This is a genomic window from Streptomyces sp. Ru62 (genome assembly GCF_002920615.1).
GTDB lineage: Bacteria > Actinomycetota > Actinomycetes > Streptomycetales > Streptomycetaceae > Streptomyces.
On record NZ_PQSU01000013.1, the window covers coordinates 1 to 115,343 of the forward strand.

At 71.9% G+C, this 115,343-nt stretch carries 98 protein-coding genes and 2 pseudogenes (1 of these 100 running past the window's edge); 57 read left to right on the forward strand and 43 right to left on the reverse strand.

Features of this window, described 5'->3' with window-relative positions; all coding sequences use genetic code 11:
- Window positions 1–338: 338 nt before the first annotated feature.
- On the forward strand, window positions 339–749 hold the full coding sequence (locus C3492_RS44665; RefSeq protein ID WP_181140440.1) for a hypothetical protein: 411 nt from the start codon (window positions 339–341) through the stop codon (window positions 747–749).
- On the opposite strand, the gene C3492_RS18705 is transcribed toward C3492_RS44665, so the two are convergent.
- Window positions 658–1,527: a DUF4184 family protein gene (locus C3492_RS18705; RefSeq protein ID WP_103812876.1), complete on the reverse strand. Its 870-nt coding sequence runs from the start codon at window positions 1,525–1,527 to the stop codon at window positions 658–660. The two genes, C3492_RS44665 and C3492_RS18705, sit on opposite strands and share 92 nt — an antisense overlap.
- 316 nt (window positions 1,528–1,843) lie before the next feature.
- Between C3492_RS18705 and C3492_RS18710 the strand changes: the two genes are divergently transcribed.
- Window positions 1,844–3,616, forward strand: coding sequence for a lytic transglycosylase domain-containing protein (locus C3492_RS18710; RefSeq protein ID WP_103812877.1), 1,773 nt, complete (start codon window positions 1,844–1,846; stop codon window positions 3,614–3,616).
- A gap of 173 nt (window positions 3,617–3,789) precedes the next feature.
- On the opposite strand, the gene hrpB is transcribed toward C3492_RS18710, so the two are convergent.
- Window positions 3,790–6,315, reverse strand: a complete 2,526-nt coding sequence (gene hrpB, locus C3492_RS18715; RefSeq protein WP_103812878.1) for an ATP-dependent helicase HrpB — start codon at window positions 6,313–6,315, stop codon at window positions 3,790–3,792.
- A gap of 90 nt (window positions 6,316–6,405) precedes the next feature.
- Window positions 6,406–7,251 carry a class I SAM-dependent methyltransferase gene (locus tag C3492_RS18720; protein WP_103812879.1) on the reverse strand — a complete coding sequence of 282 codons (846 nt, stop codon included), beginning with the start codon at window positions 7,249–7,251 and terminating at the stop codon, window positions 6,406–6,408.
- A gap of 387 nt (window positions 7,252–7,638) precedes the next feature.
- On the opposite strand from C3492_RS18720, the gene rpsA reads away from it, so the two are divergent.
- Window positions 7,639–9,129, forward strand: coding sequence for a 30S ribosomal protein S1 (rpsA, locus tag C3492_RS18725; RefSeq protein ID WP_030642226.1), 1,491 nt, complete (start codon window positions 7,639–7,641; stop codon window positions 9,127–9,129).
- A gap of 71 nt (window positions 9,130–9,200) precedes the next feature.
- On the opposite strand, the gene C3492_RS18730 is transcribed toward rpsA, so the two are convergent.
- Complete coding sequence (locus tag C3492_RS18730; protein ID WP_103812880.1) at window positions 9,201–10,163, reverse strand: nitrous oxide reductase family maturation protein NosD; 963 nt, start codon at window positions 10,161–10,163, stop codon at window positions 9,201–9,203.
- 193 nt (window positions 10,164–10,356) lie between these two features.
- Here C3492_RS18730 and C3492_RS18735 point away from each other — a divergent pair, with 193 nt between their 5' ends.
- From C3492_RS18735 to C3492_RS18745, 3 genes are all read left to right on the forward strand, one after another.
- Window positions 10,357–11,295 (forward strand): PAC2 family protein, encoded by a 939-nt coding sequence (locus C3492_RS18735; RefSeq protein ID WP_103812881.1) that lies wholly within the window; start codon window positions 10,357–10,359, stop codon window positions 11,293–11,295.
- A 45-nt stretch (window positions 11,296–11,340) separates the two neighbouring features.
- On the forward strand, window positions 11,341–11,982 hold the full coding sequence (coaE, locus tag C3492_RS18740) for a dephospho-CoA kinase (protein WP_103812882.1): 642 nt from the start codon (window positions 11,341–11,343) through the stop codon (window positions 11,980–11,982).
- A 140-nt stretch (window positions 11,983–12,122) separates the two neighbouring features.
- Window positions 12,123–12,503 (forward strand): M48 family metallopeptidase, encoded by a 381-nt coding sequence (locus C3492_RS18745; protein WP_014672069.1) that lies wholly within the window; start codon window positions 12,123–12,125, stop codon window positions 12,501–12,503.
- A 298-nt stretch (window positions 12,504–12,801) separates the two neighbouring features.
- Here the strand turns inward: C3492_RS18745 and C3492_RS18750 are convergent, their stop codons facing one another.
- Window positions 12,802–13,125 (reverse strand): DUF6343 family protein, encoded by a 324-nt coding sequence (locus C3492_RS18750; protein ID WP_181140441.1) that lies wholly within the window; start codon window positions 13,123–13,125, stop codon window positions 12,802–12,804.
- A 127-nt stretch (window positions 13,126–13,252) separates the two neighbouring features.
- On the opposite strand from C3492_RS18750, the gene C3492_RS18755 reads away from it, so the two are divergent.
- The 3 genes from C3492_RS18755 to C3492_RS18765 all read left to right on the forward strand — a co-directional run bounded on the left by C3492_RS18755 (window position 13,253) and on the right by C3492_RS18765 (window position 15,526).
- On the forward strand, window positions 13,253–14,164 hold the full coding sequence (locus C3492_RS18755; protein ID WP_103812884.1) for an acyltransferase domain-containing protein: 912 nt from the start codon (window positions 13,253–13,255) through the stop codon (window positions 14,162–14,164).
- Between the two features lie 74 nt (window positions 14,165–14,238).
- On the forward strand, window positions 14,239–14,919 hold the full coding sequence (locus tag C3492_RS18760; RefSeq protein WP_103812885.1) for a bifunctional 2-polyprenyl-6-hydroxyphenol methylase/3-demethylubiquinol 3-O-methyltransferase UbiG: 681 nt from the start codon (window positions 14,239–14,241) through the stop codon (window positions 14,917–14,919).
- A gap of 148 nt (window positions 14,920–15,067) precedes the next feature.
- Complete coding sequence (locus C3492_RS18765) at window positions 15,068–15,526, forward strand: DoxX family protein (RefSeq protein WP_103812886.1); 459 nt, start codon at window positions 15,068–15,070, stop codon at window positions 15,524–15,526.
- Between the two features lie 219 nt (window positions 15,527–15,745).
- Here the strand turns inward: C3492_RS18765 and C3492_RS18770 are convergent, their stop codons facing one another.
- Window positions 15,746–16,483, reverse strand: a complete 738-nt coding sequence (locus tag C3492_RS18770) for an RNA-binding S4 domain-containing protein (protein ID WP_103812887.1) — start codon at window positions 16,481–16,483, stop codon at window positions 15,746–15,748.
- 536 nt (window positions 16,484–17,019) lie between these two features.
- Here C3492_RS18770 and C3492_RS18775 point away from each other — a divergent pair.
- Window positions 17,020–17,715: a uracil-DNA glycosylase gene (locus C3492_RS18775; protein ID WP_103812888.1), complete on the forward strand. Its 696-nt coding sequence runs from the start codon at window positions 17,020–17,022 to the stop codon at window positions 17,713–17,715.
- 22 nt (window positions 17,716–17,737) lie between these two features.
- On the opposite strand, the gene C3492_RS18780 is transcribed toward C3492_RS18775, so the two are convergent.
- Window positions 17,738–18,439 (reverse strand): GntR family transcriptional regulator, encoded by a 702-nt coding sequence (locus C3492_RS18780; RefSeq protein WP_103812889.1) that lies wholly within the window; start codon window positions 18,437–18,439, stop codon window positions 17,738–17,740.
- A 167-nt stretch (window positions 18,440–18,606) separates the two neighbouring features.
- Here C3492_RS18780 and C3492_RS18785 point away from each other — a divergent pair, with 167 nt between their 5' ends.
- Window positions 18,607–20,064: an NCS1 family nucleobase:cation symporter-1 gene (locus tag C3492_RS18785; protein WP_103812890.1), complete on the forward strand. Its 1,458-nt coding sequence runs from the start codon at window positions 18,607–18,609 to the stop codon at window positions 20,062–20,064.
- A 5-nt stretch (window positions 20,065–20,069) separates the two neighbouring features.
- The gene (locus tag C3492_RS18790; RefSeq protein WP_103812891.1) at window positions 20,070–20,792 is read left to right on the forward strand and encodes an aspartate/glutamate racemase family protein; all 723 of its coding nucleotides are present in this window, start codon (window positions 20,070–20,072) and stop codon (window positions 20,790–20,792) included.
- A 274-nt stretch (window positions 20,793–21,066) separates the two neighbouring features.
- On the opposite strand, the gene C3492_RS18795 is transcribed toward C3492_RS18790, so the two are convergent.
- Together C3492_RS18795 and C3492_RS18800 are read right to left on the reverse strand one after the other, a co-directional pair.
- Window positions 21,067–21,522 (reverse strand): GNAT family N-acetyltransferase, encoded by a 456-nt coding sequence (locus tag C3492_RS18795; protein ID WP_103812892.1) that lies wholly within the window; start codon window positions 21,520–21,522, stop codon window positions 21,067–21,069.
- Window positions 21,519–21,938 (reverse strand): RidA family protein, encoded by a 420-nt coding sequence (locus C3492_RS18800; RefSeq protein WP_103813088.1) that lies wholly within the window; start codon window positions 21,936–21,938, stop codon window positions 21,519–21,521. The genes C3492_RS18795 and C3492_RS18800 overlap by 4 nt, the downstream gene beginning before the upstream one ends.
- A gap of 592 nt (window positions 21,939–22,530) precedes the next feature.
- On the opposite strand from C3492_RS18800, the gene C3492_RS18810 reads away from it, so the two are divergent.
- Window positions 22,531–24,300: an FUSC family protein gene (locus tag C3492_RS18810; protein ID WP_103812893.1), complete on the forward strand. Its 1,770-nt coding sequence runs from the start codon at window positions 22,531–22,533 to the stop codon at window positions 24,298–24,300.
- Between the two features lie 226 nt (window positions 24,301–24,526).
- On the opposite strand, the gene C3492_RS18815 is transcribed toward C3492_RS18810, so the two are convergent.
- Window positions 24,527–25,477, reverse strand: coding sequence for an endonuclease/exonuclease/phosphatase family protein (locus tag C3492_RS18815; RefSeq protein ID WP_103812894.1), 951 nt, complete (start codon window positions 25,475–25,477; stop codon window positions 24,527–24,529).
- A 136-nt stretch (window positions 25,478–25,613) separates the two neighbouring features.
- On the opposite strand from C3492_RS18815, the gene C3492_RS18820 reads away from it, so the two are divergent.
- From C3492_RS18820 to C3492_RS44670, 3 genes are all read left to right on the forward strand, one after another.
- On the forward strand, window positions 25,614–26,993 hold the full coding sequence (locus C3492_RS18820) for an amidohydrolase (RefSeq protein ID WP_103812895.1): 1,380 nt from the start codon (window positions 25,614–25,616) through the stop codon (window positions 26,991–26,993).
- 117 nt (window positions 26,994–27,110) lie between these two features.
- Window positions 27,111–27,788, forward strand: a complete 678-nt coding sequence (locus C3492_RS18825) for a DUF899 domain-containing protein (protein WP_103812896.1) — start codon at window positions 27,111–27,113, stop codon at window positions 27,786–27,788.
- A gap of 196 nt (window positions 27,789–27,984) precedes the next feature.
- Window positions 27,985–28,161 carry a hypothetical protein gene (locus tag C3492_RS44670; protein WP_014672054.1) on the forward strand — a complete coding sequence of 59 codons (177 nt, stop codon included), beginning with the start codon at window positions 27,985–27,987 and terminating at the stop codon, window positions 28,159–28,161.
- 15 nt (window positions 28,162–28,176) lie between these two features.
- On the opposite strand, the gene C3492_RS18830 is transcribed toward C3492_RS44670, so the two are convergent.
- From C3492_RS18830 to C3492_RS45860, 3 genes and pseudogenes are all read right to left on the reverse strand, one after another.
- On the reverse strand, window positions 28,177–30,255 hold the full coding sequence (locus tag C3492_RS18830) for an ABC transporter ATP-binding protein (RefSeq protein WP_103812897.1): 2,079 nt from the start codon (window positions 30,253–30,255) through the stop codon (window positions 28,177–28,179).
- Between the two features lie 308 nt (window positions 30,256–30,563).
- On the reverse strand, window positions 30,564–31,010 hold the full coding sequence (locus tag C3492_RS18840; protein ID WP_103812898.1) for a hypothetical protein: 447 nt from the start codon (window positions 31,008–31,010) through the stop codon (window positions 30,564–30,566).
- Between the two features lie 473 nt (window positions 31,011–31,483).
- Window positions 31,484–32,143: pseudogene (locus tag C3492_RS45860) on the reverse strand (ATP-binding protein); the annotation flags it as partial.
- Window positions 32,144–32,346: 203 nt separating this feature from the next.
- Between C3492_RS45860 and C3492_RS18850 the strand changes: the two are divergent.
- The 3 genes from C3492_RS18850 (at window position 32,347) to C3492_RS18860 (ending at window position 34,358) form a co-directional block, all read left to right on the forward strand.
- Window positions 32,347–33,207, forward strand: a complete 861-nt coding sequence (locus C3492_RS18850) for a helix-turn-helix transcriptional regulator (RefSeq protein ID WP_103812900.1) — start codon at window positions 32,347–32,349, stop codon at window positions 33,205–33,207.
- A complete protein-coding gene (locus C3492_RS18855) occupies window positions 33,208–33,462 on the forward strand; it encodes a DUF397 domain-containing protein (protein ID WP_103812901.1) in 255 nt (84 codons plus the stop codon). It abuts the gene before it with no gap.
- 86 nt (window positions 33,463–33,548) lie between these two features.
- The gene (locus C3492_RS18860; protein WP_103812902.1) at window positions 33,549–34,358 is read left to right on the forward strand and encodes an SAM-dependent methyltransferase; all 810 of its coding nucleotides are present in this window, start codon (window positions 33,549–33,551) and stop codon (window positions 34,356–34,358) included.
- A gap of 32 nt (window positions 34,359–34,390) precedes the next feature.
- On the opposite strand, the gene C3492_RS18865 is transcribed toward C3492_RS18860, so the two are convergent.
- Window positions 34,391–35,830 carry a PLP-dependent aminotransferase family protein gene (locus C3492_RS18865; RefSeq protein WP_103812903.1) on the reverse strand — a complete coding sequence of 480 codons (1,440 nt, stop codon included), beginning with the start codon at window positions 35,828–35,830 and terminating at the stop codon, window positions 34,391–34,393.
- Window positions 35,831–35,876: 46 nt separating this feature from the next.
- Here C3492_RS18865 and C3492_RS18870 point away from each other — a divergent pair, with 46 nt between their 5' ends.
- On the forward strand, window positions 35,877–36,407 hold the full coding sequence (locus tag C3492_RS18870) for a carboxymuconolactone decarboxylase family protein (RefSeq protein WP_103812904.1): 531 nt from the start codon (window positions 35,877–35,879) through the stop codon (window positions 36,405–36,407).
- A 60-nt stretch (window positions 36,408–36,467) separates the two neighbouring features.
- On the opposite strand, the gene C3492_RS18875 is transcribed toward C3492_RS18870, so the two are convergent.
- The 3 genes from C3492_RS18875 to C3492_RS18885 form a co-directional block, all read right to left on the reverse strand.
- On the reverse strand, window positions 36,468–37,955 hold the full coding sequence (locus C3492_RS18875) for a glutamate synthase subunit beta (RefSeq protein ID WP_103812905.1): 1,488 nt from the start codon (window positions 37,953–37,955) through the stop codon (window positions 36,468–36,470).
- A 209-nt stretch (window positions 37,956–38,164) separates the two neighbouring features.
- Window positions 38,165–38,644, reverse strand: coding sequence for a DUF1772 domain-containing protein (locus tag C3492_RS18880; RefSeq protein ID WP_103812906.1), 480 nt, complete (start codon window positions 38,642–38,644; stop codon window positions 38,165–38,167).
- Between the two features lie 659 nt (window positions 38,645–39,303).
- A complete protein-coding gene (locus tag C3492_RS18885) occupies window positions 39,304–40,002 on the reverse strand; it encodes a DUF2293 domain-containing protein (protein ID WP_181140443.1) in 699 nt (232 codons plus the stop codon).
- Between the two features lie 384 nt (window positions 40,003–40,386).
- Between C3492_RS18885 and C3492_RS18895 the strand changes: the two genes are divergently transcribed.
- Entirely contained in the window at window positions 40,387–41,019 is a 633-nt protein-coding gene (locus tag C3492_RS18895) for a uridine kinase (RefSeq protein WP_103812907.1), read from the forward strand.
- Window positions 41,020–41,435: 416 nt separating this feature from the next.
- Here the strand turns inward: C3492_RS18895 and C3492_RS18905 are convergent, their stop codons facing one another.
- Window positions 41,436–42,563 (reverse strand): magnesium and cobalt transport protein CorA, encoded by a 1,128-nt coding sequence (locus C3492_RS18905; protein ID WP_103812908.1) that lies wholly within the window; start codon window positions 42,561–42,563, stop codon window positions 41,436–41,438.
- Window positions 42,564–42,739: 176 nt separating this feature from the next.
- On the opposite strand from C3492_RS18905, the gene C3492_RS18910 reads away from it, so the two are divergent.
- Window positions 42,740–43,534: a methyltransferase gene (locus tag C3492_RS18910; protein WP_103812909.1), complete on the forward strand. Its 795-nt coding sequence runs from the start codon at window positions 42,740–42,742 to the stop codon at window positions 43,532–43,534.
- Window positions 43,535–43,701: 167 nt separating this feature from the next.
- Here the strand turns inward: C3492_RS18910 and C3492_RS18915 are convergent, their stop codons facing one another.
- Together C3492_RS18915 and C3492_RS18920 are read right to left on the reverse strand one after the other, a co-directional pair.
- Window positions 43,702–44,625, reverse strand: coding sequence for a carbohydrate kinase family protein (locus tag C3492_RS18915; RefSeq protein WP_181140444.1), 924 nt, complete (start codon window positions 44,623–44,625; stop codon window positions 43,702–43,704).
- Window positions 44,622–45,530, reverse strand: a complete 909-nt coding sequence (locus C3492_RS18920; protein WP_103812911.1) for a pseudouridine-5'-phosphate glycosidase — start codon at window positions 45,528–45,530, stop codon at window positions 44,622–44,624. Before C3492_RS18920 ends, C3492_RS18915 begins: the two co-directional genes overlap by 4 nt.
- Window positions 45,531–45,629: 99 nt before the next feature.
- Between C3492_RS18920 and C3492_RS18925 the strand changes: the two genes are divergently transcribed.
- Window positions 45,630–46,061: a VOC family protein gene (locus tag C3492_RS18925; protein WP_103812912.1), complete on the forward strand. Its 432-nt coding sequence runs from the start codon at window positions 45,630–45,632 to the stop codon at window positions 46,059–46,061.
- Between the two features lie 16 nt (window positions 46,062–46,077).
- Here C3492_RS18925 and C3492_RS18930 read toward each other — a convergent pair whose 3' ends face one another.
- Together C3492_RS18930 and C3492_RS18935 are read right to left on the reverse strand one after the other, a co-directional pair.
- The gene (locus tag C3492_RS18930; RefSeq protein WP_103812913.1) at window positions 46,078–46,632 is read right to left on the reverse strand and encodes a methylated-DNA--[protein]-cysteine S-methyltransferase; all 555 of its coding nucleotides are present in this window, start codon (window positions 46,630–46,632) and stop codon (window positions 46,078–46,080) included.
- 41 nt (window positions 46,633–46,673) lie between these two features.
- Complete coding sequence (locus C3492_RS18935) at window positions 46,674–47,546, reverse strand: glycerophosphodiester phosphodiesterase family protein (RefSeq protein WP_103812914.1); 873 nt, start codon at window positions 47,544–47,546, stop codon at window positions 46,674–46,676.
- Between the two features lie 277 nt (window positions 47,547–47,823).
- Between C3492_RS18935 and C3492_RS18940 the strand changes: the two genes are divergently transcribed.
- From C3492_RS18940 to C3492_RS18965, 6 genes and pseudogenes are all read left to right on the forward strand, one after another.
- On the forward strand, window positions 47,824–48,702 hold the full coding sequence (locus C3492_RS18940) for an MHYT domain-containing protein (protein WP_103812915.1): 879 nt from the start codon (window positions 47,824–47,826) through the stop codon (window positions 48,700–48,702).
- A 40-nt stretch (window positions 48,703–48,742) separates the two neighbouring features.
- Window positions 48,743–50,890, forward strand: coding sequence for an excinuclease ABC subunit UvrB (gene uvrB, locus C3492_RS18945; RefSeq protein WP_103812916.1), 2,148 nt, complete (start codon window positions 48,743–48,745; stop codon window positions 50,888–50,890).
- Window positions 50,891–51,061: 171 nt separating this feature from the next.
- Entirely contained in the window at window positions 51,062–51,640 is a 579-nt protein-coding gene (locus tag C3492_RS18950; protein WP_103812917.1) for a TerD family protein, read from the forward strand.
- 186 nt (window positions 51,641–51,826) lie between these two features.
- Window positions 51,827–53,924, forward strand: a pseudogene (locus C3492_RS18955) (TerD family protein).
- Window positions 53,925–54,146: 222 nt separating this feature from the next.
- Window positions 54,147–55,148: a TerC family protein gene (locus C3492_RS18960; protein WP_103812918.1), complete on the forward strand. Its 1,002-nt coding sequence runs from the start codon at window positions 54,147–54,149 to the stop codon at window positions 55,146–55,148.
- Window positions 55,149–55,394: 246 nt separating this feature from the next.
- Window positions 55,395–56,495 (forward strand): calcium:proton antiporter, encoded by a 1,101-nt coding sequence (locus C3492_RS18965; RefSeq protein WP_103812919.1) that lies wholly within the window; start codon window positions 55,395–55,397, stop codon window positions 56,493–56,495.
- A gap of 26 nt (window positions 56,496–56,521) precedes the next feature.
- Here the strand turns inward: C3492_RS18965 and C3492_RS18970 are convergent, their stop codons facing one another.
- Window positions 56,522–57,793 carry an MFS transporter gene (locus C3492_RS18970; protein ID WP_103813090.1) on the reverse strand — a complete coding sequence of 424 codons (1,272 nt, stop codon included), beginning with the start codon at window positions 57,791–57,793 and terminating at the stop codon, window positions 56,522–56,524.
- A gap of 210 nt (window positions 57,794–58,003) precedes the next feature.
- On the opposite strand from C3492_RS18970, the gene aroQ reads away from it, so the two are divergent.
- Entirely contained in the window at window positions 58,004–58,477 is a 474-nt protein-coding gene (gene aroQ / locus C3492_RS18975; RefSeq protein WP_103812920.1) for a type II 3-dehydroquinate dehydratase, read from the forward strand.
- Window positions 58,478–58,518: 41 nt separating this feature from the next.
- On the opposite strand, the gene C3492_RS18980 is transcribed toward aroQ, so the two are convergent.
- From C3492_RS18980 to C3492_RS19000, 5 genes are all read right to left on the reverse strand, one after another.
- Window positions 58,519–59,247: an amino acid ABC transporter ATP-binding protein gene (locus C3492_RS18980; RefSeq protein ID WP_103813091.1), complete on the reverse strand. Its 729-nt coding sequence runs from the start codon at window positions 59,245–59,247 to the stop codon at window positions 58,519–58,521.
- Window positions 59,248–59,314: 67 nt separating this feature from the next.
- Window positions 59,315–60,250, reverse strand: a complete 936-nt coding sequence (locus C3492_RS18985; RefSeq protein ID WP_103812921.1) for an amino acid ABC transporter permease — start codon at window positions 60,248–60,250, stop codon at window positions 59,315–59,317.
- Entirely contained in the window at window positions 60,247–61,131 is an 885-nt protein-coding gene (locus C3492_RS18990; RefSeq protein WP_103812922.1) for an ABC transporter substrate-binding protein, read from the reverse strand. The genes C3492_RS18985 and C3492_RS18990 overlap by 4 nt, the downstream gene beginning before the upstream one ends.
- A 444-nt stretch (window positions 61,132–61,575) precedes the next feature.
- Window positions 61,576–62,232 carry an MBL fold metallo-hydrolase gene (locus C3492_RS18995; protein ID WP_103812923.1) on the reverse strand — a complete coding sequence of 219 codons (657 nt, stop codon included), beginning with the start codon at window positions 62,230–62,232 and terminating at the stop codon, window positions 61,576–61,578.
- Between the two features lie 69 nt (window positions 62,233–62,301).
- Window positions 62,302–62,988: a maleylpyruvate isomerase family mycothiol-dependent enzyme gene (locus C3492_RS19000; protein WP_103812924.1), complete on the reverse strand. Its 687-nt coding sequence runs from the start codon at window positions 62,986–62,988 to the stop codon at window positions 62,302–62,304.
- A gap of 224 nt (window positions 62,989–63,212) precedes the next feature.
- Here C3492_RS19000 and uvrA point away from each other — a divergent pair, with 224 nt between their 5' ends.
- On the forward strand, window positions 63,213–66,239 hold the full coding sequence (gene uvrA / locus C3492_RS19005; RefSeq protein WP_103812925.1) for an excinuclease ABC subunit UvrA: 3,027 nt from the start codon (window positions 63,213–63,215) through the stop codon (window positions 66,237–66,239).
- Between the two features lie 161 nt (window positions 66,240–66,400).
- On the opposite strand, the gene C3492_RS19010 is transcribed toward uvrA, so the two are convergent.
- Both C3492_RS19010 and C3492_RS19015 read right to left on the reverse strand, forming a co-directional pair.
- Window positions 66,401–67,321: a carbohydrate kinase gene (locus tag C3492_RS19010; protein ID WP_103812926.1), complete on the reverse strand. Its 921-nt coding sequence runs from the start codon at window positions 67,319–67,321 to the stop codon at window positions 66,401–66,403.
- A complete protein-coding gene (locus tag C3492_RS19015; protein WP_103812927.1) occupies window positions 67,318–68,454 on the reverse strand; it encodes a LacI family DNA-binding transcriptional regulator in 1,137 nt (378 codons plus the stop codon). Before C3492_RS19015 ends, C3492_RS19010 begins: the two co-directional genes overlap by 4 nt.
- A 272-nt stretch (window positions 68,455–68,726) precedes the next feature.
- Between C3492_RS19015 and C3492_RS19020 the strand changes: the two genes are divergently transcribed.
- Window positions 68,727–69,155 carry a Rieske (2Fe-2S) protein gene (locus tag C3492_RS19020; protein WP_103812928.1) on the forward strand — a complete coding sequence of 143 codons (429 nt, stop codon included), beginning with the start codon at window positions 68,727–68,729 and terminating at the stop codon, window positions 69,153–69,155.
- Window positions 69,156–69,225: 70 nt separating this feature from the next.
- On the opposite strand, the gene C3492_RS19025 is transcribed toward C3492_RS19020, so the two are convergent.
- Window positions 69,226–70,173, reverse strand: coding sequence for a hypothetical protein (locus C3492_RS19025; protein WP_103812929.1), 948 nt, complete (start codon window positions 70,171–70,173; stop codon window positions 69,226–69,228).
- Between the two features lie 739 nt (window positions 70,174–70,912).
- Here C3492_RS19025 and uvrC point away from each other — a divergent pair.
- The 13 genes from uvrC to C3492_RS19090 all read left to right on the forward strand — a co-directional run bounded on the left by uvrC (window position 70,913) and on the right by C3492_RS19090 (window position 87,716).
- Complete coding sequence (gene uvrC, locus C3492_RS19030; RefSeq protein ID WP_103812930.1) at window positions 70,913–73,129, forward strand: excinuclease ABC subunit UvrC; 2,217 nt, start codon at window positions 70,913–70,915, stop codon at window positions 73,127–73,129.
- Entirely contained in the window at window positions 73,126–74,235 is a 1,110-nt protein-coding gene (gene rapZ / locus C3492_RS19035; RefSeq protein WP_103812931.1) for an RNase adapter RapZ, read from the forward strand. Before uvrC ends, rapZ begins: the two co-directional genes overlap by 4 nt.
- Window positions 74,232–75,299 (forward strand): uridine diphosphate-N-acetylglucosamine-binding protein YvcK, encoded by a 1,068-nt coding sequence (yvcK, locus tag C3492_RS19040; RefSeq protein WP_103812932.1) that lies wholly within the window; start codon window positions 74,232–74,234, stop codon window positions 75,297–75,299. Before rapZ ends, yvcK begins: the two co-directional genes overlap by 4 nt.
- Entirely contained in the window at window positions 75,290–76,279 is a 990-nt protein-coding gene (gene whiA / locus C3492_RS19045; RefSeq protein WP_030583311.1) for a DNA-binding protein WhiA, read from the forward strand. Before yvcK ends, whiA begins: the two co-directional genes overlap by 10 nt.
- Window positions 76,280–76,431: 152 nt before the next feature.
- Window positions 76,432–79,386 (forward strand): M14 family metallopeptidase, encoded by a 2,955-nt coding sequence (locus tag C3492_RS19050; protein ID WP_181140445.1) that lies wholly within the window; start codon window positions 76,432–76,434, stop codon window positions 79,384–79,386.
- 298 nt (window positions 79,387–79,684) lie between these two features.
- Window positions 79,685–80,692, forward strand: coding sequence for a type I glyceraldehyde-3-phosphate dehydrogenase (gene gap / locus C3492_RS19055; RefSeq protein WP_069781521.1), 1,008 nt, complete (start codon window positions 79,685–79,687; stop codon window positions 80,690–80,692).
- A 136-nt stretch (window positions 80,693–80,828) separates the two neighbouring features.
- The gene (locus C3492_RS19060) at window positions 80,829–82,040 is read left to right on the forward strand and encodes a phosphoglycerate kinase (RefSeq protein WP_103812933.1); all 1,212 of its coding nucleotides are present in this window, start codon (window positions 80,829–80,831) and stop codon (window positions 82,038–82,040) included.
- A gap of 3 nt (window positions 82,041–82,043) precedes the next feature.
- A complete protein-coding gene (tpiA, locus tag C3492_RS19065) occupies window positions 82,044–82,820 on the forward strand; it encodes a triose-phosphate isomerase (protein ID WP_103812934.1) in 777 nt (258 codons plus the stop codon).
- A gap of 113 nt (window positions 82,821–82,933) precedes the next feature.
- Window positions 82,934–83,164: a preprotein translocase subunit SecG gene (secG, locus tag C3492_RS19070; RefSeq protein WP_181140459.1), complete on the forward strand. Its 231-nt coding sequence runs from the start codon at window positions 82,934–82,936 to the stop codon at window positions 83,162–83,164.
- 203 nt (window positions 83,165–83,367) lie between these two features.
- A complete protein-coding gene (locus C3492_RS19075) occupies window positions 83,368–83,703 on the forward strand; it encodes an RNA polymerase-binding protein RbpA (protein WP_003976875.1) in 336 nt (111 codons plus the stop codon).
- Between the two features lie 119 nt (window positions 83,704–83,822).
- Window positions 83,823–85,091, forward strand: a complete 1,269-nt coding sequence (locus tag C3492_RS19080; protein ID WP_103812936.1) for an MFS transporter — start codon at window positions 83,823–83,825, stop codon at window positions 85,089–85,091.
- A gap of 52 nt (window positions 85,092–85,143) precedes the next feature.
- A complete protein-coding gene (pgi, locus tag C3492_RS19085; RefSeq protein ID WP_103812937.1) occupies window positions 85,144–86,796 on the forward strand; it encodes a glucose-6-phosphate isomerase in 1,653 nt (550 codons plus the stop codon).
- Window positions 86,797–86,918: 122 nt separating this feature from the next.
- Complete coding sequence (locus C3492_RS19090; protein WP_103812938.1) at window positions 86,919–87,716, forward strand: thioredoxin domain-containing protein; 798 nt, start codon at window positions 86,919–86,921, stop codon at window positions 87,714–87,716.
- A 77-nt stretch (window positions 87,717–87,793) separates the two neighbouring features.
- On the opposite strand, the gene C3492_RS19095 is transcribed toward C3492_RS19090, so the two are convergent.
- From C3492_RS19095 to C3492_RS19105, 3 genes are read right to left on the reverse strand one after another with little or no spacing between them, the layout of a single operon-like run.
- Window positions 87,794–90,076 (reverse strand): FtsX-like permease family protein, encoded by a 2,283-nt coding sequence (locus C3492_RS19095; protein ID WP_103813093.1) that lies wholly within the window; start codon window positions 90,074–90,076, stop codon window positions 87,794–87,796.
- 20 nt (window positions 90,077–90,096) lie between these two features.
- Window positions 90,097–90,849 carry an ABC transporter ATP-binding protein gene (locus tag C3492_RS19100; protein WP_103812939.1) on the reverse strand — a complete coding sequence of 251 codons (753 nt, stop codon included), beginning with the start codon at window positions 90,847–90,849 and terminating at the stop codon, window positions 90,097–90,099.
- Window positions 90,846–91,361, reverse strand: coding sequence for a PadR family transcriptional regulator (locus tag C3492_RS19105; RefSeq protein ID WP_103812940.1), 516 nt, complete (start codon window positions 91,359–91,361; stop codon window positions 90,846–90,848). Before C3492_RS19105 ends, C3492_RS19100 begins: the two co-directional genes overlap by 4 nt.
- A gap of 124 nt (window positions 91,362–91,485) precedes the next feature.
- Between C3492_RS19105 and C3492_RS19110 the strand changes: the two genes are divergently transcribed.
- The 5 genes from C3492_RS19110 to C3492_RS19130 all read left to right on the forward strand — a co-directional run bounded on the left by C3492_RS19110 (window position 91,486) and on the right by C3492_RS19130 (window position 98,100).
- On the forward strand, window positions 91,486–92,757 hold the full coding sequence (locus tag C3492_RS19110; RefSeq protein WP_103812941.1) for an ABC transporter substrate-binding protein: 1,272 nt from the start codon (window positions 91,486–91,488) through the stop codon (window positions 92,755–92,757).
- A gap of 158 nt (window positions 92,758–92,915) precedes the next feature.
- Window positions 92,916–94,526 (forward strand): glycoside hydrolase family 13 protein, encoded by a 1,611-nt coding sequence (locus tag C3492_RS19115; RefSeq protein ID WP_181140446.1) that lies wholly within the window; start codon window positions 92,916–92,918, stop codon window positions 94,524–94,526.
- 32 nt (window positions 94,527–94,558) lie between these two features.
- Window positions 94,559–95,884, forward strand: coding sequence for an ABC transporter substrate-binding protein (locus C3492_RS19120; protein ID WP_103812942.1), 1,326 nt, complete (start codon window positions 94,559–94,561; stop codon window positions 95,882–95,884).
- 10 nt (window positions 95,885–95,894) lie between these two features.
- Window positions 95,895–97,250: an ABC transporter permease subunit gene (locus C3492_RS19125; RefSeq protein WP_103812943.1), complete on the forward strand. Its 1,356-nt coding sequence runs from the start codon at window positions 95,895–95,897 to the stop codon at window positions 97,248–97,250.
- Between the two features lie 10 nt (window positions 97,251–97,260).
- Window positions 97,261–98,100, forward strand: coding sequence for a carbohydrate ABC transporter permease (locus C3492_RS19130; protein ID WP_103812944.1), 840 nt, complete (start codon window positions 97,261–97,263; stop codon window positions 98,098–98,100).
- Between the two features lie 47 nt (window positions 98,101–98,147).
- On the opposite strand, the gene pgl is transcribed toward C3492_RS19130, so the two are convergent.
- Genes pgl through tkt form a run of 5 tightly spaced genes read right to left on the reverse strand, consistent with a single transcriptional unit; the run spans window position 98,148 to window position 104,809 of the window.
- Window positions 98,148–98,930, reverse strand: coding sequence for a 6-phosphogluconolactonase (gene pgl / locus C3492_RS19135; RefSeq protein WP_103812945.1), 783 nt, complete (start codon window positions 98,928–98,930; stop codon window positions 98,148–98,150).
- The gene (gene opcA / locus C3492_RS19140) at window positions 98,927–100,033 is read right to left on the reverse strand and encodes a glucose-6-phosphate dehydrogenase assembly protein OpcA (protein ID WP_103812946.1); all 1,107 of its coding nucleotides are present in this window, start codon (window positions 100,031–100,033) and stop codon (window positions 98,927–98,929) included. Before opcA ends, pgl begins: the two co-directional genes overlap by 4 nt.
- Window positions 100,030–101,568 carry a glucose-6-phosphate dehydrogenase gene (gene zwf, locus C3492_RS19145; protein WP_103812947.1) on the reverse strand — a complete coding sequence of 513 codons (1,539 nt, stop codon included), beginning with the start codon at window positions 101,566–101,568 and terminating at the stop codon, window positions 100,030–100,032. The genes opcA and zwf overlap by 4 nt, the downstream gene beginning before the upstream one ends.
- 1 nt (window position 101,569) lies before the next feature.
- Window positions 101,570–102,688, reverse strand: coding sequence for a transaldolase (tal, locus tag C3492_RS19150; RefSeq protein ID WP_103812948.1), 1,119 nt, complete (start codon window positions 102,686–102,688; stop codon window positions 101,570–101,572).
- Window positions 102,689–102,721: 33 nt separating this feature from the next.
- Window positions 102,722–104,809: a transketolase gene (gene tkt, locus C3492_RS19155; RefSeq protein ID WP_103812949.1), complete on the reverse strand. Its 2,088-nt coding sequence runs from the start codon at window positions 104,807–104,809 to the stop codon at window positions 102,722–102,724.
- Between the two features lie 363 nt (window positions 104,810–105,172).
- Between tkt and C3492_RS19165 the strand changes: the two genes are divergently transcribed.
- From C3492_RS19165 to C3492_RS19180, 4 genes are all read left to right on the forward strand, one after another.
- Window positions 105,173–106,144 carry a heme o synthase gene (locus C3492_RS19165; protein ID WP_258055763.1) on the forward strand — a complete coding sequence of 324 codons (972 nt, stop codon included), beginning with the start codon at window positions 105,173–105,175 and terminating at the stop codon, window positions 106,142–106,144.
- Window positions 106,145–106,213: 69 nt separating this feature from the next.
- Complete coding sequence (locus C3492_RS19170; RefSeq protein WP_103812951.1) at window positions 106,214–106,534, forward strand: hypothetical protein; 321 nt, start codon at window positions 106,214–106,216, stop codon at window positions 106,532–106,534.
- 171 nt (window positions 106,535–106,705) lie between these two features.
- Complete coding sequence (locus C3492_RS19175; protein WP_103812952.1) at window positions 106,706–107,812, forward strand: amidohydrolase family protein; 1,107 nt, start codon at window positions 106,706–106,708, stop codon at window positions 107,810–107,812.
- 18 nt (window positions 107,813–107,830) lie between these two features.
- The gene (locus C3492_RS19180) at window positions 107,831–108,568 is read left to right on the forward strand and encodes a nucleotidyltransferase domain-containing protein (RefSeq protein ID WP_103812953.1); all 738 of its coding nucleotides are present in this window, start codon (window positions 107,831–107,833) and stop codon (window positions 108,566–108,568) included.
- A gap of 1 nt (window position 108,569) precedes the next feature.
- Here C3492_RS19180 and C3492_RS19185 read toward each other — a convergent pair whose 3' ends face one another.
- Genes C3492_RS19185 through C3492_RS19200 form a run of 4 tightly spaced genes read right to left on the reverse strand, consistent with a single transcriptional unit; the run spans window position 108,570 to window position 112,177 of the window.
- Window positions 108,570–109,580: a heme A synthase gene (locus C3492_RS19185; protein WP_103812954.1), complete on the reverse strand. Its 1,011-nt coding sequence runs from the start codon at window positions 109,578–109,580 to the stop codon at window positions 108,570–108,572.
- 59 nt (window positions 109,581–109,639) lie between these two features.
- Complete coding sequence (locus tag C3492_RS19190) at window positions 109,640–110,356, reverse strand: ABC transporter permease (protein ID WP_258055770.1); 717 nt, start codon at window positions 110,354–110,356, stop codon at window positions 109,640–109,642.
- A gap of 50 nt (window positions 110,357–110,406) precedes the next feature.
- Window positions 110,407–111,330 (reverse strand): ABC transporter ATP-binding protein, encoded by a 924-nt coding sequence (locus C3492_RS19195; RefSeq protein WP_103812956.1) that lies wholly within the window; start codon window positions 111,328–111,330, stop codon window positions 110,407–110,409.
- 31 nt (window positions 111,331–111,361) lie between these two features.
- Window positions 111,362–112,177 (reverse strand): aminoglycoside N(3)-acetyltransferase, encoded by an 816-nt coding sequence (locus tag C3492_RS19200; RefSeq protein WP_103812957.1) that lies wholly within the window; start codon window positions 112,175–112,177, stop codon window positions 111,362–111,364.
- Window positions 112,178–112,360: 183 nt separating this feature from the next.
- Here C3492_RS19200 and C3492_RS19205 point away from each other — a divergent pair, with 183 nt between their 5' ends.
- The 3 genes in view from C3492_RS19205 to sufD are tightly spaced (at most 58 nt apart) and all read left to right on the forward strand, a layout consistent with a single transcriptional unit that may run on beyond the window.
- Entirely contained in the window at window positions 112,361–113,095 is a 735-nt protein-coding gene (locus C3492_RS19205; RefSeq protein ID WP_103812958.1) for a metalloregulator ArsR/SmtB family transcription factor, read from the forward strand.
- Window positions 113,092–114,513, forward strand: a complete 1,422-nt coding sequence (gene sufB / locus C3492_RS19210; RefSeq protein ID WP_058080090.1) for a Fe-S cluster assembly protein SufB — start codon at window positions 113,092–113,094, stop codon at window positions 114,511–114,513. The genes C3492_RS19205 and sufB overlap by 4 nt, the downstream gene beginning before the upstream one ends.
- A gap of 58 nt (window positions 114,514–114,571) precedes the next feature.
- A protein-coding gene (gene sufD / locus C3492_RS19215) for a Fe-S cluster assembly protein SufD (protein WP_103812959.1) crosses the window boundary here: on the forward strand, window positions 114,572–115,343 show its 5' portion. It continues 413 nt past the right edge of the window; 772 of the gene's 1,185 nt are visible here — the first part of the coding sequence; its start codon is at window positions 114,572–114,574; its stop codon lies off the right edge, out of view.

Here is a 115,343-nt window from a genome sequence, read left to right on the forward strand (position 1 = left end):
GATCACCCCCCATGCCGCGTCCCGGCGATCCCCCCTACGCCGCGGCTCCGAGGCGCCCTCCCATGCCGCGGGCCCGGCAGCCTCCCCCTCTACGCGGCCCGATGGCCCCCTCTACGGGGCCCGGCGGCCCCCACGACGCGCGGCCCGTCGGCCCACCCCACAACGCGACCCAGCGGTGCCGCCCCCACTGCCCCGACTGCCTCGCCCCCTCCCCTCACCCTCCCCTCAACGACCCACCCGGGCTCGAAGACCCGGCCGATCCCCCAGAGGGATCCGTCACAACCCGAACGGACCCCGCCAAAACGCCCCCCACCCCCCGCAGCCGCAACACTGCGGGCATGGGTATACGCATGCTTCACCGCCGGACGCCCGAGGCATCAGCCGGGGTCTGGGCGGACACCGCCTCGACGCAGGCCGTGCCCGCCGCGCCGGTGCCGGCCCTAGCGGCCGACGCAAGCACCGCCCGCATCCCGGCCGACCTGGCCACGACCGTCCGCAACCTCCCCGAGGACCTCAGGCGCAGGGTCGCCGGCCGCGCGGCCCGCACCCCCGACTGGCGTCAGTGGGCCGACCTGGCCCGCGGCTATGCCGCCCTCGTCCTCACCCTGATCCCGAGATCACGCCCCCGGCCCACGCTCACGGTCTTCGTCGCGTCCGTCACCGAGCGGCCCGCCGCCCCCGGCCCGCACCGACCACCCCACCTCGATCCCCTGGACCCCCGGGACCGGCGGCCGGACGCCAGACCCTGACGCCGACGGCGTACAGCAGCAGCCCCAGGACCAGCCCGGCGCCCACCCCGAAGCACACGGTGGGCACCAGCTCCCACGGCCCCGCGGCCGTACCCCGCCGCTCCCACCACCGCGCCGTCCGCTGCACCGCCGCGGCCAGCGCGCAACCGCCGATCACCGCGAGCGCCATGCCCCGGTCCCGCACCGACAGCACCGGCACCCCCGCCGGCACCCCGTCCGGCGCCCGCCGCAGCGCGCGCACCACGAACACGGCGATCGCCACGGCAGCCGCCGCCGACGAGCCGTACTGCAGCCAGGTGAACAGCGGTACGCCCGCCGGACGGTCCCGCCCGATGGCCGGCACCAGCCGCGTCCCCCACCGGTCGTGGTGCGTGAACGCGTCCCACACCACGTGGGTGAGCGCGCCGAGCACCGCGGAGGCGTACCACCGCCCCACCGACGCAGCCCGTACCCGCGTGCGGGGCGCACCGCAGCGCAGCAGCGCGGCCGGCCGGCCCTGCCGGGCCCGTGGCAGCAGCGCCGGCAACGGCTCCCGCACCAGCAGCCACAGTCCCGTCAGGACCCAGGCGATGAGGACGTCGACCGTGACGACGCCGGCGGACGCGTGCGTGACAGTGCCGAACTCCATTCCGCCCGGCAGGACACCGGCCACGTAGTAGGGCATGTCGGGCGCGAAAGAGCCCGCGACGAGCACCGTCGGCACCAGTGGGCCCCGGCCACTCCCGTCCCGTCGGATCGCGGGCAGCACGGCCGCCGCATGGCTGAGCGTGAACGGCAACAGAGCCCCCCGGAGCGGTCGGCGGCCCGGAACGCGGCGCCGATATCAGGTCGGTCCAGTATGCGGGACCGCCGCCCGGGGCACGGACGGGCAACGACAGTTGGCCAACCGGTGAAATCCGGGCGCGAACCGCTGCAGGTTCCAAGCAAGTTGTCGTAGGGTCACCTGCGTCGCCGTGCGGGCGCACGGCCCTACACCCGTCGCACGGAGGGAAAGGCGGAACAGGCGCAACCACAGCACCGGGTCAACCGTCACACCAGAGCGAGGCAGACAGAAGGAGACGGACGCACGGGCGTCCATGGGAGGGGTTCACTCTATGGCGGCGCATTTCGGCAGGCGGCTGCGCAAGGGAGCGGCGACCACCGCCGTGGCCGCGGCGGCGGTCGCGGCTCTCTCCGCGTCCCAGGCTCCGGGAGTGACCAGCGAGGACGGCGGCAGACAGGCGACGGCCGGCGCCACCGCCCCCGCCACGGACGGGGCCGCCGACGGCAACGCCACCGGCAACTCCCCGTACTACACGGACCTGCCGCCCCTGAAGAGCCCCAACCCCAGCCCCTCGCCGAGCGCAGGCACCCCCGTCTCCCGCGGGGAGGCGGAGGCCGGCATCCCGGCGACGGTCCTCGACGCCTACAAGAAGGCCGAGGCGGAACTGCGCTCCGCCAAGCCCGGCTGCAACCTGCCCTGGCAACTGCTCGCCGCCATCGGCAAGGTGGAGTCGGGGCACGCCCGCGGCGGCCGGGTCGACGCCGACGGCACCACCGTGGGCCGGATCCTGGGCCCGCAGCTCGACGGCAACGGCTTCGCGCTCATCCCGGACACCGACGACGGCGCGTACGACGGCAACAGCACCTACGACCAGGCCGTCGGCCCCATGCAGTTCATCCCGTCCACCTGGGCCTGGGCGGGCCGTGACGGCAACGGGGACGGCAAGAAGGACCCCAACAACGTCTACGACGCCGCCCTGGCCGCGGGCCACTACCTGTGCCGCAACGACTGGGACATGTCCACCGAGAGCGGCCTGCACAGCGCGATCCTCAGCTACAACAACTCGCAGGACTACCTCAACCTGGTCCTGAACTGGCTGGAGTACTACCGCAAGGGCAGCCACTCCGTCCCCGACGGCACCGGCGGCATCCCCGAGCACCGCAGCGACGACGACTCCGGCGGTACGCACTCCCCGAAGCCCTCGGACCCGCCGAGGACCAAGCCGGACCCGGAACCCCACAAGCCCGGCAACGGTGGGAGCGACCACAGCGGGGACGAGAACTCCGGCCCCAAGCCGACACCGCCGACACCGCCCGCGCCACCGACACCGCCCGCTCCGCCGACGCCGCCCGCTCCGCCGACGGACCCGCAGACGCCCACCGACCTGGTGGACCACCTGGTGGGCGTGGGCACCGGAAAGCTCAGCGCCATGGCCGGTGACGCCTTCGCCGAGCCGGTCAGCGTCCGCGCCGAGACCAAGGTCGGCAAGTCCGTCGCCAAGATCAGGATCAGGTTCACCATCACCGGTGACACCGACACCACCTTCGCCGGCGGCGAGACCGTGGCCACGGTCGCCACCGACGCCAAGGGCATCGCGCTCGCCCCGGCGCTCCAGGCCGGCGAGAAGACCGGTGGCTTCAAGGTCACCGCCGCCGTCGTGGGCCGCCCGGTCAAGGGCGTCGACTTCGCGGCGACCGTCACCGCGCGCGCCGCCGACACCCTGGCCCGCACCGGCGACACCCCGCTGAGCTGCACGCCGGGCGGCGAGTTCGCCGACCAGGTCCAGGTGAAGGCGACGTACAAGGGCGCCGTCGCGGACAGGGTCGCGGCCACCGCCACACTGGTCACGTCGGCGGACGACGCCACGGAGAACGACAAGGGTCCCTACTTCAAGGACGCCGACGGCAAGGCCGTGCGCACCCTCACCGGACTCCAGACGGACGACAAGGGCCTGCTCACGCTGCCGAAGCTGTACGCCGACGACACCACCGGCACGTTCCTGCTCCGCATCACCACCACGGGCGGCGCCACGCTCACGGTCGAACTGAAGGTCGCCGCCGCCGACTCCCCGGCGAGCCCGGACCCGAGTGCGTCCGCCTCCTGACGCGCCACCGCCCGCAGGGCGCCCGACCCCCTCCGGCGGGCGGGCGCCCTTCTTCATGCGTACACCGCTGTTCTCCTCTCGCCCGCCCGCTGCCACGTGCCGGACCTGACGATCCATCAGCAGGCGGTGGTCCTGGCGGCCCGGAACGCCACCGACGGAGGCGCCCGGTCCGGTCAGTGTCCGAGCCGCGCGTTGGTGTGCCGGGTGGGCTCGGCGGTGGTGGGGTCCTCCGGCCACGGGTGCTTGGGATAGCGGCCGCGCAGCTCCGCGCGGACGGCGCGGTAACCGTCCGCCCAGAAGGAGGCGAGGTCGGCCGTGACGGCGGCGGGCCGCCCGGCGGGCGAGAGCAGGTGCACGAGCAGCGGCACGCCCGCGAGGGCCGGCGTCTCCCGCAGGCCGAACATCTCCTGGAGCTTGACGGCGAGGACCGGCCGCTCGGGATCCCGGTAGTCGATCCGGACCCTGGACCCACTCGGTACGGCGATCCGCTCGGGCGCGAGCTCGTCCAGCCGGGCGGCCTCCCCGCTCGCCCAGGGCAGCAGCCGCGCGAGCGCCTGTCCGGCATCGATCCGGGCGAGATCGGCTCGCCGCCGGGCCCGGCTCAGCTCGGGTTCCAGCCACTCGTCCACGCGCGCGTGCAGCGCCGCGTCGGACACGTCCGGCCACGGCTCACCCAGGTGCGCCCGCAGGAATGCCAGCCGCTGCCGCAGCACCTCCGACTCCGGTGACCAGCGGAGCAGCCCGAGCCCGTCCTGCCGGAGCCCGTCGAGGAGGGCGCCGCGTACGACGGCCGGATCGGCGTCCTTCAGGGGCCGTACGGCCAGCTCGATCGCCCCCAGCCGTTCGACACGCCGGGCCACGACGTCCCCGTCGGCCCAGTGCACCTCGTCCCCCTCCCCGAGAAGCGTGGCGGCGGCGGTCCGCACCACGTCCTCGTCCACGGCCGCTCCGAGCAGCACGCGCGCGTGGCCCTTGCCGGAGGGCCGGTCGGCGACGGCCACGACGATCCAGGGAGCACCGCGCAGCGCCGACCCCTCGGCCGGTTCCGCCCGCGTCCCGGACGCCATGAGGTACGACCCGCCGTCGAGCCTGGCGACCCGCTCGGGAAAGGCCAGGGCGGCGACGAGCCCGGCGAGCTTGTCGTCGCCGGTGCCCGGTCCGGCCTGGAGGGCGCCTTTCTGCCGGCCGTCACGGGCGGGCGGACGGGAGAACTCCTCCGAGACGCCCCGCAGCCGCCGCACCTCCGCAGCCCACCGCGCGGCGTAGGCGTCACCCCCGCGCCGGACACGGCGCAACGCAGCGGCGAGATCATCCCCGTGATCCCGGGGCACTTCCTCGGAAAGCAGGGCAACGATCTCGGCCCCTCGACCGCCCGTGTCCAGCAAGGCCCGCCCCAGCCGGGGGTGCACCCCCAACCGAGCCATCCGCACCCCGACCTCCGTGGCCCGCCCGGCGGAGTCGACCGCTCCGACGGCCGTCAGCACCTCCCGCGCCGCCGTCATCGCTCCGCCCGGCGGCGGATCCAGCAATGCCAGGCCAGAGGCGTCCGGATCGCCCCAGCAGGCCACCTGAAGGGCGAACGCGGTCAGGTCGGCCACCTTGATCTCCGGCGCCGGAAAGGCCGGCAGGCGGCCGTCCTCGGCCTCCGCCCAGCACCGGTACACCGCACCCGGCGCCTCACGCCCGGCCCGGCCCGCCCGCTGCCGCCCGGCCGCCCGCGACGCCCGTACGGTCGTCAGCCCGCTCAGCCCGCGCGCGTGGTCCACCCGGGGCTCCCGCGCCAGCCCGGAGTCGACCACCACCCGCACCCCCGGCACGGTCAGCGACGACTCGGCCACGGACGTCGCCAGCACCACCCGGCGCCGCGCCCCGGGCACCAGCACCGCGTCCTGCACGGCGGCCGGTGCCCGCCCGTGCACCTGGAGCACGTCCACCTCACCGAGATCCCCCAGCAGACCCGCGACCCGCGCGATCTCGCCCACGCCGGGCAGGAAACACAGCACGTCCCCGGCCCGCTCGGCCAGCGCCCGCCGTACCACCGACGCCACATGGGCCAGCAGCGCCGGATCCACCCGCATCCCGTGCGGCGGCCGGACCGGACGCGCCGGGGGAGCCCACACGACCTCCACCGGATGCGCCGCGCCCGCCACCTCGACCACCGGCGCTCCGCCGAGCAGCCGCGCCCACCCCTCGGCGTCCGTGGTCGCCGACGCGGCCACCAGCCGCAGTTCCGGCCGCAGCGCCTGCCGCACGTCCCACAGGAAGGCGGCCGCCGTGTCCGCGTCCAGATGCCGCTCGTGGCACTCGTCGAGGACGACGACGTCCACCCCGGTCAGCTCCTGATCACGCTGGAGACGCTGGAGCAGGACACCGGTCGTCACGACCTCCACGCGCGTGTGCCGCCCCACGGTCCGCTCGCCGCGCACCGTGAAGCCGACGCTCCCGCCCGGTTTCTCGCCCAGCAGCCACGCCATGCGCCGGGCCGCCGCCCGCGCCGCGATCCGCCGCGGCTCGGCCACCACGACCCGCCGCGCTGGACCACCGCCGACCAGCCCCGCCAGCACCAGCGGCACCAGCGTCGTCTTGCCGGTGCCGGGCGGCGCCACGAGGACGGCGGTGCCGCCACCCTCCAGGGCGTCGGTCAGGGCGGGCAGGGCGCAGCGTACGGGCAGCGCGTCCAAGGCGTCGTAACGGATCACGCCCCCAGTGTCGTACGGAGCCCAGAACGGCCCGCACGCGCGCGTGGAGCTGCGCGAGGGATACCGCGAGGGGTACGAGGCTCAGCCCCCTCAGCCCTCGGCCGGGGAGACCCCCGTCTCGCTCCGCTCGCACACGAAGATCGCCGTGCCCGGGATCAGGTTCCCGCGCAGCGGCGACCAGCCGCCCCACTCGGACGTGTTCCAGACCGGCCACTCCGGCTCCACCAGGTCCACCAGGCGGAACCCGGAGGCCACGATGTCCCGCACCCGGTCGCCCAGCGTGCGGTGGTGCTCCACGTAGACCGCGCGGCCCTGATCGTCCTGCTCCACGTACGGCGTGCGGTCGAAATAGGACGAGGACACCGACAGACCCTCCGGGCCCGGCTCGTCCGGGAACGCCCAGCGGATCGGATGCGTCACCGAGAACACGAACCGCCCGCCCGGCCGCAGCACCCGGTGCACCTCGCGCAGCACCAGCCGCGGGTCGGCCACGAACGGCAGCGCCCCGTACGCGGAGCACGCCAGGTCGAAGGAGCCGTCCGCGAAGGGCAGCGCGCCGGCGTCGGCGCAGACCAGCGGGAACGAACCGCCGATCCGCAGCGCGTGCTGCAACTGGCGGTGCGACAGGTCCAGGGCCACCGGACGCGCGCCCTGGGCGGCCAGCCAGCGCGCGCACTGCGCGGCGCCCGCGCCGATCTCCAGGACCGCCTTGCCCTTCAGCTCCTCCGGCGGGCCGAGCAGCTCGGCCTCCACCTCGTCCAGGCCCTCCGGGCCCCACACGAAGCGGTCGTCGCCGAGGAACGTGCCGTGCTCGATCTGGTACTCGTCGGCGTTGCGGTCCCACCAGCCCCGGTTGGCCCGCGCGCTCTCCGTCACGTCCGCGTCACGCCGCGTGGCCTCCGGCTCGAACCCCTCGGACCCCTCCGGCTCGTGCACTTCCGGCTCTTGGATGATCGGCTCCCTCGTCGTACTCTTCCGTCCAGCCCGACGGGGGTCCGTACGGAAGGGGCCCCCAGGCCCGCGTGGCCTGTTGGGACGTTTCTTCTGCCGGAAATGCGGCGATCTGCCCCGGGTGTGCGCCTTCGCGCATTGACCATGTCCGGCTGCCCCCGTATGCTACAAGTTGCGCTGCGGGCCTGCGCACCTCAGACGTAGCAGGCTGCGCTCGCATCTGTTGTATGTCCCCTCGGTTGTCGAGGCGCCACCGGGCACCCGGTGCTCAAAGTGGCGCTTCCTTGGCTGTCCGGCTTCTGCAGAGCGAAACGGGCTCCCGGCGTAAGCAGTACCTACGACTTCAATGTCCGTACCGGAGCCCTTTCCCACATGACGAGCAGCACCGAGACCACCGCCACCACCCCGCAGGTAGCGGTCAACGACATCGGTAACGAGGAAGCCTTCCTCGCAGCGATCGACGAGACGATCAAGTACTTCAACGACGGCGACATCGTCGACGGCGTCATCGTGAAGGTCGACCGGGACGAGGTCCTGCTCGACATCGGTTACAAGACCGAAGGTGTCATCCCGAGCCGCGAGCTCTCGATCAAGCACGACGTCGACCCGAACGAGGTCGTCGCCGTCGGCGACGAGATCGAGGCCCTGGTCCTCCAGAAGGAGGACAAGGAAGGCCGCCTGATCCTCTCGAAGAAGCGCGCCCAGTACGAGCGTGCCTGGGGCACCATCGAGAAGATCAAGGAAGAGGACGGCATCGTCACCGGTACCGTCATCGAGGTCGTCAAGGGTGGTCTCATCCTCGACATCGGCCTCCGTGGCTTCCTCCCGGCCTCCCTGGTCGAGATGCGCCGCGTCCGCGACCTCCAGCCGTACGTCGGCAAGGAGCTCGAGGCCAAGATCATCGAGCTGGACAAGAACCGCAACAACGTGGTCCTGTCCCGCCGTGCCTGGCTGGAGCAGACCCAGTCCGAGGTCCGCCAGACGTTCCTCACGACCCTCCAGAAGGGTCAGGTCCGCTCCGGTGTGGTCTCCTCGATCGTCAACTTCGGTGCCTTCGTGGACCTGGGTGGCGTCGACGGTCTGGTCCACGTCTCCGAGCTGTCCTGGAAGCACATCGACCACCCCTCCGAGGTCGTCGAGGTCGGCCAGGAGGTCACCGTCGAGGTCCTCGACGTCGACATGGACCGCGAGCGCGTCTCCCTGTCGCTGAAGGCGACCCAGGAAGACCCGTGGCAGCAGTTCGCCCGCACCCACCAGATCGGCCAGGTCGTGCCCGGCAAGGTCACGAAGCTGGTTCCGTTCGGTGCGTTCGTCCGTGTGGACGAGGGCATCGAGGGTCTGGTCCACATCTCCGAGCTGGCCGAGCGCCACGTGGAGATCCCGGAGCAGGTCGTCCAGGTCAACGACGAGATCTTCGTCAAGGTCATCGACATCGACCTGGAGCGTCGTCGGATCAGCCTCTCGCTGAAGCAGGCCAACGAGTCCTTCGGTGCCGACCCGACCGCGGTCGAGTTCGACCCGACCCTGTACGGCATGGCCGCGTCCTACGACGACCAGGGCAACTACATCTACCCCGAGGGCTTCGACCCGGAGACCAACGACTGGCTGCCGGGCTACGAGAAGCAGCGCGAGGAGTGGGAGCGCCAGTACGCCGAGGCGCAGGCCCGCTTCGAGCAGCACCAGCAGCAGGTCATCAAGTCCCGCGAGGCCGACGCCGCTGCCGCGGCCGAGGGTGGCGAGGCTGCGGCTCCGGCCGCGACCGGCGGTTCGTACTCCTCCGAGGGCGCGGACACCTCCGGTGCGCTGGCCTCGGACGAGGCGCTGGCCGCGCTGCGCGAGAAGCTGGCCGGTGGGCAGAGCTGAACGCTAGCCGCTGGGCTTAGCCGATAGTCGGCTGAGGGGCCGTACCTTTCGAGGTGCGGCCCCTCAGGCGTTCACGGGGTCACCGCGATGTTGGTCAGACCCCTGCCGCCCGCCACCGTGTTGTCGCTGTACACCGTCGTCGTGCAGCCGGCGCCGACGTTGGTCACGTCGATCGCCAGGCGGGTGGTCCCGGTGGCGGTCGTCAAGTCCGACCTGTTGCCCTTGAAGATCGTGCCGCAGCCCCAGCCGGGCTGCTGGGTGTGGGTCTGGTAGCCGTCGTTGCTGGTCGTGGTGCCGGTGTTGTCCTGCACGAGGACGTCGTTGCCCTTCACGTCGACCCAGGAGTCGTCGTAGTTGGCGCCGGTCAGGCCCCCGCCGTCGAAGGTGTTGCCGATGATCCGGGCGCCGGTCGTGCCCTCCTTGATGTCGACGTTCTCGCCGCCCACGCCGGGACCGATCGTGTTGTCCAGGATCTGGATGCGGTCGCTCTTGTCGGACAGTGTGTTCGCGGTCCCGACGTAGACGCCCTCGCCCATGCCGCGGCCGTCGTTCCCGGTGTCGTAGATCCTGGAGTTCCTGATCACGCCGTCCGTGCTGGAGGTGCGGAAGTGCACGCCCTCCATGTCCAGGCCGTGCACCGTGACGCCGTCGACCACGACCGCCTTGGCCGCGTCGATCATGATGCCCTTCTGGCCGCCGGTCACGGTCACGCCCTGGACCGTCCAGTAGGAGGCGCCGTTCAGATGGAGGCCGTAGCCGCCGCCGGCGGTGAGCACGGCTTTGGGGGAGCCGGTGAGGGTGATGCGGGCGGATGCCGTGGCCGGCGTCGTCGCCTTGAAGTTCCCGGTGTACGTGCCGTCCGCCAGGTGGATGGTGTCGCCGGGCCCGGCGGCACCGAGCGCGGCCTTCAGCTGGGCCGCGGTCGTCACCTCGATCGTGGTGGCGGCCGAGGCCGGGCCGGTGGCGGTCAGGAGCAGTCCGCCGACGGTGAGGGCGGCGGTGAACAGGGAGGGGAGCGGCGTGCGTATGCGCATGGAATGCCTTCCTGTCGTGCTTCCTCATACGTGAACGACGACCGGCATGCTGAACTCGGCTGTCGTGAAGGTACGGACCAGGTGACGGGTCGTCAAGATGTCCCGCAGGAGATCGCTGATCAGCGGCGTGTCGCGGGAATTCCCCTGTTCCGGGGCGCGTTGTCCATGGGGAACACGAGGAGGAGCGGTCACAGTGCTTGATCCGCAGGGTTTGTACGCATGGGAGCCGAAGGGCCTCGCCGTGGTGGACATGGCGCTCGCCCAGGAGTCGGCCGGCCTTGTCATGCTCTACCACTTCGACGGATACATCGACGCGGGCGAGACCGGCGACCAGATCGTCGACCGGCTGCTCGACTCACTGCCCCACCAGGTCGTGGCCCGGTTCGACCACGACCGGCTCGTGGACTACCGAGCCCGCCGGCCCCTGCTGACCTTCAAACGGGACCGCTGGACCGGCTACGAGACCCCGGCCATCGAGGTCCGCCTCGTCCAGGACACCACCGGTGCCCCGTTCCTGCTGCTGTCCGGCCCCGAGCCCGACGTGGAGTGGGAGCGGTTCGCGGCGGCCGTGCGGCAGATAGTGGAGCGGCTCGGCGTCCGCCTGTCCGTGAACTTCCACGGCATCCCCATGGGCGTCCCGCACACCCGCCCCGTGGGCCTGACCCCGCACGGCAACCGCACCGACCTCGTCCCCGGCCACCGCAGCCCCTTCGAGGAGGCGCAGGTGCCCGGCAGCGCCGAGTCGCTGCTCGAATACCGCCTCATGGAGGCCGGACACGACGTCCTGGGCGTCGCCGCGCACGTCCCGCACTACATCGCCCGTTCGCCGTACCCGGACGCCGCCCTGACCGTCCTGGAGGCCATCACGGCCGCCACCGGCCTGGTCCTGCCCGGCGTCGCGCACGCGCTGCGCACCGACGCGCACCGCACGCAGACCGAGATCGACCGGCAGATCCAGGAGGGCGACGAGGAACTGACCGCGCTGGTCCAGGGCCTTGAGCACCAGTACGACGCCGCGGCGGGCGCCGAGACCAGGGGCAACATGCTCGCCGAGCCCGTGGAGATCCCGTCGGCCGACGAGATCGGGCGCGAGTTCGAGCGCTTCCTGGCGGAGCGCGAGGGCGACAACTGACCTCCGCCGGTTCCGCCGGCAGAGGCAGCGCCTAAGCTTCCGCTCATGCTGACAGTGGGCCTGACCGGCGGGATCGGCGCCGGCAAGAGCGAGGTGTCGCGGCTGCTCGTGCAACACGGGGCCGTACTGATCGACGCCGACCGCATCGCGCGCGAGGTTGTGGCGCCCGGCACGCCCGGTCTCGCGGCCGTGGTCGACGCCTTCGGAGCGGACGTCCTCGCAGCCGACGGCAGCCTCGACCGGCCCCGGCTCGGTTCCATCGTCTTCGCCGACCCCGAGAAGCTCGCCCTCCTCAACTCGATCGTGCACCCCCTGGTGGGCGCCCGTTCCCGCGAGCTGGAGAGAGCCGCGGCCGAGGACGCCGTGGTGGTCCACGACGTGCCCCTGCTCACCGAGAACGGCCTCGCCCCGCTCTACGACGTGGTGATCGTCGTGGACGCGAGCCCCGCGACCCAGCTCGACCGGCTGGTACGGCTGAGGGGGATGACCGAGGAGGACGCACGCGCGCGTATGGCCGCGCAGGCGACCCGTGAGCAGCGCCGGGAGATCGCGGACATCGTGATCGACAACGACGTACCCCTGGACGCGCTGAAGAAGCGCGTCGCCGAGGTCTGGGACGACCTCGCACACCGGGCACGGCAGGCCGGTACGACCCCGAACGGCACGGACGACCCGGACGGTACCTGATAGGCCGGCGGTACGGGATGGGCCGACGGTACCGGGGAGGTACGGAACAGAGGGTGCGGAGCGGCCGTCATGGCGTGCCGGTACGGAATAGCGGTCCGGTCCGGGGCGTTGAAGCCCGGGAGTGAGGGAAGGACTCTGCCGTGCCCGAGACCAGCGGTTCCACCGGACGTACTCCGGAAACGCATGTCATCGACTTCCGTGCTGCGGAGCAACTGCTCAACGCGCGGGACCCGCGGGGCGCGGTGAAGCTGCTCGACGGAGTCATCGCCGCGCACCCCGAGAACACCGCCGCCCGGCTGCTCCGCGCCCGCGCCTTCTTCGCCGCGGCGCAACTGCGTCCCGCCGAGCTTGAGTTCACCATCGTGCTGGAGCGCGAGCCGGACAACGCGTACGCGCACTTCGCTCTGGCCCGCACCTACGAGCGCCAGGGCCGCCCCGACCAGGCCAAGCGCCACTTCCGGCTGGCGGCGGCGCTGGACCCCAACCCGCAGTACCTGAAGGCGGCACGCTTCGAGGAGTGACGGCGCGACGGTGGAGGACCGGGCGGGCGGTCGCGGCAGCGGCCATCCCCCTCACGGCCGGGCGCCGAGCGGTCATGGGAGGCGCGGGCCGGGATCGAGCGGTCATGCAGGGGTGGCTGATGTCGAGCGCGCACGCACTGGCGGCTGGTGTCGAGCCGGTACGCGGGCGATGACCGGATCGAGTGGTCACGGGGCGGTGGCCGGTGTTCGAGCGGGCACGTGGGCGATGACCGGGACCGAGAGGGCACCGCAAGGGGTGGCCGGAGCGCCCCACCGCCGTCGGCGGGGTGTCGGCCGGTCACGGATGGTGGTGTCCCGGTGGCCCCCGATGCGGGTGGCGGTGTCCCGGTGGCTCCGGAAACGGCGGTCCGTCCGGCGGCCGGTACGGGGGTACGTCCCGGCCCGGCTGGTAGTGCGGGCCCTGCCGGATGTGCCGGAGGACCACGGTCATGTCCACGGTGATCAGCAGCCACAGCACCCCACAGGCCGCCGCCCAGCCCGGGTGCCCGGCCAGCGCGAACGCCGCCGTGCCGAAGACCGCCCAGGCCAGCCCCCAAAGGCTCAGCCAGAACCGCGCCCGCAGGGCACTGCGCGCGGTCGCCGGTTCACTGCCCGTACGCATCGGATCACCACTCCTTCCAGCAACGTACTCTTCGACGACGACGTGCATCAACACTCGACGAGGCGACGGGAACTCTCGCCGAGGAGGCGTGACGAGGCCGTCCGCCGAGGCCGAAGGGGGACCACCCGTGCTGCCGGACACCGACGACCTGCCCGCACTGCTCCTCGACCTGGCCGTGCCGCACGAGGACGTCAACGACCTCGTCGCCCAGTGGCGCAGGCTGACCGGTGATCCCGGCACGCTCCGGCTCCTGACGGAGTGCGTCGGGGAGCTCTTCCGCGAGCCGGAAGACACGGGCCGCACGCCCGAGTTGCCCGGTCTGCTCGCCTCGGCCCCGGCCGATCTGACGGACACCTTCGCCGTGCACGTCCTCCTCGCCGCGCTCCCGCGTACCCAGGCACTCCACCGGGCCCGCGGCATACCGGCCGAGATCTCCCGGCGCACCCTGGCCGACCTGGGCCGTCACCTCGCCGTGCACCGCAGACGGCACGGCAGGGCCGGGATGCAGTCGTGGCGCTGGCTGGTCCGGCACTTCCGCGGCGAGTTGTACCAGCTCGGGCGGCTCCAGTTCGAGCGCGCACGGCTCGGGGACCGCGACGCGCGGGTGACGGCGTCGGCCGGGCTGGACGCGGCGCCCGGAACGCCCTGCCTGAACCTGCACATCCCCGACTTCCACGGACCGCTGACCCCGTCCGCCTGCGACCGCTCCGTGGCGCTGGCCCGGGAGTTCTTCGCCCGGTACTTCCCCGAGGAGCGGCCGGTGGCGGTGCTGTGCCACTCCTGGCTGCTGGACCCGCAGTTGCGGCGGTACCTGCCCGCCGACTCCAACATCCTGCGCTTCCAAGGGCGCTTCCGCATCGCCCGCGAGGAGAGCGAGCCGGCCGACACCGAGCCCGTGCAGTTCGTCTTCGGCGACCCGGACTTGCCCGTGGCCGCGCTGCCCCGCCGGACGTCCGTGGAGCGGGCGGTCGGGGACCAGCTACGGGCCGGCGGCCACTGGTACGTCGGGCACGGATGGTTCCCGTTCCGGGCTGAATAGCTCGAACGAGTGAACTGGGGGAGGGTGGGAACGGGCGTGCGGGGGCGGGCCGTTGTCCGGGCATGAGGATCGAGATGCGTGAGGGCCACGAGGGCACGGGACCGGGCGAGATCACCCCGGACGGCTGCGCGGTCGAGTTGTACGCACGACTGCCGGTGGGCGAGGAGCCGGACATCGTCGCCGCGGCGGTCCCGGCCGGGGCGCACATCCTGGAACTCGGCAGCGGGGTGGGCCGGGTGACCCATCCGCTGCTGGAGCGCGGCTTCACGGTGACGGCGGTGGACGAGTCGGCCGACATGCTGGCCCGGGTCCGCGGAGCGCGCACGATACGCAGCTCCATCGAAGACCTCGACCTGGGCGAGAAGTTCGACGTGGTGATGCTCGCGTCGTTCCTGGTGCACGCCGGTGACGAGGAGGTGCGCAGGGGCCTGCTGCGCACCTGCGCCCGGCATGTGGCGGACGGCGGCTGTGTGCTGATCCAGCGGGAGGGCGCGGACTACCACACCAAGGTGCCCAGGGAGCGGGTCGACCCGAGCGGCTTCACCGTGCGGATCGCCTCGGTGGAGCCGGCCGGGGCGGGGGTGAACTCGGTCCACGCGGAGTACGTCTTCCCGGACGCGGTCTGGACGCAGACGTTTCTCTCCAGACCCCTGACGAAGGAGCAGTTCGAGTCGGCGCTGGCGGAAGCGGGACTGGAGGTGGACACGTATCTGACCCCGGACGGCATGTGGGTCCGGGCGGTGCCCTCGGCCTAGTCGCCTCGGCTCCCGCACACGGTTCGTTCGTCCTGGGGGCGGGACGGCGAGGGTTCCCGACCGATGAGGTGTCGGCCGATGAATTCCGGACCGCCGGCTGGTCTACCTCGGTGACAGCAATCGGGACCGCTTCACCGGGAGACCCCACATGTCCGAGACCACCGCCCCCGTCAGCTCCACGACGACGACGCCCGCCGGGGTCACCGCCGACGCGCTCACCGGCCGGGCGCGCGGAGCCCGGGTCGCCCTGCGCGGGGTGCAAGTGCTGCTCGCGCTGTTCTACGGCATCGCGAGCGCCCTGCCCAAGCTGATCGCCCACCCCACGGCCGTAGAGTCCTTCGACAGAATCGGCTGGGGCAGCGGGGCCATGTACACCATCGGCGCGCTCGAACTCGCCGGAGCGATCGCGCTGTTGATCCCGGTGCTCCAGTCCGTGGCGGCGATCGCCCTCAGCGCGCTCATGGTGGGGGCGTTCATCGTCCAGGTCACCGCATTCGACGGCCAGAACGCGGCGACCCCGCTGATCCTGATCGCCCCCCTCGCCCTGATCGCCTGGACCCGTCGGGCGCACAACAGGGAGCTGCTGCGGCTGCTGGGCCGACGGTGACAGCGGTGGCGTCGGCCGGGTGGGCGGCTCCGGCCGAGGCGGCGGCCGACGGCCTGAGGTGGGCCAAGCCTCGTCGGCTCAGCGTCCGCGCGGTCGCCTTCCCGAGCTGCCGAAGCTGCCGGAGCCTGTCGGACCGCCGAGCCGCCGGAGCCTGTCGGACCGCCCGAGCCGCCGGAGCCTGCCGGACCGCCGGAGTCCCCCGGGCGCGGCCGGAGCCCCCTAGCCGCCGGAGGTGCCGCGTCCACCGGAGCCGCCGTGTCCCCCCGCGCCGCCGGGGCCGCCGGAAGTACCGGGGCCACCGCGTCGGCCACGGCCGCCGGACCCGCCGCGTCCACCGGAGCCACCGCGTCCGCCGGAAGCACCGGACCGGCCCGGTCCGCCGGATGCTCCGGGTCCGCCCAGTTCGGTCAAGCCGGGGAAGCCCGCGGGGATGCCCGGGCCGGCGACACCGCGGAGGCGCTCCAGCTCGCGGCGGTCCCGCTTGGTGGGTCGGCCGGCGCCGCGGTCACGCAGTCCGGCGGGGGCGATGGCCTCGCGGGGCGGGGGCGGAGGGGAGTTGTCGATGTAGCACTGGGCGGCCACGGGCGCGCCCACCCGCTTGCGGATCAGCCGCTTGACGATCACGATCCGTTCCCGGCCCTCGTGCCGCATCCGCACCTCGTCGCCGACGCGCACGGAGTGGGCGGGCTTCACCCGCTCGCCGTTCACGTGCACATGCCCGCCCCGGCAGGCTGCGGCCCCGAGGGAGCGGGTCTTGATCAGGCGGACGGCCCAGATCCAGCTGTCGATGCGGACGGTCTCGCCGTTGGCGGGTCCGGCGGCCTCGGCGGCGGCCACCGCGGCGGCGATCTTGGGATCGAGCGGTCGGTCGGCGGGGGCGGGGTCGGTCGCGCTCGGCTCGCCGGTTCCCTCGACGGTCCCACGGTCCACGTTCTCGTCCGCGTCATCGGTAGCCATGCACCGACCTTAACGCCCCCGCCCCGTGGACCCGGAAGCGTTTTCGCGGTGGTCGCAGTGGTGCAGGGTGTCCGGGTGGTCATGGTGGCCGCGGGCGCCCGGTGGCGGGTGGTGCTCTTGGTGCTACTGATGCCGTGGCCCCGGTGGCCCCGGTGGCCCCGGTGGCCCCGGTGGTCCCGACGGCCCCGGTCCCGATCGCCGCGGTGGTCCCGACCGCCCCGGTGGTCCCGATGGCCCCGTGATCCCGATGGTGCCGGAGGTGCTGGTTGTCCCGGTGGTGCCAGAGGTGCTGGTTGTCCCGGTGGTGCCGGAGGTGCCGGTGTCCCGGTGGTCGTCAGGGCCGGGGCCCGAAGTGGGCCCGTGAGCGCCCGCACCCCGGCTCTCCCGCGGAGCCCGACCTCGACGGCTGGTGCCTCGGCGCCGACGGCGGTGGCGTACAGGGCACCGGCCATCTCCCGGGTCCCGCCCCTCCCGGCCTACCCGCAGGGCACCGGCCTCCCCGCAGCGCACCGCCCACCAGGGCATAGCGTGGTCGTATGGACGACAGCAGCGCCCTCGCCCGACTCGACCGGCGCGTCGCCGACTGCCGGGCGTGCCCCCGGTTGGTCGAATGGCGTGAGGAGGTGGCCCGTACCAAGCGGGCCGCGTTCGCCGACTGGACGTACTGGGGGCGGCCGGTGCCCGGGTTCGGGCCGGCCGACGCACGGCTGGCGATCATCGGGCTGGCCCCGGCCGCGCACGGCGGGAACCGCACCGGCCGTATGTTCACCGGGGACCGTTCGGGGGACGTGCTGTACCAGGCGCTGTACGACGTGGGGCTCGCCTCGCAGCCCACCTCGGTCAGCGCCGACGACGGGCTTGAGCTGCACGGTGTGCGGATCACGGCGCCCGTGCACTGCGCGCCGCCCGCCAACAAACCGACGCCGGGTGAGCGCGACACCTGCCGTCCCTGGCTGGTCCAGGAGCTGACGCTGCTCCGGCCGACCCTGCGGGCCGTGGTCGTGCTCGGCGCCTTCGGCTGGCAGGCCGCGCTGCCCGCGTTCGCGGAGGCGGGCTGGACCGTGCCCCGTCCCCGCCCGGCCTTCGCCCACGGCACCCGGGTCGCGCTCGACGGCCTGGACCTCTTCGGCTGCTTCCACGTCAGCCAGCGCAACACCTTCACCGGCCGGCTCACCGCCGAGATGCTCCGCGAGGTACTGCGCACGGCGGCGGAGGCGGCCGGACTGCCGTAGGGCCCGCGGACGCGGGGGTGCCTCAGCCGGCGTCGGCCTCGGCGGCGTCCGCCGGGTCCGGTCCGAACAGGTGCCGCACCGTCGAGCGGTAGTTGGCGCGGACGTGGCCGAGGGCGTGGGCGCGGGCGCGGTCGGGGTCGCCGGAGGCGATGGCTTCGTACAACTCACGGTGCTCGGTGAGGAGTTGGGGCCACTCCTCGTTCCGTCGGGTGAGCCAGCGCAGGCGGCCGTCGACCGGTTCCATAACGGAGATCAGCAGGCTGTTGCCGGCCATGGCGAGCACGCGGTCGTGGAAGCGGGTGTTGATATCCGTGATCGCCTCGGCGTCGTCCTCCTTCGTCGCCCGGGCCGCCTGGTCGAGCAGGTCCCGCAGCTCGGCCAGGGCCTCGGGGGTCGCCCGGGACGCCGCGAGACCGGCCGCGTAGACCTCAAGGGCCTCGCGCAGTTCGAAGAGTTCGCGGACGTCGGCGGGGGTGAGCCGGCGGACGACCGTGCGGCGGGCCGACTCGAAGAGGACGAACCCCTCGGCGACCAGGGCGCGGATCGCTTCCCGCACCGGTACCCGTGAGACGCCGAGCCGCTCGGCGAGTTCCCGTTCGACGAGCCGGTCACCGGGGCCGAGCCGCCCGGCGATGATGTCCTGCCGCAAGCTCGCCAGGACGCGTTCGCGCACCGCGCCCAGGGGTTCGGTCTTCGCCCTTCCGGGGCTCGTCGTGGGGGTCATGGCCCCATCTTCGCCGAAACCGGGGGACTTTTACGGGGCCGTAACGGCGACGACATCGGTCCGAACGCTTGACGGCGGGACCATGACGGCAGTTTGGTATACCAAACGCGCTCGCCCGGCACTCAAGGAGAGCCGCCGTCCTCCGTCCCCTCGCCCATGGAGGCCCCGTGTCCCTGGCCGACCGCGCCGCAGCCACCGGCGCTCCCGCGTTCGTCCCCGATCCCCGCCTCGTCAACGAGGACCTCGCTCCCGCGAAGCAGCGGAACTGGAAGGTCTTCGACCTGTTCGCCATGTGGATGTCCGACGTCCACAACCTCGGCAACTACACCTTCGCCGCCGGCCTGCTGGTCCTCGGCATGAACGTCTGGCAGGTCTTCACCGCCCTCCTCGTCGGCTTCGTGCTGATCTACGCCGGCATGAACCGCATGGGACGGATCGGCCAGCGGCACGGCGTGCCGTTCCCGGTCGTCAGCCGGATCAGCTTCGGTGTCTGGGGCGCCAACATCCCGGCGCTGATCAGGGCCGTGATCGCCATCATGTGGTACGGCATCCAGACCTATCTGGCCTCCGTCGCCGTGAATGTGATGCTGCTGGCGGCCTGGCCGGGCCTGGAGTCGCTGACGCACCACTCGTTCCTCGGCCTGGACGCGCTCGGCTGGATCTCCTTCGTCTCGCTCTGGCTCCTCCAGGCGCTGATCATCAGCCGGGGCATGGAGTCGGTGCGGAAGTTCCAGGACTTCTGCGGTCCGGCCATCTGGCTGGTGATGATCGCGCTGGCGCTGTGGGTCCTGGCCAAGGCCCACTGGAGCATCTCGCTGACCTCCACCCCGCATCCGGTCTCCGTCGGCGAGCAGTGGCGCCAGTGGTTCGGCGCGATCGGGCTCATCCTCGCCACATACGGCACGCTGATGCTCAACTTCTGCGACTTCTCCCGCTTCGCGCCCGACGACCGGACCGTCCGGCGCGGCAACTTCTGGGGGCTCCCCATCAACTCCACCGCGTTCGTGGTGGTCTCGGTGATCGTCACGGCGGGCTCGCTGGAGGCGTTCGGGCAGGCCGTCACCGACCCGGCCGAGCTGGTCGCCAAGGTGGGCAACACCTGGGTGCTCGTCATCGGTGCGCTGACCTTCGCCATCGCCACCATGGGCGTCAACATCGTCGCCAACTTCGTCTCACCGGCGTACGACCTCGCCAACGTCTGGCCGCAGAAGATCACCTTCAGGGTCGGCGGCATGATCAGCACGGTGGCGGCCCTGGTGGTCACCCCGTGGAACCTCTTCTCCAACCCGACCGTCGTCAACTACTTCCTCGGCGGACTCGGCGCCTTCCTGGGCCCCCTGTTCGGCGTGATCATGGTCGACTACTACTGGGTCAAGCGTGGCCGGATCGACGTCGACGCGCTGTTCGACGCCCGGCCCGGCACCACCTACCACTACCGCAAGGGGGTCAACCCCAAGGCGCTGTGGGCGTTCCTGCCGGCCGCCGCGGTCGCCGCCGTCCTCGCGCTCGTGCACAGCTTCAGTGACGTCTCCCCCTACTCCTGGTTCATCGGCACGGCCCTCGCCGCGGGCGTGTACGCGGCACTGTGCCGCCGGGAACGCGCGACGGCGGGGCAGGAGGGCTGACGGACGTGCGGATCATCGTCACCAACTGCAACACCACACGGGAGATGACAGAGGAGATCGTCCGAGGTGCCCGCGCCGCGGCGGCTCCGGGCACCACGGTGGCCGGGCTGACACCGGCCTGGGGCCCCGAGTCCGCCGAGGGCTGGCTGGACAGCTATCTGTCCGCCGCCGCCGTCCTCGACGCGCTGCGGACGTACGACGGTCCCGCCTACGACGCGGTCGTGCTCGCCGGATTCGGGGAGCACGGGCGCGAAGGCGTACGGGAGTTGGTGGACGTACCGGTCGTGGACATCACCGAGGCCGCGGCCCACCTCGCCTGCCTCCTCGGGCGTCGCTACGGCGTCGTCACCACCCTCGACCGGTCCTGCGGCCTGATCGAGGACAGCCTGGAGACGGCGGGCGTGGCGCGCAACTGTGCCGCCGTCGTCGGCACCGGCCTCGGTGTGCTCGACCTCGCCCAGGATCCGGCCCGTACCGAGTCGGCGTTCCTGGCCGCCGCCGAACGCGCCCGGGAGGCCGGCGCCGAGGTCCTGGTCCTGGGCTGCGCCGGGATGACGGGGCTGCAACGGGCGGTGGGGGAGAAGCTCGGGCTGCCGGTCGTCGACGGTGTCGGGGCGGCCGTCAGACTCGCGGAGTCGCTGGTGGGTCTGGGACTGACGACGAGCCGGGCGGGCGGTTACGCACGGCCGCTGCCCAAGGGGAGGGCGTGGGGGCGGTTGGCGAGGTGAAACCGGCATCCACGGGTCCCGGGGCGCCCCCCACCGGACGTGACGGACGCCGGACGCCGGACGTCGAACGCGGCGCCGGGGAACGGCGACCGCGGACGTCACGGACGCCGGGCGCGGCGCCGGGGAACGGGCACCGCGCACCTCATGGACACCGGACGCGGTGTCAGGGAACGGGGATCGCGGACGTCATGGACGCCGGGCGCGGCGCCGGGGAACGGGCACCGCGCACCTCATGGACACCGGACGCGGTGTCAGCGAACGGGGATCGCGCACCTCATGGACGCCAGACGTACCTGACGTCCGGCTCCCGCTCCTCGTTCCCGCTGCCGTCCGTGTACTCGACGGCGACGAAACCGTGCCGCTCGTAGAAGCGGTGGGCGGGCTTGTTGACCTGGAAGGTCCACAGGCTGAGGCCCCGGGGACCGCGTTCCTTGGCCAGCGCGACGAACCGGTCCCCGATGCCCCGCCCCCGCCACCGAGGGTCCAGGTACAGCTGGGACAGCGACTCCCCGTCCAGGACCATCAGGCCGACCACTCCGGCCCCGGCGGCCTCGGCCACCCAGGTCTCCCGCAGTGGCACCACGACGTCCCGGATGTAGTCCCGGACCTCGTCGTCGGTGTGCGCGCGGACGACCGTCGGCAGCGCGGCGTCGAAAGAGCGCAGATAGACGTCGGCGGCGGCGCGGGCGTCCGCCGCGACGGCGCGGCGGAGGACGACCGCTTCCGTCACAGGCCGTCTCCCGCCCGCTCCGGCACCACGGCGGTGGCCGTGATCTCCACCAGCTGCCCGGTGTAGCCGAGGCAGGCCACGCCGAGCAGGGTGGAGGAGTGCGGGCCCGTGCTCAGTCCCGAGGACTCCACCACCTCCCACACCGCGGACAGCACCGAGGGCTCACTGCTCACGACGTACACGTCCGTCGACAGCACGTGCTCCAGGTCGCTGCCGACGACACGGAGTTGTTCCCGGAGGTTGGCGATCACCTGCTCGGCCTGCCGTACCGGGTCCCCGGGGCCGACGATCTCCCCCCGCTCGTCGAGCGGCACGGCCCCGGCGAGGAACGCGAGCTTCGTGCCGGCCTCGACGACGGAGGCGTGGGAGTAGGTGGGCGGAGGGAAGAGGGCGGGGGCGGTGACGCGCCGGATCACGGGAAGCAGCTCCTCGAACGGCAATGAACGACAACGGTCGGCGGGCAACTTCCCGATGATCGGACCTCCTCGGCCCCGCCCGCATCCCAATTACGCGGGCGTCCAGGCACCTCCACCTCCTACGCCAGGGCCCACCACGCCCCCCCACCCGCCTCACCGAAACCGCCGGCGCCCTGGCCACGGCCGCCATCCAGTCCGCCCACGCCGTCCTCGCGGCCCGCGGCGCATGGGTGACCAACGACAAGCGCCTCCTGGGGCGGGCGGGACTGCGGGGGATCGACGCGGTCGTGGGCGCGCTGCGGGCCGAGCCCGGCGCCCTGGCCGATGCGCTGCCCGGCGGCCGAGGAGATCATCAGCGGGGCGTTGCGTTCATAAAGAAACCTCGCACCCGGCACCTTTCACCTGCCGGAAACGTGCGCGCACCGTTCGCGCGGGGAACGCGATCTACCGTGGAGGTACCTCCAACGGCCACCGTCGTCCGAAGGCCCACCCCCGCCCTCGTATCAACAGGAGCCCCGTGTCGCGGCGTGCTGTACCCCTCTGGCTCGCTCATGCCTTCCGTGCCCAGCGCGGTCCCGTTCCCTGGAGTGCCGTGTGCCGGGGAGCGCTCGCCGCCGGGCCGTTGCTGCTGGCCGGGATGCTCGGCGGGCAGACGGCCTCCGGTGTGCTCGCCGCCATCGGTGCGATGCTCGCCGGCATCAACGACCGGCCCGGCAGCCGGCGCGCGTCCGTGAAGCGGCTCGGGGTGCCCGCACTGGCCGGGGCACTGGGGCTGTTCCTCGGCACGTACGCCGGGCAGGGACTGGCCGCCGTACCGCTGACCCTGACGCTCACCGCGCTGGGGCTGGTCGCCGGCGGCATCAGCGCGGTGGGGCCCGTGGCCTCCGCCGCCGGCACGCAGCTGCTCGTCGCCGCGGCCATCGGCGCCGGGATGCCCGCGGCCGAGAGCGGCTGGCAGCGGGCCCTGGCCTTCCTGGCCGGCGCCGGCTGGCTGCTCGCGCTGCGGCTCGCCCTGCCCACCCCCGGTTCGATCGCCGGTGACTTCCGGTTCGACGGTGAGCGGGAAGCGGTCGCCGATGTGTACGACGCCATCGCCGCGCTCGTCGACGCCGTGGGCGGGGAGCACGCCACCGCCCGGCGGGCCGCGCTGACCGCCGCGCTCGACCACGCCCAGGACGCCCTCGCCGGACCCCGGCTGCGCCGGTACGCCGGCTGCGCCGCCGAGCGCCGGCTGCACGCCCGGTTCGCGGCGGCGCTCCCCCTGGCCGAGGCCGCGACCGCCCTGTACTGGGCGGGAGAAGCCGTACCCGCGCGGGCGGCGGAGGGTCCCCGGCGGCTCGCCGCCGCCGTCCGCGGCAACACCGGCACCGGCCCGCTGCCCGCGCCGCACCGGTCGGCCCCCGCCCTGCGCGCCCTGGACGACGCCCTGCTGCGCGCCGCCGACGCCTTCGACCGGGGCGAGGGCGCCCACCGCGGGCTGCTCGGCCGCCGCCGCGGCTTCCGGCACGCCCTGCGGGCCGCGCTGGGCACCGGCGGGCGCGAGTACGGGCTGCGCGTCGCCCTCTGCTTCGGCGCCAGCGCCGCCATCGCCCAGGCCCTGCACCACGCCCGCTGGTACGGACAGCACGAGCACTGGTACTGGCTGCCCGCCACCGCCGTCTTCCTCGTCAAGCCCGACCTCGGTCCGCTCGCCTCACGGGTGCTGTGCCGGGCCGCCGGGACCGTGCTCGGCGCCCTGGTGTTCGCCGGCCTCGCCGCGCTGCTGCCCCGGCCGGCCGGGCTGGTCGCGCTGGTGGCGGTCTGCGGCGCGGTCATTCCGGTCGCCACCCGGCACTTCGCGGCGCTCACCGCCGTCGTCACCGTCCTCGTGCTCGCCCTGATCATGGCGGGCGGGGAGCCGCAGGCCTCGGTCAGCCGGATCGGCGAGACGCTGCTGGCCTGTGCGCTCGTGCTGGTCGTGGGACATCTGCCGATGCCGGGGGAGCGGGGCGGCGGGGTACGGGCCCGGCTCGCGGCGGCCGGCAGCGCCGCCGACGCCTATCTCCTGCACGTCCTCGGTGAGTGCGGCGACCGCGCCGAGCGGTGGGCGCTGCGCCGGGAGGCCTACCGGACCCTCGCCGAGGCCCGGACCGCCATCGCCCTCGCCGCCGCCGAACTGCCCGCCCTCGCCCGGCACACCGAGGGAACGGACGCCGTCGCCGAGGTGCTGGAACGGCTCGTGGACACGACCACGGCCTGCGCCGTGCACCTCGACGAGACCGGCCGGCTCACCCCCCGACACCTCCGCCGCCTCCGGGAGGCGCTGGGGGAGCTGGAACGGCGGGGCATGCGGGTGCCGGTGAGCGAGGCGGCTGCCGCATAGCCGTATCCGCCGGGCTGGTGAGCGGCGGTTGCGGGTGAGTGGGCCGTGTCGGTGAGTGGCGGCTGCGGGTGAGTGGTGTGCGCCGGGCTGGTGATGTGGCGGTTGCCGGTCAGCTGTGTCTGCCGGGCTGGTGATGTGGCGGCTGCCGGTCAGCGCTATCCGCCCGGCCGGCAACGCGGCGGCTGCCGGTCCCCGCGCACCGGCAGCAGCGAGGCCGCCCGGTCGGCTAGGCCACCCGTATCCACACCGGCGCGTGGTCCGAGCCGGGGGTGTTCCGGCGATCCGCCGGGTCCTGGCCGATCGACGGCAGGTGGGGTGGTGGCTCGGTGGGCAGGCCGGTGCCCGCCTTCGTCACCCGGTGGGCCAGATGGTGGCTGACCAGGACGTGGTCGATCAGCTCGCGGCGCCCGGAGTCGATCCGCGAGTAGCGGCGGTCGGCCGGTATCAGCGGGGCCACGTCCCACAGCCGTACCGCGTCGCCCTGGTCCGGGTGGTCGTACCCGGGGGTGCCGATCTCGGAGCCGGGCGGGCCGAGCAGGAGCTGTGTGGTGGCGGCGAGCACCTCGTCGTTGAGGTCACCGAGCACGGCCACGTCCCGGGCCCGGCCCTCACCCGCCAGCAGCTCGTCCGCGAGGGCCCGCAGGGCCGTGGCCTCGGCGGTACGGCGGTAGAGGGCGTACGCCCCGTAGCGGGCCCGTTCGCCCTCGTCGTGGGGGAGGAAACGGTTCCCGGGATAGCTGAGCAGCTTGGACTTCAGGTGCGCGACCGCCACGGTCAGCTCACCCGCCCCGGTGTCCGTCGCCACCGCCAGGAACCCCCGGCCGGCCGCCGCCTCCGTCGCACCGGAGTCGTCCGACTGCACCGGGCGCAGCGGCGCCGGGAAACCGGCCGTGTCGGCGACCACACGCAGCTCGGTACGGCTGAGGAAACCGACCCGTATGCCGCGCCCGTCGGGATGCGCGGACAGGGCCGTGTACCAGTCGCCGCCCAGCAGACCGGTCAGGTCGGCGAGCGCGTCCGGGTCGCCGACCTCCTGGACGCCGAGCAGTAGCGGGTCGAGTGCGGTGATCACGCTCGCGAGCGCGGCGAGTTTCGCCTCGTAGGCGGCCTTGTCGTGCGGGCCGTACGGGCCACCGGGGCGGTAGAGGTTCTCCAGGTTCCAGGTGCCGAGGAGCATGCCGGGCTCCTTTCGAGGGCCGCGGACGGGCCCTGATGAGGCAAGGGTGCTCGCCCTGGCCGCCACACGCGAGGGCGGTGACCCGGATGCGTGGTTCGGCTCACATCGCGGTACGACAGGGCCGTACGGTGGACCCATGAGTGCCGTCGGGCCCCTGAACGCCGCTCCCGCCGACCTGATCGTCACCGGCTGCGCGGTCCTCGTCCATCAGGACGGGGACGAAGGGGAGGGGATCGGATTCCGTCAGGACGCCGCGATCGTCGTCCGCGACGGCGTCATCGACGCGGTGACGACGGCGGCCTCCGTACGGGACCTGCCGGCCGGCACGCGGATCGACGCGCGCGGGCAGGTCGCGCTGCCCGGACTGATCAACTGTCATACGCACGCACCGATGGTGGCCCTGCGCGGCCTCGCCGAGGACCTGCCGACCGAGGAGTGGTTCAACGACGTCGTGTGGCCCGTGGAGACCAACCTCACCGCCCGGGACGTGGAGTTGGGGGCGCGACTCGCCTGCGCCGAGATGATCCGGGGCGGGGTGACCTGCTTCGCCGACCACTACTTCCACATGGACACCGTCGCCGCCGTCGTCGCCGAGTGCGGGCTGCGCGCCCACCTCGGCGCGGCCTTCTTCTCCGGCCAGGGGCCACGGGCGCGGGAGGCGTCGGTGGAGTTCGCGCTCCGGCAGCGCGGCGCCGCCGGAGGCCGCATCACCACGGCCCTCGCCCCGCACGCCCCCTACACCGTCACCGACGCCGACCTGGCCGCCACCGCCGAACTCGCCCGCGCGCACGGCCTGCCCGTGCACATCCACGCCGCCGAGAACCGCGACCAGACCGACACCAGCCTCGCCCGGTACGGCCTCACGCCCATCGAGGTCCTGGACCGCGCCGGACTCCTCGACACCGACCTCCTCATCGCCCACGGCACCGGAATCCTGGAACGGGACCTGCCGCTGCTGGCACGCACGGGCGGCCGTACGGCGGTGGCCACCGCGCCCCGCGGCTACCTCAAGTTCGCCTGGCCGACGACCACTCCGGTACGGGCCCTGCGCGCGGCCGGAGTCCCCGTCGGCCTCGCCACCGACGGCGCCGCCTCCAACAACTCCCTGGACATGTGGGAGGCGATGGCGCTGACGTCCCTGATCCAGAAGTCCACCGAGGGCGACCCGCGCTGGCTGACCTCCCGTCAGGCCCTGCACCATGCCACGCGGCAGAGCGCCCGCGCGGTCGGGCTCGGCGACTGGATCGGCACCCTCGCGCCCGGCCGGCGCGCCGACCTCGTCCTCGTCGACCTCACCGGTCCGCACACCCAGCCGGTGCACGACCTCGCCGCCACCCTCGTGCACAGCGCCCGCGCCGCCGACGTCCGCACGACCGTCGTCGACGGCCGTGTGCTGATGCGGGACCGCGAACTGCTCACCCTCGACGTACCGGCGGTCGTACGGGAACTGACGGACCGGCTGCCCGCGCTGACCGCACGCGGCCACGGCCGACGCCTCCAGGAGTACGACACCTGAGCCCGCCCCTGGCCGGAAGCCGGACAGGACTTGGCCGAAAAATCCTCCGCCCCCCGCGATGAGTTCCGCCGCCGCCGTCGGTCACCACCCTGAACCGACCGTCGGACAGGAGGGCCCATGTCGCACCCGGAGATCGTCTCGCGCGAGCAGTGGCGCGCGGCGCGCGAGGAGTTGCTGCGCAAGGAGGAGGCGGTCAGACGGGCGCGCGAGGCGCTGGGCGCCGAGCGGCGGCGGCTGCCCATGGTCGAGGTCGACCCGGAGTACGTCTTCGAGGGCGGCGACGGCAAGGCCACCCTGCTCGACCTCTTCGAGGGACGGACCCAGCTCGTCGTCCACCACTTCATGTTCGCCCCGGAGTGGCGCACCGGCTGCCTCTGCTGCGCGGCCTTCCTGGACCAGGTCGGCCACCTCGCCCACCTGCGCGCCCGGAACACCTCCTTCGCGGCAGTCTCCCGGGCACCGTTCACCCGGATCCTGCCGTTCAAGGCGCGGATGGGATGGGCGGTGCCCTGGTACTCCTCGGCGCACGGCGGCGACGGCGACTGCGACCGCGGCTCCGGCCGCGACTTCAACCGTGACTTCGAGGCGACCGTCGAGTCGGGCGGCGAGCTGGTCGACCGCCCGGGGCTGAGCTGCTTCCTGCGCGACCACGACCGGGTCTTCCACACCTACTCCGTGTACGACGACGGGCTGGACGGACTGGGCACCACCTCGGCCCTGCTCGACCTGACCGCACTCGGCCGCAGCCCGGCCGGAGGCGAGGGGCTTCGGCTGCATGACGAGTACGACCACTGATACCGACAGGTGTCAGTGTGGACACCAGGTGTGCGGTCACTGATACGGAGCGTGCTGTTCGTGTCGCAAGGTGAACGGATCCTCACGGTCCGCGCCGACCCGGTGCCGACAATGTCTCAGTACGGTCACTGACCGAGGCGTTTCCCATCTCCAGGGCGTTAACTCCTACACGTACAACGCTTTCTGGAGGTGCGAGATGGTGAACGGGCGAACGGTGCTCGAACGCTTTCCCGCCGGTGGTCCCCGGGGCTCTTGGCCCGCGGAGGAGTTCGCGCACGCGCGGCGACTGGAAGGTCTGCCCGCCGAGGTCGTCATGGACCTGGCGACGGACACCTTCCTGGTGATCGTCCGCGGTGGCGAGACGGTCGACTGAGCCGGTCCGGGCGGCTCAGGCCGGCTTCGGAGCCGGCACCCGCGCCGTGAACTGCTGCGCCTGGAGGGAGTACAGCTCCGCGTAGACACCGCCCCTGGACAGCAGCTCCTCCGGGGTGCCGGACTCCACCAGGCGCCCGTGCTCCAGCACGTGCACCAGGTCGGCGTGCCGGACCGAGGCCAGCCGGTGGGTGATCAGGACGACGGTCTGCCCGCCCCCCGACAGCGCCCGGATCTTCTCGAACACCTCCAGCTCGGCCCGCGCGTCCAGCGCCGCCGTCGGCTCGTCCACGATCAGGATGCTCCCGCGCCGGTAGGCCGCCCGGGCGATGCCGAGCCGCTGCCACTGGCCGCCGGACAGCTCGTGCCCGCCGCTGAAGTTCCGGGCCAGCAGGGTGTCCAGGCCGCGCGGCAGGTCCGCGACCACGTCCTCGGCGCCCGCCTCGGCGATCGACGTGGCCAGCCGTTCCTCGGTCATCGGCGCGGTGGAGCGGCCGACGGCCACGTTCACCCGGGCGGTGAACGGCCAGCGCTTGAAGTCCTGGGCCACCATCGCGATGCGCTCGGCGAGCAGCCGCCGGTCGGCACGCGCCGCGTCGACGCCGTCCCACAGGATCCGGCCCCGGTCCGGCGTGTACAACCCCGCGAGCAGCTTGACCAGCGTGGTCTTGCCCGAGCCGTTCTCACCGACGAGCGCGATGATCCGGCCGAGGGGGAGGGTGAGGGTGACGTCGTCGAGGGCGGGGCGGGGCGTGGTGCCGGTCGTGTCCTTGCCGGGCAGGTCCTTGCCGGGCGGGGGTCCCCCGGTCGGGTGGGGGACGGTCGCGGGCTGAGCGGGGGCGTGGCCGCCGGTCGGGTGCCGGTCGGCCGGAGGTCCGTCGTGCGGGTAACTGTGCGGGTAACTGAAGGAGACGTTCTCGAAGCGGATCTCTTTGGGGTCCTCCGGCAACGGCTCGCCACCGGCCGGGATGGCCCGCTCGGCCGCCGCGGTGTACAGCCGCTGGAGATCGCCCACGAACAGCGCCTCCTCGTGCAGCTGGTTGATCTCCAGCACCAGCGTGTCCAGGCTTGCCGCACCCGTGCGGATCGCGATCACCGCCGTACCGGCCACCGCCAGGGCCATCGCGCCGGCGAGCAGCAGCGCGCCCAGCGTCGCGTACGTGGCGAGTGTCGCCAGGCCCGTCCAGGCCGCGGCGATCAGACCGGTCCGCGCGGCCAGCCGGGACAGCCGGGCCTGCTCCGCCTCCGCTGTCTCCGACATGGACCGGAAGTGGCGCAGCAGGAACGGGCCCACGCCGTGCACCCGGATCTCGGGGGCGGCGGCCGGCTCGGTGAGCAGGCCGCTGATCAGCTGACCGGCCCGCGCGTGCTGCACCCAGGTGTGGAAGGACTCGTAGCGGCGCCGGGCGTTCGTCAGCGCGCTCCAGGCGCTGGGCAGGGTCATGGTGACCAGCAGGGGCAGCAGCGCCGGATGCAGCACGGTGAGCACGCCCGCCGCGGCGACCAGCGAGATCATCGCGTTGATCACGCGGGTGCTGTAGCCGATCATGTGCCGGGCGGACCGGGCGCCGTACTGGGCCGTGTCCAGCAGTTTGTGGAAGGCGTGGTCCTCGATCGCGGCCAGTTCCACGTTCGCCGCCCGCTCCAGGTACAGCTCGGTCGCCACCCGCTCCACCTTGGGTTCCAGCCGTCCGGTGGCGTAGACGGAGGCGGCCCGTAGCAACGCGGCGACCAGGGTCACGACGGCCATCACGACGAGGGCGGGGGCGGCCGCGCGCAGCCGCTGCTCGATGTCGGGGCCGGTGAGCAGCTTCCCGAGCGCGTTGTTCACGGCCAGCAGGCTCACCGCCTGGGCCACGCCCCGGCCCGCCTCGGCGGCCAGGACCACCCGCGCGGCCCGCGCGTCCGCCTGCCGGGCGAGCCGGAGACTGGACGACAGCATGCCGGGGAGCCGGGTCAGCATCGCCCGGAAGGTCAGCGCGAGGAAGGCGTCCGCGTGCTGGTTCCAGCCCATGTCGTACCGCAGCGGTCCGCCGAACAGCAGCCGTTCCGACGCCGAGACCACCGGCTCGGCCGCCTCCCGCTTCTTCCTCACCGTGACCTCCCGGACCCCGACGGAACGGCCACTATTGCGGCCGGGACCTCGGCTCGGCAGGGCGCGAGCAGACGCAGGAGGGGCGCGGAGGGAGCACGATCCGCGTGAGCGGCGCGGCGGGCGGGCGCCGGGTGGCGTGTGGGGCCTGACTGGGGGCTGCGGGACTGGGGGCTGGGCGGCTGCGGGACTGGGGGCTGGGCGGTGGCGGTGGCGGTGACGGTGGCGGTTCGGGCTGGGGCGGTGGCGGTGGCGCCGGACGGCGATGGCGCGCCGGGACGGCGGCAACGGCCGCGCCCGGGCGGCAACGGTTACGCCGAGACCGCCCGTGACCAGTCCGGAGCCGTCCCCGTCACCCGGCACAGGGCCAGGTACAGCGGGATCGGCGGGGTGTACGGAACCGTGCCGTCCGGACGATGGATGAGCCGGGCGGCGCCGGTGACCAGGGCCCCGACGGCGTAGTGGGCCGGGGACGGCCAGGGCAGCGCGTAGTCGGAGTCCGACGGAACGATCCACCACCAGTGGGAGCCGTCGGCGTACACACATCCCAGCCGTGGCAGCCGGGACACGACGAGCGGGCCGAGGCGGTCGGGCACGGCGACGGCGTCGCAGCCGAGCGGGGCCGTCATGCCGTCCGGCAGGGACAGACGATGGGCCGGATCAGGGGCCGGGCGGCGGCGCTGCAGCCGTACCAGCGTGTCCAGGCCGATGGCGGGCTCCTGGCCGGCACCGCTGCCACCGGGCCGCCCGCCGGTCACGGCCGCTCCCCGTGCAGGCGGGGCGCCGGCGTGTCGTGCGGAGGCCGGCCCGGCGCCATGGGCCCGTGCTGCTCCGGACGCGTGGCCTGCGGGTGCTGCTCCGGACACCCGGCGTGCGGGTGCTGCTCCGCCGCCCCGTACCCGTGCTGCTCGGGCAGCTGGTGCAGCGGTTGCCCGGCGGGCAGGTGCCGCTGACGCTCCGGCTCCCCTCGCCCGTGCGGTCCGAGCGCGCCGGGCCCGAGCTGCCCAGGCGTCCCAGGCCCGAGTTGCCCGGTCTTCCCCGGCCCGTCCATCTGGGGAGTCCGTCGTTGCTGCCCCGGTACGGCGTCCCGGCGGTGTGCCGAGGCCGCGTCCCTGCGCTGTCCGGGGGCCGTGTCCCGGTGTCCCTCCGGCAGGGCGTCCACGTGCTGCCCGGAGGCCGCGTCCAGGCGCCCCGCCCGTGGGGCGTTCCGGTGCTGTCCCGGTGCCGTACCCCGCTGCTCCTCCGGCGCCACCCGCCCACTCGCCTCGGTCGGCTGGTCGCTGTCGGAGTCGTCCGGGCGGCCCGGCTTGGGGCGGGCGCCCCAGCCCAGGTCGTCGCGCGGTTCGGCGGCGACCTGGGCGACGGCGTCGTTCTGCCGGGGCAGCTCGGCCCAGACCAGCAGTCCGGGGCCGTGTTCCTGGGCACCCCAGGCCCGGCACAGCGCGTCGACGAGAAGCAACCCCCTCCCGTGCTCCTCGTCAGGTCGCTGTGGAGACGGGTGGGGTTCGCCAGGAGCACAGCCCTCGTCACGTACGGCTATGCGCACCATGTCGTCGTGGTCGTGCAGCTCGCACACGACCCGGCCGCTCGCGGTGTGCACGATCGCATTGGTGACCAGCTCGGATATGACCAGGGCGGCGCTGTCGCACGTGTCCGCGCACACCGCCCAGCCGGACAGCCGAGCCTGCGTCAGGCGTCTGGCCTGGGCGACGGAACCGGGATGTGCGGCCAGCTCGAAGCGGAACCTGCGCTCGGCAGTGCCCCCCTGGGAGGCCGCTGCCTTCCCCACGTTCGAACCGGCTCGCGCGGGGAAACCCCCATCGGCACCGAGACCGGGACGGTCTGCGGCGGCGTCTGTTCCTAAAGGCGCGGACGGAATCACGCCTGCCACTATCGCCCTGCCATGGACACTTGGCAAGAGTCACTCTGAAAATTGCAGAGTGCTGTGTGACTCGGTCAGGGCTCGTGGCAGACTGCTCGCAACAGCACGTCGCGCGGCGCCAATTGGAGTCGTCGGAGGTCCGGTCCGATCTTCGAATGAATCTTCGAACGGCGCCGCAGGGCTGTCAGCGAACTTTCGGTGGAGGTGGGAGCGTGAGCGAACCGCGGTCCGCGCCGACGGTGGGCCAGGTGGTCCTCGGCCGGCGCCTGCTGGACCTGCGGGAACGCGCCGGGCTGAAGCGCGAGGAGGCCGCCCGCGTCCTCCGTGTCGCCCCCGCCACCGTCCGCCGCATGGAGACGGCCGAGGTCTCCCTCAAGATCCCGTACCTCCAACTGCTGCTGAAGGCCTACGGCGTCCCCGACGACGAGGCCGAGGTCTTCGTCCAACTGGCCGAGGAGGCGAACAAGCCCGGCTGGTGGCAGCGGTTCCACGACATCCTGCCCGGCTGGTTCTCGATGTACGTCAGCCTGGAGGGTGCGGCCAGCCTCATCCGCTCCTACGAACCGCACTTCGTCCCCGGCCTGCTGCAGACCGAGGACTACGCACGCGGGGTGCTGAAATCCGGTGCCGTCGGCCAGACGAGCCCGGAGGACATCGAGCGGCACGTCGCGCTGCGCATGCAACGCCAGCAACTGCTCACCCGTCCCGACGCCCCCCGCTTCTGGGTGGTGATGGACGAGACCGCCCTGCGCCGCCCCGTCGGCGATCCGGAGGTGATGCGTGCGCAGATCGACAAGTTGCTCCAGGCCACGAAGCTGCCCCATGTGACGCTCCAGGTCGCTCCGTTCGCCAACGGGCCGCACCCGGGGACGTACGGGCCCTTCGTGCTGTTCCGATTTGCCATGTCAGAACTGCCGGACATGGTCTACAGCGAGTACCTGACCGGCGCCGTCTACCTCGACGCGCGCACCGAGGTGGCGACCCACCTGGAGGTCATGGACCGCATGGCGGCGCAGGCCGCTACGGCACAACGCACGAAGGAGATCCTCCGGGATCTCCGCAAGGAGCTGTGAATGGATCGCATCAAGCCGCGCGGACGCGTCTACAACGGCATGCCCGCGCGGGAACTGGGCAGCGAGGGGTGGCACAAACCCTGGAGCGGCGGCAACGGCGGAAACTGCCTGGAGGCCATGAAGCTGGCCGACGGACGCATCGCCGTACGCCAGTCGACCGACCCGGACGGGCCGGCCCTGATCTACACCACGGCCGAGATGACCGCGTTCATAGAGGGTGCCAAGGCGGGGGAGGCCGATTTCCTGCTGTCCTGACTCCGGCGTGTGTTGTTTATTGGTCAACTGCCTTACCGTGAAACCGATCCGATCAACCATCGCGTCCGACGCTTACGGAGTGCCGCATGACAGGGCAGGACCCGACGGCCATCGAGATCGACACCAGCAGGCCGCATCCCGCGCGGATGTACGACTGGTATCTCGGCGGTAAGGACAACTACCCCGTCGACGAGGCGATGGGCCGGCAGATGCTGGCCCTCGACCCCCGGGTCCCGGTGATGGCCCGGGTCAACCGCGCGTTCATGCACCGCGCCACGCGCTGGCTGGCCCAGCAGGGCGTACGGCAGTTCCTGGACATCGGTACCGGCATACCCACCGAGCCGAACCTGCACCAGGTCGCCCAGCGGATCGCACCCGACGCCCGGGTCGTCTACTGCGACAACGACCCGATCGTGCTGGCCCACGCGGCGGCGCTGCTGCGCAGCACCCCGGAGGGCGTCACCGAGTACCTCCAGGCCGATGTCCGCGACCCGGACGCCATCATCGAGGGTGCCCGGCGAATCCTGGACCTGGACCGGCCGGTCGCCCTCTCCGTGGTCGCCCTGCTGCACTTCATTCCCGACGAGGACGGCGCGCACGCCCTCGTCTCCCGGCTGCTGTCCGCCCTGCCGTCCGGCAGCTACCTGATGATGACCCACGCCACGGCCGACTTCACGCCTGAGGAGTCGGCGGCGGCCGTCGAGAAGCTGAAGGCCGCCGGCGTCACCCTCGCCCTGCGTTCCCGCGAGGAGTTCGCCCGCTTCTTCACCGGCCTGGACCTGGTCGACCCCGGCGTCGAGATCGTCCACAAGTGGCACCCCGACCTGGGCGAACCGGTCCCCGGCCAGGACGAGGGCGTGATCCCGGGGTACGGGGCGGTGGCACGCAAGCCGTAGGCAGGGATCCCCCGGGCTTCTGCGGCCCTGCCTCACCCCGGTGGCAGCACCCCGCACAGTGCCTCCAGCGCGGCCCCGTAGGCGTGTTCGGCCGGGGCCGCGTATCCCACCACGAGGCCGTCGCCGGCATTCGTCGGACTGCGTGGATGCCGGAACGCGGCGAGACCGTCGAGGGCCACGCCCTGCCACACGGCGGCCTTCACCGTCGACCGCTCCGTGCCGGGCGGCAGCCGCAGCACCGCGTGCAGCCCGGCCGCGATCCCGGTCACCTGGATGTGCGGCGCCTGCGCGGCGAGCGCGGCGACGAGCCGGTCCCGCCGGCGCCGGTACCGCTGCCGCATACGCCGCACATGACGGTCGTACGACCCACAGGCGACGAAGTCCGCGAGAGCGAGCTGGTCCAGCACGCTCGCCCACGCCTCCCGCTCGCCCTTCGCCGTCAGCACCGGCTCCACGTACCGCCGCGGCAGGACCATCCAGCCCAGCCGCAGCGCCGGCGACAGGCTCTTGCTGACCGACCCGATGTGGATCACCCGCTCCGGGTCGAGCCCCTGAAGCGCGCCGACAGGCCGGCGGTCGTACCGGAACTCGCCGTCGTAGTCGTCCTCCAGCACCACCGCCCCCCGCGCGCGTGCCCAGTCGATCACCGCCGCCCGGCGCTCCGGGTGCAGCGGGCCGCCGGTCGGGAACTGGTGCGCGGGCGTCAGCAGCACCGCCCGCTCGCGCCCCAGCGCGTCCACCCGCGCCCCGTGCTCGTCCAGCGGCAGCGCTACGGTGCGCACGCCGGCCGCCGCGAGCAGTTCCCGGTGGAACCCCAGCCCGTACGCCTCCACGCCCAGCGGACCGCGCAACACCCCGCCCGCACCCGGCCCGTCCTGGACGCCCCGGCCGAAGAGAAGCCGCAGCGCGTGCGCGAAACCGGAGCAGATCACGATCCGGTCCGGCTCGGTACGCACCCCACGCGCGCGAGCCAGATACTCCGTCAGGGTCTCGCGCAACTCGCGGCGCCCGGCGGGATCGCCCGGTCCGAACGCCTCGCTCGGCGCCGCCTGCAGCGCCCGGCGGTACGAAGCCGCCCATGCCCCACGCGGAAAGGCCGAGGCGTCCGGCGCCCCCTGCCGCAGGTCGTGCCGCGGCCCCCGCGCGCGCAGAGGCGCCCTGACGGGCGTTCGCCCGGTGTCACGCAGCGGCTCGGCCCGCTCGGCCACCCGCGTCCCGGAACCCTGCCGGGCGGTCAGCCAGCCCTCCGCGACCAGCTCGGCGTACGCGTCGGCCGCCGTGTTGCGGGCCACCCCCAGGTCCGCGGCGAGCGACCGGTACGGCGGCAACCGGGTGCCCGGCGCCAACCGCCCGCTGCGCACGGCCTCGCGCAGTGCCCTGGTCAGTGCCGCCCGCCGGCCACCCGGTCCCGACAGCTCCAGGTGCAGATCCGCACCGATCCGCTCCGCGGAATTGACCCACGATTCCGTCATGGAAATGCACCCTACAGCCGGTCTTTTCGGCCCCTAGGTTGAAGCCATGACGACGAACACGACCACCGCGACCGCCATCACCGTCGACCTCCCGAACGGCATCGCCACGGCCGAGGCCGCCCGCACCCGCCTGGACTTCGCGAAGGCGGCCCCGAAGGTGTTCCGGGCGATCGTCGGCCTGGACGCCGCCGCCCGCCAGGGCCTCGACCCGGCCCTGGTCGAACTGATCCAGATCCGCGCCTCCCATCTCAACCACTGCGCCTACTGCCTGCACATGCACACCAACGACGCCCGCAGGGCCGGCGAGAGCGAGGACCGGCTCCACATGGTCGCCGTCTGGCGCGAGGCCCGGCACTTCTTCACCCCGAAGGAACAGGCCGCCCTCGCCCTGACGGAGGCGGTGACCCTGGTCGCCGACGGCGGCGTCCCCGACACCGTCTACGCGGAGGCCGCCGCCCACTTCGAGGACCAGGAACTGGCCCACGTCCTCTCCCTCATCCTCACGATCAACACGTGGAACCGCGTGGCCCTGGCCACGGGGAAGGTCGCGGGCACGGACGAACGCGCCGCCGGCTGAGCGGGCCGCCGCCACCGATTCCCGGCCGCACCCGTGCCCGTCCGGCTCGCTGACGGTGAATCAGACCACCATCGGCCGATCCGTGGGCCGGATCGGGGCCGGGAGACTGGAACTCCCCGTCAGATAGTGGTCCACGGCCGCCGCGACCGCCCGCCCCTCGGCTATCGCCCACACGATGAGCGACTGCCCGCGCGCCGCGTCCCCCGCGGCGAACACCCCTGGGGCGTTGGTCGCGAAACCGTCGTCCCGGGCGATCGTCCCGCGCGGCTGCAACGCCAGCCCCAACTGCTCGATCAGACCGTCCTCCTGGTCCGGCCCGGAGAACCCGAGGGCGAGCAGTACGAGGTCGGCGGGGAGCGTCCGATCGGTGCCCGGCACCGGACGCCGCTGCTCGTCGACCTCCACCAGATGCAGTGACCGCACATTCCCCCTCTCGTCTCCCTCGAAGCGGAGCGTGGACGCCGCGAACAGCCGCGCGTCCGCGTCCGCCGCCGGTGCCGTACGCAGCTCCCGCGCCTCCTCGTGCGCGGCCGACAGCCGGTAGATCTTGGGGTACGTCGGCCACGGCTCGGTGTCCTCGTCGCGCTCCGCATCCGGCTGGGCGTAGATGTCCAGCTGGGTCACGGACGCGGCTCCCTCGCGCACCGCGGTGCCCAGACAGTCCGCCCCGGTGTCCCCACCGCCGACGATCACGACGTGCTTGCCGGCGGCCGACAGCGGCGATACCTCCAGATCCCCCTCGCACACCCGATTGGCCAGCGGCAGGTATTCCATCGCCTGGTGTATCCCGTCCAACGCACGGCCCGGCACCTCAAGTTCCCGCCACGCCGTCGCACCCGTGGCGATCACCACCGCGTCGTACCGGGACCGCAGCTCGGCCGCGGGGACGTCCCGGCCGACCGCCGTCGACGTACGGAACTTCGTCCCCTCGGCCCGCATCTGCTCGATCCGCCGCTCCAGATGCCGTTTCTCCATCTTGAACGCGGGGATGCCGTACCGCATCAGCCCGCCGATCCGGTCGTCCTTCTCGTACACCGCCACCGTGTGTCCCGCCCGGGTCAGCTGCTGTGCCGCGGCCAGTCCGGTGGGCCCGGAGCCGATGACGGCGACCGTCTTCCCGGACAGCCGCTCGGGCGGGCGGGGCGGCGTGAAACCCTCCTCCCACGCCCGGTCGGCGATCGCGCACTCGACGTTCTTGATGGTGACGGCCGGCTGGTTGATCGCCAGCACGCACCCCGCCTCGCACGGTGCCGGACACAGCCGCCCGGTGAACTCCGGGAAGTTGTTGGTGGCGTGCAGCCGGTCGCTCGCCGACCGCCAGTCCTCCCGCGCGACCAGGTCGTTCCACTCGGGGATGAGATTGCCCAGCGGGCAGGCCTGGTGGCAGAACGGGATGCCGCAGTCCATGCAGCGGTCGGCCTGCTTGCTGATGATGGGCAGCAGCGCGCCCGGGACGTACACCTCGTCCCAGTCCCGCACCCGCTGCCCGACGGGCCGCCGCGGCCACTCCTGGCGCGGCGTGGTCATGAACCCCTTGGGATCGGCCATGGCGTCTTCCTCGCGTACGGGCACCGGAGGCACCGGGTGTACGAAGGGCCGTGCGTCTTCGGGCGGCACTCTTCCGGCCACGATACGTCTCCGCCGACGCCCGCGCAGAGTGGGGGACAGCGCTTTCTCCCGGGGGTCGCGACGCCGGTGCGGTGTGAGGTGGTGCGGTGCGCGATGGTGCGCTGCGCGACGGTGCGGTGCGGGGAGGCTCAGGCGAGAGCCACTATGTAGACCAAGGACGCCGCGGCAGAGGCGACCGTCCGGACGTGGTTCCAGAACGTCCACTCGCGCACATACGCCGGCCAGTACACCGCGGCCTCCGGCGCCCCCGGCGTGAGCCGGGCCAGGCGGTCGTTGCGGGGCACGTTCGCCACGATCGTCAACCCGAACGAGCCGACCAGGTACAGCGCGCTTCCCAGCAGCAGCTCCACCTTCCCCTCCTCCGGCCACACCACGAACGTCACCACCGCGATCAGCGCGCTCGCCGCCGCCGATCCGGCGAACAAGGTCATGAAGGCCGGCCGTACCGCCGCGACGTTGATCGCGTTCATCGCCGCCACGCCCTGCGCGGGCGGCAGCGCCGCGAGCCCCCGCATCACGAAGGTCGAGAACCCGCAGAAGACACCGGCCACCAGCCCGGTCCCGACAACGCCCACCACGACCAGCACGAAGAACGGCCCGCCGATCATCCCCAGACCCCCATCCCGTCCCACCCGGACCGCCGCCCGGCACCGACATCACCTTCACGCGCCGGCGCACCCCGTGCACCTACGCACACGTCCCGACCGCTCACACAGCTCCCCGCCCCTCCGGTCGCCGCAGCGGGGGCTGCGCGCAACCGTGCCGCTGGGGCATGGGTGGGTGCTGGGGGGAACGCCTCCCATGGGTGGGTGCTGGGGGAGCGCCCTCCGGGGAGGCACCCCGCCGGCGCGGGCAGGCGTTGCCGACCCAGCCAGCCAGCCAGCCAGCCAGCCAGCCTTGGCCCGGCCCGCCCAGCCTTTGCCCGCTGTCGCACGGACCCTGCGGACGCCGGCGGTCGCCCGCTGACGACCCCTGTCGTGGATGCCCCAGCCGGGCGGCCCGTGGGTGTCGGTGCCTGTCCCGGAGCCGCCGCCCGGTCGTCCTTCGCCGCCCGGTCGCGCAGGCCCCAGCAGTGTCGCCGGTTGCACGAGGTCCCGCCGACGCCCTGGTCGCATGAGCCCCAGTGGCCGCCTCGTCGCATGAGCCCCAGTGGCGCCGCCACCGCAAACGCCCCAGCCGAGATCCGCTCTGCTGACACCCCGGGCGCGTGCTCGCTCACGCATACCCCGGCCCGCCACCCCGTCCGCGTCACCCCCCACGCCCTTCCTCAACCCACGTCTTCCTCCCCATTCGCCTGCCACGCCCGCAGCACGCTCTCCACGGTGCCCGCGATCCGGCGCCGCGCCTCGTAGCGCGGTACCCCGCTCATCAAGAGCTGGTCGTACGCCGTGTCCCCATGCCGTACGCCCGCCACGACCGCCGAGATCACCGCCCCTTCGGTCAGTGCCCGCCCGGCCGCGCTGCGACCCACCCGCCCACTGCCCCGCACCGACGCGTGGGCCGCGATGGCGCGGGCCCGCTCGGCCGGGCAACCGGGGAACAACCCAAGGATCTCGGCCGCGAACGCCGCCGCGAACCGTTCGTCCTCCGCCGCCCGGCGCCGCGCGTCCCGCGCCCGCCGCCGACGCCGGGCCTCGGAATCCGCCAGACAGCGGATCTCGGCCCGGGCCAGCGCGGCCTCCTCCACGAGCACACCCTGACGTTCGTAGCGGCTCTTGCGCCGGTTGAACCGCACGACCACCACCGACAGCGTGCTCTCCTCCCGCGACCTGCGAGTCAGGGCCGTGTCGCCGCGCGGCAGGAACACCAGGTGGCCGAGGTCGGCGCAGTCCAGGCAGCGCGGCGCCCCGTCCTCGAGCACCAGCAGCGACAGCGGACCACGCCGGCAACCAGCACACCGCTTGCGCTTCAGCGGCTGGATGACGACAAGCCGACCGGGGGAGTGGGGAGTTGCGGGAAGCGCCATACGCGGTACTTTCCCCGTCACCGCCCACGCCTCCCACGCCGGCCTTCGCCGCTTCCCCGTCCGCCAGGTGCCAGTTCCCTCCCCTCGTCCCTCCTCCTGTGCACCTCCCGTATGTCCCCGTAGGCCCTCCTCCCCCGTCTTCCGCCCGCCACAACGACCCGTCCTCCCGTCGCAAGACCCCCCCCGTGTCGAGTACGCCCTCACCCTCCTCGGTCGCACCTTGATCCACCTCCTCGGTCACACCTTGATCCCCCTCCTTGACGCCGCCCGCGCCTGGAGCGAAAGCCACCTCCCCGCCCTGTTCGCGGTCCGCCGCGCGGCCGGACAGCCCACCTGACGCCGGCACCCGCTCCGCTCTTGTCCGCCACCCGGCATCATGGGCCTGTGCGACTGGAAGCGATCACCTGGGAGCGGCTGGCCGAGCGGCTTGCCGACCGGCTGGCCGGTGCCGAGCCGGCCGACGGCGCGGCCTGGCAGCGCGTCGGCTTCGACGGGGCTCCGGCCGCCCGTCCGGGAGACCTCGCCGCGCGTGTCGGCGAGGCGCTGCGGGTGCGCGGCAGGCCCTCGCTCGTGGTCGGCGCCGAGGGCTTCCTGCGCCCCGCCTCGCTCCGTCTGGAGCACGGGCGGCGGGACGCGGAGTCGTACTACAACGGATGGTTCGACACGGGCGCCCTGTGGCGGGAGGTCTTCGGGCCGCTCGACCCCGGAGGCAGCGGGCGGATCCTGCCAGACCTGTGGGATCCGGCCACGGACCGGGCCACCCGCAGTCCCTACGTCCAACTCCCGCCCGGCGGGATCCTGTTGATCCACGGTCCCCTCCTGCTGCGTCACTGGTTCCCCTTCGATCTGTCAGTGCACCTCTTCCTCTCCCCGGGCGCCCTCCGCCGCCGTACACCCGAGGCCGACCACTGGACCCTCCCCGCCTTCGAGCGCTACGAGGCCGAGACCGACCCGGCCGGGACGGCGGACGTCCTGGTGCGAGCCGACGACCCGCGCCACCCCGCCTGGAGCGGCTGATCCGCGAGCGCCGCCCGCAGATCCAGCCGGTGGGCCACCTTCGGCCCCTCGACGATTCCCTCCGCCCTCTACTGGGCGGCACGACCTTCGCCGGTATCGCCATGCTCGGCACCGACGGCGCCCCGCAGAATCCCGTTTGTCTGGATCGAACGCGAGGGCGACAGCGTGCTCTTCTCGTCCGTCGACCGCCGTTGGAAGGTGCGCCCGGATCTCGGCCGAGTGACAGGGGGCCGCCAGTCGAAGACGGAGACGACGAGACCCGCGTGATCGTCACGGTCGTTCGGCGGAAGGTCGTGACCTTCTCACCCTGACCGGCCGCAGCCGCCGTGTCCCCGGGCCCCACGCGAACCGGCACCCCGCGGTCCGGTCCCCGCGGCCCCGGTTCCTGCGGCTCCGGTCCCCCGAGTCCCCGCCGCTCAGAGCCAGCCGTTGCGCCGGAAGCCCCGGTACACCGCCAGACAGGCCCCCGCCGTCACGGCCATGATCAGTGGATAGCCGAACCGCCAGTGCAGCTCCGGCATGTGCTCGAAGTTCATGCCGTACACCCCGCACACCATCGTCGGCACGGCGATCACCGCGGCCCAGGCCGTGATCTTCCGCATGTCCTCGTTCTGCGCCACCGTCACCTGTGCGAGATGCGCCTGCAGGATCGAGTTGAGCAATTCGTCGAAGGCGGCGATCTGTTCCTTGGCCCGGATCAAGTGGTCGAGCACATCCCGGAAGTAGGTCTGTATCTCCGGGGCGACAACCCGCATCGGCCGGGTCGCCAGCTCCTCCACCGGGCGGCCCAATGGCACCACCGCCCGCTTCAGCTCCAACAGCTCACGCTTCATCTGGTAGATGCGGCCCGCGTCCAGACGCGCGCCGTTCTCCGAGAACACGTCCGTCTCGACCTGGTCGATGTCGGCCTGCACCGCGTCCGTCACGCTGAGGTAGTCGTCGACCACATGGTCGGCGATCGCGTGCAGCACCGCCGCCGGCCCCTTGGCCAGCTGGTGCGGGTCAGCCTCCAACTCCTCGCGCAGCGGCCCCAATGAGCCGTGGCGGCCGTGCCGCACCGTGATCACGAAGTCCTCGCCGACGAACACCATGATCTCGCCGGTGTCCACCACCTCGCTGGTCGCCGTCAGCTGCTCGTGCTCCACGTAACAGACGGTCTTGAACACCGCGAAGAGCGTGTCCCCGTAGTGCTCCAGCTTCGGCCGCTGGTGTGCCTCGACCGCGTCCTCCACCGCCAGCGGATGCAGGTCGAACAGCTCGGCGATACCGGTGAACTCACGGTCCGTCGGCTCGTGCAGCCCGAGCCAGACGAAGCCCTCTCCGGTCTTGCGCACCAGCCGTACGGCATCCACCAGGTCGGCGCACCCGGGCACGCGCACGCCGTCCTGGTACGTCACGCAGTTCACCACCGAGGAGCCCAGCGGCGACCTGGCGGGATGGCTCAGGTCCACGCGCGGCCGGCGCCGGGCCAACCGCGCCACCTTGCGCAGGCCGCCGACCCTGCTCAGCCCCGTGACCTTCCGCAGATTCCCTGCCATGGACATCTGGATCTCCTCGTGTGGATCTCCTCGCGTGACGCTTTCGCGCCTTGCCCGGCAAGTGTGCCAGTCCCAGGCGAAGCGCGGGCAAGCCTGTGGGAACAGGGAGTTCCGCTTTGTTCCCGCCTGTGGATGACCGGGCGACCGAGCCGGACGGTCCGGCTGACTGGGAGGATCGGAGCATGGCGAGCTCCGACGGATACCTCCTGGACAACCGGCAGAACGAGGCGGGTGAACGCTTCGACGCCTTCACCGCCCTCTTCGACCCCACGACCTTCCGGCACCTCGAAGGACTCGGTATCGGTCCAGGCTGGCGCTGCTGGGAAGTGGGGGCGGGCGGCCCCTCCGTGGTGTCCTGGCTCGCCGAGAAGGCGGGGCCGTCCGGTCAGGTCGTCGCCACCGACATCGACACCTCCCGGCTCACCGCCCCGGCCCGCCCGCCGGTGGAGATCCGCGTCCACGACGTGGGTGCCGAGGAGCCTCCGGGGGAGGGCTTCGACCTGGTCCACGCCCGGCTCGTCCTCGTGCACGTACCCGACCGGGAACGGGCGCTGCGGAACATGATCAAAGCCCTGCGGCCCGGCGGGCGCTTGCTGATCGAGGACGCCGACCCCGCCCTCCAGCCCCTGAGCTGCCCCGACGAGTACGGCCCCGAGCAGCGGCTCGCCAACCGGCTGCGCCAAGGCTTCCGCAAGCTGCTCGCCGACCGCGGCGCCGACCTGTCCTACGGCCGTAAACTCCCGCGGCTGCTGCGCGAGGCGGGACTGCACGAGGTCGAGGCCGACGCGTACTTCCCCGTGGCCTCGCCCGCCTGCACCGCGCTGGAGGCCGCGACCGTCCGTCAGATCCGTCACCGGCTCGTCGCCGCCGGGCTGGCCACCGACGCGGAGATCGACCGGCACCTGGCCAACGTGGAGACCGGCACGATGGACCTGACCACCGCGCCGATGATCTCGGCGTGGGGACGCAAGGGGTAGCCGGCGGCAGCGGGGCACTTGGGGCTGCCGGACCGTTTCAGCATCCGGTGGCCCCGCGCGCCTGGAGCCACCGCGGGCAGGGCCCTGAAGCCGGGCGGAGGCCGAGATCCAGCCATCGTCCACAGGCCCCGACACCTGGCAGAGGCGGCCGGCATGTCCCCGGCCGCCTAACCGCCGTCGCCCGGATGCGGTGGTCTGCCGCCCACCCGTCCCACCGCCATCGCACCCGCCCGGCAACCCCGTGCCGCCGCTTCCTCCGGGGCCGCGCCGGCGAGCAGGGCGGCCAGGAACGCACCGGTGAAGGCGTCACCCGCGCCCGTGGTGTCCCGGGGCTCGGCAGGCACGGCCGGAACCCGGGCCGGCGCGGCGCCGGCCCGGGCCACGAGCGCTCCGTCCGCACCCGCCTTGGCCACCACCAGCGGCACGAGACGGCTCAGCTTCGCCGCCGCGTCCGCCGGATCCGGCAGCCCCGTCAGCAGACACGCCTCGTCCCGGCTGGGCAGCAGCACGTCCAGCCCCTCGGCGAACGCCAGGAAGCGGTCCACCCCCAGCTCGATCAGGAAGCCGGCCGAGGCCGGGTCCAGGCTGACCGGCACACCACGCGCGCGTGCCGCCGCGAGCGCCGTTTCCGCGAGCGCCCGGCTCGACTCCGTGAACAGCAGATAACCCGACAGATGCAGCCGGGCCACCCCGTCGATGAGCGCGTCCGACCAGTCGGCGGGGCCGAGCCGCAGGGATGCCCCGCTGTCCGTCAGGAACGTCCGCTCGGCCTCCGCGCCCGTGTCGACGAGGCAGATCACGGTCCCGGTCGTCGCTTCCCGGTCCACCGCGAGCCGGGGCCGCACCCCGGCCGCGACCAGTTCGCGCTCGTGCCACGCGGCGGCGTCCGCGCCCACCCGCCCCAGCAGCCGTACGTCCGCGCAGCCCGCGTGGGCGGCCCAGCAGGCCACATTGGCGCCCGCGCCGCCCGGCAGCCTCCGGATCACGGCGGCCGTGTCGGTGCCGGCCGCGAGCGGCCCCCGATGCCGGGCGATGACGTCCGTGACCACGTCGCCGACGACCAGCAGCGCGCCGCTCCCGACCGAGGTCACCCCCGGGTCCACGCCGAGGCGATCCGCGCCGCGAGCCGGACGTTGCCGCGTACCGCCGCCAGGTTGGCGCTCAGCGAGGCACCGTCCGTGTGCCGGACCAGGTGGTCCAGCAGGAACGGGGTCACCGCCTGCCCGGTGACCCCCTGCTCCGCGCAGGCACGCAGCGCGTCGGCGAGCACACGCGCGTGCAACTCGGGATCGAGCTGCTCCGCCTCCGGGACGGGGTTGGCGACGATCAGCGCCGACTCGGGCGCGTCCAGCGCGTCCTGGGCACGCATGACGGCGGCCACCTGCTCCGGGGTGTCCAGCGTCCAGTCGACCCGATGTCCCGAGTCCGACAGATAGAAACCGGGGAACCGGTCCGTGCCGTACCCGGCGACGGCCACGCCCAGTGTCTCCAGCCGCTGCAGCGTCGCCGGTACGTCCAGGATCGACTTCACGCCCGCGCACACCACCGTGACCCGGGTCCGCGCCAGCAGCCCCAGGTCGGCCGACTCGTCCTGGGTCACGGTCCACTCCCGGTGCACCCCGCCCAGCCCACCGGTGGCGAACACCCGCAACCCCGCCAGGGAGGCCAGCTGCGCCGTCGCCGACACGGTGGTCGCCCCACTCGCCCCCGCCGCCACGGCGAGCGGCAGGTCACGATGGCCCAGCTTGCGGATGCCGTCCTCGTTCGCGACCCGCTCCAGCTGGTCCTTGTCCAGGCCGACCCGGGGCCGCCCGTCGAGCACGGCGATGGTCGCCGGCACGGCACCCTCCCGCCGCACCGCTTCCTCCAGCTCCAGCGCCACCTCCATGTTGCGCGGACGAGGCAGGCCGTGCGCGACGATCGTGGACTCCAGAGCCACCACCGGCCGCCGCGCGTCGATCGCCTCCCGGACTTCTTCCGACACCACCAGCACCACGTGCCCGCCTCCTGTCCGTCGGTCCTTCCTAGTCTCTGGCGGGCGCCGGCCACGGATAAACGCTTGTGACCCGTCGCGGGGGCCAGCAGCCTGGTGCACATGAGGAACAACACCACGCGCCTCGATCACGTCGTCCTGTGGGTGGCCGACCCGGCCGCCGCGGCCGACTTCTACGAGACGGCCGTCGGCCTGGCACCGGTCAGGGTCGCCGAGTTCGCGGAGGGCAAGGTGGCCTTCCCCTCCGTACGCGTCAACGACGACACCATCCTCGACCTCGCCCCGCACGACTTCGCCGACCAGATGAGGATGCTGCCCGGTTCCGCCGACAGCGCGGGCCACCCCGTCAACCACGTCTGCCTGTCGCTGCCGTTCGAGGCCTTCGACGCCCTACGGGCCCGCCTGCAGGAACACGGTGTTCCCGTGTCGGGCATCGACCACGGCTTGTCCGGCGCCCGCGGCAACGCCACGCGCAGCTTCTACTTCCGCGACCCGGACGGCAACATCTTCGAGGCCCGTCACTACGACGACTAGCCGCGCCCCGGACCGGTCAGAACAGCGGCTCCGGCAGCACACCCTCCAGGGCGAGCAGCTTCCGCTTGGTCTCCAGGCCGCCCCCGAAACCGCCGATGCCGCCACCGCTCTCCACCACCCGGTGGCACGGCACGACCACCGGCAGCGGATTGGCGCCCATCGCCGCGCCGACCGCCTGTGCCCCGCCGGGCTGGCCGACCCGGCCCGCCAGATCGCCGTACCCCACCACGGTGCCGTACGGCACACCGGAGGCCAGTTCGCGCAGGACCTGCCGGTTGAAACCGGAGATCAGCGACCAGTCCAGCGGCAGGTCGAAGTCGTGCCGCCGACCCGCGAAGTACGCCCGCAGCTGGCGTATCGCCTCGGCCAGCAGCGGCGAGTCCGGATCCTCCACGGGATCGGCGCCCAGCCGTGCGGCCAGTCGCTCCAGCGCCCGGTCGCGCACCGCGTCCGAGGCGTGGAAGACGACGTTGACCAGACCGTCGCGGGTCGCCGCCAGCATCAGCGGGCCGATGTCCGTCCCGACGACGGCCCACACGAGCCGCTGCTCATCCTGCCCATGGCTGTCCATGCGCCTACCGTACGACCCGCCACTGACACCGCCCGCCCGCCTCAGTCCGAACCCAGCGCAGCCCGCACCATGTCGGGCTTGTTGGTGATGATCCCGTCTACCCCGTAGCCGGCGACTTTCCGGGCGGTGGCCGCGTCGTCCACGGTCCAGGCGAAGAGCTCCAGCGACCGGCCGTGCGGTCCGTCCAAGGCGTGCACGGAGGCGACGTACCCCCGGGAGAGGGACCCGTACGAGGGATTGATCAGATCCGTGAAGCGCGTGAACCGGGGCAGCTCGGCCACGGCGGGCGTACCGAGGTAGCCGGTGATGACCGCCGGCTTCAGCTCGTGCACGGTCCGCACGCTGTCGGCGCTGAAACTCTGCACGATCAGCCGCCCCAGGTGCCTGCCGTCCAGCCAGCCCTCGTTGCCGAGGAGCTTCAGCGTCTGCTGCTCGATGCCCGGGTACAGCTCCGGATTCTTGATCTCCAGGAGAAGTTTCTCGTGGTTGCGCTCGATCCGGCGCATGTACTCCTTCAGGGTCGGCACGCGCGCGCCCGCGTAGACGGGGGAGAACCAGCTCCCCGCGTCCAGCCGGGCGATCTCGGCTGCGGTGAAGTCGCGCACCCTCCACGGCGCCCGGTCGGGGAAGACCTCCTCGGCGTCCGTCGTGCGCTCCAGCGTCTCGTCGTGCAGGACGACCAGCTCGCCGTCCTTGGTGCGCTGGACGTCGTTCTCGACCCAGGAGAAGCCCAGTTCGGCGGCCTTGTCGACGGCGGCCAGCGTGTTCTCGGGTGCGTAGGTGGAGGCGCCCCGGTGGGCGATCACCGTGGGCACGCCGTGCTCGCCCGCCCGGGCATCGGACGTGGGGCTCAGCAGGGCGGCCACCGTCCCCAGGGCCGCGGCGACCGGGGCGGCGACTACGCGCGCGTGCATGCGTACTCCTCGCATCGAGCGGATACCGACAGCAACAGACTGACAGCACTGAGTCAACGGCACTCGGCGCACGACGGCCACACATTGAATGGAGTTGTCCAAGTCCGCACACCGGTGCCGCACAACTGCGGCAAGGCCGTGTTTCTTTGCCGGAAAATCGTTCGACCATTCCAGTGGGGGTCATACTCTCTGCGACAACCCTGACCGCCCGTGCGGTCCTGGGACGGGGAGTATTCGGGTTTTCCGGGACACAAGAAGGCGGGAAGGGCAGCCGCGGATGCAAGGCACGGTCGACGGATTCAGCTACGGGGCCGTCACCCCGTTGGTGGCCTACCTGATGGCGTGCCTCGGCGGCGCCCTCGGCCTGCGCTGCACCACACGGTCCCTGCTGGTCACGCACGCACGGCGGCCCGCCTGGCTGGCCCTCGGCTCGGCGGCGATCGGCTCCGGCATCTGGACCATGCACTTCGTCGCCATGATGGGCTTCAGCATCAAGGAGGCACCGCTCCACTACGACCAGGCGATCACCTACGCGAGCCTCGCCCTCGCCATCGTCATGGTCGGCGTCGGGATCTTCATCGTCGGCTACCGGGGCGCCACCGGCACCGCCCTCTTCACCGGCGGCACGATCACCGGTCTGGGCGTCGCCTCGATGCACTACCTCGGCATGGCGGGCGTCCGCTTCCACGGACGGTTCACCTACAACACGTTCACCGTCGCCGCCTCCGTCGTCATAGCGGTCGTGGCCGCCACCGCCGCCCTGTGGGCCGCCGGACAGGTGCGGGGCTTCCTGTGGAGCGTCGGCGCGAGCCTCGTCATGGGGCTCGCGGTCAGCGGCATGCACTACACCGGCATGGCCGCCCTGAGCGTCCACCTCGACGGCGCCTCCCACACCGCCGGGGGCGCGCCCGCCGCCTCCGTGCTGGTACCGATGCTGATCGGCCCGCTCGCCTTCCTGCTCCTCGCGGGCGTCGTCGTGATCTTCGACCCGCTGATGGTCTTGGGCCGGCCCGACTGGCGGCCCGTCGAGCAGAAGCCGGGCGTCCCGGCCGCCGCCGTCGCCTCCCACACCGAACGCCGCCCGACCGTTCACGACGGGCGCCGGCCCGTGCGCCGAACCGAGCACCACGCCTCCCGCACCCCGCAGAACCGCTGATCGGAGCCCGTTGTCAGTGCGGGGTCGTACGGTTGATGTCATGCGGCCCGTTTCCCACATCGAACGCACGGTGGCGCCCTTCGAGGTCGTCAGCCCCTACCAGCCCAGCGGTGACCAGCCGGCGGCCATCGCCGAGCTGGCCAAGCGCATCGAGGCCGGTGAGAAGGACGTCGTCCTCTTGGGCGCGACCGGCACCGGCAAGTCCGCCACCACCGCGTGGATGATCGAGAAGCTCCAGCGCCCCACCCTCGTGATGGCGCCGAACAAGACGCTGGCCGCCCAGCTGGCCAACGAGTTCCGCGAGCTGCTGCCGAACAACGCCGTCGAGTACTTCGTCTCGTACTACGACTACTACCAGCCCGAGGCCTACGTCCCGCAGTCGGACACCTACATCGAGAAGGACTCCTCGATCAACGAGGAGGTCGAGCGCCTGCGCCACTCGGCCACCAACTCGCTGCTCACCCGCCGCGACGTCATCGTGGTCGCCTCGGTGTCCTGCATCTACGGCCTCGGTACTCCACAGGAGTACGTGGACCGCATGGTCACCCTCAGGGTTGGCGACGAGATCGACCGGGACGAGCTGCTGCGCCGCTTCGTCGACATCCAGTACACGCGCAACGACATGGCATTCACCCGCGGCACCTTCCGGGTGCGCGGCGACACCATCGAGATCTTCCCGGTCTACGAGGAGCTGGCCGTCCGCATCGAGATGTTCGGTGACGAGATCGAGGCGCTGTCGACGCTGCACCCGCTCACCGGCGAGATCATCAGTGACGACCAGCAGCTCTACGTCTTCCCCGCCTCCCACTACGTCGCCGGCCCCGAGCGTATGGAGCGGGCCGTCAACGACATAGAGAAGGAGCTGGGGGAGCGGCTGGCCGAGCTGGAGAAGCAGGGCAAGCTCCTGGAGGCCCAGCGCCTGCGGATGCGCACCACGTACGACATCGAGATGCTCCGCCAGATCGGCACCTGCTCCGGCGTGGAGAACTACTCGATGCACTTCGACGGCCGCTCGCCGGGCTCCCCGCCCAACACGCTGCTGGACTACTTCCCGGACGACTTCCTGCTCGTCATCGACGAGTCGCACGTCACCGTCCCGCAGATCGGCGCGATGTACGAGGGTGACGCCTCCCGCAAGCGCACCCTCGTGGACCACGGCTTCCGCCTGCCCTCCGCCCTGGACAACCGGCCGCTGAAGTGGGAGGAGTTCCAGGAGCGCATCGGGCAGACCGTCTACCTGTCGGCCACCCCGGGGCCCTACGAACTGTCGCGCTCGGACGGCTTCGTGGAGCAGATCATCCGCCCGACCGGCCTGGTCGACCCGGAGGTCGTGGTCAAGCCCACCGAGGGCCAGATCGACGACCTGGTGCACGAGATCCGCAAGCGCACCGAGAAGGACGAGCGGGTCCTCGTCACCACGCTGACCAAGAAGATGGCCGAGGACCTCACCGACTACTTCCTGGAACTCGGCATCCAGGTGCGCTACCTGCACAGCGACGTCGACACCCTGCGCCGCGTCGAGCTGCTGCGCGAACTGCGCTCCGGTGAGTACGACGTCCTGGTCGGCATCAACCTGCTCCGTGAGGGCCTCGACCTGCCCGAGGTGTCCTTGGTGGCGATCCTGGACGCCGACAAGGAGGGCTTCCTCCGTTCGGGAACCTCGCTGATCCAGACCATCGGCCGAGCGGCGCGCAACGTCTCCGGCCAGGTCCACATGTACGCCGACAAGATCACCCCGGCGATGGAGAAGGCCATCGAGGAGACCAACCGCCGCCGGGAGAAGCAGATCGCCTACAACAAGGCGAACGGCATCGACCCGCAGCCGCTGCGCAAGAAGATCAACGACATCGTCGCCCAGATCGCCCGCGAGGAGGTCGACACGGAGCAGCTCCTCGGCTCCGGGTACCGCAAGGCGAAGGACGGCAAGGGAGCGAAGGCCCCCGTTCCGGCGCTCGGCGACAAGGCGGCCAAGGGCGCGAAGGCCGGAAAGGCCGCCAGGACGGCCAAGGGCAAGGCGGTGCCGACGGACCGTCCGGCTGCGGAACTGGCGGAGCAGATCGAGGAGATGACCGAGCGCATGCGTGCCGCCGCCGCGGAGCTGCAGTTCGAGATCGCGGCCCGGCTGCGCGACGAGGTCTCCGAGATGAAGAAGGAGCTGCGCCAGATGCGCGAGGCCGGCCTCGCCTGAGTCTTTGCCCGCTACCGTCGCTCGGCCCGATGCCAAGTGTTGCAACCCCGACACAAAGCCCGAGCCGGGGGTCGGCACTGTCCGTGGCCCTGCGTAGGGTTCTGAACAACCGCGCGGTGCGCAGCAACGGCTCGGCGCGGCAACAGGGGACCGTCGAGAGGGGATTCAGCCGTGTCCGTCAACTTGTCCAAGGGTCAGGCCATCAGCCTGGAGAAGAAGGACGGGGCCACCCTGACGGCGGTCCGCATGGGCCTCGGATGGCAGGCGGCCAAGCGACGCGGCCTGTTCGGCTCCCGCACCCGCGAGATCGACCTGGACGCCTCCGCGGTCCTCTTCGCCGGTGCGGAACCCAAGGACGTCGTCTTCTTCCGCCACCTGGTCAGCGACGACGGTTCCGTGCGCCACACCGGTGACAACCTCGTCGGCGGTGCCGGCCAGGGCGGGGACGACGAGGCCATCCTGGTGGACCTGCAGCGCGTCCCGGTCCACATCGACCAGATCGTCTTCACGGTCAACTCCTTCACCGGCCAGACCTTCCAGGAGGTGCAGAACGCCTTCTGCCGGCTCGTGGACGAGACCAACGGCCAGGAACTCGCCCGCTACACCCTGGCCGGCGGCGGCGAGTACACCGCCCAGATCATGGCCAAGGTGCACCGGTCGGGCTCCGGCTGGACGATGACGGCCATCGGCGCCCCGGCCAGGGGCCGTACCTTCCAGGACCTGATGCCGGCGATCCTGCCGCACCTCTAGGGCCTGTCCGGCAATCCTGCGTCTGCCGCTCGATGCCGCCCCCGGAGCACGCCCCTGACGCCGCGCGGCCGCTCTCCGGGTGACCACGGGAATGTGACGGCAGGAATGTGACGGCAGGCGCCGGCACCGGACCGCCCGCTCACCCGGTGGCAGGCACGACCGAACGACACGAGGGGGACGACGGCGATGGGGGCCGAGCTGGTGCGGGGGCAGAACCACCCGCTGTCCCAGGTCCGACTGGAGATCCGGATCTCGGCCGGAGTGCCGGTCCTCGCCGGAGCGACACTCGGCGACGAGCACGGCACGGTGCCCGGCCCCCAGTGGGTGGCCCACCCCGGCGCCCCGGACCTGCCCGGCGTCGAGGTGGCCCGGCAGGCCGCCGCCGAGCACCGCCTGGCCGTCGACCTGGCCACCCTGCCCGACGCCGTGCACCGGGTCGACGTGTTCCTCGCCCTGCCCACCGGCACGGCAGGTCCCCTCGGCTTTGGTGCCGTCCCGGCCCCGCACACCACGGTGAGCGGCCACGACGGCACCGAACTGGCCTGTTACACCCTCACCGGCCTGGACACCGAGACGGCCGTGATCGCCCTGGAGCTGTACCGCAGGCAGGGCTCCTGGAAAGTACGCGCGATGGGCCAGGGCTATGCGAGTGGCCTGCCCGCCCTCCTCGCCGACCAGGGACTGCCCGACGCGGACGACCTCGCCACCGCCATCCAGGAGGCGGTGGCCCAGAGCCTGCCCGGTGCGACACCCGTACCGCCGACCGATCGCGATCCCCGCACCGCCCCCGGTTCGGCCCCGCAGACCTCGCCCACCCGTCAAGCGGCGTCCACTTCTCAGCCCGCCACCGTTTCGCCGCCCGTGTCGGCTTCTCAGCCCGCCACGGGTTCTCAGCCCACCGCGGCTTCCCCGCCCACCTCGGCCTCGCAGCCCGCCACGGGTTCCCCGTCCACCTCGGCCTCTCAGCCCACCACCGTGTCCCAGTCGTCCGTTTCCGGGCCGGCGGAGGCGCCGCGTTCGGACGGCCCGCAGAGCCCTGACGAGGATGGCGGTCCCCACCAGCCCGGCGGCCCGGTCGACTACACCCACCCGCGCCGAACCCGGGGCCTTCCGTCCCCGCCCCCGGCTCCCTCGTTCGCCGACGGACAGCCCGTTCGGCCCGTTGCCGGAGATGCCGTGGGCTGGTCGATGGAGGAACGGCTGTTACAACCAGGTCTGGGGCATGTTCGAGGACCTCGCTCGCACCACGGCCGCCTACCGGAGCGCCGTCGACTTCGCCGACTCCCGCCTGGAGAAGGAACTGGACCAGGCCCTCGCCGACCCCCGCACGCGGCTGGGCGCGGCGGGCGGTGCCGCGCGCGAGGCGGCCCACGCTCGCCGCACCCAGCTCGCCGGCCAAGCACGGGCAGCCTTCGATCGCGACCTCGCCCAGCTCATCGCCGAGGCCGAAGTGGTCGAGCCCGCGCTCCCGCCCGCCTACGCCCGCTGGGACAGCCCCGTCTGGCGCGCCTACCGCGTCCCTGCCGAGCCGCCGATGGCGCTGCGACTCGGTGATCTACACCTGCCCGAAAGCGCGGCCTTGCGCATCCCCCTGCTGGTCAGGCTGCCCCTGGACAAGGGGTTGTGGATCGACAGCGGCCCGTCGGCGGCCGGCGCCGCTCAGCTGACGGACCCGGCCGAGCTGCGGCACCTGGCCATGTCCGTGGCCGCCGCCCTCGCGGCGCGCCTGCTCGCCGTACACCCGGCTGGGGAGTTCGCCGTGCAGGTCATCGATCCTGCCGGTGCCGGGACCCGCGCGCTGCTGCCGCTGACGCGGGCCGGGGTTCTCGCGGCGCCGCCCGCGACCGGGGCGGCGGGTGTCTCGCGGACGCTGGAGGGGCTCACCCGGCGGGTCGACCTGCTGCAGATGGCGGTGCGCGGCGGCGCGGCCGAGTCGCTGCCGGCCGATGTGGACACCGCTCAGCAGCTCCTGATCGTCAACGACTTCCCGCACGGGTTCGACGACCGGTCGGTGACCCGGCTCCGCTACCTCGCCGACGAGGGTCCGGCCGTCGGCGTACACCTCCTGCTCGTCGCCGACCGCGAGGAGGCCACCGCCTACGGCCCCTTGCTCGATCCGCTGTGGCGTTCGCTGCTGCGACTCACCCCGCTGCCCGACGACCACCTCGCCGATCCGTGGATCGGTCACGCCTGGACGTACGAACCCTCGCTGGCCCCGGCCGCCGACCGGATCGTGGACGACGTCCTCTCCGAGGTGGTCAGAGCTAGTACCAAGCGATGGTAAAGCTCATCTGACCTGCGAACTTGGTAGTTACTTTACCAATCGCTTTACCTTTACTTGGCGATTGGGGTACAGTCTTCCGTACGGAGGGGAGTACTCCTTGACTGCGGCGCACCCGTCAGTACGGACCGGCTCGGTCCCGGGGCGTCGGCCCATCACGGGTGGAAGAGACCTCCGGCAGCGACAACGCTGATGTGTTTGCCGTCACGTAATGCCGGAGGTGCAGTGGAAGTCTCCATGACCCTATGGGTCCTGACCATCGCGGGTCTCGCCGCTCTGATCGCGGTCGACTTCTTCATCGGTCGCAAGCCGCATGAGGTGTCGATCAAGGAAGCGGGCATCTGGACAGTCGTCTGGATCGCCCTGGCCGGTCTCTTCGGTCTCGGTCTCCTCGTCTTCGGCGGCGGGCAGCCGGCCGGTGAGTTCTTCGCGGGCTTCATCACCGAGAAGTCGCTGAGCGTCGACAATCTCTTCGTCTTCGTCCTGATCATGGCGAAGTTCGCGGTGCCCACGCAGTACCAGCAGCGCGTCCTGCTCGTCGGCGTTCTGATAGCCCTGGTCCTGCGGGCCGTCTTCATCGCCGCCGGGGCCGCGATCCTCGCCAGCTTCTCCTGGGTGTTCTACCTCTTCGGTGCCTTCCTGATCTGGACCGCCTGGAAGCTCATCCAGGAGGCCCGAACGGACCAGGCGGACGAGGAGTACGAGGAGAACAAGCTGCTGAAGGCCGCGGAGCGCAAGTTCGGCGTGGCCGACCGGTACCACGGCACCAAGCTGTGGATCCAGCAGAACGGCAAGCGCGTCATGACCCCGATGCTGGTCGTGATGCTCGCCATCGGCACCACGGACGTGCTGTTCGCCCTGGACTCCATCCCCGCGATCTTCGGCCTGACCCAGGACCCGTACATCGTCTTCACCGCCAACGCGTTCGCCCTGATGGGTCTGCGTCAGCTGTACTTCCTCATCGGTGGACTGCTCAAGAAGCTGGTCCACCTGTCGTACGGGCTGTCGATCATCCTCGGCTTCATCGGCGTCAAGCTGGTGCTGCATGCCCTGCACGAGTCCGGTGTCCACGTGCCCGAGATCAGCATCCCGGTCTCGCTCGGCGTGATCTGCGCGGTCCTGGCAGTCACCACGGTCACCAGCTTGCTGTCGTCCAAGAAGCAGGCAGCTGTCGAGGAGGCGCGCGCCGAGGGGGAGGACGCTCGCAAGAGCAGCGTCGACGTCTGACCGGAGCGCGGCGGAAGCCCGCGACCCCGCGTGGCCGCACAGCGAACGGGGGCATCGGCCCTCGCCGGGAGTGCATGAGCTCTCGGCGAGGTCATCAGTCCTCCTGGGGTGTCTTCGCCCCCGGAGGCGTCTCGTGACGACGCGGGGGCCCGGTCCCACCGGCACCGGGCCCCCGCACCGGAAAGGATGAGAGGTATCCGGAAAGAACGGAATGCGAACTCTGTACGCCTCTGCGACCATCGCCGCATGATCACTCGGCTCCGGTCGCTCACCCGACAATGGACGATCCTCGTGCCGGTGCTCGCGGTCGTCCTGCTGGTCCTCACGTGGGGCCGTGGCCTGCCCGGCGCGGTCGTCGGCCTGGTCACCCTCGTTCTCGCCGGTGCCGTCCTGGCGGCCGTGCACCATGCCGAGGTGATCGCCCACCGGGTCGGCGAGCCCTTCGGTTCCCTGGTGCTCGCCATCGCCGTCACGATCATCGAGGTGGCCTTGATCGTCACCCTCATGGTCGACGGCGGCGACAAGAGTGCCACCCTGGCCCGGGACACCGTCTTCGCCGCGGTGATGATCACCTGCAACGGCGTCGTCGGGATCTGCCTGCTCGTCGCATCCCTGCGGCACGGCACGGCCGTCTTCAACCCCGAGGGCACCGGCGCTGCGCTGGCGACCGTGGCGACGCTCGCCACGCTCAGCCTGGTGCTGCCGACCTTCACCACCAGCAAGCCCGGACCCGAGTTCTCCACCATCCAGCTGACCTTCGCGGCGCTGTCCTCACTGATCCTGTACGGGCTGTTCGTGGCCACCCAGACCGTGCGCCACCGCGACTACTTCCTGCCGATCACCCGGCAGGGCGAGGTGATCACCGCCGAGGACCACGCCCGGCCCCCGTCCGCGCGCACCGCCTGGACCAGCCTCGGTCTGCTCGGGCTGGCGCTGATCGGGGTGGTCGGCCTGGCCAAGGGCGTGTCGCCCACGATCGAGTCGGGTGTGGCGGCGGCGGGCCTGCATCACGCCGTCGTCGGTGTGATCATCGCCCTGCTCGTCCTGCTGCCCGAGACCATCGCCGCGCTGCGCTCCGCCCGGCGCGACCGGGTGCAGACCAGCCTCAACCTGGCGCTGGGCTCCGCGATGGCCAGCATCGGCCTGACCATCCCGGCCGTGGCGCTCGCGTCCGTGTGGCTGTCCGGGCCGCTCGTCCTCGGCCTCGGCGCGACCCACATGCTGCTGCTCGCGCTGACCGTGGTGGTCAGTTCCCTGACCGTCGTGCCGGGCCGGGCCACACCCCTCCAAGGGGGCGTCCACCTGGTGCTGTTCGCCGCCTATCTGGAACTGGCGATCAACCCGTAGCGGGCGCAAGGTCCGCGGTGCGCCCGTCAGCCCGTGACCGGCTCGACGGCCGGCGCGGGCACCGGCCGCGTCTCCGGCAGCAAGGCGAAACAGACCAGGCTGATCAGGGCGATACCGGTCAGGTAGGCCCCCACGCCCCAGGGGACCCGTCCACCCTGCTCCGCGAGCGCTGTGGCGACGATCGGGGTGAGGGCGCCGCCGAAGACCCCGCCGAGGTTGTAGCCCACGGCGGCGCCCGTGCAGCGCACCCGGGCCTCGTACAGTTCTGGCAGGTACGCGGCGATCACCGCGAACATGGTGACGAAGGCGAGCAGGGCGCCCAGGATGGCGAGGAACATCAGCAGCGGCTCGCCGGTCGCCAGGAGGGCGACCATCGGGAGCATCCACAGGACGCAGGCCGCGCACCCCGTCAGACACAGCGGCCGGCGTCCGTACCGGTCGCCGAACAGCGCCACGACGGGCGTGAGCGCGCCCTTGACCAGCACCGCGCCCATGACGCACACCAGCATGACCGTACGGCTCACGCCGAGCCGTTCCGTCGCGTACGCCAGCGACCACGTCGTCACCGCGTAGAACACCGCGTAGCCGACCGCGAGCGCTCCGGCCGTCAGCAGCACCAGCCGCCCGTGATGCCGTACGACCTCGACAAGCGGCACACGCGCGTGGTCGTCGATCTCCAGGAAGCGGGGACTCTCCCTGAGGGAGGAGCGCAGCCACAGACCGGCCAGCGCGAGGGCGCCGGCCGCCCAGAACGGCACACGCCAGCCCCACCGGGCGAACTCCGCGTCGGACAGCCCTGCCGACAGCGCGAGCACCACCCCGTTGGCCAGGACGAAGCCGAGCGCCGGCCCGATCTGGGGGAAGCTCGACCACAGGGCACGCCGTCCGGCGGGAGCGTGTTCGGCGGTCAGCAGCACCGCCCCGCCCCACTCGCCGCCGAGCCCCAGTCCCTGCAGGAAACGCAGCACGAGCAGCAGCACGGGCGCGGCCACGCCGATGGTGCCGTAGGACGGCACACAGCCCACCGCGACCGTCGAGGCACCGGTGAGCAGCAGCGAGACGACGAGCACCGGACGCCGGCCGCGCCGGTCCCCGAGGTGCCCGAAGATCACCGAGCCCAGCGGCCGGGCCACGAACCCCACCCCGAAGGTTCCGAAGGCCGCGAGGGTCCCGGCGACCGGCGAGAACGTCGGGAAGAACAGCGGGCCCAGGACCAGAGCCGCCGCGGTCCCGTAGACGAAGAAGTCGTAGAACTCGATCGCTGTCCCGACGAGCGAGGCTGCCGCGAGCCGCGGCATGGACGGGGTGTTTACGGCGCGTACGTCGTGCATGCCGCGTCAACTACCCACCGTGATCAAGGGTTACGGGGGCGCGCGGAGGTGATCAAGGGACCTGGGTGCGCGCCGTGGTGACCGGAGTACGGGGCCCGCTGTCCGCGCCCACCGGCGTGATAGACCGGGTGCGAGCAGCGGTCTTGGACGGACCGCCCCGAACGGACCGGAGGAACCGTGCCCCGCACCCTGGCCAACGCCCCGATCATGATCCTCAACGGGCCCAACCTGAACCTCCTCGGTCAGCGCCAGCCCGAGATCTACGGCCACGAGACGCTGGCCGACGTGGAGGAGCTGTGCGCCAAGGCGGCGGCCGCGCACGGCGGCACGGTCGACTTCCGGCAGTCCAACCACGAGGGGGAGCTGGTGGACTGGATCCACGAGGCGCGGTTGAGCCACTGCGGGATCGTCATCAACCCCGGCGCCTACTCGCACACGTCGGTCGCCATCCTGGACGCTCTCAACACCTGTGACGGCATGCCCGTGCTGGAGGTGCACATCTCCAACATCCACCGGCGCGAATCGTTCCGGCACCACTCCTACGTCTCACTGCGCGCCGACGGCGTGATCGCGGGGTGCGGGGTGCAGGGCTATGTGTTCGGCGTGGAGCGGGTCGCGGCACTGGCCGGGGCGGCGCGCGCGGACGCCTGACCCGCGCGCGGGTCAGGCGTCCACGTGACCCGCGCGCGGGACTACAGCCGGCCCGCCTCCACGATCCGCCGCAGGAAGCGCCGTGTGCGCTCCTGCCGCGGGTCGCCGAAGACCTGCTCGGCGGTGCCGCGCTCCAGCACGACCCCGCCGTCCAGGAAGCAGACCTGGTCGGCGACGTCCCGCGCGAAGCCCATCTCGTGCGTGGCCAGCACCATCGTCATGCCCTCGTCCTTCAGGCCACGCACCACCTCCAGCACCTCGCCCACCAGCTCGGGGTCGAGCGCGGCCGTGATCTCGTCCAGCAGCAACAGCCGGGGCCGCACCGCGAGGGCCCGTACGATCGCCACACGCTGCTGCTGACCGCCGCTGAGCCGGTCCGGGTAGGCGTCGGCCTTGCCGCCCAGCCCGAGGCGCTCCAGCAGTTCCCTGGCCCGTTCCTCGGCCTCCGCGCGGGAGACGCCGTGCACCCGGCGCGGCGCGAGGGTGATGTTGTCCAGCACGGTCATGTGCGGGAAGAGGTTGTACGCCTGGAAGACGACGCCGATCCGGCGCCGTACCGCGTCCTGGTCCACGCGCGGGTCGGTGATCTCCTCGCCGTCCAGCCAGATGGCGCCGTCGTCGATCTCCTCCAGGAGGTTGGCGCAGCGCAGCAGCGTGGACTTGCCCGAGCCGGAGGCACCGATCAGCGCGGTCACCGTGTGCGGGGCGACCTCCAGACCGACGTCCCGCAGGACGACCGAGCCGCCGAAGGTCTTGCGGACGGACTCCATCCGCAGCACCGGCGCGCTGCTCACGGGCGTGTCGTCGGACGTGCTCACAGGGCTCCTCCCCGGGGCCTCACAGGGACCCTCCCTGGGCCCGCCGCCGGTCCATCCGGGCCGTCACCCAGTCGGTGAACCGGGTCATCGGGATGGTCAGCGCCACGAACACCAGCCCCGCGACGATGTACGGCGTGTAGTTCAGACTGCGTCCCACGATGATGTCGGCCGCCCGTACGGCGTCCACCGCACCCCCGATGGACACCAGACCGGTGTCCTTCTGCAACGACACCAGGTCGTTGAGCAGCGGCGGCACCTGGCGGCGCACCGCCTGCGGCAGGACGACGTGGCGCAGGGCCTGCCGGTTGGTGAGGCCCAGCGAGCGCGCCGCGGCACGCTGCGAGGGGTGGACCGACTCGATGCCGGCCCGGAACACCTCCGCCACGTACGCCGAGTACGTCAGCGTCAGCGCCGTACCGCCGAGCAGCACCGGATCGACCGTCACGCCCTGCAGCCGCAGCGCCGGCACACCCAGGACCACGATCATCAGGTTGATGATCAGCGGCAGACCGCGGAAGAAGTCGGTGTACGCCGCCGCCAGCACGCGCAGCGGGAAGAAGACCGGGCCGCGCAGGGTCCGCGCGACGGCGATCAGCATGCCCAGGACCAGGACGGCGACGCCGCAGATCAGCAGCAGGCGGACGTTCAGCCACAGCCCTTCGAGAACCTTCGGGAACGCCTCGCGCGCGTAGTGCGCGCTGAAGAACGTCTCCTTGGTGCGCGGCCAGCCCGGCGCGTTGACGACGACCAGGTAGAGCAGGGCGGCCGTGACGAGCGTCGAGAGGGCCGCGAGGGCCGTGGCGCGGCGGGCCCGCGCGCGTCTGTAGCGCTCGCGCGCCAGACGCCGCTCGGAGGGCGCGTAGCCGTCGCCCGGGACACCGTCGCCGGTGCCGACGGTCATGTCCCCCTTGTCGTCCGCCCCCTCCCGGGCCGACTCACCCTCGGTGACCGTCACTTGAGCACCGGGGCGTCGACGGCGTCCGAGAGCCACTGCTTCTCGATCCGGGCCAGCGTGCCGTCCTTGCGGAGGGCGTCGACGGCGCCGCTCACGCACGAGGTCAGCGCACTGCCCTTGTCCAGCACGAGCCCGAACTGCTCGGGTGTGCCGGCCTGGTTCTCGAACTGGCCGACGATCCTGGCGTTCGTCACCTCGGCGGCCGTGATGTAGAACGCGGTCGGCAGGTCCGTGACGATGGCGTCGACCTGGCCGTTCTTCAGCGCAGACTTCGCCTGGTCGTTCTTGGCGTAGACCGCCGCGTCCTGTGCCGGCTTCACGACGTCGGTGATGTAGTCGAGGCTCGTGGTGCCGACCTGCGCGCCGAGCTTCAGCTTCTTCAGGTCCGCGATGCTCTTCGCCTCGGCGGCCTTGCCGCCCTTCAGGGCGATGACCGCCTGGCGCACGTCGTAGTAGCCGGAGGAGAAGTCCACGGCCTTCTTGCGCTCGGCGCTGATCGACACCTGGTTGATGTCGAAGTCGAACGTCTTCACCCCGGGCGCGAACGCCTTGTTGAAGGGCACGCTCTGCCAGACGACCGCGCTCTTGCCGTACCCCAGTTGCTTCGCCACGGCGTAGGCGACGGCCGACTCGAAGCCCTTGCCGTTGGCGGGCTTGTCGTCCTTGAACCAGGGCTCGTACGCCGGTTCGTCCGTCGCGATCGTCAGCTTCCCGGCCGTCTTGGTCGCGAGCCGGCCCTTGGCGCAGCTCTTCGCGGCCGACCCGGACGGGGCGGCCGACGCCTTCTCCTCGGGCTGCGGAGCGCAGCCGACGGCGGTGGCGAGCAGGGCTACGGTGACGGCGGCGACCGCGCGGCGCAGGGCGCGAGGAGCAGGATGCATGGCGGGAGACTGGCAGTGAACGCGGCGTCTGTCCAGGTCACGGCGGTGGTTGTCCGCATGCTGGGAACGGGTGTTGCGGCCGTGTGAACGCGGCTGACCGCAGCCCACGCGGGCGGGCTGGGCCTGGGCCGCCGGCCGAGGGCGGGGTTGGAGACCGGCGGCCCCTACCGCTCAGGAGCCGTCATCCTGTGCGGGGCTCCTACCAGTTGACTGCGGTCGGCCGGTCTCCGGGAGTGCGCACGGGGGCCTGATGCGTGCGAAAGGTTCACACGGGGCGCGCGGAGGGGTCGCGCACGCCGGGCGCGTGCACGGCGCGCGCTCGGCGCATGCACAACTGTCGTGCGTGGGGCGCGCGTACGGCCTGTACGCCGGAGCCCGCACCCTGGGACATGGGCCGGTCGGAGATGCGAGCCGGTCGGGCAGGTGAGCCGGCCGGCGCCCCGCTCACCACCCGCGCGCGTGCCACTCCGGCAGATGCGGCCGTTCCGCGCCCAGCGTGGTGTCGTTGCCGTGCCCCGGGTAGACCCACGTCTCGTCCGGGAGCACGTCGAAGAGCTTCGTCTCCACGTCGTGGATCAGGCTGGCGAACGCCTTCGGGTCCTTGCGCGTGTTGCCGACACCGCCGGGGAAGAGGCAGTCGCCGGTGAAGACGTGCGGGTGGCCGTGCGGGTCGTCGTAGACCAGCGCGATCGATCCGGGCGTGTGCCCGACCAGGTGGCGCGCGGTGAGCTCCACGCGGCCCACCCTGATGACGTCGCCGTCGTCGACGAGGACGTCGGTGGGCACCGGGATGCCGGGGGCGTCCTCGCGGCCGGCGTACGTCCGCGCGCGCGTGGCCGCGACGACCTCGGCGAGCGCCTGCCAGTGGTCGCCGTGCTGGTGCGTGGTGACGACGGACGCGATGCCGTCGTCACCGATCATGCCGAGGAGCGTCTCCGCCTCGTTGGCGGCGTCGATCAGGAGCTGCTCGTCGGTGGCACGGCAGCGCAGCAGATAGGCGTTGTTGTCCATCGGGCCGACCGCGATCTTGGTGATCATCAGGTCTTTCAGCTCGTGCACATCCGCCGGTCCGCCGACCCTGACCTCTCCGGAGTACGTCATGAAGGTCAGCCTATAGCGCAGGAGTCCTGGTGGACGGCCGGGTCGGCCGCGCACCGCGCACGGTCCGGCCTACAGGGGAGGCAGTTTCGGCAGCGTCCCGCCCCGCACCTCCAGGGCCGCCTCTTCGCGGCGCCCGGCGAGCCAGCCCACCAGGTCCGCCGGCCGGCCGGTGACCGTGATCCCGGGCTCGTCCGCCGCGCGCCCGGTCGTCCACGCGCGCGTGCCGTCCGTGATGCGGGCCGCCGGGACGTCCGGGAGCCCGGAGAAGCGCTCGGCGAGGAAGGCGGTCTCCCGCTCCAGGAACTCCGCCGGAAGATCCTCCAGCTCGTACCCGATGCCGAGGTCGACGTGGTGCAGTTCCACCTCCACCCACCGGCGGAACGGCACCCGGGACGCGGAGTCGGTGACTCCGTTGCGCAGCTCCACCGTGCGCGTCCAGTCCGCGGGCGCCTCCCCGGCCGCCTGGAAGCGGGCCGCGCTCTCCCGGACGTCGGCGAGCTGGACCTCCACGGGGCGCGGGGCGTCCCGCTCGATGTCGGCGTCCCGCGCCTCGGCACTCGCGTACATGGGACGGCCCTGGAGGACGTTCACGAGCGCGTCCGCGTTGCGGGCGAGATGGGCCAGGACATGTCCGCGGCTCCAGCCCGGAAGCCGTGACGGCTTCGCGAGCGATGCGTTGTCCATTGCGGTGACCGCGGTGAGGAGCCGATTCGTCGCTTCCCGTACACAGGCCAGGTCATGAGCGTGATCCATCATGACGCCGACCCTAGTCCGGCCACACCTTCGGGTGAAGGTGATGAACCCCGCCCGCAAATCGAATGCACGTGCTATATGGTCGAGGACGGCGTCGGGCATGCTGGATGGTCGGGGGTTGTTATGCAACCGGGCAATCCGACCGGCGTTGTCAGTGGCTCCCCCTAGTCTGAAGAAGCACGGGGGCCCCGCCCCTGTCACTTCTCTCAAGAAAGGTGCGGACCGGCGTGGCCGACCGTCTCATCGTCCGTGGCGCGCGCGAGCACAACCTGAAGAATGTCTCGCTCGACCTGCCTCGCGACTCGCTCATCGTCTTCACGGGCCTGTCCGGGTCGGGCAAGTCCTCCCTGGCCTTCGACACGATCTTCGCGGAGGGCCAGCGCCGTTACGTGGAGTCGCTCTCCTCGTACGCACGGCAGTTCCTCGGTCAGATGGACAAGCCCGACGTCGACTTCATCGAGGGCCTCTCCCCAGCGGTCTCCATCGACCAGAAGTCGACCTCGCGCAACCCGCGCTCGACGGTCGGCACGATCACCGAGGTCTACGACTACCTGCGACTGCTCTTCGCGCGCATCGGCAAGCCGCACTGCCCCGAGTGCGGCCGCCCGATCTCGCGCCAGTCGCCACAGGCCATCGTCGACAAGGTCCTGGAGCTGCCCGAGGGGAGCCGCTTCCAGGTGCTGTCCCCGCTGGTGCGCGAGCGCAAGGGCGAGTTCGTCGACCTCTTCGCCGATCTCCAGACCAAGGGTTACTCCCGCGCGCGCGTGGACGGCCAGACAGTCCAGCTGTCCGAGGCGCCGGTCCTGAAGAAGCAGGAGAAGCACACCATCGAGGTGGTCGTGGACCGCCTCACGGTGAAGGACTCGGCCAAGCGCCGCCTCACCGACTCAGTGGAGACCGCCCTCGGCCTGTCCGGCGGCATGGTCGTGCTCGACTTCGTGGACCTCCCCGAGGACGACCCCGAGCGCGAGCGCATGTACTCGGAGCACCTGTACTGCCCGTACGACGACCTGTCCTTCGAGGAGCTGGAGCCCCGCTCCTTCTCCTTCAACTCGCCCTTCGGCGCCTGCCCGGAGTGCACCGGCATCGGCACGCGCATGGAGGTCGACCCGGAGCTGATCGTCCCGGACGAGGACAAGTCCCTGGACGAGGGCGCCATCCACCCGTGGTCGCACGGCCACACCAAGGACTACTTCAGCCGACTGATCGGCGCCCTCGCCGACGCCCTCGGCTTCCGCACGGACATCCCCTTCGCGGGCCTGCCCCAACGGGCCAGGAAGGCCCTGCTCTACGGCCACAAGACCCAGATCGAGGTGCGCTACCGCAACCGGTACGGCCGTGAGCGGGTCTACACCACCCCCTTCGAGGGCGCGGTGCCCTTCGTCAAGCGCCGCCACAGCGAGGCCGAGAGCGACGCCAGCCGCGAGCGCTTCGAGGGCTACATGCGCGAGGTGCCCTGCCCCTCCTGCCAGGGCACGCGTCTGAAGCCGATCGTCCTCGCGGTCACGATCATGGCGAAGTCGATCGCCGAGGTCTCCGCGATGTCGATCAGCGACTGCGCGGACTTCCTGGGCGAGCTGAAGCTGAACGCCCGCGACAAGAAGATCGCCGAGCGGGTCCTGAAGGAGGTCAACGAGCGGCTCCGCTTCCTGGTCGACGTCGGCCTGGACTACCTCTCGCTCAACCGCGCCGCCGGCACCCTCTCGGGCGGCGAGGCCCAGCGCATCCGCCTCGCCACCCAGATCGGCTCCGGCCTCGTCGGTGTGCTGTACGTCCTGGACGAGCCGTCCATCGGCCTGCACCAGCGGGACAACCACCGTCTGATCGAGACCCTGGTCCGCCTGCGCGACATGGGCAACACGCTCATCGTGGTGGAGCACGACGAGGACACCATCAAGGTCGCCGACTGGATCGTGGACATCGGCCCCGGCGCCGGTGAGCACGGCGGCAAGGTCGTGCACAGCGGCTCCCTGAAGGAACTGCTCGCCAACACCGAGTCGCAGACCGGCGCGTACCTCTCGGGCCGCAAGGCGATCCCGCTCCCGGACGTGCGGCGCCCCCGCGACCCGTCCCGGCAGCTCACCGTGCACGGCGCCCGTGAGAACAACCTGCAGGACATCGACGTGTCCTTCCCGCTGGGTGTCTTCACGGCCGTCACCGGCGTCTCCGGGTCCGGCAAGTCGACCCTGGTCAACGACATCCTCTACACGCACCTGGCGCGCGAGCTGAACGGCGCCCGGACCGTCCCCGGACGGCACACGCGCGTGGACGGCGACGACCTGGTCGACAAGGTCGTGCACGTCGACCAGTCACCGATCGGCCGCACCCCGCGGTCCAACCCGGCGACGTACACCGGTGTCTTCGACCACATCCGCAAGCTGTTCGCCGAGACCACCGAGGCCAAGGTCCGTGGCTACCAGCCCGGCCGCTTCTCCTTCAACGTCAAGGGCGGCCGCTGCGAGAACTGCGCGGGCGACGGCACCATCAAGATCGAGATGAACTTCCTCCCGGACGTCTACGTCCCGTGCGAGGTCTGCCACGGAGCCCGGTACAACCGGGAGACCCTGGAGGTCCACTACAAGGGCAAGTCCATCGCCGAGGTGCTGAACATGCCGATCGAGGAGGCCATGCACTTCTTCGAGGCGGTCCCGGCGATCTCCCGCCACCTCAGGACGCTGAACGACGTCGGGCTCGGTTACGTCCGCCTCGGCCAGTCCGCCACCACCCTCTCCGGTGGTGAGGCGCAGCGCGTCAAGCTCGCCAGCGAACTGCAGAAGCGGTCCACCGGACGTACGGTCTACGTCCTGGACGAGCCGACCACGGGTCTGCACTTCGAGGACATCAGCAAGCTGCTGACGGTGCTCGGCGGACTGGTCGACAAGGGCAACACGGTCATCGTCATCGAGCACAACCTCGACGTGATCAAGACCGCCGACTGGGTCGTGGACATGGGTCCGGAAGGTGGCGCCGGCGGTGGCCTGGTGGTCGCCGAGGGCACACCGGAGGAGGTCGCCGGGGTTCCGGCGAGCCACACGGGCAAGTTCCTGCGCGAGATCCTCGGCGCCGACCGCATCAGTGACGCCGAGCCGGTGAAGGCGCAGCGGAGCAGCACGGCTCGGAAGACGGCAGCGGCCAAGTCGTCGACGAGGAAGACGGTGACGGCCAAGGCCAACAACACCGCGACCAAGAAGGCGGCCACGGCCACGAAGAAGGCGACGCCCGCAAAGAAGACGACGCGGGCCCGTAAGGCCTGAGTCGTTCTGACACACCATCAAGAATTCGGCGCCCCGCGGGAACCTCCCGCGGGGCGCCGTTCGTTCCACCATCAGCCAGCCCGGTCCGGCGGTCCGACAGGTCCCCCGCCACACCGCAGGCCCGGCCGTACCTTGTCAACAGCACAGGGAAGACAGACCGCTCACAGCGCGGCCGAACCACCCAGCTCCGCCGCGTACGGCGGCTCGGCCCCCGCCCGCGAGCAGGTGATCGCCGCCGCCCGTGCCGCGAAGCGCAGCAGCCGTGTCCAGCCCTCCGTCCCGAGGGCGGCGAGCGCTTCCGCGGACAGCGCGTCCCGGGCGGCCAGCCCGTGCAGCAAGGCCGCGTTCACCGTGTCACCGGCGCCGATGGTGTCCACGACATCGACCTTCTCGCCCGGCACGGAATGCTCCCCACCGTCCCGGGTGAACACGGTCAGACCGTCGCCGCCCCGCGTGACCACCACGGCCGCCGGTCCCGCGGCCAGCCACTCGCTCGGGGTGCCGCCGAGCCACGCCGCGTCCTCCGCGGACAGCTTCAGCAGCGTCACCGAGGGCAGCCAGCTCTTGAAACGCGCCCGGTAGGCGTCCGCGTCCGGGATGAGTCCCGCCCGGATGTTGGGATCGAGAGCGGTGAACAGCCCCTGCCCGGCTGCGGTCCGCATCAGCTCCTCGTAGGCGCTCGCCCCCGGTTCCAGGACGAGCGAGCAGGTGCCGAAGGACACCGCGCGCGTACCGGCGGGGAGCGTGGCGGGAGTGGTGAACAGACGGTCGGCCGTGCCGTCGACGTAGAAGGAGTAGGCGGCCGAACCGCCGGCGTCGAGCGTGGCCACGGCAAGGGTCGTCGGTTCCGGTCCCCGCTGGACACCGGACACATCGACGCCGGCCCGTCGCAGCCCGTCGAGCAGGGCCTCGCCGAAGGCGTCGTCCGACGTCCGGGAGCAGAAGGCGGTGCGGGAGCCGAGCCTGCCCAGCGCCACGGCGGTGTTGTACGGGCCGCCGCCGAGCGCCGGCTTCAGGTCCGCGAGGGCACCGGGGCCCTGCGGTACCAGGTCGATCAGTGCCTCACCGGCGACGACGATCACGAGGCGGTTCCCCTCTCGGCGAGTGTGGATGATGCGGTGGCCCTGGCCGCTCCGGTGTCGCTGCCCGACTCCTCCGGGCAGCCGCAGGACGTGCGGTGGACGAACGCGCACGGCAGCCGGACCGTCCGGGCGGGCCGGGCCGGCTCGGCCAGACGGTCCAGGAGCACCCGGACGGCTCGGGCGCCCAGTTCCCGGCTGGGCTGGGCGATGGCGGTCAGCCGGGGCGAGAACAGGTCGGCCCAGGCGAAGTCGTCGAAGCAGCACAGGGCGAGGTCGTCCGGCACGGACCGGCCGTGCCGGCGCAGCGCGCGCAGCGCGCCGATGGTCATCGCGTTGTTGGCGGTGACGAGTGCGGTGGGCGGATCGGGCAGGGCGAGCAGGTCGGCCGTGGCCCGCTCGGCCCCGTCGGACTCGGAGTTGCCGGACACGAGGAGACGCTCGTCGTATGCCAGACCGGCCGCGGTGAGGCCGTCCCGGTAGCCGGAGACGCGCTCACTGGTGGTACTGAGCCCGGGCAGGCCCGCGACCAGGGCGATCCGGCGGTGCCCCAGCCCGGCGAGATGGGTCACGAGCAGGGCCGTCGGCGTGGTGCTCTCGGCGCAGACCTGGTCGAACCACGGGGTGCTCGGCGCGGAGGCGGCACCGTCCGCACCGTCGTCGGGGGCGATGTCCCCCGTCGCGCGGGCATCGACCAGCCGGTCCAGGAACACCGTCGGTACGGCATGGCGGCGCAGGTAACCGACGAGGTCGCTCGGCTCGGCGGACGGTGCGACGATCATGCCGTCCACCCGGCGCTCATGGAGGAGCTGCACGACCTTGCGCTCGTGCCCGGGGTCGTCGTGTGGATCCGCGATGAGCAGGCTGTAGCCCGCCTCCAGGGCAGCGGCCTCGACGCCTTGCAGGATCTCCGTGAAGTACGGGTTGCTGATGGCCGACACCGCGAGGCCGATGGACCGGGTGCGTGAGGTCACCAGGGAGCGGGCCAGCGTGTTCGGGGTGTAGCCGAGGGCGTCCACGGCGTCGAGCACGGCCTGGCGGGTGTGCGGGAGCACCGGTCGCGTGCCGTTGAGCACGTGGGAAACGGTCGCCACGGACACCCCGGCGCTGCGGGCGACATCCGCCATGGTGGCCATCGCGCTCCCTTCCCTGGGGCTGCCGTTGGGTCGGCGCCGGCCCTGTCTCCCCGGCTTCCGCCGGACGCTATCCCATGCCCCCGCCTCTCGTAAACGCTTACGTAAGCGTTTACGTCCCCTGGGGTTCTCCTCGCTCACCACCCATCGACCCGCCTCCATGCCCCGCGGGCGGACGTCCGACCCCGCCCCCGCCAGACCGGCCCCCGCTCCGAGACCGCCCCCTCTGCCCGGGTATCGTCGCCCTGCACACCCCTTGACCAGTGGAGTTCCAGATGCCCGCCCGCTCCTCCGCGACCCGCCGTACTGTCCTTCGAGGGGCCGCCGCGGCCCCGGTCGCCGGGCTCGGCCTGGCCGCGTGCTCGGCCCCGGACGGCAGCGGTTCCGCCGCGGTCGCCCCCACCGCACCGGTCGACCTCGGCGCCGAGAGCGAGGTCGCGAAGGGTGGGGCCAAGCTCTACCGGGATCACAACGTGGTGGTCAGCCGTGCAGAGGACGGCACCCTGAAGGCGTACAGCACGATCTGCACGCACGCCGGGTGCCCCATCAACAAGCTGCGGGGGACGACCCTGGTCTGCCCCTGCCACGGCAGCGAGTTCGATGCCGTCACGGGCAAGGTGGTCCAGGCGCCGGCCACCGAGCCCCTGACCGAGCTGCCGGTGAAGGCCGCGAAGGGCAGGATCGTCGCCGGTCCCGCGGACTGACCGAAGAGCCGCGGATCGACGGGGGCGGTGGGCGGAGGCCCGGCTCAGCGTGCGGACGTGGGGCTGAGGCTCACTCCCAGTCCCAGGCGATCCCCAGGATGCCCGGCCGGATCCGGGACTCGACCAGGTGGGCACAGTGGTGTGGACTGGTCACGGGCAGCTCCTGCCGGCCGCTGCGCGGGGCCGCGGCCGAGTGCTGGGTGAAACGGTGGCAGCGCACCGGCAGCGCGGCCGTGTCGAAGCGCACCTGGAGCGCGTACTGGCCGCCGGGGAAGCCGAACCGCTGGAGATGCTCGTGGGACGTCCCGGCCGTGCCGTCCTCGATGCCGTACCGGAAGAGGAAGGTGTCGCCGGTGCGCAGCCGGGTGCCGAAGAGCAGCTCGGCTACGAGGACGCCGGTGTCCTGATCCCAGCGGACGCGACCGGTGCGGCAGTTCTCCAGGGCGTGCACGGTGACACGACGCGGGTCGCAGCCGGGGTCGCCGTGGTGGAGGGCGACGAAGCGGTCCACGCCGTCGCGGTGGGCCCGCACGATGTGGTGGGCCTCACGGCTCACCAGCTCACGCCTGGCGCCGATCCGGACGCATTCGTGGTGCCCCACGGTGTGCAGCCCGCCGTCCAGGGACCAGCCGAGGTCGGCGGTGAGCCGGTCCACGACGCCCGAGGCCTCGATCAGGGAGCGGTAGGAGCGGCCCGCCGGACGGTCGGCCGTCGCCCGCTCTTCGGACTCGGCGAGCAGCCGGATCAGCGACTCGTCCGGTAGCTGGAGGATCTCCTCCAGCGCGCGTACGGCCCGCAGCGACTCCGGGCGCTGCGGGCGGCGAGCACCTTGCTGCCAGTAACTCAGGCTGGTGACGCCGACCTTGACCCCGTGGCGTGACAGATGGTGCTGGACGCGTTGGAGCGGCAGTCCGCGTGCGGCGATCGCGGCGCGCAGCGCCACATGAAAGGGGCCGCCGCGCAGGGCCGTGTCCAGTTCCGCGGTGGGGACGTCCGCGTGCTCTGTGGCATGCCGCATGCCGAGGGGCCTTTCTGTGAGGTGTCGCTACGGCTGGTCAGACCGTCTGTGCGGGTGAGCGGGGCCACCCCCGTGAGCATCGCGGGCGTCCCTGGCTGGGCACGCCGCGCCTGCCGTACGCATGCGTGTACGGCCCCGAGTTCCCCCGCATTGAAGCGTGTTGACCAGAACCCGACAACACCTAGGGCCCGGCCGTTCCCGACGACTGGCCGGACCGTGCCGTTCCACGGCCGGTGGGTGGGGCCGGCGGAGGTTGCCGCCCGCCCCCTCACCCGGGGCCTGGTCGAGGGACCACGCCAGGCGGGGCGTCACCGCCACGGCGGGAAGGCGACTGGCGGACGCCGAGGGGGCGCGGAGAGCGTCAGGAGGAGGGGCGCGGAGGGCGCCAGGAGGAGGGTCGCCGAGAGGTCAGGAGGAGGCGTCCGCGCCGCGGTCCCGTCCGCACGGGGACGTGCCGCGCCGGCCCGTCCCCCGGTGGACCGAGCTCAGGTGCCCCGCCGCGCGGAAGGCCCTGCCTCTCCGAGCTCACGTGCCCCGTCACACGGACAGCCCTGCCTCTCCGCGCCCTCGTGCCCGCCGCGCGGAACGCCCGCTCCTCTGCGCCCGCGCGCGCCCCGTGGGGGACACTCACCTCTCCACGCCGGACGCGTCACCCCCTTCCCTCCCGCTCTTTCCTCTCGGCGCGTACCGGGCCCACAGGCCCGACGCGGTGTCGGTGCTCGCCAGTAGGGTGTGAGACATGGCCGACCCCTCCAGCTACCGCCCCAGGCCGGGAGACATCCCGGACTCTCCGGGGGTGTACAGGTTCCGCGACGAGCACCGCCGGGTGATCTACGTCGGAAAGGCGAAGAGCCTGCGCCAGCGCCTGGCGAACTACTTCCAGGACCTGGCGAACCTGCACCCGCGCACCCGGACGATGGTGACCACAGCAGCGTCCGTGGAGTGGACGGTGGTGTCCACGGAGGTCGAGGCGCTGCAGCTGGAGTACTCCTGGATCAAGGAGTACGACCCCCGGTTCAACGTCAAGTACCGGGACGACAAGAGCTACCCGTACCTCGCGGTCACGATGAACGAGCAGTTCCCGCGGGTGCAGGTGATGCGCGGTCACAAGAAGAAGGGCGTCCGCTACTTCGGGCCGTACGCGCACGCGTGGGCCATCCGGGACACCGTCGATCTGCTGCTGCGGGTCTTCCCGGTGCGCACCTGTTCGGCCGGCGTCTTCAAGAACGCCGCCCGCACCGGCCGGCCCTGCCTGCTCGGCTACATCGGCAAGTGTTCCGCCCCCTGTGTCGGCCGGATCACCCCCGAGGACCACCAGGAGCTGGCCGAGGAGTTCTGCGACTTCATGGCCGGCCGCACCGGCACCTACCTCCGCCGTCTGGAGAAGCAGATGATGGAGGCGGCCGAGGAGATGGAGTACGAGCGGGCGGCCCGCCTGCGGGACGACATCGGGGCCCTGAAGAAGGCCATGGAGAAGAACGCGGTCGTGCTCGCCGACGCGACCGACGCCGACCTCATCGCCGTCGCCGAGGACGAACTGGAGGCGGCCGTGCAGATCTTCCATGTGCGTGGCGGCCGGGTCCGCGGCCAGCGTGGCTGGGTGACCGACAAGGTCGAGGAGGTCACCACCGGCGCCCTGGTCGAGCACGCCCTGCAGCAGCTGTACGGCGAGGAGAGCGGGGACGCCGTCCCCAAGGAGGTGCTGGTCCCGGCCCTGCCCGAGCCGGTCGAGCCGGTGCAGGAGTGGCTGACCGGCCGCCGCGGGTCGAACGTGTCGCTGCGCATCCCGCAGCGCGGCGACAAGAAGGCGCTCATGGAGACCGTGCAGCGCAACGCCCAGCAGGCCCTCGCGCTGCACAAGACCAAGCGCGCCTCCGACCTGACCACGCGCTCGCGTGCGCTGGAGGAGATCGCCGAGGCCCTCGACCTGGACAGCGCCCCGCTGCGGATCGAGTGCTACGACATCTCGCATCTCCAGGGTGACGACGTGGTCGCCTCCATGGTCGTCTTCGAGGACGGCCTGCAGCGCAAGAGCGAGTACCGGCGGTTCCAGATCAAGGGTTTCGCCGGTCAGGACGACGTCCGCTCCATGCACGAGGTGATCACCCGCCGCTTCAGGCGCTACCTCGCCGAGAAGGAGCGGACGGGGGAGTGGGCCGAGGGCTCCGGCACCGACGACTCCCTGACCGGAGGCTCCGGCACCGACCATTCCCTCGCCGGAGGCTCCGGCATCGACGGTTCCCTGGCCGAAGGCACCGGCACCCACGGCTCCCTGTCCGGAGGCACCGCCACCAACGGCTCCCTTCCGGAGGGCGGCTCCGTGGTGACCGACGCCGAGGTGATCACCGGTTCCCTCAAGGACGACGACGGCCGCCCCAGGAAGTTCGCCTACCCGCCCCAGCTCGTCGTGGTCGACGGCGGTCAGCCGCAGGTCGCGGCGGCCCGGCGCGCGCTGGACGAGCTGGGCATCGACGACATCGCCGTCTGCGGCCTCGCCAAGCGCCTGGAGGAGGTCTGGGTGCCCGGCGAGGACGACCCGGTGGTGCTGCCCCGCACCAGCGAGGGTCTCTATCTGCTCCAGCGCGTCCGCGACGAGGCCCACCGGTTCGCGATCACCTATCAGCGCACCAAGCGCGCCAAGCGCTTCCGCGCGGGCCCGCTGGACGACGTCCCCGGTCTCGGCGAGACCCGCAAACAAGCGCTCATCAAGCATTTCGGCTCGGTGAAGAAGCTGCGGTCCGCCACAATCGAGCAGATCCAGGAAGTGCCCGGGATAGGCCGGAAGACGGCCGAGACCATCGCCGTGGCCCTTGCCCAGGCGGCCCCGGCCGCACCCGCCGTGAACACGGCGACCGGAGAGATCATTGAGGACGAGGAACCCGACACGACGGGGGGTTCCTCGGGGGAGCCCGTGACCGCGGGCGTCCCGGACGAACGACGGGGGCAGGAGACATGACCGAGCACGACACACAGCCCACAGCACAGCGAGATCAGGCGCACAGCGGCACGGGCGACGATGTCGTCCTGCACGACACCGGCCGGCCCGCGAGCCGGCCCGAAACCGGCCGGGACACCACCGGGTCCGAAACCGGCCGGGACACCACCGGGCCCGGTGCCGGCCAGGACACCGGGCAGGACACCGGCCAGGACAACGGAGCACAGGTGAGTACGGGCAGCGAGACAGCCGGGGTCCCCGAGGCGGCCATCCCCGAGCTGGTGATCATCTCCGGCATGTCCGGGGCCGGCCGGTCCACGGCCGCGAAGTGTCTTGAGGACCTCGGCTGGTTCGTCGTCGACAACCTCCCGCCCGCCCTCATCCCCACCATGGTGGAGCTGGGAGCCCGCTCCCAGGGCAACGTGGCGCGGATCGCGGTCGTCGTGGACGTGCGCGGTCGGCGCTTCTTCGACAACCTGCGCGAGTCCCTCGCCGATCTGGACACCCGGGGCGTCACCCGGCGGATCGTCTTCCTGGAGTCCTCCGACGAGGCCCTGGTCCGCCGCTTCGAGTCGGTGCGCCGGCCGCACCCGCTCCAGGGCGACGGACGCATCGTGGACGGCATCGCCGCCGAGCGGGAGCTGCTGCGCGAGCTGCGCGGGGACGCCGACCTGGTGATCGACACCTCCAGCCTCAACGTGCACGAGCTGCGCGCCAAGATGGACGCCCAGTTCGCGGGCGAGGAGGAGCCCGAGCTGCGGGCCACCGTGATGTCCTTCGGCTTCAAGTACGGCCTCCCGGTCGACGCCGACCTGGTCGCGGACATGCGGTTCCTGCCCAACCCGCACTGGGTCCCGGAGCTGCGCCCCTACACCGGCCTCAACGAGGAGGTCGCCGCCTATGTCTTCAACCAGCCCGGTGCGAAGGAGTTCCTCGACCGGTACGCCGAACTGCTGCGGCTCATCGCGGCCGGCTACCGGCGCGAGGGCAAGCGGTACGTGACCATCGCCATCGGCTGTACCGGCGGCAAGCACCGCTCGGTCGCGATGTCGGAGAAGCTCGCCGCGCGCCTCGCGGCCGAGGGCGTGGAGACGGTGGTCGTGCACCGGGACATGGGACGGGAATGACGGAACGTACACCGCGGCTGAGCAGGCTGCGCCGGATGGTGCCCGACGCGCGCGCCGGCCGCTCGGCCGAGCCCCGCGGGGCGCGGCCCCGCCGGCGTGGCGCCCAGCCCAAGGTGGTCGCGCTCGGCGGCGGCATGGGCCTGTCCGCATCGCTCGCCGCGCTGCGCCGGATCACCGGTGATCTCACCGCCGTCGTCACCGTGGCCGACGACGGCGGCTCCAGCGGGCGGCTCCGGGACGAGCTGGGCGTGCTGCCGCCCGGCGACCTGCGCAAGGCGCTGGCCGCGCTGTGCGGGGACGACGACTGGGGCCAGACCTGGGCCCGGGTCATCCAGCACCGCTTCCAGTCCCAGGGCGAGCTGCACGAGCACGCGGTCGGCAACCTGCTGATCGTCGCCCTGTGGGAGCAGCTCGGTGATCATGTGCAGGCACTGGACCTGGTCGGCAAGCTGCTCGGCGCGCATGGGCGTGTGCTGCCCATGTCGGCCGTGCCGCTGGAGCTGCAGGCCCTGGTCAAGGGGCACGACCCGGAGCGCCCGGACGACGTGGACACGGTGCGCGGGCAGGCGACCGTGGCCCTGACGCCCGGCGAGGTGCAGTCGGTGCACCTCGTGCCCAACGACCCGCCCGCCGTCCCGGAGGCCGTGGCGGCGGTCCTGGACGCGGACTGGGTGGTGCTCGGCCCCGGTTCCTGGTTCTCCTCGGTGATCCCGCACCTGCTCGTCCCCGAGCTGCTGGACGCCCTCACCGAGACCAAGGCGCGCCGAGTGCTCTCGCTGAACCTGGCGCCGCAGCCGGGAGAAACCGAGGGCTTCTCCCCGCAGCGTCATTTGGAGGTTTTGGGGCGACACGCCCCTAAACTCGCCCTGGACGTGGTGCTGGCCGACGTGGCCGCCGTGCCCGACCGCGACTCGCTCACCGAGGCCGCCAAGCGGCTGGGAGCCGCGGTCGAGCTGGCCCCGGTGGCCCGGACCGACGGATCACCCCGGCACGATCCGGAGCTGTTGGCCGCCGCGTACGACCGTATTTTTCGGATGCATGGAAGGATCGGCCCATGGCGATGACGGCAGCGGTGAAGGACGAGATCTCCCGGCTCCCCGTCACCCGGACCTGCTGCAGGAAGGCGGAGGTCTCCGCCATTCTGCGGTTCGCCGGAGGCCTCCACCTGGTGAGCGGGCGCATCGTGATCGAGGCGGAGCTGGACACCGCGATGGCGGCGCGCCGGCTCAAGCGGGACATCCTGGAGATCTTCGGTCACAGCTCCGAGCTGATCGTGATGGCGCCCGGCGGGCTGCGCCGCGGCTCGCGGTATGTCGTACGGGTCGTCGCGGGCGGTGACCAGCTGGCCCGGCAGACGGGTCTCGTGGACGGCAGAGGCCGCCCGATCCGCGGTCTGCCCCCGCAGGTGGTCTCGGGGGCCACCTGCGACGCGGAGGCGGCTTGGCGCGGGGCCTTCCTGGCGCACGGCTCGCTGACCGAGCCCGGCCGTTCCTCGTCCCTGGAGGTGACCTGCCCGGGCCCGGAGGCGGCGCTCGCGCTGGTCGGTGCCGCGCGCAGACTGTCGATCGCCGCGAAGGCCCGCGAGGTGCGCGGGGTGGACCGGGTGGTCGTCCGGGACGGTGACGCGATCGGTGCGCTGCTCACCCGGCTGGGCGCCCATGAGTCCGTGCTGGCCTGGGAGGAGCGCCGGATGCGCCGCGAGGTGCGGGCCACGGCCAACCGGCTCGCCAACTTCGACGACGCCAACCTGCGCCGTTCGGCCCGTGCCGCCGTGGCCGCCGGGGCCCGGGTGCAGCGCGCACTGGAGATCCTGGGCGACGAGGTGCCCGAGCACCTGGCCGCGGCAGGGCGGCTGCGCATGGAGCACAAGCAGGCCTCCCTGGAGGAACTGGGCGCGCTCGCCGATCCGCCGCTGACGAAGGACGCGGTCGCGGGCCGTATCCGCCGGCTGCTGGCGATGGCCGACAAGCGCGCTGCGGACCTGGGCATCCCGGGCACGGAGGCCAACCTCAGCGAGGAGCTGGCGGACAACCTCGCCGGCTGACCGGATGACACGTCAGTTCGCCGGTGCCGACGGCCGTTCGGGTGGTCGGCACCGGCGTTTGCGTGTCCTTGTGGTGCTCTTGACTCGATCATGAAGTGACATGAGCCTGGCAACCTGTTCGTCGCTGTGGCGGACCACCGCTAGGGGGGTTCATGAGACACAGAGCGAGATCGATCCTCGCTGTCGGCGCGCTTCTGATCGGCGGAGCGAGCCTCGCACCCATCGCCCAGGCACAGAACGGAAGTCCGGCGCCGTCCGGGCCGGAAGAGGTCAAGGTCTACCGCGCCGAGGTCACCAGGCAACAGGTACCCCTGCTGCTCAAGGCCGGCCAGGACGGCCATGAACTCGGTGAGCGCAAGAGCGGGGGCGGCAGGACCGAGGTCGAGGTCTACCTCACCGGCAAGCAGGCCGCGCAACTGCGCGAGCAGGGCGTCGACCTCACCGAGCACGCCCTCTCGGCCAAGGCGGAGGCCAGGGTCGAGGACGCCGCCCAGGGCGTGTTCCGCCCGTACAGCGGCAGCGGCGGGCTCAAGGAGGAGATCCTCCGGACCGCCCGGGCCCACCCCGGCCTCACCAAGGTCGAGTCCATCGGCACGACCCTCGACGGGCAGGACATCCTCGCGCTCAAACTGACCAGGAACGCGAAGAAGTCGAAGGACGGCTCCAGGCCCGCCGTGCTCTACATGTCCAACCAGCACGCACGCGAGTGGATCACGCCGGAGATGACCCGGCGTCTGATGCACTACTACCTGGACCGCTACACGACCGACCGGCGCGTCAGGAAGATCGTCGACTCGACGGAGCTGTGGTTCGTCCTCTCGGCCAACCCGGACGGCTACGACTACACCTTCAAGGACTCCGGCACCCGCCTGTGGCGCAAGAACCTGCGGGACGTCAACGGCGACGGTGTCATCAGCACCGGCGACGGCGTCGACCTCAACCGCAACTTCCCCTACAAGTGGGGTTACGACGACGAGGGTTCGTCCCCCAACCCCACCAGCCAGACCTACCGCGGCGCTAGCCCCGGTTCCGAGCCCGAGACCAAGGCCCTCGACGCCTTCGAGAAGCGCGTCGGCTTCCGGTACGGCGTCAACTACCACTCCGCCGCCGAGCTCCTCCTCTACGGCGTCGGCTGGCAGGTGGCGACCCCGACCCCCGACGACGTCCTGTACAAGGCGCTCGCCGGCACCCCCGGCAACTCCGCCGTCCCGGGCTACCACCCGCAGGTCTCCTCGGAGCTGTACACCACCAACGGCGAGGCGGACGGCCACGCGTCGAACGTCAACGGGATGGCGATGTTCACCCCGGAGATGTCGACCTGCCAGACCGCGTCGGACCTCGACCCGGACGACGCCTGGAAGAGCCAGGACTGCCAGTCCGTCTTCAACTTCCCCGACGACGAGAAGCTGATCCAGCAGGAGTTCGCCAAGAACGTCCCGTTCGCGCTCTCCGTCGCCGAGACCGCCGCGCACCCCGACAAGCCGGTCTCCTCGGTCGGTCTGAGCGCCGCCGACTTCACCCCGGCCGCGTTCTCGACGTCGTACTCCCAGGGCGCGGACCAGGAGGTCTCGGTCGTCGCCCGCAAGGCGGTCCGGGACAAGGAGCTCAAGTACCGCGTCAACGGCGGCCGTACGCGCGACCAGGCACTGAGGCACTGGAAGGGCGGAGAGACGTACGGCGGTGAGGACAACCTCTACTTCGACGAGTACCGCGCGAAGGTGCCAGGCGGCGAGCCGGGCGACGAGGTCGAGGTGTGGTTCACCGGCAGGACCAGCAGCGGGAAGAAGGTCTCCAGCACCCACTTCACCTACACGGTCGCGAAGCGGCCCGCGGCCGACACCCTGGTGGTCGCCGAGGAGGGCACGGCCGCCGCACAGGCGCAGACGTACGTGGACGCGCTGAAGGGCGCCGGACACCGGGCGCTCGTGTGGGACGTGGCCACGCAGGGCGCCCCGGACGCGCTCGGCGTGCTGAAGCACTTCCGGACGGTCGTGCACTACTCCGGCGCCACCGGCCCCGCCAACGCCACCCAGCTCCAGCTGCGCGCCTACCTCAACGAGGGCGGCAGGCTGATCGAGGCCGGCGAGCTGGCCGGCGGCAGCGTCGACCTCGGCGACGGCACCCTGTCCGACGACTTCAGCCAGTACTACCTGGGCGCGTACAGCCGTACGTCGACCAAGGGGGCCACCGGTTTCACCGGCTCCGGCGCGCTCGCCGGCTTCACCGGCGCCCTCGGCGACGCGCCCGGCAACCCGCTCGACAAGGCCGGCACCTACGGCGTCACCTCCGACGAACTGCCGGTCACCACCTACCCGCAGTTCAGGAGCGCGGGCGCGGGCACCTTCGCCGGCACCGTCAACCCGTACGGACCGTACACGGGTGCCTCGATGGCCGCCGCCGTGCACACCGACGACGCCTACAAGCGCCTCACCCGCACCATCGACCTCACCGGGGTCGCCGCCGCCGACAAGCCGGCCTTGAGCACCCGGCTGCTGTGGGACACCGAGCCCGGCTACGACCACGCGGTGGTCGAGGCGCACACCGTCGGCGCGGACGACTGGACGACCCTGCCGGAGTCCGGAGGGGCCACGAGGACGGCCGTGCCGGAGGAGTGCGGGGGCGGCTTCCTGATCGGTGAGCACCCGTGGCTGAAGCACTACCTGACGCTCACCGGCAACACCTGCACCGCGACCGGCACCACCGGTGCGTGGCACAGCCTCACCGGCAGCTCCGGCGGCTGGCAGCAGCTGGGCTTCGACCTGAGCGCGTACGCCGGGAAGTCCGTCGAGGTCTCCATCAGCTACATCACCGACCCCGGCAGCGGCGGGCACGGTGTCCTCGCCGACGACGCCTCGCTGGTCGTCGGCGGCGCGGCGAGGGAGACCGAGGGCTTCGAGTCGTCCCTCGGCGCCTGGAAGGCGGCCGGGCCGCCCGCCGGCAGCCCGGCGGTGCTGAAGGACTGGACGCGCACCGGGACGCTGTTCCAGACGTACGGAGCGGTCACCACGGACGACACCGTGCTGCTCGGTTTCGGCCTGGAGCAGGTGCCGTCGGCGGCCGACAGGACGGCTCTGCTGCGGAAGGCGTTCGACTCGCTCGACAGGTGAGCGGGACCCCCTCTCAAGGGTGCGCGGAGGGGGTGCGCATCAAGTGAGCCGACCCGCTCACGAACGAGTGAAAACGGCGTCAGAAGCGCACCGCGTTCCGTCATAAATACGGGTGAATCCGCTGACGATCCGAGGCGGTCCGTACCCCTACTGACTGGTACGGACCGCCTGCCCGTGTATGGGCCATCTCGATGTCACCCCGGGGCCCGCAGAGAGGTAGGGTCGGTGGTGGTCGGGGACATCCCAAACAGAGCTCGCCGGCACCGCATGGCCGGCGTACCAACGAGGAGATCGGTTCGTGACGATCCGCGTAGGCATCAACGGCTTCGGCCGCATCGGGCGTAATTACTTCCGCGCGCTGCTGGAGCAGGGAGCGGACATCGAGGTTGTGGCTGTCAACGACCTGGGTGACACCGCGACCACCGCTCACCTGCTCAAGTACGACACGATCCTGGGCCGCCTCAAGCAGGAGGTCTCCCACACCGCCGACACCATCACCGTCGACGGCCACACCATCAAGGTGCTGTCCGAGCGCAACCCGGCCGACATCCCGTGGGGCGAGCTGGGCGTCGACATCGTCATCGAGTCGACCGGCATCTTCACCAAGAAGGAAGACGCCGCGAAGCACATCGCCGGTGGCGCGAAGAAGGTCCTCATCTCGGCTCCGGCCAAGGACGAGGACATCACCATCGTGATGGGCGTCAACCAGGACAAGTACGACCCGGCGAACCACCACGTCATCTCCAACGCCTCCTGCACCACCAACTGTGTGGCGCCGATGGCGAAGGTCCTCGACGAGAACTTCGGCATCGTCAAGGGTCTGATGACCACGGTGCACGCGTACACGAACGACCAGCGCATCCTGGACTTCCCGCACAAGGACCTGCGCCGCGCCCGTGCCGCCGCCGAGAACATCATCCCGACCACCACCGGTGCCGCCAAGGCCACCGCCCTGGTCCTGCCGCAGCTCAAGGGCAAGCTGGACGGCATCGCCATGCGCGTCCCGGTCCCGACGGGCTCCGTCACCGACCTGGTCGTGGAGCTGGGCCGCGAGGTCACCAAGGAAGAGGTCAACGCCGCCTTCCAGAAGGCCGCCGAGGGTGAGCTGAAGGGCCTCCTCGACTACACCGAGGACCCGATCGTCTCGTCCGACATCGTCAACGCCCCGGCCTCCTGCACCTTCGACTCCTCCCTGACCATGGTCCAGGAGGGCAAGAACGTGAAGGTCATCGGCTGGTACGACAATGAGTGGGGCTACTCCAACCGCCTCGTCGACCTCACGGTCTTCGTCGGCAACCAGCTCTGATCGCCGAAGCAGGACCCCGAAGTGGGAGCAGGGCCCGTGCAGCGCACCGCCGCGCTGTCCGGGCCCTGTCCCACGTACTGACCGCGTCCTTTTACGATCAGGTGCACCACGAGCCCTCCTGTAGGAGTCCACTCCCATGAAGACGATCGACGAACTTCTCGCCGACGGCGTGAGCGGCAAGCGGGTCTTCGTCCGCGCCGACCTCAACGTGCCGCTGGCCGACGGGACGATCACCGACGACGGCCGCATCCGCGCCGTCCTGCCCACCGTCAAGGCCCTCGCGGACGCGGGCGCCAAGGTGGTCGTCGCCTCGCACCTGGGCCGCCCCAAGGGCGCCCCGGACCCCGCCTTCTCGCTGCTGCCCGCCGCCGAGCGCCTCGGTGAACTGCTCGGCGCCCCGGTCGCCTTCGCCCAGGACACCGTCGGTCCCGCCGCCCACGACGCCGTCGACGGCCTCCAGCCCGGCCAGGTCGCGGTCATCGAGAACCTGCGCTTCAACGCCGGCGAGACGTCCAAGGACGACACCGAGCGCGGTGAGTTCGCCGACCGGCTGGCCGCCCTCGCCGACGTCTACGTCGGTGACGGCTTCGGCGCCGTGCACCGGGGGCACGCCTCGGTCTACGACCTCCCGGCCCGGCTGCCGCACTACGCCGGTTACCTGATCGCCACCGAGGTCGGCGTCCTGAAGAAGCTCACCGAGGACGTCAAGCGCCCCTACGTCGTCGCGCTCGGCGGCGCCAAGGTCTCCGACAAGCTCGCCGTCATCGACCAGCTCCTCGGCAAGGCCGACCGGCTCCTCATCGGTGGTGGCATGGCCTACACCTTCCTCAAGGCCAAGGGCTACGAGGTCGGCATCTCCCTCCTCCAGGAGGACCAGGTCCCGGCCGTCACGGAGTACATGGAGCGCGCCGAGAAGCAGGGCGTCGAGCTGCTGCTGCCCGTAGACGTCGTGGTCTCCCGGACCTTCCCGGACCTGAAGACCAAGGCGCCCACCGAGAACACCGTGGTCGACGCGGACAAGATCCCCGCCGACCAGGAGGGCCTGGACATCGGCCCCAGGACCCGAGAGCTCTACGCCTCGAAGCTCGCCGACGCCGAGACCGTCTTCTGGAACGGTCCCATGGGCGTCTTCGAGCACCCCGACTACGCCGAGGGCACCAAGGCGGTCGCCCAGGCACTCGTCGAAACGAACGGGTTCACCGTCGTCGGCGGCGGTGACTCCGCCGCGGCCGTGCGCACGCTCGGCTTCGACGAGAACGCATTCGGCCACATCTCGACCGGTGGCGGCGCCTCCCTCGAATACCTTGAGGGCAAGACGCTCCCCGGCCTCGCCGCACTGGAGGACTGACCCTTGAGCACGCGCACGCCGCTGATGGCGGGCAACTGGAAGATGAACCTCAACCACCTGGAGGCCATCGCACACGTCCAGAAGCTCGCGTTCGCCCTGGCCGACAAGGACTACGAGGCCGTCGAGGTCGCCGTCCTGCCGCCCTTCACCGACCTGCGCTCCGTGCAGACCCTGGTCGACGGCGACAAGCTCAAGATCAAGTACGGTGCCCAGGACATCTCCCAGCACGACTCCGGCGCCTACACGGGCGAGATCTCCGGCCCGATGCTGGCCAAGCTGAAGTGCACCTACGTGGTGATCGGCCACTCCGAGCGGCGTCAGTACCACAACGAGACCGACGAGCTGGTCAACGCCAAGGTCAAGGCCGCCTACAAGCACGGCCTCACCCCGATCCTGTGCGTCGGCGAGGAACTGGACGTCCGCGAGGCGGGCGACCACGTCAGCCACACCCTCACCCAGGTCGAAGGCGGTCTCAAGGACCTGCCGGCCGAGCAGGCCGGGACCATCGTGATCGCCTACGAGCCGGTGTGGGCCATCGGCACCGGCAAGGTCTGCGGCGCCGAGGACGCCCAGGAGGTCTGCGCCGCCATCCGCGCCAAGATCGCCGAGCTGTACTCCCAGGACGTGGCCGACCAGGTCCGCATCCAGTACGGCGGCTCCGTGAAGTCGGGCAACGTCGCCGAGATCATGGCCCAGGCCGACATCGACGGCGCCCTGGTCGGCGGTGCCTCGCTGGACGCCGACGAGTTCGTCAAGATCGTGCGCTTCCGCGACCAGTGATCATGTCGGTGAGTAGGCGGTAGCGGCGATACGTCGTACCCTTGCGGGGGCACAGCCAGGTGCTGTGCCCCCGTCGTCCATCCGAATCCGAGGAAGTTGGTCCAGCCGTGGTTTTGGGGTTCTCGATCGCCCTGATCATCTTCAGCCTGCTGCTGATGCTGCTGGTGCTGATGCACAAGGGAAAGGGCGGCGGCCTCTCCGACATGTTCGGTGGCGGCATGCAGTCCTCCGTCGGCGGCTCGTCGGTCGCCGAGCGCAACCTCGACCGGATCACCATCGTGGTCGGCCTGCTGTGGTTCGCGTGCATCATCGTCCTCGGCATGCTGATGAAGACGAACAGCTGACACGCGAACAGCACATTCCGCACGTAAAGCCCCATGTTCGGTACGCGCTCGTGAGCGCGGCCTATCATGGGGCTTGCGTCTGGGTGTGGGGGCCGGTAACTCCAATCACTGGACGCGCGTTGGGCCTTACGTAGACTGAGGCGCTCGCAGCGAAGCGAAACGCCGACTCGCTTCGCGGCACCATCACGCAGGGAGTTACGACCGTGGCAAGTGGCAACGCGATCCGAGGAAGCCGGGTCGGGGCGGGGCCGATGGGCGAGGCCGAGCGCGGCGAGTCCGCGCCGCGTCTGCGCATCTCCTTCTGGTGCTCCAACGGGCACGAGACGCAGCCCAGCTTCGCCAGCGACGCGCAGGTTCCCGAGACCTGGGACTGCCCGCGCTGCGGCTTCCCGGCCGGCCAGGACCGGGACAACCCGCCGGACCCGCCGCGCACCGAGCCGTACAAGACGCACCTGGCGTATGTGCGGGAGCGGCGCAGCGACGCGGACGGTGAGGCGATCCTCGCCGAGGCGCTCGCGAAACTGCGAGGCGAGATCTAGGAGTTGTGACCGGCCGGGTGCCCGCGGGCGCCTGGCCGGAGCCGTTTCCCCCGCCGCCGACGGCCGTTGTCAGTGGTGCCCTCTACGGTGTGTGCATCGGCGCATCATGGGGGGCGAGCGTGGCTGTGGTCGGGACGGCGAGCGGGGGCACCCCCGCCTGGCGCGGTGGATTCGGCCGGCTGTGGACGGCCGCCGTGGTCTCCCGGTTCGGTGACGCGCTGCGCACGTCCGCGCTGCCGTTGCTCGCCGTGAGCCTCACCGACGAGCCCTTCGCCATCGCCTCCGTCACCGCCTGCGGCTATCTGCCCTGGCTGCTGTTCGGGCTGCTCGGCGGTGCTGTGGCGGACCGCGTCGACCAGCGGCGGGCGATGTGGCTCGTGGACACGGTGCGGGGTCTGCTCGTCGCCGGTTTCACCGTCGCCGTGGGCCTCGGGTACGCCTCCGTACCCCTGCTGATCGCCCTCGCCTTCTCCCTCACCGCACTCCAGACGCTCTTCGACAACGCCTCCACGGCCCTGTTGCCCTCCCTGGTGGACCAGGGCGCACTGGGCAGCGCGAACGCCCGGCTGATGACCGGTCAGCAGCTCGCCGGTGGACTGCTCGCGGGCCCGTTCGTGCCGCTGTTGCTGGCGGCCGGGGCGTTCACGCCGTTCGCGGTGGACGCGGGCACGTACCTGGTGGCCGCCGCGCTCGTGGCGTCCCTGCGGATACGGCCGCCGAAGCGGGTGCCCCGCCCGGCCGGTGGGAGCCTGCGCACGGAGATCGGGGAGGGCCTGCGCGCGTTGTGGCGCGACCGGGTGCTCCGCGCGGTCTGTGTGGCCACACTGCTGTGCAACATCGGCATGGGCGCCCTGATCGCCACGCTGGCGCTGCACGTCACCCGCTGGCTGCACGCGGGCGACACCGGCTACGTCGCCGCCATGACGGCGTACTCGGCCGGCAGCCTGGCCGGCGGTCTCGTCGCCCAGCGGATCGCGTGCCGCACCGGCCGGGTGCGGGCCCTGCTGCTCGGCGGCACGCTCCAGACGGGCGCGCTGCTGCTCATCGGCTCCGTGCGGCACGTGCCCGCGCTGGTGGCCGGGATGCTGCTGCTCGGCGCGATGAACATGGTCTGGAACGTCAACCAGGTCACCCTGATGCAGCAGCGCAGCCCCGAGTCCATGCCGGGCCGCATCGCCTCGGCCTTCCGTACGGCCTCCACCTCCGGTGCCCCGCTCGGCGCGTTCCTCGGCGGGGCCGTGGCCGGGCTGTACGGCCTCAACGCGCCCGCCCTGCTCGCGGCCGCCCTGTTCGCCTCGGCCGTCATCGCGCTGATACCGGGAGGCGAGCCCGACGTATCCGTCGTGTCCCGTGCGGACAGCGTCTCCACCGCTCGTCCCGCGCCCTGATCAACTAGGTTGGAACGGCTGGGACAGGCACGAAAGAAGGCGGAAGTCGGACATGAACGCAGACGGCCGTACCAGGCTCAACCAGACGCCCGAATGGACCGCACTCGCCAAGCACCGGGAGGAGCTGGCGGACACCCACCTCCGGGACCTGTTCGCCGCCGATCCGGCGCGCGGCACCGGGTACACGCTCCAGGTCGGCGACCTGTACATCGACTACTCGAAGCACCTGGTCACCGACGAGACCCTGCGCCTGCTGCGCGAGCTGGCCGCGGCGACGGACGTCTTCGGCCTCCGGGACGCCATGTTCCGCGGCGAGAAGATCAACGTCACCGAGAACCGGGCGGTGCTGCACACCGCGCTGCGTGCCCCGCGCGACGCGGTCGTCGAGGTCGACGGCGAGAACGTGGTCCCGGCCGTGCACGCCGTGCTCGACAAGATGGCCGGCTTCGCCGAGCGGATCCGCTCCGGCGAGTGGACCGGTCACACCGGCAAGCGCATCAAGAACGTGATCAACGTCGGCATCGGCGGCTCCGACCTCGGGCCCGCGATGGCCTACGAGGTGCTGCGCTGCTTCACCGACCGCGACCTCACGGTCCGCTTCGTCTCCAACGTGGACGGCGCCGACCTGCACGAGGCCACCCGGGACCTCGACCCGGCGGAGACGCTGTTCATCATCGCCTCCAAGACCTTCACCACCATCGAGACCATCACCAACGCCACCTCGGCGCGGACGTGGCTGCTGGCCGCGCTCGGTGACGAGGCCGCCGTGGCCAAGCACTTCGTGGCGCTGTCCACGAACGCGGAGAAGGTCGCCGAGTTCGGCATCGACACGGCCAACATGTTCGAGTTCTGGGACTGGGTCGGCGGCCGGTACTCGTACGACTCCGCGATCGGCCTCTCCCTGATGATCGCCATCGGCCCGGACCGCTTCCGCGAGATGCTGGACGGCTTCCGGATCGTCGACGACCACTTCCGCACCGCGCCCGCCGAGGCCAACGCCCCGCTGCTGCTGGGCCTGCTGGGCATCTGGTACGACAACTTCCACGACGCCCAGTCCCACGCCGTGCTGCCGTACAGCCACTACCTCTCCAAGTTCACCGCCTACCTCCAGCAGCTCGACATGGAGTCCAACGGCAAGTACGTCGCCCGCGACGGCAAGCAGGTGGAGTGGCAGACCGGGCCGGTCGTGTGGGGCACGCCCGGCACCAACGGGCAGCACGCCTACTACCAGTTGATCCACCAGGGCACCAAGCTGATCCCGGCCGACTTCATCGGCTTCGCCCGGCCGGTCGCCGAGCTGAGCGAGGAACTCAAGGCCCAGCACGACCTGTTGATGGCCAACTTCTTCGCCCAGACCCAGGCGCTCGCCTTCGGCAAGAGTGCCGAGGAGGTCCGCGCGGAGGGGGTGGCCGAGGAGCTGGTCCCGCACAAGACCTTCCAGGGCAACCGGCCGACCACGACGATCCTCGCCCGTGAGCTGACCCCGTCCGTCCTCGGCCAGCTGATCGCCCTCTACGAGCACAAGGTGTTCGTGCAGGGCGCGGTGTGGAACATCGACTCCTTCGACCAGTGGGGCGTGGAGCTGGGCAAGGTGCTCGCCAAGCGCGTCGAGCCCGCGCTCACCGAGGGCGCCGACGTACCCGGCCTGGACGCGTCGACGAAGGCGCTGGTCGCCACGTACCGGGAACTGCGCGGCCGGAGCTGATCCGCGGCCGGCGCCGGCCCCCGGCCGAGCAGGTCCCGGCCGGGGGCCGCAGCGGCGACATGCCTGCGCGTCCTGCCGTGCCCGTGCCCTAGGGTTCCGTTGGACCAGGGGAGGGATGGCGCATGGTGCGCAGGGTGTTGGCCACGGCGGTCGCGGTGGCCGTGGCGGGGGTGTCGGCGGTGGGCTGCGACAGCGGACAGCAGCCGGCCGGGGCGAAGAGCGGACGGCAGCCGGCCGAGTCGAGGAGCGGCCGGCCGGACGCCACGGCGAAGGCCGCGCCGTACACCCGGCTGGCGGATCTTCCGGAGCGGCTGGGGAACGACGGCACGACCATCATGGTCGGGGACGAGGCCGCCCCGCTGACCGTGCACCTGTACGAGGACCCGCGGTGCCCGGTGTGCAAGAGGTTCGAGACCACCGGTGGTGCCCCCGAACTGCGTGAGGCGACCATCCGGCGTGAGGCGAAGACCCAGTACACCCTGGCTTCCTTCCTGGACGACCGGCTCGGCGGCGCGGGGTCCCGCAGGGCGGTGAACGCCCTGCGGGCCGCGCTGGACAAGGGGAAGTTCGCCGAGTACCACGACGTGCTCTACGCCCACCAGCCCGCCGAGAGCGTCGACGGATTCACCGACGCCTACCTGCTCAAGCTGGCCGGACGGGTCCCGGGGCTGCGCGGGCCGGACTTCGACGCGGCCGTCAAGACCATGAAGTACCGGACGTTCGTGACCAACAGCGAGGACGCGTACGAGCGGGCGGGCAGGCCGCGGGAGCCCGAGGGTCCCGGCACCCCCACCGCCGAGATCAATGACGTACGCATCCCGGCGCGGTACAACGGCCTGCTGTTCGACGGGACGGTCTTCGACGGCCTGCTGAAGAAGATCCGCGAAGACCCCGGGAGCTGGCGGGCCGTCTCCCCCTGAAAACGGCTGGGGCTCCCGAACAGGCTCGGGCCCTGAAAACGCTGGGGCGCTAGAACAGGCTCCGGCCCCGTGCCGGCTCAGGCGACCGCGCTCAGCGTGTCCGCGAGGCGCCGGCGGGCCGCGCGGGACGCGGGCAGGGTGGCCAGGGCCGCCGCGCCCACCACGGCCGCCGAACCCAGGAGGAGAAGCAGGCCGGGGGAGGGGGACTGGGCGATTCCGGCGCCGATGCCGCTGGAGCCGCCCTGGGCGTCGATCAGCCGGCGGGCCAGCGGCAGCCCCAGCGCCGTACCGGCGACGGCCGCCGCCAGGGCCGTACAGCTCGTCGCCGTGACGGTGATCGCGGTGATCTGCCGTGGCGACATGCCGATCGCCCGGAGCGCCAGCACGTCCCGTTCGCCCTCGCGGACGCTGCCGCCGATCGCGGTGAGCAGTTCCACCAGCCCGATCAGGGCCAGGACGGCGATCAGCCCGGCGACGACACCGCGCAGCGGCGACAGCCCGTCGGCGGGGTTCGTCACGGGATGCACCTCCAGGTGGCCGTGGCCGGCCGAGGCGAGGGCGGCGGCCACGCGGTGCGGGTCCGCACCCGGCCGCAGCCGCAGCTCGTAGAAGGCCGGGGACAGCTCGGGATCGTTCTCCCGGAGCGTGTCCAGGGAGGTGGTGACGACCCGCCCGGCGTTGCGCGGTTCGAGGGCGCGGCCCACGATGTGCAGGATCTGCGGCCGGTCGCCCACCGTCATCCGCACCCAGTCGCCGACCCGCGCGTCCAGCAGGTCGAGCAGGCCCTGGCCGGCCACCGCCTCGTCCGGTCCGCGTGCGGCGCGGCCCTCGGCGAGGGCGTACGGGTAGGGCTCGGCGCGGGTGCCGACACCGCGCAGAGCGATGGTCCCGGTCTGGCCGGGGACCAGCGCGGCCACCTCGACGCCCGGATAGGCGGCGGCGACCCGGGAGTCCTGGGCCAGTACGGCCCGTACCCCGGCTGCGCCCAGGGCGCCGTCCGAGCGGACCGTGAGTGCCGTCGGCAGGCCCACCCGCTCGGGGCTGCTGTGGAAGCGGTCGATCGTCGTCCAGGCGCTGAGCGCCACCACGATGAGCAGCAGCGGCAGCGTCAGCCGGGCCACGGTCGCCAGTGACCGGCCGCGGCCCGCGAACGCCTTGTGGCAGCCGAGGACCAGCGCGGCCGGCAGCCGCAGCCCGAGCGCCCGCCGGGCCGCCCCGCTCAGCCGCCCGCCCGCCGGCGCGGCCGGGCGCGGCACCGGCACCGGTGGCACCCGCCCCGCCCGCCAGGCCGCGAGCCCCGTGGTCAGGCCGATGAACAGCACCGCGCCCGCCGGTACCGCACACAGCACCAGGGTGTGCCCGGGCAGCCCCTGCCACACACCCACCGCGTCACCGAGCCGCCCCGGGACCCGGTTGCCCAGCCCCTCGGTGAGCGCGGCCGCGGCCACCGCGCCGAGCAGCGCGTACGCCAGGTGCTGGAGCAGGAAGATCCGTACGACCTGGCCGGGCGTGAAGCCGATCGCCTTCAGCACCGACAGGTCCCGCAGGTGCCCGCGGATACGGGTCGCGATGGCGCCGTGCACCGCGAACCCGGCGGCGATGAGGGCGCCCAGACCGAACAGCCCGAGCACCTGGCCGAGCAGCCGGTTGTCGCCCTGTGCCTCGGCACGGGCCTGCTGCCAGGTGGAGACCTCGCCGACCGCGCCGGCGCCCAGCACGGTGACGGCGCGCTGGACGGCGTAGTCGGTGTCGGACGGATCGCCGAGCCGCAGCCCGATGACCTGGCCGGCCGGGGCCCGCACGGCGGACGGCAGCGCCCACACCAGTCCGGTCTGCTCACCGGGGCGGTACGGGGGTTCGGCGCTGTCCGCGATGCCCTCGACGGTGAGGGTGCGGGCCGTGCCGGGCAGCGTCAGGGTGTCGCCGGGCTCGGCCAGCAGGGCCCGGGCCAGGCTGCTCTCCAGCACCACGCCGTCCGGCGCGGCCGGATCCAGCCAGTGCCCGGCGGTGAGCAGGGGCCGGCCGACGGAGGGCAGGTCAGGGGTGGCGCGCAGTTCCACGGAGGCGCGGGTGCCGCGGGCGGCGACGGTGGCGGCCTCGGCGCGGTAGGGGCCGGCGACGGCGGTGACGCCGTCCAGCCGGGCCAGTGCGCGGGCGTCGGCGGACGGCGCGGTGTGCAGCCAGACGTGGGCGCCGCGCGCCTCGGCGAAGGTCCGCTGCCAGGGGTTCGTGGCGTAGCCGAACAGGGCGGCGGCGAGCAGCAGCGAGGCGACGACGCCGGCGGTGGCCAGCACCAGGAACAGCGCCTCGCCGCGGTGGGTGCGCAGGTCGGAGTGCGCCCAGCGCAGGGTGGCCCGCACGTCCGTCAGGTCCAGCACGGTCAGTCCCTCAGCTCCAGCACGCCGGAGATGCCGCTCCGCCGGGGCGGCGGCGTGCCGTCCAGGGTCGCGTCGTCGGCGATGCGGCCGTCGAAGAAGCTGATCACGCGGTCGGCGGCGCTGGCCAGCCGGGCGTCGTGGGTGACCAGCACGATGGTCTGGCCGCGCCCGTGGAAGCGGGACAGCAGCCGCATCACCTCACGGGTGCCCTTGCTGTCCAGGCTGCCGGCCGGCTCGTCCGCGAGCAGCAGCGGCGGATGGTTGACCAGCGCCCGGGCGAGCGCGACCCGCTGCTGCTCACCGCCGGACAGCTCACCCGGCATGCTGCGCTCCTTGCCCTCCAGACCCAGCTCGGCGAGCAGCGCCTCCCGCTCGGCGCGGGCCTTCTTCGGCGGGACGCCGGCCAGCAGCGCGGGCAGCTCCACGTTGTCGGCGACCGACAGGTTCGACACCAGGTTGAAGAACTGGAAGACGATCCCGATGGCCTTCCTGCGCTCCACCGCCCAGCGGGCCTCGCTGAAGGAGTCCGTGCACCGGCCGTCGAGCCAGACACTGCCCGCGTCCGGCCGCTGGAGCCCGCCGAGCAGGTGCAGCAGCGTGGACTTGCCCGCGCCGGACGGCCCGGTGATCGCGACGAACTCGCCGCGGGCCACGGCGAGGTCGACCCCGCGCACGGCGTGCGCGGGCGCGCCCTCGCCGTGGTGGGTCTTCACCAGCCCCTCGGCTCGCAGCACCGGAGCGTGGCCGTCACTCACTCCCGATCCTCCAGTTCCTCCTGGCACCGCTCCAGCCAGTCGAGGTCGGCCTGGAGGTGCAGCATCGCGCCCTCGATCAGCAGCTGGGCGATTCGGTTGTCCCGGCTCTCGGCCGCGGCCAGTTTCGACAGGTTGCGCATGGTGTTGAGGTACTGGCGCCGCTGCCGGTTGATGAGGGCGATCTGGTCGGCGAGACCGGTCTGCGGGGCGAGGGCGAGCTTCATGAAGAACTCGTCCCGCACCCGCGGCTCGTCCTCGGTCTCCTCGAACCAGGCGAGCAGCGCCTCGCGCCCGGCGTCGGTGAGGTGGTAGACCTTCTTGTTGGGCCGGCTGGACTGCTCGACGTCCTCGCCCTCGATCAGCCCGGTCTTCTCCAGGCGGCCGAGGGTGACGTAGATCTGGCCGACGTTCGGCTGAGGGTACGCGGCGCCCAGCAGTTGCTCAAGGTCCTGCTTCAGCTCGTAGCCGTGGGCCGGGCCGCGGGCGAGGAGTGCCAGGAGGGGCAGACGCACTCGTGCTGTCCTCCTGTCTGCTCCATGTGCTCCAGGCCCTAGTATCGCGCATACCTAACAGGTATACATGGCCTCTGTCCCCGGGCGAGGGTGCCCGCGGTGCCGGGTGTACAGGGAGGAACCTATGCGGTGGATGCGCGCCGCCGGTAGGGGCCTTCTCGTTCTCGTCGTGGGTCTGGCCGGGTACGTGGCCTCGGGTGCCCGCGCCGACGAGGGCACGGGAGGCGGCCGGGGCCCGCTGACGCTGGCCACCGCCGGTGATCTCACCGGCTATCTCGGCCCGCTGCTCCAGGGCTGGAACCGCACCCATCCCGGGGAGAAGGTCACCCTGGTCGAGCTGCCGGACTCCGCCGACGAGACGCACGCGCAGATGACGACCGACCTGCGCGGCGGCGACCGGGGACGGTTCGACGTCCTCAACATCGACGTCGACTGGACCTCCGAGTTCGCGGCGGCCGGCTGGATCCGTCCGCTGCCCCGCGACCGCTTCCCGCTGGACAGCTTCCTGCCGCCGGTCGTGGACACGGCGACCTACGACGGACGGCTGTACGCGGTCCCGTACGTCACGAACGCCGGACTCCTCCTGTACCGCAAGGACGTCCTCGACCAGGAGGGGGTGTCCCCGCCGCGCACCTGGGCCGAGCTGGAGCGCGACGCGAGGACCATCGCGCCGAAGTACGGACTCGGCGGCTACGCGGGCCAGTTCCTGCCCTACGAGGGCCTGACCGTGAACGCGGCCGAGGCGGTGTACTCGGCGGGCGGCACCATCCTCGGCGGCGAGGGCACCCGCGTCACCGTCGACTCGGCCGCCGCCCGCGAGGGCATCGGCTTCCTCGCCCGCGGCATCCGCGAGGGCTGGATCCCGAGGCAGGCGCTGACGTACAAGGAGGAGGAGTCCAAACAGGCCTTCCAGGACGGCAGGCTGCTCTTCCTGCGCAACTGGCCCTACGCCTACGCCGTCGCCTCCGCCCCCGGTTCCCGGGTCGCCGGGAAGATCGGCGCCGTACCGCTGCCCGGGCCCGACGGGCCGGGGACGAGCGTTCTCGGCGGCTCCAACCTCGCGGTCAACACCCACGCCCGGCACCCGGACTCCGCCGCGCGCCTGATCGCCTACCTCACCAGCGCGCCCGTGCAGCGCCAGGTGCTCACGCGGGGCGCGCTGCCGCCCGTGCGCGCCGGGCTCTACGAAGACCCCGCGCTCATCAAGCGGTTCCCGTATCTGCCGACCCTGCGCACCGCCGTCCTCACCGCCCGGCCGCGCCCCAAGAGCCCGCACTACGACCAGGTCAGCCTGGCCGTGCAGGCGGTCGTGCAGGACGCGCTCACCGGGCGGCAGAGGCCCGGACAGGCCGTGCGCCGGCTGGCGCGCGAACTCGACGCCATCGCCAGTCGATAGCCGGCCGTCGACCCGCTCGCTAGTTACTTGTTAGGTAACGCGGACATCTCAACTGGCTTCCAAGTGTCCGGGTAAGTCCATATTTGCCGCCCCAACTCCCCGGTAGCCTCTGTTCTTTTCGTTGACACCGTCGCGACACGCCTACCTAACATGCATGCATGTTGAGTAAGTACCACTGGTGGCGGGACGCCGTGATCTACCAGGTGTACGTCCGCAGCTTCCTGGACAGCACCGGTGACGGCATCGGCGATCTGGCCGGCGTCCGGGCCGGGTTGCCGTACCTGAAGAAGCTCGGCGTCGACGGCATCTGGCTGAGCCCCTTCTACCCCTCGCCGCAAGCCGACCACGGCTACGACGTGGCCGACTACCGCGGTGTCGACCCGCTCTTCGGCGACCTCGCCGAGTTCGACCTGCTGATGGCCGCGGCCCGGCGCCTCGGCATCAAGGTGCTGCTCGACATCGTCCCCAACCACTGCTCCAGCGAGCACCCGTGGTTCCGCGAGGCCCTGGCCGGCGAGCCCGGCAGCCCGGCCCGCGCCCGCTTCCACTTCGCCGACGGCCGCGGCCCCGACGGCAGCGAGCCGCCCAACAACTGGCACGCCATGTTCGGCGGCCCCGCCTGGACCCGGGTCGCCGACGGCCAGTGGTACCTGCACATGTTCACGCCCGAACAGCCCGACTGGAACTGGCGCAACCCCGAGATCCCCGACGAGTTCGACCGCATCCTGCGGTTCTGGCTCGACCGGGGCGTCGACGGCTTCCGCATCGACGTCGCCGCCGGCCTGTTCAAGCACCCCGAGCTGCCCGACTCCGACGACCCGGAGGCCGACGCCCGCACCCGCGACTCGGTCAACCCGCTCGCCTGGAACCAGCCCGAGGTGCACGAGGTGTGGCGCCGCTGGCGCTCCATCTGCGAGGAGTACGGCGCCCGGGACGGCCGCGAACGGCTGCTCGTCGGCGAGGTCTCCGTCCCCACCGCCCGCGAACACGCCCTGTACGTCCGCCCGGACGAGCTCCACCAGGCCTTCTTCTTCGACCTGCTCGGCGCGCCCTGGGACGCCGACGCCTTCCGCAAGGTCATCTCCGAGGCCATGCAGGACATCGCGGGCACCGGCTCCACGGTCACCTGGGTCCTCAACAACCACGACCAGGTCCGCACCGTCACCCGCTACGGCGAACCGGCCACCGAGGGCAGCGGTCTCGGCGCCGCCCGCGCCCGCGCCGCCGCGCTGCTGATGCTGGCGCTGCCCGGGGCCGCGTACATCTACCAGGGCGAGGAGCTGGGCCTGCCCGAGGTCGTCGACCTGCCCGACGACGTGCTCACCGACCCGATCTTCCGGCGCACCGGCAGCCGCGCCCGCATCCGCGACGGCTGCCGGGTGCCGCTGCCCTGGTCCGGACAAGCCTCCCCGTTCGGCTTCACCTCCGGCGTGGAGGGCGCCAAGCCCTGGCTGCCGCAGCCCGACTACTTCGCCGAGTACGCCACCGACCGCGCCCTCGCCGACACCCGCTCCTTCTGGCACCTGTACCGGGACGGTCTCCAACTGCGCAAATCCCTGCCCCAGTTGGGCGAGGGCACGCTGCGCTGGCTGGACACCCCGCCGGACGTCCTCGCCTTCGTCCGCGGCGACGGCCTGGTCTGCGCCGTCAACTTCGGTACGGCCCCCGCCCCCGCGCCGGTCTCCGGCACCCCCCTGCTGTCCAGCGGCCCCTGCCCGCCCGGCGTCCTGCCCGGCGCCACGGCGGCCTGGTGGCTGAACGACCTGTGATCACCCATCCCCGATTGAAAGGTCCATCGACGATGATGCGACGACGCACGACCCTGCTCACCGGCTGCACCGCTCTCACCCTCGCCCTCGGCGCCACCGCCTGCGGCGGCGGTGACGTCTCCGCGGGCGGCGGCGACAAGTCGCTCAGCGGCCAGACCGTCACCGTGGCCGGTGTCTGGTCCGGCAGCGAGCAGAAGAACTTCCAGAAGGTGCTGGACGCCTTCACCGAGAAGACCGGCGCGAAGACCCAGTTCGTGTCCACCGGCGACAACGTCTCCACGGTCGTCGGCAGCAAGATCGAGGGTGGCAACGCGCCCGACGTCGTGATGGTCCCGCAGGTCGGCGTCCTGAAGCAGTTCGCGCAGAAGGGCTGGCTCAAGCCGCTCTCGCCGACCGCCCGGCAGACCATCGACGCCGACTACGCGCCGGTGTGGAAGAAGTACGGCAGCGTCGACGGCACCCTCTACGGCCTCTACTTCAAGGCCGCCCACAAGTCCACCGTCTGGTACAGCCCCGACGCCCTCGCCCAGGCCGGGGTCGAGCCGCCGAAGACCTACGACGAGCTGCTCAAGGCCGGGCACACCGTCTCCGACTCCGGCCTCGCCGCCTTCGCGGTCGCCGGACAGGACGGCTGGACCCTCACCGACTGGTTCGAGAACATCTACCTCTCCCAGGCGGGCCCCGAGAAGTACGACGCCCTCGCCGCCCACCGGCTCAAGTGGACCGACCCCACGGTGGTCGAGGCGCTCACCACCCTCGGCAAGCTCTTCAAGGACAAGCAGCTCATCGCCGGCGGACAGAAGGAGGCCCTGAACACCGACTTCCCCGGCTCGGTGGAGAAGGTGTTCGGCCCCAAGCCCGAGGCCGGCATGGTCTACGAGGGCGACTTCGTCGCCGGCGTCGCCCACGACCAGTACGGCAAGGCGATCGGCAAGGACGCCGACTTCTTCCCCTTCCCGGCGGTCGGCGGCGGCACGGCACCCGTCGTCAGCGGCGGTGACGCGGCCGTCGTCCTCAAGGACGGCAAGAACGCCAAGGCCGGCATGAAGCTCCTGGAGTACCTGGCCACCCCCGAGGCCGCGGCCGTGTGGGCGAAGGCGGGCGGCTTCCTGTCCCCGAACAGGAAGCTGGAGCTCTCCGCGTACGGCGACGACGTCACCCGCGCCACCGCCAAGTCCCTCGTGGGCGCGGGGGACTCGGTCCGCTTCGACATGTCCGACCAGGCACCGGCGGCCTTCGGCGGCACCAAGGGCACCGGCGAGTGGAAGCTCCTCCAGGACTTCCTGCGCGACCCGTCGGACCCGAAGGGCACGGCGGCGAAGCTCGAAGCCGCCGCGGCCAAGGCCTACCAGGGCTGAGCGGCACACCATGACCGCCCCCACCGTCGTGAAACAGCAGGCGGGCCCGCGTCCCGCCGCCGGCCCGGCGCCCGCGCGCCGCGGCCGGCGGCGCGCCCGGCTGATCGCCCTGCTCTTCGTCCTCCCCGCGCTGCTCCTGCTCGGCGCGCTCGTCGTCTATCCGGTGCTGTTCTCCGTCGGCCGCAGCTTCTTCGACGCCTCCGGCAGCCGGTTCGTCGGCGGGGACAACTACACCGAGATGTTCCGCGACCCGGCCACGCTGAAGGCCATCCGCAACACCACCATCTGGGTCGTCGTCGCCCCCGCCCTGCTCACCGGCCTCGGCCTGATCCTGGCCGTCCTGGTGGAGAAGGTCCGCTGGGCGACGGCCTTCAAACTGCTCCTCTTCATGCCGATGGCCGTGTCCTTCCTCGCCGCCGGCATCATCTTCCGCCTCGCCTACGACGAGGACCCCGACAAGGGCGTGCTCAACGCGGCCGTCGTCTCCGTCCACGACGCCTTCAAGGGCGCGTCGACCTACCCGACCGCCCGGGGCCGCACCGGATCGCTCACCCAGGACCGGGACGGCTCCTACCGTGCGACCGCCTCGGCGGGCGACACGGTCACGCTGCCGATGGTCGGCGTGCTGCCCAAGGACCTGCCCGGCGACGCCTCACCCGCCCGCACGGCGGCCGCGCGCAAGGCCGCGCCCGGCGAACTGCGCGGTGTCGTCTACCTGGACTTCACCCCCGGCGGCGGAGGCACGCAGGGCAAGGTCGACGCCCAGGAGAGCGGCCTGCCCGGCATGAAGGTCGAGGCGGTGCGCGACGGAAAGACGGTCGCGAGCGCGACCACCGCCGCCGACGGCTCCTTCCGCTTCTCCGGGCTCACCGCGGGGTCGTACACGGTGAGGCTGCCGGAGTCGAACTTCGCTCCGCCCTACCAGGGCGTCTCCTGGCTCGGCCCGACCCTCGTCACCCCCGCGATCATCGGCGCCTACCTGTGGATCTGGACGGGTTTCGCGATGGTCCTGATCGGCGCGGGCCTCTCCACGCTCCCGCGTGACGCCCTGGAGGCCGCCCGGATGGACGGGGCCAACGAGTGGCAGATCTTCCGCCGGATCACCGTCCCGCTGCTCGCGCCGGTGCTCACCGTGGTCTTCGTGACCCTGGTGATCAACGTGATGAAGGTCTTCGACCTCGTCTACATCATCGCGCCCGGCCCGGTGCAGGAGGACGCCACCGTCCTCGCCACCCAGATGTGGCTGGTGTCCTTCGGCGGCGGCAACGACCAGGGCCTCGGCAGCGCCCTCGGCGTGCTCCTGCTGCTCCTGGTGATCCCCGCGATGGTCTTCAACGTCCGTCGTTTCCGCAACAGTCAACGATGAGGAGTCAGCGATGAACGCGATCAGGCGCGGCCTGGGCAGCGGCCTGGTGCAGGCATTCCTGGTGGTCGTCGGCCTGGTCTGGCTGACCCCGCTGGCCGGCCTCTTCCTGTCCTCCCTGCGCTCGGCCCAGGACACCGCGAAGGGCGGCTGGTGGACGGCGCTGGCCACTCCCGGCCAGCTCTCCTTCGACAACTACTCGGCGCTGCTGAAGAACGCGGGCATCACGCAGGCCTTCTGGAACACCGTGCTGATCTCGGTGCCGGCCACCACCCTGGTCGTCGTCATCGCGGCCCTCGCCGGATACGCCTTCGCCTGGCTGGACTTCCCGCTGCGGGAACCCCTCTTCCTGCTGGTGGTGGCCCTGTTGGTGGTGCCGGTGCAGATCGGCCTGCTGCCGGTCGCCAAACTCTTCGGCACGCTGGGCCTGTTCGGCACGATCCCCGGTGTCGTCCTCTTCCACGTCGCCTACGGCCTGCCCTTCGCCGTCTTCCTGCTGCGGAACTACTTCGCGGACATCCCGAAGGAGATGCTGGAGGCGGCACGGATGGACGGCGGCAGCGAATGGCGCATCTTCACGCGTCTCGTCCTGCCGGTGGGCCGCCCGGCCATCGCCTCGCTCGCCATCTTCCAGTTCCTGTGGGTCTGGAACGACATGCTGGTCGCCCTGCTGTTCGCCGACAGCTCGTCGCAGCCGCTGACCGTGGAACTCCAGTCGCAGATCCGCCAGTTCGGCAGCAACATCGACGTCCTCGCCCCGGGCGCGTTCCTGTCCCTGATCGTGCCGGTGGTGGTGTTCTTCGCCTTCCAGCGGCACTTCGTGCAGGGCGTGATGGCGGGGTCGGTGAAATAGCGGCGGCGGGGGCGAAAACCCCCGCCGCGGCTACACACGCACCGGTGTCACGGAGACGCCGGCGGATACAGCGACCTCGGCAGCTGCGAAGCCGCCGCCGAGTCCAGCAGCCACAGCGTGCGCGAGCGGCCGTACGCGCCCGCCGCCGGGGCCTGGATCTCACCCGCGCCGGACAGGGCGATGGCCACGGCCTCCGCCTTGTCCTCGCCGGCCGCGAGGAGCCAGACCTCGCGGGCCGCGCGGATCGCCGGGAGGGTGAGGGAGACCCGGGTCGGCGGCGGCTTGGGGGCGCCGTGGACGCCGACCACCGTGCGCTCGGTCTCCCGGACCGCGGGCAGCTCGGGGAAGAGCGACGCCACATGGGTGTCCGGGCCGACGCCCAGCATCAGGACGTCGAAGGTGGGCACCGCGCCGTGGTTCTCCGGTCCCGCCGCCTTCGCCAGCTCCGCCGCGTACGCCTCCGCGGCCGCCTCCACGTCCGCGCCGTGCGGGCCGTCGGAGGCGGGCATGGCGTGCACGCGCTCCGGGTCCACCGGCACGGAGTCCAGCAGCGCCTCGCGGGCCTGCGTGACATTGCGCTCGGGGTCGCCCTCGGGGAGGTAGCGCTCGTCGCCCCACCACAGGTCGAGGCGGCCCCAGTCGATGGCGTCCCGGGCGGGAGCCGCCGCCAGCGCGGCCAGCAGGCCGTTGCCGTTGCGCCCGCCCGTCAGGACCACGGACGCGGTGCCCCGGGAGGCCTGCGCGTCCACGATCTTCGTGATCAGGCGCGCCGCGGCGGCCTGCGCCATCAGTTCCTTGTCGTGGTGGACGACCAACTGCGGAGTGCTCACTTCGCCGTCGCCTTCCTGGCCGGTGCCTTCTTCGCCGGTGCCTTCTTCGCGGTCTTGGCCGCCGCTTTCTTCGCGGGGGCCTTGGCCGCTTCCTCGACCGGTTCCGGTACGGCGACCGGCTCGGCCGCGGACTCGGTGCCCGCCGCACCGGCCGGCGCCTCGGACGCCTGCCGCGGCACCGTGTTCAGCCGCTCCACGCCGTAGCGCAGCGCCGACGCGTAGGTGTCGTCCGGGTCCAGCCGGCGCAGCTCCTCCGCGATCAGCTCGGCGGTGTCCCGCCGCTTCAGCGCCACCGCGCGGGCCGGCTGGCCCGCGATGGACAGCGTGGCCAGCGAGCCGTCGGCGCGGTCCAGCACGATCGGGCCGCAGTCGGTGTCCATGCGGACGGCCGTGAGCCCCGGACCGGACGACAGCGAGCGCTTCACCGGTACGTCCAGCCGGTCCGCGAGCCACATCGCCAGCAGCTCACAGCTCGGGTTGAACTCCTCGCCCTCCACCTCGACGGCCTGCACCTCGCAGGTGACCTGGTCGAGGGCCGCCGCGAGCATGGAACGCCACGGTGTGATCCGCGTCCAGGACAGGTCGGTGTCGCCGGGGGTGTAGGCCTCGGCGCGGGCCGACAGCTCCCGCACCGGCTGCTCGGCCGCGTAGGTGTCGGTGACCCGGCGCTGGGCGAGCGCGCCCAGCGGGTCCTTCGCCGGGTCGAGCGGGGCGTTCACCGGCCACCACACGACGACGGGTGCGTCCGGCAGCAGCAGCGGCAGGACCACCGAGTCGGCATGGTCCGCGGCCTCGCCGTACAGACGCAGGACGACCGTCTCACCGGTGCCCGCGTCCGCGCCCACCCGCACCTCGGCGTCCAGACGCGAGGACGTACGGTCGCGCGGGGAGCGGGAGACCCGCTTGATGACCACCAGCGTGCGCGAGGGGTGCTCGCGCGACGCGTCGTTGGCGGCCTTCAGTGCGTCGTAGGCGTTCTCCTCGTCGGTGACGATGACGAGGGTCAGCACCATGCCGACGGCGGGCGTGCCGATGGCACGGCGCCCCCGCACGAGCGCCTTGTTGATCGCTCCGGCGCTGGTGTCGGTCAGGTCTATCTTCATGGCCGGCGCCAGCTCCGTCCGTCTCGTGCGAGCATCTCGTCCGCCTCCACGGGACCCCAGGTGCCCGACTTGTACTGCGCGGGCCTGCCGTGCTTGTCCCAGTACTCCTCGATCGGGTCGAGGATCTTCCAGGACAGCTCGACCTCCTCCGTGCGCGGGAAGAGGTTGGCATCACCGAGCAGCACGTCCAGGATCAGGCGCTCGTACGCCTCCGGGCTGGATTCCGTGAACGACTCGCCGTAGGCGAAGTCCATGGACACGTCCCGGATCTCCATCGAGGTGCCCGGCACCTTGGAGCCGAAGCGGACGGTGACGCCCTCGTCGGGCTGGACGCGGATGACGATCGCGTTCTGCCCCAGCTCCTCGGTCGCCGTCGTGTCGAACGGCGAGTGCGGGGCCCGCTGGAAGACCACGGCGATCTCCGTCACCCTGCGGCCGAGGCGCTTGCCGGTGCGCAGGTAGAAGGGGACACCCGCCCAGCGGCGGTTGTCGATCTCCAGCTTGACCGCGGCGTAGGTGTCGGTCTTCGACTTCTCGTCGATGCCCTCCTCTTCGAGGTAGCCGATGACCTTCTCGCCGCCCTGCCAGCCCGCCGCGTACTGCCCGCGCACGGTGTCGGCGCCCAGGTCCTTCGGCAGCCGGACGGCGCCGAGCACCTTCTCCTTCTCCGCGGCCAGCGCGTCCGCGCCGAAGGAGGCGGGCTCCTCCATGGCCGTGAGGGCCATGAGCTGGAGCAGGTGGTTCTGGATGACGTCCCGGGCGGCGCCGATGCCGTCGTAGTAGCCGGCCCGGCCGCCGATGCCGATGTCCTCGGCCATGGTGATCTGGACGTGGTCCACGAAGGACCGGTTCCAGATCGGCTCGAACATCGTGTTGGCGAAACGCAGCGCCAGGATGTTCTGGACGGTCTCCTTGCCGAGGTAGTGGTCGATCCGGAAGACCTGCTCCGGCTCGAACACCTCGTGCACGACCTTGTTCAGCTCCTCGGCCGACTTCAGGTCGTGCCCGAACGGCTTCTCGATGACCGCTCGCCGCCAGGAACCGCCGGTCTGGTCGGCCAGACCGTGCTTCTTCAGCTGCTGGATGACCACCGGGAAGGAGCGCGGCGGCACGGACAGGTAGAAGGCGAAGTTGCCGCCCGTGCCCTGTGCCTTGTCCAGCTCCTCGATGGTGGCGCGCAGCCGCTCGAATGCCTCGTCGTCGTCGAAGGTGCCCTGGACGAAGCGCATCCCCTGGATGAGCTGCTGCCAGACCTCCTCGCGGAACGGAGTACGCGAGTGCTCCTTGACCGCGTCGTGGACGACCTCGGCGAAGTCCTCGTGCTCCCAGTCGCGGCGGGCGAAGCCCACCAGCGAGAAGCCCGGCGGCAGCAGACCCCGGTTGGCGAGGTCGTACACCGCGGGCATCAGCTTCTTGCGCGACAGGTCGCCGGTGACGCCGAAGATGACCAGGCCCGACGGCCCCGCGATACGCGGGAGCCGTCGGTCGGCCGGGTCACGAAGCGGGTTCGCTCCGGAACCGGAAACGGGTGACAAGTCAGCCCTCCGAAGGGGCGAGGCGCTCAAGCTCCGCCTGGGTGGACTTCAGCAGGTCGGTCCAGGACGCCTCGAACTTCTCGACGCCCTCGACCTCCAGCACCTGCACGACGTCGTCGTACGAGATGCCGAGCTTCTCCAGCGCGTCGAGGTCGGCGCGCGCCTGCTCGTAGGTGCCGGCGATGGTGTTGCCGGTGATCTCGGCCTGGGCCTCGGTGGCCTCCAGCGTGGCCTCCGGCATGGTGTTGACCGTGTTCGGGGCGACGAGCCCGTCGACGTAGAGGGTGGCCGGGTACGCCGGGTCCTTCACGCCGGTCGACGCCCACAGCGGACGCTGCTTGTTGGCGCCCGCGTTCTCCAGCGCGCTCCACCGGTCCGAGGAGAAGACCTCCTCGTACGCCTGGTAGGCGAGACGCGCGTTGGCGACGGCGGCCTTGCCCCGCAGCGCCTTGGCCTCGTCGGTGCCGATGCCGTCCAGCCGCTTGTCGATCTCGGTGTCCACGCGGGACACGAAGAAGGACGCCACCGAGTGGATCTTCGACAGGTCGAGACCCCGCTCCTTCGCCTTCTCCAGACCGGTCAGGTAGGCGTCCATGACCTTGCGGTAGCGCTCCAGGGAGAAGATCAGCGTGACGTTGACGCTGATGCCGAGGCCGATCGTCTCGGCGATCGCCGGCAGACCCGCCTGGGTGGCCGGGATCTTGATCAGGGTGTTGGGGCGGTCCACCAGCCAGGCCAGCTGCTTGGCCTCGGCGACGGTCGCCTTGGTGTTGTGCGCGAGGCGGGGGTCGACCTCGATGGAGACCCGGCCGTCCTGGCCGTTCGTCGCGTCGAAGACCGGCCGCAGGATGTCGGCGGCGTCGCGGACGTCCGCCGTCGTGATCATGCGGATGGCCTCTTCGACGGTGACCTTGCGGGCGGCGAGGTCCGAGAGCTGCTGGTCGTAGCCGTCGCCCTGGGAGATCGCCTTCTGGAAGATCGTCGGGTTGGTGGTGACGCCCACGACGTGCTGCTGGTCGATCAGCTCGGCGAGGTTGCCGGACGTGATCCGCTTGCGCGACAGGTCGTCCAGCCAGATCGCGACGCCTTCGTCGGAGAGGCGCTTGAGTGCGTCTGTCATGGAATTACATCTCCTACGTGTCGTATGTGAGCGTCAGCGCTGAGCGTCGGCGAGGGATTCCCGCGCCTTCGCGGCCACGTTCTCCGCGGTGAAGCCGAACTCCTTGAAGAGGACCTTGCCGTCGGCGGAAGCACCGAAGTGCTCCAGGGAAACGATGCGGCCGGCATCCCCCACGTACTTGTGCCAGGTCAGACCGATGCCCGCCTCGACCGAGACCCGGGCCTTGACGGACGGCGGCAGCACGGAGTCCCGGTACCCCTGGTCCTGCTGCTCGAACCACTCGACGGACGGCATCGAGACGACACGCGTGGGCACGCCCTCGGCCTGGAGCTGCTCACGCGCCTCCACGGCCACGTGCACCTCGGAACCGGTGGCGATCAGGATCACCTGCGGCTCACCGCCGTCGGCCTCGAACAGCACGTAGCCGCCCTTGGCCGCGTCCTCGTTCGGCTCGTACACCGGCACGCCCTGGCGGGTGAGCGCGAGGCCGTGCGGCTGGCCCTTGCCGAACTCCTTGGTCCAGCGGCGCAGGATCTCGCGCCAGGCGATGGCGGTCTCGTTGGCGTCCGCCGGGCGGACGATGTTCAGGCCCGGGATCGCGCGCAGCGAGGCCAGGTGCTCGACCGGCTGGTGGGTGGGGCCGTCCTCGCCGAGGCCGATGGAGTCGTGCGTCCACACGAACGTCACCGGCAGGTGCATCAGGGCCGACAGGCGCACCGCGTTGCGCATGTAGTCGGAGAAGACGAGGAAGGTGCCGCCGTAGACACGGGTGTTGCCGTGCAGCGTGATGCCGTTCAGCTCCGCGCCCATCGAGTGCTCGCGGATGCCGAAGTGGATCGTGCGGCCGTACGGGTTGGCCTCGGGCAGCGGGTTGCCCTCGGGCAGGAACGAGCTGTCCTTGTCGATGGTGGTGTTGTTCGATCCGGCGAGGTCGGCGGAGCCGCCCCACAGCTCGGGGATCACCGCGCCGAGCGCCTGGAGCACCTTGCCGGACGCGGCACGCGTCGCGACGCCCTTGCCGGGCTCGAAGACCGGGAGCTTCTCCTCCCAGCCGGTGGGCAGCTCGCCCTTGCTGATCCGGTCGAACTCGGCGGCCCGCTCCGGGTTGGCCTCGCGCCACTCCTGGAGGGACTTCTCCCACTCGGACTTCGCCTGGGCGCCGCGCTCCAGCGCCTTGCGGGTGTGGGCGATGACCTCGTCGGCGACCTCGAACGACTTCTCCGGGTCGAAGCCGAGGACGCGCTTGGTGGCCGCGACCTCGTCCTCGCCCAGCGCCGAGCCGTGCGCGGCCTCGGTGTTCTGGGCGTTCGGGGCCGGCCAGGCGATGATGGAGCGCATCGCGATGAAGGACGGCCGGTCCGTGACCCGCTTCGCCTCCTGGATCGCGGCGAAGATCGCCCGCGGGTCCAGGTCCCCGTTCTCCTTGGCCTCCACGCGCTGCACGTGCCAGCCGTAGGCCTCGTAGCGCTTGACGGTGTCCTCGGAGACGGCCGTCTCGGTGTCGCCCTCGATCGAGATGTGGTTGTCGTCCCACAGCAGGATCAGGTTGCCCAGCTTCTGGTGGCCGGCCAGGGAGGACGCCTCGGCGGAGATGCCCTCCTGGAGGCAGCCGTCACCGGCGATGCAGTAGATGAAGTGGTCGAAGGGGGACTCGCCGGCCGGGGCCTCGGGGTCGAACAGACCGCGCTCGTAGCGGGCGGCCATGGCCATGCCCACCGCGTTGGCGACACCCTGGCCCAGCGGGCCCGTGGTGGTCTCGACGCCCTTGGTGTGCCCGTACTCCGGGTGGCCGGGGGTCTTGGAGCCCCACGTCCGGAACGACTTCAGATCGTCCAGCTCCAGGCCGAAGCCGGCCAGGTAGAGCTGGGTGTAGAGGGTCAGGGACGAGTGTCCGGCGGACAGCACGAAGCGGTCGCGGCCGGTCCACTCCGGATCCGCCGGGTCGTGCCGCATCACCTTCTGGAAGAGGGTGTAGGCGGCCGGGGCCAGGCTCATCGCCGTACCGGGATGGCCGTTGCCGACCTTCTGTACGGCGTCTGCGGCCAGGACACGGGCGGTGTCCACGGCCCGCTGGTCCAGCTCGGTCCACTCAAGGTCTGTGGTGGTCGGCTTGGTGCTCACCCTGGGTCAGGGCTCCTCTCCACATGTCGGTCGCCGGTCGTCGGGGCATGCGCCCACCCGGCCGCCGACGGACGTGTCGCCCGCCGGCCGCTGTCGAGCCTACCCCCGTGAGGACGTGCGTTTTTTCGAGTGTTTCCAGACTGCCGGGAGTCCGCGCGATCCGCCTCCCGACCGGCCGGGAACGGCATTTGGCACATGAATACGGAGCCGGTCATGTGAGCGCTCAATCGAGTACCGGGACCCCTCTTATGGGGCGTGCGTCAACACGACCCCACCCCCGCGAAGGGCGGGGTATGGGCAACGTCTAAAGTGGCGTGGTACGCGCGAGCCTTTACCGGGACTTCATACGGGGGGCTTGCTGGGATGTCTCTGTCAGGGGTGTGCGTGACGGCCGTCGAATCCCGTCCAGCGGCTTTGCTCGATGGTGCGAGCCAGGGCCCGGCTCAGCGGCCGTTCGGGGCCCGTGTCAAGGCTTTCGTGGCGCTGACCAAGCCGCGGATCATCGAGCTGCTGCTCATCACCACCGTTCCGGTGATGTTCCTGGCGCAGCAGGGTGTGCCCGACCTCAAGCTGGTCCTGCTCACCTGCGTCGGCGGCTATCTGTCGGCGGGCGGCGCCAACGCGCTGAACATGTACATCGACCGGGACATCGACGCCCTGATGGACCGCACCTCGCAGCGGCCCCTGGTGACGGGCATGGTCAGCCCGCCCGAGTGCCTGGTCTTCGGCATCACCCTCGCGGTCGTCTCGACGCTGCTGTTCGGCCTCACCGTCAACTGGCTGAGCGCCTGGCTCTCGCTCGGGGCGCTCCTCTTCTACGTCGTCGTCTACACGATGCTCCTCAAACGGCGTACGTCGCAGAACATCGTGTGGGGCGGCATCGCGGGCTGCATGCCCGTGCTCATCGGCTGGTCGGCTGTGACGAACTCGCTCTCCTGGGCGCCGGTCGTCCTGTTCCTGGTGATCTTCTTCTGGACCCCGCCGCACTACTGGCCGCTGTCCATGAAGGTGAAGGACGACTACGCGCGCGTGGGCGTGCCGATGCTGCCGGTCATCGCCTCCAACAAGGTCGTGGCGCGGCAGATCGTCATCTACAGCTGGGTCATGGTCGCCGTCTCCCTGCTCCTGACCCCCCTCGGCTACACCGGCTGGTTCTACACGGCGGTCGCGCTGGCCGCCGGCGGATGGTGGCTGTGGGAGGCGCACGCGCTGCAGAACCGGGCCAAGGCCGAGGTCACGGGCGCGAAGCTGAGGGAGATGCGGCTGTTCCACTGGTCGATCACCTATGTGTCGCTGCTCTTCGTGGCGATCGCGGTGGACCCGTTCCTGCGCTGAGGCACGGCGGGCGTATGTCACAGGGCCCTGATCTCGCCAGCTGATCTACCCGTCGGTAGCATCCTGGGCATGGCAGACACGCAGCAGGTTGACGCGAGGGCCGAGCGCAAGGCGGCCAGGCTCGCCCGGGAGATCAGCGCCTTCTCCAAGGCCCACGGCGGTGCCGAGGGCCAGGTGGCCCACATCGGCGAACGCGGCGCCCGCATCGTCCTCGTCGGCGAGGACGGCGGCTGGGGCGACCTGGTGGCTCCCAGCACCGAGATCGCCCAGCAGGCGGTGGAGAAGGCCGGCATCACCGTCCACGAGTCCTTCGACGGCGAGTTCGCCGCCAAGGTGCGGACGGGCCCGTACGAGTGGAAGCGGATGGCCGGCATCCAGGTGGGCGGCTGAGCAACGCCCCGCGGGGCCGCGGGCTCGCAACATGCGGCTCCCCGCGCGGGCGCGGCCGGCCGCACGGCGGTCCGAAGCGGCCCCCTCACCCCCGGCCGCGAGCTCAGCCGCGACCTCGGACCCCGTTCACCCGTTAGGCCGGTCGAAGCCAGCGCACGCGGGGAGGCCGGGATGATCGAAACGCCGTCCCTCGTGGACCAGTACTGCCACGGCGTACTGCGGACCGAACTGGGCCTCGGCACCTTCGAGGCCCAGCTGGCCCGCACCGAGGGACCCCCGGCCCCGGGCACCACCCTGTTCGACACCCAGACCGGCTTCGCGGTACGGCGCTGGTGCCCGCCCCTGCTCGGCCTCGAACCGCACTGCCCGCCCGCCCGCTATCTGGCCCGGCGCCGCGAACTGGGCGTCCTGGAGTCGGGCCGCAGGCTGCTGCGCGGCAGCGGCATCACCACGTACCTGGTCGACACGGGGCTGCCCGGCGACCTCACCGGCCCCGCCGAACTGGCCTCCGCGGCGGCGGCCGAGGCCCGCGAGACGATCCGGCTCGAACCGCTCGCGGAGCAGGTCGCCGACACCTCCGGCACCGTCGAGTCCTTCCTCGCCAACCTCGCCGAGTCGGTGCACGGAGCCGCGGCCACCGCCGTCGCCTTCACCTCCGTCGCGGGCCTGAGACACGGGCTGGCCCTCGCGCCCGAGCCGCCGGGGCCGGGGGAGGTGCGGGGCGCGGCGGGCCGCTGGCTGGCCGGACGGCGCGTCGGCGGCGCGCTCACCGACCCCGTCCTGCTCCGGCACCTGCTGTGGATCGCCGTCGCCTCGGGCCTGCCCCTGCAACTGCACGCGGGCCTCGGCGAGCCCGGCTCCCGCATCGACCGCACGGACCCGGTGCTGCTCACCGACTTCGTCCGGGCCACCGCCGGCCTCGGCACCGACCTGATCCTGCTGCACGGCTATCCGTACCACCGCCACGCCGCCCACCTGGCCGGTGTCTTCCCGCACGTCTACGCCGACTCCGGCGCCGCACTGGTCCGCACCGGCGCCCGGGCGGCCACGGTCCTCGCCGAGCTCCTGGAACTGGCCCCCTTCGGCAAGATCCTCTTCTCCACCGGCGCGCGGGGCCTGCCGGAACTGCATGTCGTCGGCGCCCGCCTCTTCCGGGAGGCGCTGGGCCGCGTGCTGGGCACCTGGGTCGCCGAAGGCGCCTGGTCCCTGGAGGACGCCCAGCGGGTGGCGCGGATGATCGCGGCGGACAACGCGCGCCGGGTGTACGGGCTGGGGTGAGCCGTCCAGACTGGGCGGATGACGACCGCGTCCCTGCTCGACGGCTTCCTGCACGCCCTGCTGCCCCTGCGACCGCGCGCCGTGTGGGCGCACGGCTCACTGGCCGGCGGCGACTACCAGGAGGGCCGCAGCGACCTCGACCTGATCGCCGTCCTGCCGGACCCGCCGGCCCTGGGGACCGTACGACGGCTCGTGACGCTGCACCGGAGGCAGCGCGGCGAACCGCTCGCGGCGAAGCTCCACTGCAGCTACCTCGCACCGGCCACCCTGCACGACGCGGACCGCCCGCACCTCACCTGGGCACACGGACGGGTGACGCGCCGCCCGGTCACCCCCGTCACCCGGCGCGAGCTGCACACCTTCGGACGCGTGCTGTACGGCGAGGCCCCGGCAGCGCTGCTCCCGCCGGTACCGGACCGGGAGCTGGCCGACTTCGTCGTACGCGACCAGCGCGACTACTGGCGGCCGGCGGTGGACAAGGCCCGGCTGTGGCGGCAGGACATCTGGGTCGACCTCGGCCTGCTGACCTTCGCCCGGGCCACCGTGACCCTGCGTGAGGGCCGGCTGACCTCCAAGCGGGAGGCACTGGCGGAGCTTTTGGCCCTGGGTGCTCCTGCGGAGGTCGTCGAGGACATCACCCGCCGCCGCTACGGCACCCCCGCCCCGGCCCCCGCCGACTGGTCCACCCGCCGGGCCGAGCTGACCCGTGCCTACCTGGGGCCGGCGATCGACGCCCTCGTCGCCACGTACGGGTGACTCACGCTCGGGTGCCGACCGGCACCTCGGCCGCCGGGCCCGGCAGGTCCAGGCCGGCTTCCGGGCGCTCGCGCAGCGACAGCAGGACACGCAGGGTGGCGATCCAGATCAGGCACGAGCCGAGCATGTGCAGGGCGACCAGGACCTCGGGCAGGTGCGTGAAGTACTGCACGTAACCGATCACACCCTGGGCCAGCAGCACGACGAACAGCTCGCGGGTCCGGGCCAGGGGGCCCTTCGGCGCGTCGACCGCCTTCAGGACGAACCACAGGGCGAACGTCAGCGTGACCACGATCCACGCAAGCACCGCGTGCAGCTTGGCGACCGTCTCCCAGTCGATCGGGATGCGGTCGACCTCGCTGGAGTCGCCGGCGTGCGGGCCGGCGCCGGTCACCACCGTGCCGACCGCGATGAGCAGCACGGACGCCAGCACCAGGAACCACACGAGCTGTTGCACCGCCTTGCCGACCAGCGGACGCGGCGCCTCGTCGCCCTCCCGCGTGCGCTGCCACATCACCGTGGCGATGGCGATCAGGGCGGTGGAGAGCAGGAAGTGCGCGGCGACGGTGTACGGGTTGAGGCCGACCAGGACGACGATGCCGCCGAGCACGGCGTTGCCCATGACCACCCAGAACTGGGCCCAGCCCAGCCGGGTCAGACCGCGTCGCCACGGCTTCTGGGCCCGGGCCGCGACGATCGCCCAGCCGACGGCCGCGCACAGCACGTACGTCAGCATGCGGTTGCCGAACTCGATGACCCCGTGGAAGCCCATGGCCCGGGTGGTGGTCAGGGAGTCGTCGGTGCAGGTGGGCCAGGTCGGGCAGCCGAGGCCCGAGCCGGTCAGGCGGACGGCGCCGCCGGTCACGACGATGACCACCGACATCACGAGCGCGGCGAGCGCCGCCCGGCGGACGGTCCGGGGGTCCGGGGTCCAGCGGTCGGCGATGAAGGCGAGCGGGTTGCGCAGGGCGGCTTCGGCGTCGGCGCGGTTCAGCTTTGGCACGCGCACCATCGTAGGCCGCCGCTTGTGCACGCGTTCACGAGGGTCCGCCCCGACGCGTGCGGCATCGGTCACTCCCAGCGGAAGAACTTCCCGGCCGCGGCCAGGCCGGCCACCGCCCAGACGGCGAGAATCCCCAGGTCGCCCCAGGGCGTGCCGGCGCCGTGCTGGAGCACGTCCCGCAGGCCGTCCGACAGGGCGGAGATCGGCAGCAGACCGAGGACCTGTTCACCCGTCGGGCCGAACTTCTCCAGCGGCACGATGACTCCGCCGCCGACGAGCAGCAGCAGGAAGACCAGGTTGGCGGCGGCCAGCGTCGCCTCCGCCTTCAGCGTGCCCGCCATCAGCAGGCCCAGCCCGGAGAAGGCGGCGGTGCCCACGACGAGCAGCAGCAGGACGGCGGCCGGGTTGCCGTGCGGGGACCAGCCCAGCGCGAAGGCGATGACGGTCAGCAGGACGACCTGGAGGACCTCGGTCACCAGCACGGACGCCGTCTTCGCGGTCATCAGGGCCCAGCGGGGCAGCGGCGAGGAGGCGAGCCGCTTCAGGACGCCGTAGCGGCGCTCGAAGCCGGTGGCGATGGCCTGGCCGGTGAACGCCGTCGACATCACGGCCAGGGCCAGGATGCCGGGGGCGAGGAAGTCGACCGCCTCGCCCTTGCCGGTGTCCACGATGTCGACGGAGCTGAAGAGCACCAGCAGCAGGGTCGGGATGACGACCGTCAGCAGCAACTGCTCGCCGTTGCGCAGCAGCATCTTCGTCTCCAGCGCCGCCTGCGCCGCGATCATGCGGGGGAGCGGGGCGGCTCCGGGCTTCGGGGTGTACGTACCCGCCGTGGTCACGAGCGCAGCTCCTTGCCGGTCAGCTCAAGAAAGACGTCCTCCAGGGTGTGCCGCTCCACCGAGATCCGGTCGGGCATGACCCCGTGCTGGGCGCACCAGGACGTCACCGTGGCCAGCAGCTGGGGGTCGACCTTGCCGACGACCCGGTAGGAGCCCGGGGTCAGCTCGGCGGCCGTGCAGTCGGCCGGCAGCGCCTTGAGCAGGGAGCCGACGTCGAGGCCGGGCCGGCCGGTGAAGCGCAGGGTGTTCTCGGCGCCGCCCTTGCACAGTTCCTCCGGTGGGCCCTGGGCGATCACCCGGCCGCCGTCGATGATCGCGACGTCGTCGGCGAGCTGCTCGGCCTCGTCCATGTGGTGCGTGGTGAGGATCACCGAGACGCCGTCGGCGCGCAGGTCCCGCACCAGGTCCCAGGTGGCCCGGCGGGCCTGCGGGTCGAGCCCGGCGGTCGGCTCGTCCAGGAACACCAGCTCCGGGCGGCCCACGACGGCCATGGCGAGCGCGAGCCGCTGCTGCTGGCCGCCGGACAGCCGGCGGTAGCCGGTCCGGCCGCACGAGCCGAGGCCGAGGCGTTCGACGAGGGCGTCGACGTCCAGCGGGTGGGCGTGCAGCTTCGCCATGTGGCGCAGCATCTCCTCCGCCCGGGCACCGGAGTACACACCTCCGGACTGGAGCATCACGCCGATGCGGGGGCGCAGCTCGGCGGACTGCCGTACCGGGTCGAGGCCCAGGACGCGCACCGTGCCGGAATCCGGCTTCCGGTACCCCTCGCAGGTCTCGACCGTGGTCGTCTTCCCCGCCCCGTTGGGGCCGAGTACGGCGGTCACGCCCGGCTGGGCCACCAGGTCGAGCCCGTCCACCGCGGTCTTCGTGCCGTACCGCTTCACCAAGGCCTGGACCTGGACCACCGGCTCACTTCGCATGGGTCCAGAGTCTAGGTACGCCGTCCGGCCCTCAGGCGCGGGGGTGGCGGAAGTCCTCCTCACGGGGCCGGTGCAGCGGCAGCCATCGCTCGGCGTAGGCCACGGCGTCCGCCACCGGGAACAGCCGGACGTCCGCCGCGCCCACCCTTCCCCGCACGACCGGCCGGTCCCGCTCGAAGTCGTGCCCCAGCTCGTCGAACCGGTCGGAGCTGATCGAGACCTCGGTCACCGTCTCCCAGCCGCCGCCGGGAGCGGGCCGGCCGACCCGCACGCGGGGCGCGGGTATCCGGTACTCGGCGAGGTGGAAGGCGGTGCAGGCGTCGTAGCCCGCGCCCAGCAGCAGCACCCGGGCGCCCAGCTTCTCCAGCCGGGCGAGGGGGCTGTGCTCACCGAGCCGGCAGTCGGGGGCGTGGCCGTCGGTGATCTCCCGGGCGCCGGGGCCGACGGCGGCGAAGGAGGTCTGCGGGTGGGCGCTGCGCAGGGCACCCGGCCAGGTGCGCACGGTCTCCGGGACGACGCCGACCCCGAGGGAGGGGGTGATCAGCGGGTCGTACGGCGGCATGGTGGCCCGGATGCGGTCCCACCACTCCTCGGGAACGGGAGGGTTCACCCAGACGGCCGGATCGGACTGGGCGCCCGTCTGGGTGGGGACGACGAGCGTGCCCGACGGGCCGAGCGCGTCCAGGAGCCCCTGGACGACCGCGACGGCGCCTCCGTTGACCCAGCCGAGGGAGCTGAGCGAGGAGTGCGCCAGAAGGGTCTCACCGGGCTCGACACCGAGCAGTCTCAGCTCCGCGGCGATGCTGTCGCGGGTGACAAGTGGGCCGGTCGGAGGGGGTGTGGGCATGGTCCGGGAGTCTCCCGGACGGGCGCGCGGGGCGCCACCGAATTGCCCTTGCCGACGGGCCGCACGAGCGATCGGATGATCGTTTCCGCAGGTCGGATTAGGTAGGCCTAAGTGACGCAGGGCACCGTCGGGTGATCCGGACGGCGCTTGTCAGGCTCCGCGGAATTACGCAACAATGGCGTTGTGAAAAACGTCGGCGAGGCTCGGGAGACCCCCACGGGGGCCCCTCAGGAGGAGCTAGCGACCGGTGAGCGCTCGACGCGCAACCGGGTCGCGCGCTCCATCCTGGACCACGGGCCGTCGACCGTCGCCGAACTCGCCGGCCGGCTGGGACTGACCCAGGCGGCCGTCCGGCGTCACCTCGACGCGCTGGTCGCCGACGACGTCGTCGAGGCCCGCGAGCAGCGGGTCTACGGCACGCGCACGCGCGGGCGCCCCGCGAAGGTCTTCGCGCTCACCGACTGCGGCCGGGACGCCTTCGACCAGTCGTACGACAAGCTCGCCGTGGACGCGCTGCGCTGGATCGCCGAGCAGGGGGGCGGCCCCGAGGCGGTCGCCGCCTTCGCCCGCGCCCGGATCGCCGCCCAGGCGAGCGCGTACCGCGAGGCGATCGAGGCCGTGAGCCCCGACAAACGCGCCGAAGCGCTGGCCAAGGCCCTGAGCGCCGACGGGTACGCTGCTACGGCGCGCAGCGCACCGGTCGGCGAGCAGCTCTGCCAGCACCACTGCCCGGTCGCCCACGTCGCGGAACAGTTCCCGCAGCTGTGCGAGGCGGAGACCGAGATCTTCGCCGAGCTGCTGGGCACCCACGTCCAACGACTAGCGACCATCGCGCACGGCGACGGCGTCTGCACGACGTTCATCCCCAAGATTTCCACTGACGCACCTGCAAGCACGGCCGGGAGGAACCCCGCATGACTCTCCCCACGGAGACTGCCCACCCTGAGCTGGAGGGCCTGGGCAAGTACGAATACGGCTGGGCCGACTCCGACGTGGCCGGTGCCTCCGCCAGGCGCGGCCTCAACGAGGACGTCGTCCGCGACATCTCGGACAAGAAGTCCGAGCCGGAGTGGATGACCAAGCTGCGCCTGAAGGGCCTGAAGCTCTTCGAGAAGAAGCCGATGCCGAACTGGGGCTCCGACCTCTCGGGCATCGACTTCGACAACATCAAGTACTTCGTGCGCTCCACGGAGAAGCAGGCGGAGTCCTGGGAGGACCTGCCCGAGGACATCAAGAACACCTACGACAAGCTGGGCATCCCGGAGGCCGAGAAGCAGCGCCTCGTCGCCGGTGTCGCCGCCCAGTACGAGTCGGAGGTCGTCTACCACCAGATCCGCGAGGACCTGGAGGAGCAGGGCGTCATCTTCCTCGACACCGACACCGCGCTGAAGGAGCACCCGGAGCTCTTCAAGGAGTACTTCGGCACGGTCATCCCGGCCGGCGACAACAAGTTCGCCGCGCTGAACACCGCCGTGTGGTCCGGCGGCTCCTTCATCTACGTGCCGAAGGGCGTGCACGTCGAGATCCCGCTCCAGGCCTACTTCCGCATCAACACGGAGAACATGGGCCAGTTCGAGCGGACCTTGATCATCGTCGACGAGGGTGCCTACGTCCACTACGTCGAGGGCTGCACCGCGCCGATCTACAAGTCGGACTCGCTGCACTCCGCGGTGGTCGAGATCATCGTCAAGAAGAACGCCCGCTGCCGTTACACGACCATCCAGAACTGGTCGAACAACGTCTACAACCTGGTCACCAAGCGCGCCGTCGCCTACGAGGGCGCGACCATGGAGTGGATCGACGGCAACATCGGCTCCAAGGTGACGATGAAGTACCCGGCCGTCTACCTGATGGGCGAGCACGCCAAGGGCGAGACCCTGTCCATCGCCTTCGCGGGCGAGGGCCAGCACCAGGACGCGGGCGCCAAGATGGTGCACATGGCGCCGAACACGTCGTCCAACATCGTCTCGAAGTCGGTCGCGCGCGGTGGCGGTCGTACGTCCTACCGCGGCCTGATCGAGATCGGCGAGGGCGCCGCCGGGTCGAAGTCGAACGTGCTGTGCGACGCGCTGCTGGTCGACACGATCTCCCGGTCGGACACGTACCCGTACGTCGACGTCCGCGAGGACGACGTGTCCATGGGCCACGAGGCCACCGTCTCCAAGGTCTCCGAGGACCAGCTCTTCTACCTGATGAGCCGCGGCCTCTCCGAGGACGAGGCGATGGCGATGATCGTGCGCGGCTTCGTCGAGCCGATCGCCAAGGAACTGCCCATGGAGTACGCGCTGGAGCTCAACCGGCTGATCGAGCTGCAGATGGAGGGCGCGGTCGGTTAACCACCGGTCCGCCGCCCCATCAAGCCACTTACGCAAGAAAGCGAGCATTACGACAGCCATGGCTGAGGCCCAGAACATCCCCGTGGGGTCGACCACCGCGGGCTCGATCGCGGTCGCCGCGGAGTCGACCGTCGTCTCGCGCATGAGCGCGCCCCCGTCCTTCGACGTCGCGGACTTCCCGGTCCCGCACGGCCGTGAGGAGGAGTGGCGGTTCACCCCGCTGGAGCGCCTGCGGGGGCTGCACGACGGCACCGCCGTCGCGAACGGCGGGGGCGTGAAGGTCACCGTCCAGGCCCCCGAGGGCGTCGCCGTCGAGACCGTCGGTCGCGACGACGCGCGGCTCGGCAGGGCGGGCACCCCGGTGGACCGCGTCGCCGCCCAGGCGTACTCGGCGTTCGAGAAGGCCGGCGTGGTCACCGTCCCCAAGGAGACGGTGCTCACCGAGCCGATCCGGATCGCCGTGCACGGCGAGGGCGGTACCGCCTTCGGCCACCAGGTGATCGAGCTGGGCGCCTTCGCCGAGGCCGTCGTGGTCATCGACCACACGGGTGACGCGGTGCTCGCCGCCAACGTCGACTACGTCCTCGGGGACGGTGCCAAGCTGACCGTCGTCTCCGTCCAGGACTGGGACGACAAGGCCGTCCACGTCGCCCAGCACAACGCGCTGGTCGGCCGGGACGCCTCCTTCAAGTCCGTGGTCGTGACCTTCGGCGGTGACGTGGTCCGGCTGCACCCGCGCGTGGAGTACGCCGGCCCCGGCGGCGAGGCAGAGCTGTTCGGCCTGTACTTCACCGACGCCGGGCAGCACCAGGAGCACCGCCTGCTGGTCA

Excerpts from the sequence above, each read along its gene's own strand:
- C3492_RS18760 (WP_103812885.1), top strand. The coding sequence starts at position 14,239 with ATGCGTGAGGGCCACGAGGGCACGGGACCGGGCGAGATCACCCCGGAC.
- C3492_RS18780 (WP_103812889.1), bottom strand. The coding sequence starts at position 18,439 with ATGACCCCCACGACGAGCCCCGGAAGGGCGAAGACCGAACCCCTGGGC.
- C3492_RS18710 (WP_103812877.1), top strand. The coding sequence starts at position 1,844 with ATGGCGGCGCATTTCGGCAGGCGGCTGCGCAAGGGAGCGGCGACCACC.
- C3492_RS19185 (WP_103812954.1), bottom strand. The coding sequence starts at position 109,580 with ATGGTGCGCGTGCCAAAGCTGAACCGCGCCGACGCCGAAGCCGCCCTG.
- C3492_RS19050 (WP_181140445.1), top strand. The coding sequence starts at position 76,432 with ATGAGACACAGAGCGAGATCGATCCTCGCTGTCGGCGCGCTTCTGATC.
- coaE (WP_103812882.1), top strand. The coding sequence starts at position 11,341 with ATGCTGACAGTGGGCCTGACCGGCGGGATCGGCGCCGGCAAGAGCGAG.
- rpsA (WP_030642226.1), top strand. The coding sequence starts at position 7,639 with ATGACGAGCAGCACCGAGACCACCGCCACCACCCCGCAGGTAGCGGTC.
- C3492_RS19060 (WP_103812933.1), top strand. The coding sequence starts at position 80,829 with ATGAAGACGATCGACGAACTTCTCGCCGACGGCGTGAGCGGCAAGCGG.
- yvcK (WP_103812932.1), top strand. The coding sequence starts at position 74,232 with ATGACGGAACGTACACCGCGGCTGAGCAGGCTGCGCCGGATGGTGCCC.
- C3492_RS19025 (WP_103812929.1), bottom strand. The coding sequence starts at position 70,173 with ATGCGGCATGCCACAGAGCACGCGGACGTCCCCACCGCGGAACTGGAC.
- pgi (WP_103812937.1), top strand. The coding sequence starts at position 85,144 with ATGAACGCAGACGGCCGTACCAGGCTCAACCAGACGCCCGAATGGACC.
- C3492_RS19015 (WP_103812927.1), bottom strand. The coding sequence starts at position 68,454 with ATGGCCACCATGGCGGATGTCGCCCGCAGCGCCGGGGTGTCCGTGGCG.
- C3492_RS19195 (WP_103812956.1), bottom strand. The coding sequence starts at position 111,330 with ATGCGAAGTGAGCCGGTGGTCCAGGTCCAGGCCTTGGTGAAGCGGTAC.
- opcA (WP_103812946.1), bottom strand. The coding sequence starts at position 100,033 with ATGAAGATAGACCTGACCGACACCAGCGCCGGAGCGATCAACAAGGCG.
- C3492_RS18865 (WP_103812903.1), bottom strand. The coding sequence starts at position 35,830 with ATGACGGAATCGTGGGTCAATTCCGCGGAGCGGATCGGTGCGGATCTG.
- C3492_RS19020 (WP_103812928.1), top strand. The coding sequence starts at position 68,727 with ATGCCCGCCCGCTCCTCCGCGACCCGCCGTACTGTCCTTCGAGGGGCC.
- C3492_RS18885 (WP_181140443.1), bottom strand. The coding sequence starts at position 40,002 with ATGGCGCTTCCCGCAACTCCCCACTCCCCCGGTCGGCTTGTCGTCATC.
- uvrB (WP_103812916.1), top strand. The coding sequence starts at position 48,743 with ATGCGGCCCGTTTCCCACATCGAACGCACGGTGGCGCCCTTCGAGGTC.
- C3492_RS18860 (WP_103812902.1), top strand. The coding sequence starts at position 33,549 with ATGACAGGGCAGGACCCGACGGCCATCGAGATCGACACCAGCAGGCCG.
- C3492_RS44665 (WP_181140440.1), top strand. The coding sequence starts at position 339 with ATGGGTATACGCATGCTTCACCGCCGGACGCCCGAGGCATCAGCCGGG.
- C3492_RS19125 (WP_103812943.1), top strand. The coding sequence starts at position 95,895 with ATGACCGCCCCCACCGTCGTGAAACAGCAGGCGGGCCCGCGTCCCGCC.
- C3492_RS18880 (WP_103812906.1), bottom strand. The coding sequence starts at position 38,644 with ATGATCGGCGGGCCGTTCTTCGTGCTGGTCGTGGTGGGCGTTGTCGGG.
- C3492_RS19000 (WP_103812924.1), bottom strand. The coding sequence starts at position 62,988 with ATGATGGATCACGCTCATGACCTGGCCTGTGTACGGGAAGCGACGAAT.
- C3492_RS18730 (WP_103812880.1), bottom strand. The coding sequence starts at position 10,163 with ATGCGCATACGCACGCCGCTCCCCTCCCTGTTCACCGCCGCCCTCACC.
- C3492_RS19115 (WP_181140446.1), top strand. The coding sequence starts at position 92,916 with ATGTTGAGTAAGTACCACTGGTGGCGGGACGCCGTGATCTACCAGGTG.
- sufB (WP_058080090.1), top strand. The coding sequence starts at position 113,092 with ATGACTCTCCCCACGGAGACTGCCCACCCTGAGCTGGAGGGCCTGGGC.
- C3492_RS18855 (WP_103812901.1), top strand. The coding sequence starts at position 33,208 with ATGGATCGCATCAAGCCGCGCGGACGCGTCTACAACGGCATGCCCGCG.
- C3492_RS18750 (WP_181140441.1), bottom strand. The coding sequence starts at position 13,125 with ATGCGTACGGGCAGTGAACCGGCGACCGCGCGCAGTGCCCTGCGGGCG.
- C3492_RS18875 (WP_103812905.1), bottom strand. The coding sequence starts at position 37,955 with ATGGCCGATCCCAAGGGGTTCATGACCACGCCGCGCCAGGAGTGGCCG.
- C3492_RS19170 (WP_103812951.1), top strand. The coding sequence starts at position 106,214 with ATGGCAGACACGCAGCAGGTTGACGCGAGGGCCGAGCGCAAGGCGGCC.
- uvrC (WP_103812930.1), top strand. The coding sequence starts at position 70,913 with ATGGCCGACCCCTCCAGCTACCGCCCCAGGCCGGGAGACATCCCGGAC.
- C3492_RS19110 (WP_103812941.1), top strand. The coding sequence starts at position 91,486 with ATGCGGTGGATGCGCGCCGCCGGTAGGGGCCTTCTCGTTCTCGTCGTG.
- C3492_RS18935 (WP_103812914.1), bottom strand. The coding sequence starts at position 47,546 with ATGCACGCGCGCGTAGTCGCCGCCCCGGTCGCCGCGGCCCTGGGGACG.
- C3492_RS18995 (WP_103812923.1), bottom strand. The coding sequence starts at position 62,232 with ATGACGTACTCCGGAGAGGTCAGGGTCGGCGGACCGGCGGATGTGCAC.
- C3492_RS18825 (WP_103812896.1), top strand. The coding sequence starts at position 27,111 with ATGTCGCACCCGGAGATCGTCTCGCGCGAGCAGTGGCGCGCGGCGCGC.
- C3492_RS44670 (WP_014672054.1), top strand. The coding sequence starts at position 27,985 with ATGGTGAACGGGCGAACGGTGCTCGAACGCTTTCCCGCCGGTGGTCCC.
- C3492_RS18925 (WP_103812912.1), top strand. The coding sequence starts at position 45,630 with ATGAGGAACAACACCACGCGCCTCGATCACGTCGTCCTGTGGGTGGCC.
- C3492_RS19175 (WP_103812952.1), top strand. The coding sequence starts at position 106,706 with ATGATCGAAACGCCGTCCCTCGTGGACCAGTACTGCCACGGCGTACTG.
- C3492_RS18980 (WP_103813091.1), bottom strand. The coding sequence starts at position 59,247 with ATGGAGTCCGTCCGCAAGACCTTCGGCGGCTCGGTCGTCCTGCGGGAC.
- C3492_RS19130 (WP_103812944.1), top strand. The coding sequence starts at position 97,261 with ATGAACGCGATCAGGCGCGGCCTGGGCAGCGGCCTGGTGCAGGCATTC.
- C3492_RS19165 (WP_258055763.1), top strand. The coding sequence starts at position 105,173 with ATGTCTCTGTCAGGGGTGTGCGTGACGGCCGTCGAATCCCGTCCAGCG.
- C3492_RS18815 (WP_103812894.1), bottom strand. The coding sequence starts at position 25,477 with ATGCTCCTCGGCACCTGGAACCTGGAGAACCTCTACCGCCCCGGTGGC.
- C3492_RS19120 (WP_103812942.1), top strand. The coding sequence starts at position 94,559 with ATGATGCGACGACGCACGACCCTGCTCACCGGCTGCACCGCTCTCACC.
- C3492_RS18965 (WP_103812919.1), top strand. The coding sequence starts at position 55,395 with ATGATCACTCGGCTCCGGTCGCTCACCCGACAATGGACGATCCTCGTG.
- C3492_RS18930 (WP_103812913.1), bottom strand. The coding sequence starts at position 46,632 with ATGGACAGCCATGGGCAGGATGAGCAGCGGCTCGTGTGGGCCGTCGTC.
- whiA (WP_030583311.1), top strand. The coding sequence starts at position 75,290 with ATGGCGATGACGGCAGCGGTGAAGGACGAGATCTCCCGGCTCCCCGTC.
- C3492_RS18905 (WP_103812908.1), bottom strand. The coding sequence starts at position 42,563 with ATGTCCATGGCAGGGAATCTGCGGAAGGTCACGGGGCTGAGCAGGGTC.
- C3492_RS18990 (WP_103812922.1), bottom strand. The coding sequence starts at position 61,131 with ATGCATCCTGCTCCTCGCGCCCTGCGCCGCGCGGTCGCCGCCGTCACC.
- C3492_RS19090 (WP_103812938.1), top strand. The coding sequence starts at position 86,919 with ATGGTGCGCAGGGTGTTGGCCACGGCGGTCGCGGTGGCCGTGGCGGGG.
- C3492_RS18775 (WP_103812888.1), top strand. The coding sequence starts at position 17,020 with ATGGACGACAGCAGCGCCCTCGCCCGACTCGACCGGCGCGTCGCCGAC.
- C3492_RS18820 (WP_103812895.1), top strand. The coding sequence starts at position 25,614 with ATGAGTGCCGTCGGGCCCCTGAACGCCGCTCCCGCCGACCTGATCGTC.
- C3492_RS18910 (WP_103812909.1), top strand. The coding sequence starts at position 42,740 with ATGGCGAGCTCCGACGGATACCTCCTGGACAACCGGCAGAACGAGGCG.
- C3492_RS19190 (WP_258055770.1), bottom strand. The coding sequence starts at position 110,356 with ATGATCGCGGCGCAGGCGGCGCTGGAGACGAAGATGCTGCTGCGCAAC.
- C3492_RS18970 (WP_103813090.1), bottom strand. The coding sequence starts at position 57,793 with ATGCCGCGGCTCGCGGCAGCCTCGCTCGTCGGGACAGCGATCGAGTTC.
- rapZ (WP_103812931.1), top strand. The coding sequence starts at position 73,126 with ATGACCGAGCACGACACACAGCCCACAGCACAGCGAGATCAGGCGCAC.
- C3492_RS19200 (WP_103812957.1), bottom strand. The coding sequence starts at position 112,177 with ATGCCCACACCCCCTCCGACCGGCCCACTTGTCACCCGCGACAGCATC.
- C3492_RS18940 (WP_103812915.1), top strand. The coding sequence starts at position 47,824 with ATGCAAGGCACGGTCGACGGATTCAGCTACGGGGCCGTCACCCCGTTG.
- C3492_RS18770 (WP_103812887.1), bottom strand. The coding sequence starts at position 16,483 with ATGGCTACCGATGACGCGGACGAGAACGTGGACCGTGGGACCGTCGAG.
- C3492_RS19180 (WP_103812953.1), top strand. The coding sequence starts at position 107,831 with ATGACGACCGCGTCCCTGCTCGACGGCTTCCTGCACGCCCTGCTGCCC.
- tal (WP_103812948.1), bottom strand. The coding sequence starts at position 102,688 with ATGACAGACGCACTCAAGCGCCTCTCCGACGAAGGCGTCGCGATCTGG.
- C3492_RS18870 (WP_103812904.1), top strand. The coding sequence starts at position 35,877 with ATGACGACGAACACGACCACCGCGACCGCCATCACCGTCGACCTCCCG.
- C3492_RS18765 (WP_103812886.1), top strand. The coding sequence starts at position 15,068 with ATGTCCGAGACCACCGCCCCCGTCAGCTCCACGACGACGACGCCCGCC.